Raw genomic sequence first — 115,343 nt, 5'->3', positions numbered from 1 at the left:
CGGGGGCTCAGCCGCGCCAAGGCGCGGCCACAGACATCCGTCACCGCGCGTTCCCTCCTCCGCGGCGTCGGGGCGGGAATCGGAGCGGAACAAGCCCCGCGGCCCTGGCATGGACGCCCGGCCCGGGCCGGGCGACGGTGTCCTTCTTATCCTGGCCGGCTTCGCCGGCGGTTTGCCGTTCTTCTCGGCCTCGATCCTAGCCACGCCTTGCCCGCCGGCGTCAACGGCGCCGCACTGCGAAGACCGGTCCGTCGCCATTGACGCCGGCGGGCAAGGCGGGCGTGGCCCGGGTCCGCCGAAGAACGGCAAAAACAAAATCACGGGACTGAAAGGACCATTTGACATGACCGCCACCATCACCAACATCGACCTACACGGCCTCTGGAAGACCCTGAGGGGCAACCCCGATATGGACGGACTGCTTCGCTTCGCGCCACTCATCGAGCACGACCTGCACGTGCGCGACGCCGTGGTCCTCGCCGCGATCGACCCACGGGTTGACGAGGATGATTTCCTCGCCCTCGCGCGCAGGCCCGGGCTCGCCTCCACCCGTCGGCGCATGAACGAACGCCTCGAGGGACTGTTCGACGACCCCGGCTCGATGGACCAAACGTCCGTGCGGAACATGGCCATGCTGTTCCAGCGGGTGGGGGGAGCGGACACGCCTGTGCCAGGCGCACGCCGTCGCCGCGTACCTCGCCTGGAGCGCGGACGACCTGTGCCTCGCCGCCGACTGCGCCTCCCGGGCGCTGGGGATCGACGAGTCCTGCACGCTCGCCGCGATCGTGGCCGCGGCCATCCTCCATGGGGTGCGATGGCAGCCGCGTGATTAAGCGCGATTCCATTACGGACGTTGCGTCGACACGCCGGTCGCATCGTCTTAGGGGGCATCTTGTCGTGGTTCGGCAAGCGTTTTGCCGCGGCCGATTGCCTGGTATTGGTATGCCTGAACCACCCCTGAAGGGTGATTGCAGGGGTTTTCGAGGGGGACTAGCGTTTAGATTCGTGTAGGCACCCGTCCGGGCGCGTATGGAGAGACCGGTCCCAAGGGAAGTGCGTGCGGACCGGAGAAAGAGTGCGTGGATATGCAAAAACAACAGACCCCCCCCCCTATGTGCTAGGGGAGTAGGGAAAAGGATCGCGGCGTTCATCGCGGGCGCGGCGATGCTGCTGACCGGTGGCGTGCTCACGTCCACCGCCAATGCGGCGGAGACGTCCGTGGACGACCTCGCCGCCTCGGAACCGAAGGATTGCTCGTACGCGGAGGCCGGGAGCAAAGGCGAGTACGCGAACACCATCTGCTGGCTGGACATGAGCAAGGTCGTCAGCGAAAGCGGGGAAGATAACCTCTGGGATAGCAATGGCGGCAGCAATCCATATGATGATAAAGACGCCAACAAGGCCATGGACGGCGTGAACCCCAATGACGAGTTCTCGTTCGACCTTGGCAGCGGGTATAAGCTGAACTTCCACCTGAACGTACAAGGCGCGAAGGTGATCGCGTCGACGTTCCCGACGTACAGTGCCTCCTACCTGGGCAACAGCGCATACACGGGCGTCAAGGGTCATCCGGCCCTGTACAAGGCGCGCCGCACCTCCACCTGGCACAGCAACACTCAACTAGATTCCACCATCACTTTGCATGGCTTCACGCTGACGAAGGACGACTCCAGCGTCGAGGCGGGGTATTCCGTGGTGATCGCAGACGCTGAAAGCACCGATGTCAACACATCCAAAGCAAGAGAGACTTTGACGTGGACCTCCAGCACGGGGAAGCCGTTGAGGCTCATCTCGGACTTGGGCAACTCGTGCAGCGCGCGGGAACCGGGCAAGAACGCGACGACGTATACATGCGAGCCAAATAACGCCGACGACAAGACGGGCACCCCCATCCTTGCCGTCGACAACCCCGACACCATGACGGTCAAGTGGAGCACCACCGGTCTGCAGGGCGTGGCCCTGGGCGTGATGATGTCCGGCGTGCAGGCCACCAGCACATTCAAAGCTGTTGATGGCGGTAGCCGCTATCGCGCGGGGAAGGAAGACAAGTTCGCCACCTCGGTGAAGCTCGCCGATGACAGCGAGACCAGGGTGACGGACGACGCTGGCAACCTCGCTGACGGCACCATGACGAAAGAAGCTACGGTCGACACCAATGACGTGGCCACGACATCCTGGAGACTGCTGAACTCCTACGGTGACCCGCAACCGTACGTGCTTGCCGATACGCCCGTCGGGGACACGGATCGCAGTATGTATGTCACCACCGTGGAATGCACGAATGGCGTCGAGAATTGCGATGGCAAGGTCGTCTATCAGGACGCCGAGGGCGAACCGGTCACTAATCGGAATGATGCGACTCAGGCCGTGGTGACCCCGGGCGTGGGCGACGACATCCACGTGACGTGGACGCACACCCCGATCGTCGCCACCTTGAACGGTTCGAAGACCGTCACCGGCGCGCCGGTGGACGACGATACCATCCGTCGGTTCTCTTTCACCGCGGAATGCACCAGTGGACAAGACGGAAAGCTGTATGGCGCGACTGGCGAGAACCTGACGGACAATTCCGCCGCTGTGAACGTCTCCGTGACTGGCAACGATACGAAGACGTTCAGGTTCCCGTCCGCTGGTGAGTTCGCCCTGCAGAAAGGCAAGACCTACACCTTCGAAATCAGCGAAGACGAAGGTGAGCTCGATGGCGTCGCCTATGACCAATCAACGTACATGGCCACTATAACGGTGAACGAGGATGGCACTCTCCGGACGACGTACACCAAGCAGTCCCAGGACGAGGCCACGGCCGAGAACGCCAACGACCCGGTTGCCGCGTTCACGAACACGGTGAAGACCGGGGCGACGGTGAAGGTGCAGGCCAAGAAGACCGTGACCGGCCGCAACTCCAACCAGGACTTCACCTTCCGCCTCACCCCGACGGAAAGCGCCAAGAATTCGGTCGAACCAAGCGGTGAGCTGTCCGCCACGGTCTTCGGCAAGAACGGTCAGATCGCAGAGGATGGCACCTCCAATCCTGTGTTCTTCACCGGAACAGGCGAAGACGGCCAGCCGACTGATGTGCTGACCTTCACCGAGGAAGGCACGTACACGTTCAACGTGTCCGAGAATCAGGTGAACACGGGCTGGACGGCCGCTGAGACGAACCCAGGGCAAGTCACGTTCGATGTGGAGAAAAACGAGAAGGATAACAAGCTCCATGTGTATGTGACCAGTGCCGACGGCAAAAAGGTTGAGTACAGCGCGGACAAGCCCCTCACGCTGAATTTCACGAACACCTATGACGCCACCACGACGACCAGCTTCTCCGTGAAGAAGACCGTCGACGGCAATGATCCCGCCAACGGTCAGAAGTTCGACTTCACCCTCGAGGGAGAGAAGGAAGACACCCCGATGCCTGGCGAGGGCGGAACCGCGACCAGCACTGACGGCGCCCAGATTGGCACCTTCGGCAAGATCACGTACCATCTGAAGGACGCGGGCAAGACCTACACGTATGTCATTTCCGAGAAGGATCCGGGTGAGAAGTGGATCAAGGCCGGAGACGTCACAGTCACCGTCGAAGTCGGCGAGGACAACGGCGACGGCACTCTGGACACGCCTGTGGTGACATATTCGAGCCACACCCAGGACGGTGATGCGGCCCTGTTCAACAACACGGAGAAGCAGGAGGTCGCTTCGGGTTCCTTCAACGTGCGCAAGGTCGTGGCCGGCGATGCCGCGAACCAGGCGCCCGAGGAAGGCTATCAGGTCCAGTGGCAGTGCGTGGACTCCATGGCAGGGAATTGCAAGGAAGGTAGCCGTAAGCTAGATCTCGTCAAGAACGGTGATCCCGCCCAGTCCAATACTCAGTTGCCTGCCGGCACCTGGGTGGAGATTTCCGAGGTCAACAAGCCCGAGGCTCCTGCTGGCACGGAATGGGGTAGCGTTTCCTATGCCCTTCTCGATGAGAATGGCAGGAAGACTCCTCTCGGGGAAGGCGACAAGTTCCAGATCGTGGCTGGGAAGAACATCCAGGTCGTGGTGACGAACACGCTCAAGATCGCGGGTGGACAGACCGGCTCGTTCCGTGTGACCAAGCAACTCGAAGGCCCCGAGGACGCCGTGGCGAAGCTGGAGGGCACCAAGTTCTCCATCATTTACTCCTACAAGCTGGGCGATACGGATATGTCTGGCAAGCTGGACCTGCAGACCGGGAAGGCCGGCGAGCCCGCCGCGGACAACGGGAATGTCCTGCAACTGCCCGCGGGCACCGAGGTGACGTTCGACGAGCAGTTGAGCGTCGCGGCCCCGGAGGGCACCGAGTGGGAGCCGGTGCGGTACTCGCCTGACAAGACCATCACCATCAAGGCGAACGAAGTGATCGACGTGACGGTGACGAACACGCTCAAGATCGCGGACGAGCCGACCGGCACGTTCTCTATCCAGAAGCAGTTCTCCGCTGATCCGGAGCTGTTGACGGACGCGGTGAAGAATGGTGAGTACACGGTCAAGTACTCGTACATGGACGGTGAGCACGGCCAGCGGTACAAGGAGATCACGTTCGATGCCGACAATACTCCGGAACTCAGCGAGCAGCTGCCCGCCGGCACGGTGGTCACGTTCGAGGAGGAGACGTCCCGTCCCGACGCGCCGGAAGGCACGCATTGGGGCGAACCCCAGTTCTCTCCGAAGACCGTGACGATCCAAGCCGGGAAGAACCGGAACATCATCGTGACCAACCCGTTGGCCAAGGACTGGATTCCGACGCCCGACCCGGGCACGAAGACCTTCAACTGGGATCCCGGCAGGAAATACCTCTCGGGCCGCGCCCTGAACGAGGGCGAGTTCCGGTTTGAGCTGTGGAAGGCCGACGAGAACGGCAACCCGGTCGGAACCGAGCCATACAGGACCGCGACCAACACGGTCGACGCCACCAACCCGCATTACGGCGACTTCGCGTTCACCGACCTCATGCAAAACGTGGACGTGCCCGTCACGTATGTGCTCAAGGAAACCCAAGGCGACCTCGCGGGAGTCACGTATGACCCGCGCACCTACGTGGTCACGCTCACCATCGGCAAGGACAGCAACATGGTGACGGCGAGCTTCTCGCCCAACCTGTATCCCGACAACGTGGTGTTCCAGAACCATTACACCCCCGAGCCCGAGAAGCCGGACACTCCGGATCCCGACGTCCCTGACCCGGACGAGCCCGACACTCCGGATACTCCCGATACTCCGGATGAGCCCGATACCCCGGATACCCCGGACCAGCCGGACACTCCGGATCAGCCCAGCAAGCCGGACAACAACGGCGGCAACAACGCCAATCAGCCTCAGCCGTCCCACCCGACGCTGAGCCAGACCGGCGTGGCGATCGCGTCCGTCGCGGGCGTGCTTGTGCTGCTCGCTGCGGCTGGCATCGCGCTGGCCATCGGCCGGCGTAAGGCGCGCCGCTAAACAGAGCGAGGCTATGAGAGTCGGCCCCGAGGAACCATTCCCCGGGGCCGACTCTCCCGTATCCGAACCAGTTCCGCAGCCGTATCCGTAACCGTTCCACTTTCTTCTTCACCAAGGACCCGTCATGAACCGTAGCCGTTCTTTCAGCCGCGTGGAGATCCGTTATCTCCGCTCCCTGCCTGCCGTGGCGAGCGTCACCTCCACGCGTATCACCTATTCCGACGCTTTTCGCGCCTCCGCGACCGCGCGGTATCTCGCGGGCGAAAGCCCGGTCAAGATCTTCCGTGAGGCTGGCCTCGATCCGCAGCTCATCGGATACAAGCGCATCGAACGGGCCTTCGCCAGATGGAAGACCCAAAGCCAGCCGACGCCCAAGGGCCGGGAAGGCGCATTCGACTTCCGCCGACCCGTCGCCCCTCCTGTCTGCCAACCCGACGAGGATGACAGTGATGACCTGAGGGACCGGCTCATCGCCGAACAGGCGTTGCGCATCGCCTGGCTTCAGGAACGGGTGGAGGAACTGGAACAGAAGCTGGAGGTCGGGCAGACGCTGCCGCAGGCATGAGCGGTGGCGTCCTCGGCAAGGGACATGCCATCACCCATAAAAACGGAGACCATGTTCTGACACGTCGATGGGTTCATCGTGGGTTTCTGAATGGCAGGACCCCGGTTCTCCTTGTATGGAGGGCCGGGGTCTTGTGCGTGTGGAGTGGTCTACCGGCGTTTCACGGGGTCGTAGGTCCTGATGAGAACGCGGGTTCGGTAGGCGATGGCGGGGCCGGGTTCGTAGGGGGCGCGCCAGGTGTCGCATTCGCCGTCGGCGAGGATGGCGGCCATGCGCACGGCGGCGTTGTGGAGCCGGTAGTCGTGGATGTCGGTGCAGACCCTGGAGCGCCATGTCCTTGCGTGCCACGTGGGACGCTCGCTTTTGCCGTCGGTTCGGAGGCTGTTCCTGTCGAGTTGGCGCATGCCGCCGATGATCTGGTTGTAGGAGTCCTGGTCCGGGAAAAGCACGAGGACGATGGCGTCGCAGGTGAAGTCCGGGACGTCGTCCTCGCGCAAGAGGACGGGATGCCGTTGCAGTTCACTGGTCTGGTGGATGAAGGTGCGGGCGTGGGCGCGCGTGTCGTCGTACAGGCGCTCGGCCAATTCGACGGCCTCCGGGGGAATCGGGGAGCGGCCGTTCTCCCAGGCGCTCACCTTCCCGCGGCTCACGTGCAGGCGGGATGCGAAGTCGTCGGCGCTCATGCCGCTGGTCTCGCGCAGGAACCTGAGCCGTTCGGGGGTGCATTCGGTGAGTCGTTCGACCGTGCGCATCGCCTTGCGTTCCACGGGCATGGCCTTGAGCGCGGCGGCGAGCTCGTGCGAGTGCAGTCGGCGAAGGTCCCCGAGCTCGCGCTTCAGTTCGGGCAGGGGCCGGAACTGCATGAGGTGCAGGCGCAGCTTGCGCAGGCTGGTGGCGATGTCGTTTTCGTTCCTGTGGTTTCCGTCCATGTCAATCTCCTTTTTATCTGGAGCGGATGCGTTGCGGCATGATGCTATGCGGCCACGCGGCGTCGCGTGCGCATGGATCGTGTCGCGTGTTGGTGGGAGCTTGTGTGCGCATAGGGGGTGTCGATGGGACGTCCGTCCCGTCGTTGGTTCCAATGGAAAGGAGGTTCCGATGCGTCGTATTCCGGTGGATGCGGCTGCGTTGGGCGACATCCGTTTCGTGCAGGCCGAGGCGAGGAAGGACCGGGAGGGCAATCCGGTGCTCCGCGACGGCGTGCAGGTGCAGCGGGTGAGTCTGCTGGTCAGGCCCAAGGATGAGAGGCCGGAGGTGCTTGACGTGGACGTGGTGCGCGCCGACCCGGTGCACATGATGGAGAACGTGCGTGTGCGCTTGGGCGACCTGACGTGCACGCCGTGGACGGTCGAGGGGCGGTCGGGCATGACGTTCCGCGCCGCGTCGATCGACCCGCTCGGCGGGGACAACAAGTAGGCGGGACCACGGAGGAGGGGCGCGTCCCGATGCGGGCTGGCGCCCCTTTCTCGTCGGTCTTCGGATGGATATGGAGGCGATGAATCGTGTTTGGATTGACCGTGGGCCAGACTGTGGTGTTGGCGTGCGTGCTGGCGGTCGTGCTGGCCGTTGCGTTGACGGCGTGGCGTGCGTGGTGGGAGACGATGGAGAACCATAATACTGTCTGCGCGATCCTGGGGATCACGGACGAGTCCTGTCGTCGGGAGACGAGGGTGGGGTACGGGCGGTTCGGCCTGCCGTTCACGATGGGCCGGCCGAAGAGGATCCGGATCGTGGCGCCGGACAAGGCGATCCCGGGCATCAGGAGCATGAGACAGGCCGCGGACGCGGGCATACAGATTGCGTCGAGCCTGGGCATGCGCGAGAGCGTGGCCGACACCCGGCTGCGCGCGCATACGTGGGAGCTGACATGAGCCTTTGGCCGTTGCCATGGCGAAGAACCCGCCCCGGCGAGGAGAAACGCGGATTGCTGTGGTTCCGCGACGCCTTGTCGGGGCGGGTCCTGTCGTTTTCCGTGGGCCAACACGTGTTCGTGGCTGGCCAGACCGGATCCGGCAAATCATGGTTGCTGGACGCGCTGATCTCGCATCTCGTGTACGGGCCCGTGGCCGACGGACTGGCGTCGGTGCGCGGGGTCGACCTCAAAGACGGGGTCCAGTTCGAGCGATGGCGCGGCCGCATGGAGAGCTTGGCCACGAGCCTGGAGGAGACGGTCGCCCTGTTGGAGGAGGTGGACGGGGAACGGGAACGGCGCAACCTATGGCTGCGCGCGAAGGGATTGGAAAAGGTCGCCGAGGGCATGGGCCTGCCGTTCGTGTTCGTGTTCGTCGACGAGGCCGCCGAACTGTCGGGCGGAATCGGCAAGGAGGAACGCCAGCTGCAGGAACGGGCCATGCGCCTGCTGAGCCGGCTATTGCGACTAGGCCGCAGTGCGGGCGTCACCGTCGTGGCCGCGACCCAGGACCCCCGGAAGGACGCATTCCCCCTGCGCGACATGTTCCCCAACCGGATCGGCCTGTCTCTGGCCGACAGTAGCGAGTCGGTCATGCTCATGGGCGAGGACGCGGTCGAGGCCGGATGTGCGCCCCACGCGATTCCACTGTCCCGGCCCGGTACGGGCTACTGGTACGACCGCGAGCACCGGCAGGCGGTGCGTTTCCGCGTCGACGCATGACACCAAGCCTCGGGCTATATATATGGTGCGCGCATAGCGGCCTTTCATGGACCGGACCGAACAGGACGCGCTCAGGGCATGGCGCGAAGAACAGTACTCGCGCCGCCGCCGCTCTCAGGCATGGCTCATCGACCGGACCATGCGCGGGCACGGGGGAGCGACAGTCGGCGGGTTCGCGAGACCGCCTAGACCAGCCAGATGCGGGTGGCCCCTGGGTGTGACCGGCATCCGTCTCAACGGGGACAAGGCGTATGTGTCGGGCCTAGAGCATTGCGCCAGCCCGTGGTGCTGCCCAGTGTGCACGCCCATCATCCGCGCCCGTCGTGCCCGGGACCTGCACGCCACCATCCAATATTGGATCGGGGTGCCTGGCCGTTCGCTCGCGTTCGTGACCCTGACTGTTCCCCACGGGGCGCGCGACATGCTGGCGGACATGATCACCCTGGTCGGGCCCGCGTGGAGCAGGCTCGCGGGAAGCCAGCAATGGAGGGACCTGCGCGGGAAGGCGGGGATCCGCCACTACGTGCGCTGCATGGAGACCACCTGGAGCCTCAGACACGGATGGCACGCGCACCTGCACGTCCTGCTCTACCTCGACCGGCCCCACGATCCCAAGCGACTCCAACGGAGCCTGCTCGACCTATGGGCGCGGAATGTGCTGGCCCTGGCCCCGGAGCGCCGTCCGCCATCGAAACGGCACGGCGTGCTCGTCGAGACCACCGGGGACGCGCGGGAGGCCGACGGACTGGCCGATTACCTGGCCAAAAGCCCGGACCGACGTGACCTGGCCAGCGAGATGACGCGCGCCGACCGCAAGCACGGACGTGGGGACAGCCTCGCCCCGTTCCAGCTCCTCGACCGACCCGTCATCGACTCATTGGGCAAGCCACGCGTGCAAAGGCTTTGGCTCGAATACGTGGACGCCACATGGCGACGCCGCACCATCACCTGGAGCCGCCGCCTCCGCGCCGACACCGGCCTGAACGACGTCGAGCAGACCGACCGGCAGATCATCGACCAGACCATCCACGGCACCGAGGCCATCGCCCTGACCCACCACGAATGCAAAACCCTCATGGCCAACCCCAACATCCTCAGTCACGTCCTGCAGAAAACCGAAACTGGAGAAATACCACTTGCACTCGACTTGATCGATGCTGTGCTCGACGACGAGACCAAGCGATGAGCATTCCGACGCGATACTGATCTAGCCTTATGCGCGGCTGCCTGCGTGCGCGGCCCTGAAATCGGGCACAAATCGGGCACATCGCCGCACAACTCACCGCATTCCAACGTGTCCCAGCGTGTACAACGAAAGGTCTATAATCGTTGAAAACAAGCCAAAAACAGGAGCAACGCATGTCAACGCAAAACAGCGTGACATGTGCCCGATATGACAGAAGGTCGAGGGTTCGAATCCCTTCGAGCCCACGAGAACGGTTGGAATTCCAAGGATTTCCGCCGTGTTCGTTCTTGACGTCGCTGTCATCGGGCACAAATCGGGCACATCACTACGAGCAGTCACGCGGTATTGGCGTGCTCATCGACCCACTGTCGCACGTCCTCGGGCCTACGCGTGAGCCAGGGGTATCGGACGCGATCGAAGTCTCGGATAAGACGATCCGCCGGGATGTCCTCTGCCGTTCCCGGCACAGGGGCCTTCCGTCAAAGCGCCGCCAGCGTCAGGTTATGGGGGAAAGCCCTGATAAACCCCTGAAAACCGCGGGGAAAAGCGGAATGCGGGTTCATAATGAAAGTATGAGGCTGACACGGAGCGCAAACGCGATGAAGCGGGCGCCAAGACGGGCGATGATGACGCCGCTCGCCGCGGTGCTGGCCATCGTATGCGTGGTGTTCGCGGTGGCGATGCCCGCGCAGCGCAGCTCCCCGTCCCTCGCCGTTCCGGTGACGATCGCGCACCGTGGCGATGGCTCAGCTCCCGAGAATTCCGTGCGTGCCATCGAACAGGCTGGTCTGCGTGGCGCCGACTATGCCGAGATCGATGTGCGTCTGACCCGCGACGGCGTGCCTGTCGTCTTCCATGACCGGCGCACCGGGCGCCTCGCCGCCGACGGGCGAGACCGGCTGGTTTCGGCGACGAATCATCGCGCCCTGTCCCGCATGCGCATGTCCGCCGACGGCCGCGGCTATCACGTGCCGACGCTGGCGCAGGCCATCGCTGCCGCGAGCCGTGTGCCGGGCGGGAAATTCGGTCTGCTGCTTGATCTCAAAACCGACAACCGCCATGCCCCGCGTGTGGCGCGAACCGTCGTCCGCGAGATCGACCGGGCGGGCTTCGCCGGACGGACCATGCTGATGTCATCGAACCAGCATGCGCTGGATATGGTGCGTCATCTGCGCCCCGACTGGACCGTCGGATGGTTCTGCCGTGACCTGCCGACAGCCGCGCAGGGCATCGCCGCGTCCGTGGATTTCATCGTGGTGCGTCAGCGCTGGATCGTCCGCCCGCTGACCGCCGAGGCACATCGTCACGGCGTCGCCGTGTTCGCTGGCGCGATCCGCGAGCCCGACGAACAGCGACGCTGTCTGCGCCTGGGCGTCGACGGTGTGATGGGCGGCGATGCGCAGGCGATGCGCCGGGTGACGGACGAATACCAAAACGCATCCGGCGCGCGTGCGTAGGTCGCGTTGCACCATGCTGGCGCCTCCATGCCGGAGAGGCATCGCGACGGCATGCCGCATGCGGCTTTCTCTGATACCGGAACACGCGCATCCCGGCCGGATGCGCTGAGGTAATCTGCCCGAGGCGGCCGCGGTCGGCGGCGCACGGAGGCGGATATGACACTGGAAACCGAACGCGCGGCGGATACTGCTGATACGGCGACCCCTGCGGCAAGCCCCATTGCGAACTCCGCGGTGTCCGGGCAGCGGCCCGTGGGCGCGGGCGCGGCCTCTGGCAACGGGCACGACCATCTCGAGCGCAAGATGGAATCGCGGCATCTGACGATGATCTCCCTCGGCGGCGTCATCGGCACCGGACTGTTCCTGAGCTCGGGCCAGACCATCCACCAAGCCGGTCCGCTCGGCGCGATCCTCGCCTACGCCATCGGCTCGCTGCTCGTCTACTTCGTCATGCTCTCGCTCGGCGAACTCTCCGTCGCGATGCCATATGCCGGCAGCTTCCACCTCTATGCCAAGCGTTTCATCGGCCCCGGCACGGCTTTCACCATCGCGATCCTCTACTGGCTCAACTGGGCCGTCGCGCTCGCCTCCGAATTCACGGCGGCCGGGCTGCTCATGCAGCGATGGTTCCCCGGCTCGCCCACCTGGGCGTGGTCGGCGGCCTTCATCGCCGTCGTCTTCGTGCTCAACATCCTGTCCGTGCGGCTCTACGGCGAGGCGGAGTTCTGGTTCGCCTCGATCAAGGTCTTCGCCATCGTCGCGTTCATCGTCGTCGGCCTGCTTGCGATGTTCGGCGCGATCCCGATCGCCGGGCGCACCACGCCGCCGATGTTCGGCAATCTTGTCGCGGGCGGCGGCTTTCCCAACGGCGCGCTGCCGGTGTTCTCGACCCTGCTGACCGTCGTGTTCGCCTTCTCCGGCACCGAGGTCGTGGGCGTCGCTGCCGGCGAGACCCGCGATCCAAGCCGTGCGATCCCCAAGGCCGTGCACACCACCGTGCTGCGGCTCGCGATTTTCTTCATCGGCTCCATCGCGGTGATGGCGGCGCTGATTCCCTGGCATCAGGCGGGCGTCGACACCAGCCCCTTCGTGTTGGTCTTCCAGAGCATCGGACTGCCTTTCGCCGCCGACATCATGAACTTCGTGGTGTTGACGGCCGTGCTGTCCGCCGCGAACTCGGGGCTCTACGTCTGCTCGCGCATGGTGTGGTCGCTGGCCCGCGAGCGGATGATTCCGCACGCGCTCGCCCGCACGAATTTCCATGGCGTGCCCGGCTATGCGGTGCTGTTCTCCATGGCAGGCAGCCTGCTGGCGCTGCTGTCGTCGGTCGTCGCCGCCTCGACGGTCTACCTGGCGCTGGTCGCCGTCTCCGGCCTGGCGACGTTGGTCGTGTGGATGTCGGTGTCCGTGTGCCATATCCGCTTCCGCAGGCAGTGGGTGCGTTCTGGCCGCTCCGCTTCGGAGCTCGGCTACCGGGCGCCCGGATATCCCTTCGTGCCATGGGCGGCGCTGGTCATGTGCGTCGGTGCGCTGGTGCTCGTCGCCATCGACCCGTCGCAGCGTTCGACGCTGGTCTATATGGTGCCGTTCGTCGCGCTGTGCTACGTGGTGTATCACATCGTGGCGGCGGTGCGGCGTCGGCGCGGGGAGGAAACGGCCGCCGGCGCCGCTGATGCCGCCGAGGCGGACGGTCGGTAGGTATAGTGGTCCGTGGAAGCGGCCGTCGCCGCGATACCGATGAAAGGATTCCTATGAACGACAAGCTGGAAGAAGTCGCTACCTCCTATGCCCCGACCGCGCTGGGCGCCTATAGCCAGGCCGTGAAGGCCAACGGCTTCGTGTTCGTCTCCGGCCAGCTGGGCATCGACCCGGCCACCGGCGAGCTTGCGGGCGAGACCGCGGGCGAGCAGGCCGCGCAGGCTCTGAAGAACATCAAGAACATCCTCGACGCCGCGGGCTCCGGCATCGAGAACGTCGTGCGCGCCACGATCTACATGAAGAACGTCGAGGACTTCAAGGAGATCGACGCCAAGTACGCCGAGGTCTTCATCGGCTCGATCAAGCCGGCCCGTTGCGCCTTCGGCGGCAACGACATCCCCAAGGGCGCGCTCGTCGAGATCGACGCCATCGCCGTCTGCTGAGCGGTCTGCCCGTTTCCGCCGATACGGTTTTCCGCACACCAACGAAGCCCATGCGGAAAACCGTACTCGAAGGATATGCTTCAAATACGTTTTTCCGCAGAGTAATGGTGTTCGTGCGGAAAACCGTATCGGAAGAACCATCTATATGTACGGTTTTCCGCAAGGGGCCGTTGGCCTGCGGAAAATCGTACGTATAGCGGAAGGGAATTATGTGCGCGGCCACCGGCTATCGAGGGTCGGCACCCCGGCATCCATCAGTTTGCGGATGAGCGGATTGACTTGCGTGACCTCTTGGTAATCAAAGCGGATGATCGTCGTGGCTCCTGCGCGGCGGAGGCCCTCCTCGCGCTCGCGTTCGTCATGGACGGTGCGACGGACGGAACGCCCGCCGGTCATGCTGGGGTCCGCATATTTGGCCATGCCGTCGTATTCGGCGACGATGACGCGTCCGTCATGCAGCCGCCATACGAAATCCGCGCGGTATCGGTTGCGCGGATTCGCCGGATCGGCCACCTCCACTTGTAATTCCGGCGTCGCAAAACTGTTGTCGATGATGATGCCCCGCGCCAGTGATTCGCCGCCATTCTCGCTGCGGCCGTCGGCATGGTGGAGCAGTCGCAGCACCGGGCCGCAATCGACCGGCATGCCATCGCAGATTTCCAACACATCGTTGTGCGTGACCTTTCCTTGGCGTAATGCCGAATCAAACATGGCCAATGCGGTGGCGAATGGATATTTAAGTCCGCAATCGACCAGCGTGCGTGCCACCGGAGTGACGCTGAGGCCGCCGATGCACTCGCGATCCACGCGCGGCATGTGGATGCGATCGAGCGGCTGACGTGTGCGATCCTTTGCGGAGCCGGTGACTGCGATGGCGATGCGCCCGTTGTGCAGCGACCAGGTGTGTTCCAGTCCGTGGGCCGTTGCGGCGATCAGTCCGGCGAACACCCATATGCGGTGTTTTCGGTTCAGCGCCTGGGCGACGTGCAGCGAACGCTCCGGGAGACTCAACGCGGACCAATACGCGGACCGCGCGTAGATATTGCGGTAGGGATTCACCAATTCGCCGGCGTGCGCGCGTCGAAGCAGCGCGCGGCGCATGGGATCATCCTCGCCGAACGCACATCGATGCTCGCGTTCGGCGGTGTTCAGCAGCTGTTCCACGTGACTGTTGGCTCTCATGGAGCCGACCGTAGCGCGTTCCGGCAAATCGCAGGTGGGAATTAGGGCATTGTGGTCGGAGGCTTGCCCCTCGGCGTGTCGCGTCCATACGGGATTGGTCTTGGATTGGCTTGGCCTTTGCGGATACGGTTCTCCGCACGCCGACAGAGGGTATGCGGAAAACCGTCTCGGAAGGGTGCGATTCAGATACGGTTTTCCGCACGGCAACGGTGGCTATGCGGAAAACCGTATCCGAAGGAGTTGCTATATATACGGTTTTCCGCACGGGTTTCGTCGATGTGCGGGAAACCGTATTTGGGGCGCGGCTCGGAATGGAGCCACGGTGGGGCAGGGGCACCCGCAATGGAACTGGGCGGAGCCGGATCGGCCGGATCAACCGAACACGCGGGCGAGCCAGCGGCTCAGCAGGTCGGGCCAGATCTGCACGCACTCCTCGGGCGGCACGTCGTCGACCGCGGTCTCCTCGGTGCCCAGGCTCAGCCCGTGCGGTCCGGAGGGGAAGAGGTGCGCTTCGATCGGCACACCGGCGCGGCGTGCGGCGGCGATCAGCGCCAGCGTGTTCTCGACCGGCACAAGCTGGTCGGTGACCGTGTGCCACACGAAGATCGGCGGCATGTCGGCGGTGACGTGCCGTTCCAGGGACACGGCCTCGAGCATCGCCGCATCGTTGCGCCGCTCGCCCAGCAGTGCGTCGAAGCTGCCGCGGTGCGCGTATTCGCCCGAGGAAATGACCGGATAGGACAGAATCAGCGCGTTCGGACGGATATCGGCGGCCTCGAATCCGTGTTCGCGCGGCAGGACGCCGTTCCACTGGGTGGCCAGGTGGGTGGCGAGATGCCCGCCCGCGGAGAAGCCCATGACGGCGATGCGCTCCGGGTCGACTCCCAATTCGTCGGCGTGCGCGCGGATGAGGCGCATCGCCTCCGCGGCCTCGACCAGCGCCACGGGATAGCGCGAGGGCGCGCAGGAGTAGCGCAGCACGAAGGCGTGGTATCCCATGGCGAGCACCTTGAGCGCGATCGGCTCGGCCTCGCGGTCCGAGGTCATCTCGTATCCGCCGCCGGGCAGGATGAGCACCGCCGGCCGGGCGGGGGCTGGTTCCCGCCATGAGGGCCGGTCGATGACATATCCGGTGAGCTCGGCCTCGGTGCCGTCGATGCCTGCGATGGTGCGGATGGGGATGTGCATGGGTGCCTTTCGTCATTGAATGAGTTGCGTGTCTCCGTGATACGTGCCGCCGTGGACGTGCTGTCCGATGCGGGGCCGCGGCACGGTCATGAAGTCGCTTTCGGCCGGGCGTTGCATGCGCGCCCTGCATGGAGTGGCGTGCCTCGCGTCCTGGCGCATCGCATGATTTCGCCGGTTGGCATGCTGTGTGCGGCACTCCTTGGATTTCGATGACGTTCGGTATGTGTGAGGGCTCACATGCCATATCGCGACACGCCGGCCCGTGCCATCCTGTTAGGGTTCACAGTCCAGCAAAATCAGCATTCCCGTCATTGCAGTGCAGTAAGCGCTTGCGTAATGCAACATAAGCGCTTACTATTACGGGTGTGCAGTGATGCACAATGCAGTATCCCCTACAAGGAGGCAGAGGAGAATGAACAAACAATATGTGCGCAAGGGCTTGGCTCTGACCGCCGGCGTCGCGATGGTGGCCGGTCTGGCCGCCTGCGGCGGCGAGAGCAAGACCACCAGCGAACCCGAAAAGAAGGTCGACTGCTCCGCCTATGAGGTCTACGGAGACCTGAGCGGCAAGACCATCACCACCTACACCCCGTGGATCGATCAGGAAGGCGACGCCACCGTCCAGGCCTTCAGCGAGTTCGAGCAGTGCACCGGCGCCACCGTCGAGCACGAGGGCTCCCGCGATATGATCAACCAGCTGCCCGTGCGCGTCAAGGCCGGCTCGGCCCCCGACCTCGCGATGGTCGCCCAGCCCGGCTGGATCTCGACGATGGTCGACACCGGCAAGGCCGTGCAGCCCTCCGCCGAGGCCGAGGCCAATGTCGACAAGTATTTCTCCGAGGACTGGAAGAACTATGCCTCCGTCGACGGCGAACTGTGGGCCGTGCCGATGGACGCCGCGGCCAAGTCCTTCATCTGGTATTCCCCGAAGGCCTTCGAGGAGAACGGCTACGAAGTCCCGAAGACCTGGGATGAGATGATGGACCTCACCGAGAAGATCGCCAAGGACAACGCGGGCACGGATGTCAGGCCGTGGACCGTGGGCGTCGAGGACGGCGGCGGCACCGGCTGGCCGGCCACCGACTGGCTCGAGGACGCCGTGCTGCGCTTCGCCGGCGGCGACGTCTACGACAAGTGGATCAGCCACGAGATCCCGTTCAATGATCCGGCCATCCTCGATGCCTTCGAGAAGATCGGCGAGATCCTCAAGAACAACGACTATGTCAACGGCGGCTACGGCGACTTCCAGTCCATCGCCACGACCGCCTGGCCCGACGCCGGCATGTCGATCGTCGAGGGCACCGGCTTCATGATGCGCATGGCCGCCTTCTACCAGTCCAACTACACCGCGATCGATGACTCGATCGAGCTGTCCGAAACCGGCGACGCCTGGCTCTTCCAGATGCCCGGCAAGACCGAGGACGAGAAGGCCATGACCGGCGGCGGCGACTTCGCGATCGCCTTCTCCGATCGCCCCGAGGTGCTCGCCTTCCAGGCGTGGCTGGCCTCCCCGGAGTACGCCAACGCCCGCGCCGCGGCCCTGCCCGGATGGATCACCGCGAACAACGGTCTGGACGAGTCCCTGCTCAAGGCCGTCGACAAGGTCGCCTACGAGGCGCTGGTCGATCCGAACACGACCTTCCGCTTCGACGCCTCCGACGCGATGCCCGCCGAGATCGGCGCCACCACCTTCGCCAAGCAGATGACCGAGTACTTCGCCCAGGACAAGTCCGAGAAGGAAGTCCTCGACGCCATCGAGGAAGCCTGGGCCAAGATCTGACCTTGAGGGCATGAGGTGACGCAGGGCTGACCGTCGGCCGGCCCCGCCCGTCCCTCCGATCCAAGCCACGGCGCCATCGCAACCGATGGGCTCATAAGTGCGCCAAGACCACTTCGATGAGCTTGGCGCACTTTTTCATACCCTTTTTCCATCGCAATACACCGCAAGGAGGCGGTCATATGGATTTCCTATTGCATCCTGAGACCACCGGCGACAAACTGTTGGCCATGGTGGCGGCCATCCTGCTGTTCGTCGCGGTAGTCGCAATCATCCTCTTCATCACCAACCTTCCCAAGCGCATGCCCTCGTGGGGCGTCGCGATCATGTTCCTTGCCCCGGCGGTGCTGCTGATGGGCTTCGGACTGGTCTACCCCGCCATCGTCACGATCAAGGACTCCTTCTTCGGGCGCACCGGTTCCGAACCCGTCGGCTTCGCCAACTACGTGACGATCTTCTCCGACCCGCAGTTCCTGCGCGTGCTGCTCAACACCGTGCTGTGGACCGTGCTCGTGCCCGTGTGCGCCACCGTCATCGGCATGGTCTACGCGGTGCTCGTGGACCGCACCCGCTTCGAGAAATTCGCCAAGGCGCTCGTCTTCCTGCCGATGGCGATCTCCATGGTCGGCGCCTCGATCATCTGGAAGTTCGTCTACGACCAGCGCGTCGGCCTGCTCTCCGCCCTCTACGAAGGCGTCGCCAAGCTCTTCGGCCAGGACGTCACCGCCCCGCAGTGGCTGCTCAACTCTCCCGGCAACACCTTCCTGCTCATCTTCGTGATGATCTGGGTGCAGGCCGGCTACTGCATGACCGTGCTTTCGGCGGCCATCAAGGCCATTCCGGACGATGTGATCGAGGCGGCGCGCATCGACGGCGTCAACGCGCGGCAGATGTTCTTCCACGTCACGATCCCGATGATCCGGCCCACCATCGTCGTGGTGCTGACCACCGTGGCCATGGGCGGCCTCAAGGCCTTCGACATCGTGCGCACGATGACCGCCGGCAACTACAACACCTCCGTGATCGCGAACGAGTTCTACACCCAGTCGTTCAACAACCAGAACCAGGGCCTCGGCGCCGCGCTCGCCGTGCTCATGTTCGTGATCATCATCCCCGTGATCGTGTTCAACATCGTTCAGATGAGAAAGTCGCAGGACGTGAGATGAGCAAGGAAAAGACCAGGAAACTCACGCGGCAGGAAAAGGCCCTGATCCGCACCAAGAACAAGATCTCCTCCCCGATCGCCTCGGCGATCTCCATCGTCATCGCGGTGGTGTGGACCGTGCCGACCATCGGCCTGCTGGTCACCAGCTTCCGCGACAACCGCCGCGCGCTGTCGAAGACCGGCTGGTGGGAGTCCTTCCTGCCGGCCAACTGGGGCGACTTCGGCATCGGCAACTACGAATCCGTGCTCACCGGCGGCTATAACCTCAGCGCCTACTTCGTCAACTCCTTCGTCATCACAATCCCCGGCGTGCTCATCCCGATCACGCTGGCGCTGCTGGCGGCCTACGCCTTCGCCTGGTGCGATTTCAAAGGCAAGAACATCCTGTTCGTGTTCATCTTCGCGCTGCAGGTCGTGCCGATCCAGGTGACGATGGTGCCGCTGCTGAGCCAATACGTCAACTGGGGCCTCAACAACACCTTCTGGGTGCTGTGGCTGTCCCACACGATGTTCGGCCTGCCGCTGGCCATCTTCCTGCTGCACAACTTCATGGTCGAGATCCCGCGCGAGCTGGTCGAGGCCGCCCGCGTCGACGGCGCCGGCCATGTGCAGGTCTTCCTCAAGGTGATCCTGCCGCTGATGACCCCGGCCATCGCCTCCTTCGGCATCTTCCAGTTCCTGTGGGTGTGGAACGACCTTCTGGTGGCGCTCGGCTTCGCCGGCAACACCCCGGCCACCGCCCCGCTGACCTCGCGCCTGTCCGATATGGTCGGCTCCCGCGGCTCGGCGTGGTATCTGCTGGCCCCCGGCGCGTTCATCGCGATGCTGGTGCCCGTGGCGGTGTTCGTGTTCCTGCAGCGCTACTTCGTGCGCGGCATGCTCGCCGGCGCCGTGAAGGGATGATCCGATGATCGACAACCGATTCAAGGCGGTGCTCTTCGATCTGGACGGCGTGCTCACGCCCACCCTGATCCTGCACAAGGCCGCCTGGAAGCAGCTTTTCGACGAGGCGCTGCCCGCCGATGTGGCGCCATACACCGAGCGGGACTACCTGACCTATGTGGATGGCAAGCCGCGCTATGACGGAGTGGCGGCGCTGCTGGAAAGCCGCGGCATCGAACTGCCGTGGGGAGACCGCGAGGACGGGCCGGACGAGCAGACCGTGTGCGGCCTCGGCAACCGCAAGAACCTCGAGTTCGAGCGGCTGCTCGCCGAGCAGGGCATCGAGCCCTACGCCGACGCCGTCGACGTGGTCCGCCACCTGCGGGCGGCGGATATCGCCACGGCCGTGGTCTCGAGCTCCCGCAATGCCCGCGAGGTGCTTGAGGTCGCCGGCATCATCCAATACTTCGACACCATCGTCGACGGCAATGTGCGCGCCGAACAGGGACTCAAGGGCAAGCCCGCCCCTGACACCTATGCCTATGGCGCGCAATTGCTCGGCGTGCCGGTCGAGCAGGCCGTGGTCGTCGAGGACGCGCTCTCCGGCGTCGCGGCCGGACATGCCGGTGGCTTCGGACTGGTCGTCGGCGTCGACCGGGGCGTCGGCCGTCAGGCGCTGCTGGACAATGGCGCGGATGTCGTCGTCGACGAACTCGTCGAGCTCGTCGGCGGCGGGTCCTCCGACGACTGCCGCAAGGCCGGGGCCGGCGTCGGTTCCCAGGGCTTCGCCGATCCGCTCGAACCGGAGCGGTATCCGATCGACCCCTGGACGCTGACCGAGGTCGGCGCGCCCACCGCCACCTCCGGCACGCTGTTCTCCGTGGCCAACGGCAATGTGGGGCTGCGCGGCGAGGCCGGAGTCGAACGCAACTTCGGCAATGGCACCGTGCTCGGCGGCTTCCACGAGACCTTCCATATCAAGCACGCCGAGCTCGCCTATGGCTTCGCCAGGATCGGCCAGGTCATCCAGGAGGTGCCCGACGCCACCGATTTCCATATCACGGTTGACGGCGTGGCCCTTGGGGAGCCCGAGGAGGAATCTCAGTCGTTGGACATGCGCGCCGGCACGGCCAGCGTGCGCCAGGTGCGGCGCGACGGCAACGGCCGCCTGGTCGAGGTGACCGTCACCCGCATGGCCGCGTTGTTCCGCCCCGACCTTGTGCTGTCCTCGCTGACCGTCCGCCCGCTTGAGCTTGGCGGCGAGGGCGCGGCCGAGATCGTGGTGTCGGCGCCGCTCAACGACCATGCGCGCGCCATCGTCGATTCCGACGATCCACGCAAGGCCAACACCGCGGTGGGCGGCGGCCTCGAGGAGGTCGCGCTTGGCGAGACCGCCGGTGCCGAGGGGCGTGAGGTCCGCGCCTGGCGTTGCGTCAATTCGCGCCTGGCCATGGCCCTTGGCGTCGCCCAGTTGGTCGACGGAGCCGAGGCGACGGGCTCGCAATGGTCCGCCCGCGTCGGGGCCGATGGCGCGATGTGCGTCGAACGTATCGTGTCCTATCAGACCTATCCGATCGATCCCAAGGGCGTGAACGACGGGCTGGTCGTCAACGGCGAGCAGGACCCGGCGCCGCTGGCCGAACGTTGCGCGTCCGGATTGGCCGAGGCGCTGGCCGAGGGGCCGGAGGCGTTGCGCCGGGCGCAGCGCGCATGGCTCGATGACTACTGGCATCGCAGCGATATCGAGGTGTCGGCCGAGTCCGGCGCCGGCGATGGCGTTGCCAGCGGCGCGGTCGACGGCGCCCGCATCCAGCAGACGATCCACTGGGAGCTGTTCCAGCTGGCGCAGGCCACCGCGCAGACCCGCAACGGCGTGCCCGCCAAGGGACTGAGCGGCTCGGGATATTCCGGACACTACTTCTGGGACACCGAGGCCTTCGTCGTGCCGTTCCTGACCTACACCGAGCCCGACAAGGCCCGGCTGGCGCTCGGATACCGTCACCGGATGCTCGAAGCGGCGCGCAAGCGTGCATGCGCGATGAACCTCGCCGGCGTGCTCTATCCGTGGCGCACGATCAACGGCGAGGAAGCGGGAGCGTATTTCCCCGCCGGCAGCGCGCAATACCACATCGACGCGGACGTGGCCTATGCCACGGCGCAATACGCCTCGGTTTCCGGCGACCTCGACTTCCTCGCCGCGCAGGGCGTCGATATCCTCGTCGAAACGGCGCGCATGTGGGCCGACCTCGGCTATCACGGCGCCGACGGCGCGTTCCATATCGACGATGTGACCGGACCGGATGAATACACCGCCATCGTGGACGACAATATGTACACGAACGTCATGGCGGCCTTCAACCTCGAATCGGCGGTGACGGCGCTGCGCACGCTCGACGAGCGCGACCCCGAGGCCGCGCAGGCCGCGCGCGCACGGCTCAACGTGCGCCCCGGCGAGGAGGAGGCGTGGGCGGCCGCGGCGGCGGCGATGTGCATCCCCTTCGACGAGGGACGCGGCATCCACAAGCAGGACGCCCGGTTCCTCGAGAAGGAGGTCTGGGACTTCGAGCACGACACGGCGCGCCCGCTGCTGCTGCACTACCATCCGCTCAACATCTACCGCAAGCAGGTGCTGAAGCAGACGGATGTGGTGCTGGCGCTCTACACGCGCAGCGAACTGTTCGACGCGGCGGTGAAGAAGGCCGATTTCGACTATTACGATCCGCTGACCACCGGCGACTCCACGCTGTCGGCGGCCTCGCAGTCGATTCTCGCCGCCGAAGTCGGATATGCGGACAAGGCGATGGATTACTTCCTGCAATCGCTGTTCACCGACATCGCCGACCTGCACCACAACACCTCCGACGGCGTGCATCTGGCGTCGGCCGGCGGCGTGTGGATGACGCTGGTGGCCGGCTTCGGCGGCCTGCGCGACTCCGGTCACGCGCCGTCGCTCTCCCCGCGTCTTCCCGATGGGTGGAAGTCGATGAGCTTCCATCTGACCGTGGGCGGCAGCCTGCTCAAGGTGATCGTCGACCACACCGGCGTGGACGTGCGCCGCATCGAAGGCGGGCCGGTGTCGCTGATCGTCGAGGGCGAGACGGTCACGGTGTGAACCGTGCCGTGCCAATGCCAGGTCCCGTCGGCAGCCTCCGCCGGCGGGACCTTCCCATGCGCGGGAATATCGGGGGACAATTCGGGGCGGCGCAAAGCACGCCCCGGAATGCGGTCGCGCGCAGGTCGGACCGCCGGCTGGGTCCATTCAGGCTCGCGGCTGGGTCGACTCTCGGTCGATGAGACGGGTGGCGAAAACCGTGTTCTCGGGTTGCGTGTGCCCTTCGAGCGCGTCCAGCAGCATCTGCGCGGCGCGCGCTCCCTGTTCGTGCACAGGCTGGGCCACCGTGGACAGCCCGAGGGTCTCGGACAACGTGTGCCCGTCGATGCCGATGACCGACACATCGCGGCCGACCTCGAGACCCATCTCCCGCACCGCGCGCATCGCGCCGAAGGCCATTTCGTCGGAGGCGACGAAGACGCCGGTCATATCCGGTCGGCGAGTCATCAGCCGCAGCATCGCCTGATATCCGCCCTCGGCCGTCATCATGGTCACCTGTTCGTCCAGGTCGTCCGAATGCGGCAGACCCGCGGTCAGCAGCGCGTTGGTCCAGCCGTTGCGCCGCCGCTGGGTCGGCTTGTTCGCGTTCTTGCCGGGCATGTCGTCGACGCTGGAGATGTGGCCGATCACCGTGTGCCCCAGCTCGATGAGGTGCGCGCAGGCCTTCTCCGCCGCCTCTTCGTCGTCGATGCCCACATAGGGGAAGCCCGGCTGCATCGTCGAGAGAAACACGGCCGGCATATCCAGGGACCGCAGCTGCTCGCTTTCCTCGAGGTTGAGATAGATCGAGGCGGCGATCACCGCATCGACGCGACCGCGCAACACATTGATATCGATGGGTGCTCGCGGGCCCTTGAAATCGGGCAGCGAATAGACCAGCACGTCGAAGTCGTTGTCGCGCAGCGTCGACTCGGCGCCTTCGAGGGCCGTGGAGAAGAACCAGCGCGAGATATCGGGCATGATCATCGCGATCGTACCGGTGTGCCCGGAGGCCAGCGTCGAGGCGCTGTGGGAGGGGATATAACCCAACCGGTCGGCGATGTCGATGATATGGCGGCGCGTTTTCTCGCCCACGCCCGGCTTGCCGCGCAGGGCGCGCGAGACCGAAGCCGTCGACACGCCGGCGGCCTTCGCCACATCATCAATGCTTACCAACACACGATAAATTATGCCAAAAGGTCTGTTCGTTTCAAAGGAGAGGCAATATGGAAAACGCTTACGTTTCGCGGGCTCGCGGCGGTCGCATGGCGGTGTTCGGGGATTCCTACAGCGCCGGCGCCACCGATGCGCGCGGCAACTCCGACGGACCGGTTATGCCCGTGGAGAAACGATGGTGGCGCTACGTCGCCGAAGCACTGGGCCATGGGTTGGGTGACGTCGACTGCTATGCGCGCAATGGCGCGGGTTTCGGCGGCATGGAACCTGGCAACACCTTCGCGGCGCAGCTGGCGGTCGCTCCGCGCGGCGATGACGTGACGACCGTGCTGTTGGCCGGCGGTCGCAACGACGGGCATCCGGGCTGGCAGCGCGGCGATGTGCGTGCGCTGTGCGGCGCCTGGCTCGACGAAGCGGCCGCGAAGTTCCCGGCCGCGCGGATCATCGTCATCCCGTTCCTCTGGGACTGCGGTTTGTGGCGGATGAACGCCGATCATTGCCGCAACCGCCGCGCCATGCTCGACGCATTGGCCTCCTGGGCGCATCCCGAACGTTTGATTGTGGTGCCGGGGGCTTGGCAGTGGTTGTGGGGTGTGCGCGAGGCCTACGGCTGCTACCTGCATCCCAATGAGCTCGGGCATCGGCTGCTGGGCGCGCATGCGGTTTCCGCGCTGCGCGGCGGCGGCATCGAGTCCGACCGAGCATGGCGTGTGCCGGTGGATGAACCGTGGGGCTGCGGCGAAAGCGTGTTCCGTTTTTCCGGCGGCTGCGCGGCGTGGGAGCTCGATGTGGCGTTGCGCGGCGAGACGGCGCTCTCCAGCGGGGCCACGCTGGGTTGCCCGGTCGCGGCGCCCGATTGGATGGACCTGCCCGAGGCATGGGGCGAGGTGCTGGCGATCGGCTCGGACGGGGGAGTGCTGCCCGTGGTCGGTCTGGTTGGCGTCGTGGCCGCGCAGGCCGACGCCACCGGCGATCCGGACGCCAATCCACGCAAAACCGCCGGCGGTCTGCGCGTGGTCAACCGCGGCGTCGGCGAGCTGCATCTGCCGGCCGGCGCGCGGCTGCGCATGCGCACGACTCCGATCCCGTTGATGGGTTGATGGCGTTGCGAGCCCGGTACGTTTCTGAGCAGCCCAACGAGGGGTGTGCGCAGAAACGTACGCTTAGCGGTTGCAGGAGTACGATTCTGCGCAGCCGGTTCATGGGACTGCTCATATTCGTACGCCTGGAAGTCGTCAGCGTACGTTTGTGGGCAGGGTGTTCGTTAGGATGCGCAAAAACGTACTCAGGGAGCGGGGCGGGGCACTGTCCCGGAGCTGCGAGGTTAGAGTAACCGGTATGAGGATGTGGGTGACGAGGGCGCGCGACGACGACTCGGGGCTGGAACTGGCGCTGAGCGAGGTGCCGGTGGGTGGAGCGAGGTCGCTGTTTGGGGTGCCGGCCATCACCGTGCGCGACGAGGCACGATACCAGACCATCGACGGCTTTGGAGCGTCGATCACGCAGGCCACCGCATATCTATGGAGCCAGCATCTGACCGAAAACCGCCGCGCCGCGCTGCTCACGGACCTCTTTGACCCAGCGAATGGCATCGGGCTGACGCTGCTGCGACAGCCGGTCGGCCCCAGTGACCATGTGACCCATCCGTATTCCTTCCTGAGACGGCTGCCGGACCCGCGCCTGAAATCCCTGGACTTCTCATATGAGGAGCGCGAGATTCTGCCCATGGTGACCGCTGCGCGCGACACGGCGTTCGCCGGCGGGCGGGACCTGCGCGTCATCGCCAGCGCGTGGAGCGCGCCGTGGTGGATGAAGACGAATCTGCATACGCTCGGCGTGCGCCCCTGGCTGCGGGTGCCCGGCCACCTGCGCCGGCGTGCCTATGGACCGTATGCCGAATATCTCGCGCGCTTCGCCGAGACCTACGAGCGGCACGGTGTGCCCGTGTTCGGCATCACGCCGGTGAACGAACCGGATAACGCGCAGTCGCTGTGGCCGAGCATGGCGATGAGCCCTGCGGAACAGGCCGCGTTCATCGCGCGTTATCTGCGGCCGGCGCTGGACCGGCACGGCCTGAAGGATACGCGGATCATGTGCTGGGACCACAACTATTCGACCGGCCGGCATCCCAAGGGCGCGTTCGTGCGCGAGCTCTACGCCGACCGCGCGGCGCTCGCGGCCTGCGATGGCTCGGCGTGGCATTATTACGGCGGCTCGGCGCGCACGATGAGCGAGATCCACGAGGTTTGGCCCGACAAAGGGATATGGGTGACCGAGGCGTCAGGCGGCGACTGGGGCCCGCGCAACTGGCGCGGCGCGCTGATGGGCATGGCGCGGCGCACGATCGCGATGCTGAACAACTGGGCGCAGGCCGTGCTCTACTGGAACGTCGCGCTCGACACCGAGGGCGGGCCGGACCATTATTACCTGAAGAACCAGCGGCGGCATTCGCAGAACCGTGGGCTCGTCACCGTTGACCGCGGCACGCGCAACTATATAACGAACGCCGATTATTACGCCATCGGCCATGTGTCGCGTTTCGTGCCGCCGGGTTCGGTGCGCGTTGGACTCGACCTGCCCCGGCTCAACGGGCTTCATGCGGTTGCCTTCGTTAGACCAGACGGCCGCCAAGTGCTTGTCGCGCTCAACGAGCAGCCGGTCGCACGCCGTTTCGCGCTCGCGGGGCATCTCGTCGAGTTGCCGGCAAGCTCCCTATCTACGTTGGTGTGGTGAGGGAGAAACGTCGAACTGACCGACGCGTTGCGCCTACTGCCAATATCCACCATGACAGTATTCTTGGAAGAATGAGTCCAGAAGCGTTGAGTGAACTGATTTCCCGTATTGCACATGAGTTGGTCGCCGCCGGCAAAGCCGGCGATTTGACCGACGATCTGATTCCGCCGGTCGAGAAGCTGGCCGTGATGCGCCCGAAGGATCGCGCGCACGGCGACTGGGCGTCCAATATCGCCATGCAGCTGGCCAAGAAGGCCGGCATGAAGCCGCGCGATCTGGCCGAGCTGTTCGCCGCCGACCTCGCCGCCGATTCGGGCATCAGCACCGTCGAGGTGGCCGGCCCCGGCTTCATCAATATCACGCTTGATTCCGCCTCCGCCGCGGCCATCGTCGACACGGTGCTCGAACAGGGCGCCTCCTTCGGACGCAACGACCACCTGGGCGGCGAAACCCTCAACCTCGAGTTCGTCTCCGCCAATCCGACCGGTCCGATCCATATCGGCGGCACGCGTTGGGCGGCCGTCGGCGATTCGATGGCGCGCGTGCTTGAGGCCAACGGCGCCAAGGTCGTGCGCGAATACTATTTCAACGACCACGGCGAGCAGATCAACCGCTTCGCCAAGTCGCTGGTCGCCGCGTGGGCCGCTGCCAACGACCTCGGCGATGCCGGATACAACACCATCACCCCCGGCGACGGATACAAGGGCGCGTATATCAATGAGATCGCCGCGCGGGTCGAGGCCGAGGCGAAGGCCGACGGCGTGGATTTGAAGGCCCTGGCGCACGAGGACGGCGGCCTGGACGACGAGGGCCTGCCGAAGGGCGAGAACGACACCGAGCTGCGCGAGGAGTTCCGCAAGCGCGCCGTGCCGATGATGTTCGACGAGATCCAGGCCTCGATGAAGGGCTTCCGCGTCCATTTCGACGTGTGGTTCCATGAGAACAGCCTGTATGAGGACGGCAAGGTGGCCCGCGCCATCGAGGAGCTGCGCTCGCGCGGCGATATCTTCGAGAAGGACGGCGCCACGTGGTTCCGTTCCACCGAGCACGGCGATGACAAGGACCGCGTCATCATCAAGTCGAACGGCGAATACGCCTACTTCGCCGCCGACATCGCCTACTACTGGGACAAGCGCCATCGCGCCGAGAACCCGGCCGACGTGGCGATCTACATGCTCGGTGCCGACCACCACGGCTATATCGGCCGCATGATGGCCATGTGCGCGGCCTTCGGCGACAAGCCGGGCGAGAACATGCAGATCCTCATCGGCCAGCTCGTCAACGTGATGAAGGACGGCAAGGCCGTGCGCATGTCGAAGCGCGCCGGCAACGTCGTCACCATCGACGATCTGGTCGAGGCGACCAGCGTGGACGCCGCCCGCTATTCGCTGGCCCGCACCGACTACAACTCGCCGGTCGACATCGACCTGAACCTGCTGGCCTCGCACACCAACGAGAATCCGGTGTATTACGTGCAGTACGCCCACGCGCGCTCCTGCGCGGTGGACCGCAACGCGGCCGCTGCCTCGATCGAGGCCTCCGCCGCCGATCTGAAGTTGCTCGACACCGAGGCCGATGGCGAGGTGCTCGCCGCGCTCGCCCAGTGGCCCGCCGTGCTGCGCGAGGCTGGCGACAAGCGTGCCCCGCACCGCGTCGCGCATTATCTCGAGGATCTGGCCGCCGCCTATCACAAGTGGTACAACGTCGAGCGCGTCGTGCCGATGGCGCTGACCGAGCCCGAGGCCCGTGGCGAGGAGGAGGCCGTCAAGGCCCTCGAAATCGCCAAGAACCCGGAGCCGGCCCGTGCCGCCGCGCGTCTGAAGCTCAACGACGCCGTGCGCGTGGTCATCGCCGCCGGGCTCGACCTGCTCGGCGTCGCCGCTCCTGAGAAGATGTGAGCCGGGCCATGGGTATCTCCAAGATCTGGCCCGCGGCGACCGACATCGACGCCGATGGCGCGCTGACGTTCCACGGGCGCACGGCCGCCTCGCTGCTCGACGAGTTCGGCTCGCCGCTCTATCTGATCGACACCGACGAGGTCGTTGCCCGCGCCCGGTATTTCGTCAAGTCCGCGGCCGATGCCTTCGCCAACTCCACCACGCATGTGAGCTTCGCCGGCAAGGCCTTCCTGTCTAAGGAAATCGTGCGACTGGTCACCGAGGCCGGCATGTTCGTCGACACCTGCACGATGGGCGAGATGCGCATCGCGCTGGCCGCCGGCGCCCCCGGCCGTCGCCTCGTGCTGCACGGCAACAACAAATCCGATGCGGAACTCGAGCTGGCCATCGAACAGGGCTTCGCCAAGATCGTCGTCGACTCGCCCGATGAGCCGGAACGCATCGCCGCGATCGCGCGCCGCCTCGGCAAGCGTGCCCGCGTCATGCTGCGCGTCACCTCCGGCATCCACGCCGGCGGACACGAATACATCTCCACCGCTCACGAGGACCAAAAGTTCGGCGTGCCCCTGCTGCCGGCCGGCGCCGACGCGGCGGTGCTGGGTGTGCTCGATAATCTGGGCGATGTGACGCCCGCGGCCGCCAACGCGCGCCTCAAGGAAGGCGACGGCACACGCGAGCTGAAATACGACGTCAAATATCCGTATGACCTCGCCGCGGCCGACGTGCCGGAATCCGACCGCGCCCTCGCCGCCGCGATGGAAACCGTGGCCGACGGCCCCGCGCTCGCCGTGCTCAAGGACATCCTCGCCCAGTCCGATGCGCTCGAACTGGTCGGCATCCACTCGCATATCGGCTCGAATATCCACGATGCCGATGCCTTCATCCAGGCCGCCAAGCGCATGATGCTGCTGCGCAAGACGCTCTATGCCACCGACGCCTACACCGTGCCCGAGGTCGATCTCGGAGGCGGATATTCGGTCGCCTACACCGACGGCGAGGACTCGATGGACGTGGCCGCCGAACTGCGGCGCCTGGCCGACGCGGTGGGCACGACCAACCGCGCGCTCGGCATGCCCGCGCCCGCCATCAGCTTCGAACCCGGCCGCTTCATCGTCGCGCCCGCCGGCGTGACCCTCTACAGGGTCGGCACCGTCAAGCCCGTGCATTTGGCCGACGCGAAGGACGCCGCCGGCAATCCGATCACGGAACGTGTCTACGTTTCCGTGGACGGCGGTATGTCCGACAACATCCGCCCCGCGCTCTACGGCGCCGACTACACCGCCCGCCTGGCCAACCGCGCGGGTTCGGAAGAAACCATGTTCGCGCGCGTCGTCGGCATGCACTGCGAATCCGGCGACATCATCGTGCACGAGGTCCGGCTGCCCGCCGACACGCGGCGCGGCGATATCCTCGCGGTGCCGGTCACCGGTGCCTATGGGCGCACGATGGCCAGCAATTACAATCAGGCGCTTATCCCCGCCGTCGTCGCGGTGAGCGAGGCCGGCGCGCACGTCATGCTGCGCAGCCAGACCATCGACGACCTGCTGTCGCTCGACGTGAGCGAGTGAGCTAGTCCCGGATGGACGCTGGACCTGGCCCTCGGGGCACGGACGCTCCGGAGGCCAAGTCAGCTTAAGCCCGTAGAATGATGGGGAAATCGTCTTCGGAAGGATCCCCAATGGCAGCACAGAACACCGCCCCCATCCGCGTCGGCCTGCTTGGCGCCGGCACCGTCGGCTCGCAGACCGCGCGTCTGATCGTCGAACAGAAGGACGAGCTCGCCGCGCGCGTCGGCCGTCCGATCGAACTGGTCGGCGTCGCCTGCCTCGATCCGGACGAAGTGAATGTGCCGTGGATCGACAAATCCCTGCTCACCACAGACACCATGCATGTGGCGACCAACGCCGACATCGTCATCGAGCTGATCGGCGGCACCACCGTCGCGCGCACCTTCGTGATGGCCGCCATCGAATCCGGCGCCTCCGTGGTGACCGCGAACAAAGCGCTGCTGGCCAAGTACGGCCCCGAGATCTACGCGGCGGCCGAAGCCAAGGGCGTCGACATCTACTTCGAGGCGTCCGTGGGCGGCGCGATTCCGTTCCTGCGCCCGCTGCGCGAATCGCTCGTCGGCGACAAGGTGACCTCGATGCTCGGCATCGTCAACGGCACCACGAACTACATCCTCGACGAGATGACCGTCAAGGGCCTCGACTTCGACGATGTGCTCAAGGACGCGCAGGCCAAGGGATACGCCGAGGCCGACCCGACCGGCGATATCGAGGGGCATGACGCCGCGAACAAGGCCGCCATCATGGCGACGCTTGGCTTCCATACGCCCGTCTCCATCGACGATGTGACCGTCGAGGGCATCACCAAGATCACCGCCGACGACATCGCCGCCGCCACCGCCGAGCGCAAGGTCATCAAGCTGCTGGCTGTGGTCGAGAACGGCGAGTCCGGTGTCTCCGCGCGCGTCTATCCGGCGCTGATCGACGAGTCCCACCCGCTGGCCGCCGTGCATGGCTCCTTCAACGCGGTGTTCGTCAAGGCCGAGGCCGCGGACGATCTCATGTTCTATGGCCGTGGCGCGGGCGGCGCGCCCACCGCCTCCGCCGTCGTCGGCGATGTGGTGACCGTGGCGCGTCATATCGCCGCCGGCACCACCGGGCCGTCCATTCCGCTGTATAAGCAGCTGCCGATTGCGCCGATCAACGCGTCGAAGGCCGCCTTCGCCGTGCGTTTCCTCATCCACGACAAGCCGGGCGTGCTCGCCGCGATCGCGCAGTGCTTCGCCGACCATGGCGTGTCGATCAACGGCGTGAACCAGGACCTGAAGCCCACGATGACCGACCCCGGCTACGACGGCGAGATCCAGCAGCTGCGTCTGGTGACGCATCTGACCGACGAAGTGACGCTGCGCGACACCGTCGCCGACGTGTGCAAGCTCGACTTCGTGTCCGGCGAGCCGTCGATTCTGCGCGTGCTGGAGTAGTGCCCACGATTCTGTTGGCGGTTTCGGGCTTCTGTTGGTGGTTGCCTGCGGAACTGGCGTTGTGAATTGGCGGAATTCCGCCATTGTTTTGACGATGCTTTGAACGTGACCGCCAACAGAAGCCCGAAACGACCAACAGAATGAGTTGGAGCGACGTTGACTGGAGGAAAACGATGAATCCTGTGACCAATCGTGTTGTCGTGCGGGTGCCGGCGACCTCGGCGAACCTTGGCTCCGGCTTCGACACCGTGGGTCTGGCTCTCGACTACCATGACGAGCTCGTGTTCACGCTGTCGGAGGACTCGACGGACACGGCCGCGCATGTCATCATCCACGGCGAGGGCGAGGACACGCTGCCGCGCGACGAAACGCATCTGGTGGTCTCGACCTTCCGCCGTGCCTGCGCCACCTTCGGTTTGGGGCGGCTTGGGTTCACGCTCGAGGCGACGAACAACATCCCGCAGGCGCGCGGCATGGGGTCGTCGGCCGAGGCCATCGTCGCCGGCATCGCGGCGGCCGCGGCCTTCGCGCAGAACGGGGAGCTCAATCGCCCGGCCATCTTCGATTTGGCCGCGCATATCGAGGGACATCCCGACAATGTGGCGCCGGCTGTGTTCGGCGGGCTCACGGTTTCCTGGGACTTCGAAACCGCCGAGGGCGTTGGCTCGGTCGCCATTCCCGGCGGCGAGCCGTTGCATGGCGGTTTCCACACCGTCAACTATCCGGTTGATCCGGCCATCACGGCGGCCGTGTTCGTGCCGGATTACGAGCTGTCCACCGAGAAGGCGCGTCGTGCGTTGCCCGAGCAGGTGCCGTATCGCGACGCCGTGCACAATGTGTCGCGCGTGGGGCTGCTGCCGGCCGCGATGAATCCGGGTGTGCTCGCGCAGGCCGCGGCGCAGGGTGCGCGAGCGGAGGGCACTGGCACTGAAGCGCAGGCTGGGGCCGGGGCTTCAGCGCAGACCTTGGCACAGGCTGTCGGCGAAGCCAACACGCTGCTGTTCTCCGCCACCCAGGATCGGTTGCACCAGTCCTATCGTGCGCCGCTGATGCAGCCCTCGGCCGACCTGATCGAATTGTTCCGTTCGCGCGGTTTCGCGGCCGCCGTCTCTGGTGCCGGCCCGTGCGTGCTGGTGCTGCATTACGGCGATGCGCGCGAAGTCATCGACGATGTGGCCGCCGAGGCGCTGGCCTCCGGCCATTGGCGGGTGCTGCACCTGCCAATCAACGCCACCGGCGTCGAGGTGACGCGCGACTGACGAGGTTGCGGCCGCATCGGTCCCAGCTGTCCGATGTGGGTGCGGTACAGTGGCGGTATGACGATTCCGCTGATTCTGGCCTCGAAATCCAAGCCGCGCCGTGATGTGCTCTATTCCGCCGGCGTGTGCCCGACCATCCGCGTCTCGCATGTCGATGAGCCGGCGGCCTTGGAACGCGCCGCCGTCGAGCAGGGCATCGCCGTCACGGATCTCACCATCGAACAGCGTGTGACGATTCTCGCCTCGGCCAAGGCCGAGGCCGTGCATCAGGCCTATCGCAATGTGGCCACCACCGCTGCAGCGGCGCGTGGGGAACGCGTCACTGGCTATCCGCTGCGGGCTGCGCAGGGTGAAACGAATTCGTCCGAGGCAGGGGAAGCCGGCAGCGGCGTGGGATTGACGGATGCCGTCAGCGGGCGACTGATTGACCAGCATTTCGACGGCGGTCAGGCTGCTGCTGCGGATGCCGCCGGTGAACGGACCGCTGCGGGTGCTGATGCGTCCACCTCGGGTCCGGAAAGCCTCGACTATTCACGTGCCTCCATCGCCACCACGCGTGACTTCTCCGGCGTGAGTTTCCCGATCGTGAGCGAACCCATAGCCGACGCGGCGTCGGGCGGCGAAGCCGGTCTGACCCGTGCCGCGGTCGGTCCGCTGATTCTCGGCTGCGATTCGATGTTTTTGCTTGACGGCGAATGTTATGGCAAGCCGCATAGCGTCGAGGTGGCCCGCGAACGCCTGCGCCGTATGCGTGGGACGGCCGGCGAGTTGTGGACCGGCCACTGCCTGATTGACTTTGCCAGCGGGCGCGTGGCCCGGGGCGCCAGCCGCGCCATCGTGCGTTTCTCCGATTATTCCGACGACGACATCGAGCGCTATATCGCCACGGGCGAGCCGCTTGAGGTCGCCGGCTCGTTCACGCTTGAGGGCTTTGGCGGCGCATTCATCGATGGAATCGAAGGTGATCCGCATGGCGTCATCGGTTTGAGTCTGCCGCTGGCTCGCCGTCTCGCCGGGGAGCTTGGCATCAAATGGACCGATCTGTGGAAAGTGGGGCGCGGCGTGCCCGAGTCGGAGTCCAAGGCCTCCGGTGTGCTGCATGCCGGCGTCGAACCGCCGGCCGAGAATGTCCATCAGCCCGGCGACGGGTGGATCGACTGCGCCTGCGGGCGCAAGCACTGGGGCATCAACGGCGCTTCGGGCATCCTGCTGGCCCGCCGCGACGCGACAAGCGGTGAGGTGACGCATGTGGTGATGCAGCATCGGGCCGCATGGAGCGCCGAAGGCGGCACATGGGGCATCCCCGGCGGTGCCACCGCTGATGGCGAGTCCCCGATAGAGGGTGCGTTGCGCGAATCCTATGAGGAGGCCAACATCACTCCCGAGGACATCGAAGTCGTGGGCTCCTACCGGGAGGACCACGGACCGTGGTCCTATACCACGGTATTCGCCTTCGAAAAGCCCGGTCATGCGGTCGAACCGCGCGCGAACGACGACGAAAGCATGGAAATCGAATGGGTGCCGATCGACGAGGTGCCCAACCGTCGTCTGCTCACAGCCATGCGCACCGACTGGCCGAATTTCGCCGCCCGTCTGCGCGGTCTGGCCGCCGCCGAACGCGGTCGGTGACCGGTAACGTCACGAACCTGCGAACGACACGCGGGATTTCGCGGTTTCGTGACGTTTTGGGTTACTTAGCGTCACGTTTCTGCGAACGAAACGCACGGCTTCGAAGTGTCGTGACGTTTGGGTCTGTTCAGTGGCACGTTGTTGCGAACAACACGCAGACCGTCTCAGTGTCGTGACGCTGAGACGTTGCAAGCGGCACAAAGTTCGGAATAACATGCCGTTCTTCCGGGAATTGTGCCGCTGAGGTGATGTGAGCGGCACTTTTCTCAGAACAACACGCCATACTTCCGAATATTGTTCCACTGAGATGATGTGAGCGGCACGTTTTTCGGAACAACACGCAGGTCTTCTGAGTTTTGTGCCACTGAGGCAGCGTGAGTGGCACGTTTTTCAGAACAGCTTGCTCTTCTTCTGAAGATTGTGCCGCTGAAACGGTGTGGGTGGCGCGTTGTCTCCTTTCCTCTAGATATTGCGCCGATGGCTGAGGGGGATGAGGCATTGACGGTTCATCCCAAGGGATGATGCGAGCCCAGATATCGTCCTGCTGCCCGATATCATGCGCGGTCGCGCGGCCATAGCTTGGGAATATGAACGAAACAGCATATCCCACGGCCGCGCGGAACGGCCAGCCGTATCAGACCGTCCAATCGCAGCCCAGCTGGGTTGGGAGGCCGCAATCCGCCGAAAACGGGACGGCCATGCCCGTGGCGCCGGCGCATGCAACAACGAAGACCGGGGCCACGGCGGCACAGGCAGCGCAGACGGGACCTGCCATCTTCGCAGCACATGCAATACAGTCCGCCCCCGCCATCCTCGTGGCGCAGGACCTCGTGATGGACTACTCCGCCGACCTCGCCCGCGCACAACGTGGCCATGCTCCCGCGGGCACGATGTCCGCGGCGATGCATCCGCTGGCCCTCGACCATGTGAGCCTTCAACTGCACGAAGGCGAATCCGTCGCCGTCATGGGGCCGTCGGGTTCCGGCAAATCGACGCTGTTGCACGCGCTCGCCGGCATCATCACCCCGACCAGCGGCACCGTGAGCTATCGGGGCGTCAGCCTTGGAGCGTTGCCCGACGAGGATCGCACCAAACTGCGCCGCTCCGCCTTTGGATTCGTCTTTCAATCTGGGCAGCTGTTGCCGGAACTGCCCGCCATCGAGAACATCGCGCTGCCGATGATGCTCGACGGCGTGGGGTATCGGCAGGCCATTGACACGGCCATGCTGTGGCTCGAGCGCCTGGGGCTCAGGGCTTTGGCCGCGCAGCGCCCCGGCGAGATGAGCGGTGGCCAGATGCAGCGCATCGCCATCGCCCGCGCGCTGGCCGTCAAACCCGCCGTCGTCTTCGCCGACGAGCCCACTGGCGCGCTCGATCAAGCCACTGGACGCGAGGTGATGTCGATTCTTATGCAAGCCGCGCGCGACAACGGCTCGGCCGTGGTGGTGGTCACCCACGACGCGAATGTGGCGGCCTTCTGCTCGCGGACCGTCACCATGCGCGACGGCATGTTGCTGACCGCGTCGCAGGGGCAGCGGTCTTCACGGACAACGGCGGTTCCACCAGTGCAAACGATCCAGAATACGACGGAGGTTTTGCAAGGTCGGCAGATCCCACAGGCCGCGGCTGTTCTGTCGAATCGGCCGGCTCCGCAAATGCAGACGGTTCATCCGCCTCAGCCGATCACCAACCCGGCCGACAACTCCAACGACTTCACCGCGCACCCGGCCGACCCTGGCCGCGGTTGGATCGGAGGGGAGCGCTGATATGAACGCCATCCAGCTGTGGAAACTCTTCCATCGCCCGGGAGCGCGGGGTTCCTCCGGGCGCATCTCGGCGCTTGCCGTCATCGCCTTCACCGCCGCCACCGCGATATTCCTCACGGTGCTCGGCGGCGTCCACGGCTTTCTGACGCGCGCCTCCGCCGACGGCACGCTGCACTGCCTGATGAACCAAGCCGCCTGCGCGCCCGGTGCGCAGGAACGTTGGGCGCATCGCATCGTCAATCCCGACGACATCGCCTACTACGCCAGCAATTATGTGGTGCTTGCGATCTTCGCCTGCATCCTGCTGGTCGTGCCCTTCGTATCGTTGGCCGGTTCCGCGGCCCGGCTCGCCGCATCCCGGCGCGACCAGCGGCTCGCCGCGCTCCGTTTGGCCGGGGCGACGCAGGGGCAGGTCATGGCGTTGGCCGCGCTCGACGCGACCGGTCAGGCGCTGCTCGGCGCGCTGTTCGGCATCAGCGTCTATGCCGCGGGCATGCCGCTGATTATGCTGCTCAGCTTCCAAGGCACGCATTTCACGCTCGCCGAACTCTGGGTGGGGCCGTTGGCGTTGCTGGTCACCGTGCTTGGCGTGACGCTGCTGGCGCTGGTGTCCTCGCTGCTCACGCTGCGTCGCGTCGCCATCACGCCGCTGGGTGTCACGGCCCGTCACTCCCAGCCGCTGCCGGCGAAGTGGCGCGCGGTTGTGTTCGTGGCGGTGTTCGTCGTGGCCTTGGCGGCGTTGGGCAATATGCAACTGTTCAGCGGACTTGGCACGGTGGCGGTGTATGCGATTTCCTTCGGCTTCATCGCGCTGCCGTTCGCATTGGTCAACCTCATCGGCTCGTGGCTGGTGGCCGCCCGGGTGCGTGCCAAGGCGCGTCACCCCAAGGATGCCGCGACGATGATCGCCGTGCGCCGCATCCTCGACAATCCCAAGCGGGCGTGGCGCAATGTCTCCGGCATCGCCTTGGCCGTGTTCATCGCCGGATTGACCTCGATCGCCAGCTTCTTCAGCGAGGCGGGCGGAAGCGCCGCCGATTCCGCGGCCACGATCTTTTTCCGCGATATCGGCACCGGCGGCCTGTTGACGCTGGTGTTCGCCGCGGTGCTTGCCGCCGTCAGCTCGGGTGTGATGCAGGCGGGGTCGGTCTATGACCAGGCCAACGAATACCGCATGCTGGTGCTGGAGGGCACCGATGCGCGCACGCTGAACCGGGCGCGTTTCATCGAGGTGCTGCTGCCGCTGAAAACCGTGGTGGTTGTGGGCGCGGCGTGTTCCTTCGCGCTGATGATGCCGATGTTCGCGCAGGCCATGACCTCGCCGGGCACGCTGCTGAGCTTCGCCGGCGGCATCGCGCTCTGCTTCGCGCTCGTCTCGTTCGGAGCGCTCGCCTCGAACCGTGTGGCAGCCAGGCTGAACCTCGCCGACTACCGCGCCGACGACTGAGGCGTCTGATGGGCCGTCGGTCGGATCGCCAGACGGCCCGCTGAACGATCCGACCAGCGGGCGGACGGTCGGAGAGGTGACCGGTCGGCCAGAGGATCGTAGGTTGGCCGTCGGGCGGATGGACGGCCGACGGCCCGACGGCCAACTAGGCGGCGGCCCGCGTTCTCGGCGGCGCCGTGCTGCCGCGCACCTCGAGGTGGGTGAGCATGTCGATGCGCGTCAGCGTCTTCCTGCCGTTGATGAGCTCGACCAACGTTTCCGCGCCGAGCTTGGCCATGTCCTGGATGGCGTGGTGCACGGTGGTCAGTTGCGGATCGAGGAACTGGACATAGGGCAGGTCGTCGAAGCCGACGATCGAGACGTCCCGGGGGATGGCGAGCCCCGCCTCGCGCGCGGCCTGGTAGAGTCCCGCCGCCTGCATGTCGCTGGAGGCGAACACGGCGGTCGGCGGGTCGTCCATGGCGAACAGCCGTTGGCCGCATGCGTATCCGTCCTCGTAGTAATAGACGCTGCCGGTCACCAGATCGGGGTCGATCGGGATGCCCGCCTCCTCCATCATGGAGCGGAAGCCGTTAAACCGCGCGCGGCAGGTGTGCCATTCCTCCGGCCCCTGCAGGAACGCGATGCGGCGGTGCCCGAGCTCCACCAGATGCCGGGTCGCGTCGTTGGCGCCCTGGTAGTCGGATGAGCCGATCATCGACACATCGGGGGGCACCACGCCGGTGGGGTCCATGAGCACGACCTCGATGCCCGCTTTGCGCAGGCGCGCGATCCCCGCGGGCGGGATGTTCGTCAGGCAGATCATGGCGCCGGACGCACCGTGGCGCACCGCGTCGTCGATCCAGGGATCGAAGCTCCATTCCACGGGCGGGCATGCGGTGACGGCCGGGGTGAAGCCACTGCCTTCCAGTCCGGCGAGGGTGCCGGCGAGCACCTCGTCGGCCCAGGCGGTGTGCGGGTGCGAGATGAGCAATTCGACGATGCCTGTCCGGCGCGCGCTGGGCGCGATGGGGGAGACGTAGTTGTGCTGTTTGATCACTTCCAGGATGCGGCTGCGTGTGCTGTCGGACACGCCCTGCCGCCCGTTGATGACCTTGGACACAGTCGGGGCGGACACGTCGGCGAGTCGCGCGATGTCGGCGAGGGTTATTTTCTGGGTGTTGCGCTGGTCTGTGCTCACGGTTGTTCTCATGCTGTCGGATATCTGAAAGCAGTATATCCCGGGACCCTGCAATCGGCATATTGGAACGAAATATTTCTTTAGAAAAGTTTGCATATAAATAAAAATAATGTATTCTGTTTCTTGTCGACAATATCGATTGATGGTTGCCGATATAACGTAGAAGTTATGGACAACGAGGTAGAGATGACATCGAAATGCATATTTGACAAGGATTTCACGGTTGGCCCGATTGACGCCAACGTATGGAGCTCCTTCACCGAGCATCTGGGCCGTTCCATTTATGAAGGCATATATGATCCCGGCAAGCCGTTCTCGGATGCGAAAGGTTTCCGAAAGGATGTGAAAGAGGTCGTCAAGGGCCTCAACCTCGGCGTCGTGCGCTACCCGGGCGGCAATTTCGTCTCGAACTACAACTGGAAGGACGGCATCGGCCCGAAGGACCAGCGGCCCAAGACCATGGAATTCGCCTGGTCGAGCATCGAGACGAACCAGTTCGGCATCGATGACTTCTGCCAGTGGTGCGAGGAGGTCGGCGTCGAGCCGATGATCGCCGTCAACCTGGGCACCGGCTCCATCCGTTCGGCGGCCGAGCTCGTCGAATACTGCAACCATCCAGGCGGCACCTACTGGAGCGACCTGCGCGCCAAGAACGGCCATCCCGAGCCCTACGGCGTCAAGTACTGGTGCCTCGGCAACGAGATGGAGGGCACGTGGCAGGCGGGCCATCTGTCGGCCGAGGACTATGCCAAGAAGGCGCGCGAGGCCGCCAAGATGATGAAGTGGGTGGACCGCGACATCAAACTCGTCGTGTGCGGCACCAGCTATCAGATGCTGCCCGAATACCTCGAATGGGACTCGCTGGTCTTGAAGGAGCTGTATCGCTACGTCGACTACGTCTCCACGCACTATTACACGATGCAGGGCCAGATGAGCGACGTGGACTTCCTCGCCTCGTGGAAGGAGCTGGACGAGCACATCAACAACACGCGCCACGCCATCGAGCTCAACCGCGACAAGAAGCGCGGCCATGAGGACGACCGCGACATCAGGATCTGCCTCGACGAATGGAATGTGTGGAACTTCCAGGACATCAAGATGGACTCGATGGAGGACCTCAACGGCAAGGACACCTTCGAGCTGACCAGCGCCGGCAAGTGGGAGGAGCACCCGCCCATCCTCCAGGAGAAGTATTCGCTGATCGACGCGCTGACGGTCGGCGGCCTGGGCATCTCCATCCTCAACAACGTCGACATCGTGTCCATCGCATGCCTGGCGCAGCTCATCAACGTGATCGCGCCGATCACCACGAACGAAGACGGACAGCTGCTCAAGCAGACCATCTTCTATCCCTTCGCGGATCTGACCCGCTACGGGCGCGGCGTCGTGCTCAGGGGCATCGGCTCCGGAGCCACGCACGCCAGCCGCGTCGGCGAGGTGCCGGATGTGGTCTCCGCCGCCGTGCTCGACGAGGCCGCCGGCGAGCTGCGCGTGTTCGCGCTGAACAGCGACCTCGAGGCGCCGGCCGGTTTCACGCCCGAGTTCCGCGGCTTCGCCGCCCAGCCGAAGCTGGTGCGCCACAGCGTGCTCACCGGCGACGACTTCAAGCGCCGCAACACCTTCGAGGATCCCGAGGCCGTCGTGCCTGCCGAGCTGCCGGCCGTCGCGGGAGCCGATGGTGCGGTGGAGCTGCCCGCCGCCTCGTGGAACGTGCTGGTCTACGCCCTGTGACGCAGCCGAATGGCTGTCCTGGCCCGGTTCGATGTCCCTCCTCCATGCGAGGCGGGGCGGCGAACCGGGCCCTCCCATATCCGGCGTGTGCGCGTGTTGACGTTGCCATTGGCGGTCTCCATATGGCGGCCGTATGTCGGTCGTGTGTTCGTATTTGTCGCCGCCATGTATACACTTGTTTCTCTGTTAGCGCTAACAACGCTGACAATTAGAGAGGAAAGCCAAGCATAGGTCACTTTCCGCGCCTCATTTTCGTGGTTTTGGGATTGGGGTGGGGCAAGTGTGGGGACTGTGCTGGCAATCCACGGTTCGCATGAACCGTACACCCCACCATATGGAGAGAATTCATGAGTAGCGCAATCAGCAGCTTCAAAGAGAAGCTCGGGCTGAAGGACTATGTCGCCTATGGTTTCGGCGATATGGCGATCAACTTCACCTTCGGCTCGCTGGGCATGTTCGTCGTGTACTTCTACACGGATGTCGTCGGCATCAGCGCCGCCGTCATCGGCACGATCATGCTGGTGTCCCGTTCCTTCGACGGCATCATCGATGTGTGCGTCGGAACCCTGGTCGACAAGACCCACTCCCGCTGGGGCAAGGCCCGTCCGTGGCTGCTGTTCGGCGCCATCCCGTTCGGCGCGCTGACCGTGTTGCTGTTCGCGGTGCCCCACAACGCCTCCGACACCGCCAAGATCATCTACATCTTCCTGTCGTACAACATCCTGATGGTCGCCTTCTCCTCCATGGCCATCCCCTACGGCACGTTGAATTCGCTGGTCACCCAGGACCAGGAGCAGCGCGAGAAGCTCAACATCTCCCGTATGTTCCTCGCCCAGTGCGGCATCCTGATCATCACCAACGCCACCATGCCGCTGGTCAACGCCTTCGGCGGCGGCCAGATGGGCTGGGTGCTCGGCTACACCGTGCTGTCCGTCGTGGCCTGCATCCTGTTCTGGATCGTGTTCGGCACCCAGCGCGAGCGCGTCAACATCGCCAAGGGCACCAAGAACAAGAGCCGCTATCCCTTCAAGGTCGAGGTCAAGGCCTGGCTCAAGAACAAGTACTGGTTCATGGCCTTCGGCTTCCTGGCGTTCTTCCATGTCGCCTACTCGCTGACCCAGGGCTCGCTGGTCTACTACGCCAAGTACTACCTGCATGACGAAGGCGCCGTCGGCGTGCTGACGCTGGCCTACCTGCTGCCGGCCATGGTCGGTCTGCTGGCCTGCACCAAGCTGTTCCCGAAGTTCGGCAAGACCAAGGTCGTCATCGTCTGCCTGGTCATCACCATCGTGGCCTACCTGCTGCCGCTGATCAACAAGAGCAGCTATGAGTTCATCATGTTCACCCAGGTCATGAAGGGCATCGGCTACGGCCCGATCCTGGGCTCCATCTGGGCCTTCTTCCCCGACACCATCGAATATGGCTACTGGAAGACCAAGATCCGCGTGGAGGGCCTGCTGTACTCCGGCGGTTCGCTGGGCCAGAAGATCGGCCTGGGCATCGGCACCGCCATGGTCGGCTGGGTGCTCGGCTTCGGCGGATACGACGGCGAGAAGGACGTGCAGAGCGCCCGCGCCATGGCCGCCATCGACCAGATCTACGTGTGGCTGCCGATTATCTTCTTCGCGGTGTGCATCGTGCTCATGGCCATGTATCGCATCGACAAGATCTTCCCGCGCGTGATGGTCGATCTGGCCAAGTGGCGTGACGAGGGCGCGCCGGCCCCCGATCCCGAGTTCCAGCGTCTGCTGGATGAGGCCGACGCCAAGGCCGTTGCGGCCAAGGAAGCGGCCGCAAGCGCCAAGTGACCTTAGGTCGCTGAGCGATTCCAGCCCGGTGAGGTGACGCCTGAGGGCGTTGCCTCACCGGGTTTTGTTTTTCGCCCCTCAGCCCAGCAGCACGGCCACCAGCGCGATGAAGATGGGGCTGGTCATCGTCGACAGCAGGATGCCGTCGCGCGCGAACTGCAGGCCGACGTTGTATCGGGCGGCGTAGTTGTAGACGTTCTGGCCGGTGGGCAGCGCGGCGAGCACGACGCAGGCGTAGAGCTCGGGGCCGCGGAAGCCCATCGCGAAGTAGGCGAGGAGGAAAGCGATCGCCGGCATCACGATGTTCTTCAGCACTGCAACCGTGAAGATGGCAGGCCGGTCGCCCTTCTTCTGCAACGGCTTGGAGCCGTGCAGCGACATGCCGAAGGCCATGAGGATCATCGGCACGGCCGAGTCGCCGATCATGTCGATCGGGTCGAAGATGAACTGCGGAATCGGATAGCTGCCGCTCACGCCGGCGATGGCCGACACCGCGATGCCGAGCAGCGAGCCGATGAGCAGCGGTTGGTGCAGCGGCTGCTTGAGGATCTCGCGCGCCGACACCTTGCCCTTGGTCGTCACATCGAGCACGGTCAGTCCGATCGGCGTGAACAGCGCCTGCTGCATGACCAGGATCGGCGCCACCAGCGCCGGGTCGCCGAGGATGTAGGTGGCGATCGGCAGGCCGATGTTATTCGAGTTGAGATACAGCGAGTTGAGAGCGCCGATCGTCGCATCGGCGGCCTTCAGATGGAAGAAGGCGCGGTTCAGCGCCAGGAACACGAGCCCGACCAGCACGGCCGACAGGAACGCGACGATGATCGAGGGATGGAAGATGTCGAAGATCGGCTCCTTCGACAGGATCGCGAACATCAGGCAGGGGCTTGACACGAAGAACGAGAACCGGTTGAGCACCATCTGCGCGGTCGGCCCGCCGATCCGCATGCGCGCGGCGACGTATCCGACGAAGATGACGATGCCGATGACACAGAATCCCTGCAAAGCGCTCAACAAACCCATGGCCCCAGTCTGTCATAGTCGTGGGGTGCGAGGGCGGGCGTCTCACGTTGTGGCGGTCACAAAACCGGGGATAGGACCTCGTTTCGTGGGTTTTCCGGGGCTATCTGCCGAGTTGTGACCGCCGACCGCGCGGTAGGATGAACGCCATGACCTTTGATATCACCGGCTTGGACCGTTCCGCCGCCCTTTCCGCCCTTTTGACGCAGATCATGGAGGTGCGCTCCGTGTCCGACGAGGAGGGCGCGCTCGCCGATATGACCGAGGCGTTCCTTCGCACGCTGCCGCATCTGACGGTGCGCCGCCACGGCGACACCATCGTCGCCTCGACCTCGCTGGGGCGCGAGCATCGCGTGATTCTGTGCGGGCATCTCGACACGGTGCCGATTATCGACAATTTCCCGCCGGCTTGGTTCGAGCCCGGCGACCCGCGCATCCGCCCGGAGATCGCCGCCGCGCATCCCGGCGAGCGCGTGATGTGGGGGCGCGGAGCCACCGATATGAAGGGCTCCGACGCGGTGATGCTCTATCTTGCCGCCACGCTGACCGAGCCGCGCCACGACCTGACCTTCGTGTTCTACGACCACGAGGAGGTCGTCGCCGAGAAGAACGGCTTGAGGAAGGTCGTCGAGGCGCATCCCGACTGGATCGCCGGCGATTTCGCGATTATCGGCGAGCCGACGAATTGCGGCATCGAGGGCGGATGCAACGGCACGATGCGCTTCGATGTGATTACGCACGGGGTCGCCGCGCATTCGGCGCGCGCCTGGATGGGCGAGAACGCGATCCACAAGGCGGCGGAGGTGTTGCGGCGGCTGGCCGACTATGAGCCGCGCGATGTCGAGGTGGACGGGCTGGTCTACCGCGAGGGCGTCAACGCCACGCTGATCTCCGGCGGCAAGGGCACGAATGTCATCCCCGACGAGTGCCGCATCCACGTCAACTACCGTTTCGCGCCCGACAAGACGCTGCCCGAGGCGAAGGCGCTGATGATGGGCGCGGACGCCGGCGCCGAGATGGGCAATGGCGAGCATGTCGCGACCGGCGGCATGTTCGAGGGCTTCGGCATCGAGATGAAGGACGAGTCGCCGTCCGCGCGGCCGGGCATGGACTCGCCGCTGGCCCAGTCGCTGGCGTCGCTGGTGCGCGAGCGCACGGGGCGCGAGCCGCTGGCCAAGCTGGGCTGGACGGATGTGGCGCGGTTCGCGCTGCTGGGGATTCCGGCCGTCAATCTCGGCGCCGGCGACCCACTGCTGGCCCACAAGCAGGACGAGCAGCTGCCCGAGTCCGATCTGACGCTGATGGACGGCATCCTGCGCGACTGGCTGGGCTAGCCCACGGTTCGGCCGGCCGTCTGCCGGTCGGCCGGATACGGTTTTCCGCACCCTCACGAAGGCCGTGCGGAAAACCGTATCGGAACGGTCCGCTATCCGTACGATTTTCCGCAAGGGGTTCGTTTGCGTGCGGAAAACCGTACGGGGAATGTCGGCGCGGGCACGGGGATACACAGGGATATGGGGGCCGTTGGTTGGCCGGGATGCCGACTTTTGGTGGCGGATGCGTCGTTTTGTGAAAAATGTGGCATACTGAGGGATGGTGGTTCTGCATGGCCACCGCGAGACGTACAAGGCGTCGATCCCCTCGTGGCCCGCAATGATGGCGCGAGCGCCGGTGTCCGCCAAGTGCGTAGAGAGACTTTTTGACAGTTGCCTCCTCGGGCGCGATTGAAGCGCGGCCACGGTGAGAGCGTGGCGTGACAGCCGTGCGAGGCCAGGACGGCGATGCGATGCAGCGTGTCGCAAGGAGCATCGTGCCCACTAAGAAAAGCGATGGCGTCGTCGCATCCGACGAAGCCATGAATGCAGCCACACCTAACGACGAACAGACGGTCGAAGCGGCCGCCGCGGCGGCTTCCGAGCCGCCCGCGCCCCCGACCCATGCCCGCCGCGCCACCCGCAGGACGAAGACCGCTGACCAGGATGACCAGGCGTCGTCCAGCGGCAAGGAGTCGAACGAGGCCGGCAAATCCGAGGAGGAAACCAAGCCGACGCGCCGTGCCTCCTCCGGAACGCGCAGAACCACGAAGAGCGAGGCCGCGGTCGCCGACGAATCGTCCGAGGCCGCCGCGCAAGCGGTCGATTCGGATGCGCCCGCAGCCGAGGAACAGCCCGCCCCGCGCCGCCGCCGCGGCGGCCGCCGCGTGGTGCGTGGCGCCGGCGCCGCTGGTGCCTCCCTCGAGCTCAAGGTGGAGGAGACCCCCAGTGCCCGCCGTCGCAAGACCGCGGCCGAACCCGTTGAGACTCCCGAAGACGCGGATGGCAATCCGCAGGCCGCGGACAACGAGGACGAGCAGCCCAAGGTCGCGACGCGCACGCGCCGCCGCTCGGCCCGTTCCACCGCCGAGACCTCCGACCGGCCGCGCCGTGGATACGACGACCGCGAAATCGACGATCGCCGCCGCCGTTACGATGACGAGGCCGACGACTATGACCGCCGCCCGCGCCGTTCGCATCGTGACGATGATTGGGATGACGAGGAGCCGCGTGGTTCCCGTTCGCGCCGTGACGACCGCGATGGCCGCGACGACCGTGACGATCTGGATGGGCGTTCCCCCCGCCGTCGCCTGCGCCGCAATGACGACGAGGCGCGTCGTGACGAGCGTGCCTTCGAGGCCCTTGACTCGCTGTTCAGCGACCATGACGACGAGGACGACCGCATCGACGCCCGCGGTTCGCGTCCCATGGCCTCGCTGCTGTTCCAGGAGCCTGTGCTGCCCGCCTCGCGCCGCCGTGACGACATGGAGTCGGACGAGGGCGATGATTACGACGACTGGGCCAAGGAATCCCGTTCCTCGCGCGGCTCCCGTTCGCGCAGAGGGCCTGCCCGCGACGAGCGTGATGATCGCGATGGGCGCAACGATGGCGGGAGCCGCCGTTCCAACCGTTCGCGCGACGACCAGGATGATCATGACGGGCGTCCCTCCCGCCAACGCGCGGAACGCGAGGACGGCCAGGAGACACATGACGAGGCCGAGGAGTCCTCGCGTCGCGGCCGCAGCCGCAGGCTCAACGCGCAGGAACGCCGCGCCGCGGCGGAGGTCGAGCAGATCGAGGAGGACCTCGAGCTCGACGACATCGCCTATGCGCCGATCACCGAGGCCGACCTTGACGATGAATCCGACGCTCCCACGCGTTCGCGCCGTCGGCGCCGCCGCTCCGGATCCGCCCAGCAGCAGTCCGGCCAGGAGCAACAGGATCAGCCGGACCATCAGGAGGCCGACGACAACGGCCGCGGGCATGGCGGGTCCGAGGAGGAGCAGTCCGTCACCCGTCGGCGCCGTCGTCGTCGTTCGGGCAGGGGCGAGCAGGACGAGGATCAGATCGTCGCCCGCCGCTCCCGCAAGCAGCAATACATCGACGAGATCACCGACATCGAGGGCTCGACCCGTCTTGAGGCCAAGCGCCAGCGCCGCCGCGACAACCGTCGCGAACGCAGCCGCGTCAGCCAGCTCATGGAGCAGGATTTCCTCGCGCGCCGCGAGAACGTCGAGCGGCTGATGGTGGTGCGTGAGAAGGAGCACCACACCCAGATCTCCGTGATCGAGGACAATGTGCTCGTCGAGCACTATGTCTCCGACATCCAGGAGGTCGCCACCGTCGGCAACATCTATCTCGGACGTGTGCAGAACGTGCTGCCGAGCATGGAGGCCGCCTTCGTCGACATCGGCCAGTCCCGCAACGGCGTGCTCTACGCCGGCGAGGTCAACTGGGACGCCGCCCGCCTCGAAGGCCAGCCGCGCCGCATCGAACTCGCGTTCAAGTCCGGAGATCCGGTGCTGGTGCAGGTCACCAAGGACCCGATCGGACACAAGGGCGCCCGCCTGACCAGCCAGGTCACGCTGGCCGGCCGCTTCCTGGTGCTCGTGCCCTCCGGCGGCATGACCGGCGTGAGCCGCAAGCTCTCCGAGCGCGAACGCAGCAGGCTCAAGTCCATCGTCTCCAAGATCGCCCCGAAGGATATGGGCGTCATCATCCGCACCGCGGCCGAGGGCGCCTCCGAGGAGGCCATCACCAAGGACCTCGAGAACCTGGTGCGCCAGTGGGAGCGCATCACCGCGAAGCGCGACGAGTTCCTGCATGGCCGCCGCCCCAAGCTGCTGCAGGGCGAGCCGGATGTGGCGATCCGCGTCGTGCGCGACATCTTCAACGACGACTTCTCCAAGCTCATCGTCGAAGGGGGCAAGGTCTACGACCGCATCGAGGAATACCTCGACACGATGGCCCCCGACCTGAAGGAGAAGCTCGAGCGGTGGGATCCCGCCGAGCACGAGGGCAAGGACGTGTTCGACAAGTGGCAGATCGACTCCCAGCTGCGCAAGGGCATGGAGCGCCAGGTCTACCTGCCCTCCGGCGGTTCGATCGTCATCGACCGCACCGAGGCCATGACCACCATCGACGTGAACACCGGCCGCTTCATCGGCAAGGGCAAGTCGTTGGAGGAGACGGTCACCCGCTGCAACCTCGAGGCCAGCGAGGAGATCGCCCGCCAGCTGCGTCTGCGCGACATCGGCGGCATGGTGATGATCGACTACGTGGACATGGTCATGCCCGCCAACCGCGATCTGGTGCTGCGCCGCCTCGTCGAATGCCTGGCGCGCGACCGCACCAAGCATCAGGTGGCAGAGGTCACCTCGCTCGGTCTGGTGCAGATGACGCGCAAGCGCATCGGCCAGGGCCTGGTCGAGGCGTTCTCGGAGGAATGCCCGACCTGCAAGGGCCGCGGCTTCATCCTCCACGACGAGCCCACGGTCTCCGCGGCCTACGACGACCCCTATGCCTTGAAGGGCGGCGATCCGTTCATCAAGACGAACAAGCACGGCCAGGGCACGCAGGTGTCGGCGCCGCAGGGCTCCAGCCCGGACGTCAAGGCCAAGCTCGCGGCGATCGCCGCGGCCGCGGTGGCCGCGAACAACGCCGAGAACGAGGGCAAGGAATGAGCCCGGCGGGGCATGCGGCGAAGCCTCTCCGCGTGTCCCGCTTGACAGACATGGACGAAAACTTTGCGATAGTCCATGTCGCGGTATACACTAGACAGCTGGTGTCTGACCACGGGCTCGGTGCGTCAGGCAGTAAGCTTTCCAGATAATAAAGGAATGGTTATGTACGCGATTGTGAAGGCCGGTGGCCATCAGGAAAAGGTCGAGGTCGGCGACGTCATCCTCGTCAACCGTCTTGACGTGAAGAAGGGCGATACCGTGGAGTTCCCGGTCGCGCTCGTGGTCGATGGCGCGAAGGTCACCCTGGGCGCCGCCGATCTGGCCAAGCTCTCGGTGAAGGCCGAGGTTGTTGACGACGAGGCCAAGGGCCCGAAGATCAACATCCAGAAGTTCAAGAACAAGACCGGCGTCGCCCGTCGCAAGGGCCATCGCCAGAAGCTGACCGCCGTCAAGATCACGGCGATCGCCTGAGACCCGAAAGGAACAGACATGGCACATAAGAAGGGCGCTTCCAGCTCGCGCAACGGTCGCGATTCAAAGCCTCAGTACCTCGGTGTGAAGAAGTTCGGTGGCGAGGCCGTCGTCGCCGGCAACATCATCGTCCGCCAGCGTGGCACCAACTTCCACCCGGGCCAGAACGTCGGCATGGGCAAGGACCACACCCTGTTCGCGCTGTCCGACGGCTCCGTGAAGTTCGGCGTGCGCCGCGACCGCAAGGTCGTCGACGTCATCGCCGCCTGAGCCTGACTCAAACGATTGACCGCACCCCACGGGGTGCGGTTTTTTGTTATTGCCGAGGCGATCCTGAGAAAAGATGGCTGCCGGCCCAAGAATTGTGTACTTGGCCCAAGAATTGTGCATCGGTTCCCGGCAATGCTCCGTGCGAACGCTGGGATTTCGGTTGTCGCGCAGTCATAGGGGTGCACAATTCATGGGCCGGATACACAATTCTTTGCCTGACCCAAGGCATGGCACGGACGGGGTGGGCGCTAAGCTGGGCGATATGAGTGATTTCGTGGACCGCGTGACCGTGCATGTCAAGGGTGGGGACGGAGGCAATGGCTCCGCCGGCATACGGCGTGAGAAATACAAGCCGCTGGCCGGCCCCAACGGCGGCAACGGCGGAGACGGCGGCTCCGTCATATTCGTGGCCGACCGCAACGCCACCAGCCTGCTGGACTATCGATTCATGCCGCATCGCGTCGCCGGCGACGGTTCGATGGGACTGGGGGACAACAAGGACGGCACCAAGGGCAAGGACCTGATCCTGCCCGTGCCGTGCGGCACCGTCGTCTTCAGCGCGAAGGGCGCGGCGGGCGAGTCCAAGCGCCCCGGCATCGAGCTGGCCGACCTGCGGCACGAGGGCGATCGATTCGTCGCGGCCGCCGGCGGCATGGGAGGGCTCGGCAACATCGCGCTGGCCAACAAGACGCGGCGCGCCCCGGGCTTCGCCCTGCTTGGCGAGCTTGGCGAGGAACGCGATGTCGTGCTCGAATTGAAGTCCATCGCCGACGTGGCGCTGGTCGGCTTCCCGTCGGCCGGCAAGTCGAGCCTCATCGCCGCGATGAGCGCCGCCAAGCCGAAGATCGCCGACTACCCCTTCACCACGCTGGTGCCGAACCTCGGCGTCGTCGTCGCCGGAGACCGTCGATACACCATCGCCGACGTGCCGGGCCTGATTCCGGGCGCCTCCCAGGGCAAAGGCCTGGGACTTGAGTTCCTGCGCCATATCGAACGCACCGAGATCATCGCCCATGTCATCGATTGCGCCACGCTCGAGCCCGACCGCGACCCCGTCTCCGATTATCACGCGCTGGAGAACGAGCTCGCCGAATACGCCGGCTCGCTCGAGCTGCCGCTGGGCGCGATTCCGATTCCGGAACGTCCGCGCATCGTGATCCTCAACAAGGCCGACGTGCCCGAGGCCAAGGAGCTCGCCGAATTCGTGCGGCCTGAGTTCGAGGCGATGGGCATGCGCGTGTTCATCGTGTCCACGGCCTCGCACGAGGGCCTGAAGGAACTCAACTTCGCGCTGGCCGAGATGGTGGCCCGGATGCGCGAGGAGGTCGCGCGCCGCGAGGCCGAGGAGGAAGAGGCCCGCGTCGTCATCAAGCCGCTCGGACGGGAGGCCGGCGGGCGCCGGCGTCGTTCGGGCGACGAGGGCGGCACCGGCGTCGACTTCGAGATCGAGCGCGAGGAGGATGCCGACGGCTCCTTCTGGTTCACCGTCACCGGCCGCAAGCCGGAGCGCTGGGTGCAGCAGACGAATTTCGACAACGACGAGGCCGTGGGCTATCTCGCCGACCGACTTGCCAAGCTGGGCGTCGAGGACGCCCTGCGGCACAAGGGCGCCCGCGCGGGCGACGAGGTGCGCATCGGCCGGGGCGTCAGGGCCGTGTCCTTCGACTGGGATCCGACGATCGCGGCGGGCGCCGAGATGCTCGACGGCACGCAGCTGGGCGCGCGTGGCAAGGACCTGCGCCTCGAGGAGGACGAGGGACGCACGCGCCGGCGCACCAACGCCGAGCGCCGCCGCGAATACCACGCGATGATGGACGCGAAGGCCGCGGTGCGCGAGGCCATGCGGGCGGAGCGCGAGGCCGGCCACTGGGCGGATCCGTCCATCGACGACGACCGCCACGACGAGACATCGCTGTTCGGCCGGGGCGAGTGACCATGTCCACACCAAGCCAGGCTGAGATTCGCCGGCGCATCGCCAGCGCGCGCACCATCGTCGTCAAGGTCGGTTCGAGTTCGCTGACGCAGGAGGGAGGCCGGCTCGACCCCGGGCGATTGCATGCATTGGTCGCGGCGTTGGCTTCCGTGCATCTGATGGACGCGCGCGTGGTGCTGGTCTCCTCCGGCGCCATCGCGGCCGGCTTCGGGCCGCTTGGTTTTGACGCGCGTCCGACCGATGTCGCCACCCAGCAGGCCGCGGCGGCCGTCGGTCAGGGCTTGCTCATGGCGCAATACGAGGCCGCCTTCGGGCGGTACGGCGTGCGCGTCGGGCAGATCCTCATCACCGCGCAGGACACCGTCCGCGCCACGCAATACCGCAACGTGCAGCGCACGCTGAACCGATTGCTTGATCTGGGCGTCATCCCAATCGTCAACGAGAACGATTCGCTGGCCTCCAACGAGATTCGTTTCGGCGACAACGACCGGCTTTCCGCCCTCGTCGCCAATCTGGTGCGCGCCGACGCGCTGGTGTTGCTGACCGACGTGGACGCGCTCTACACGGCCCCGCCCGCGCAGCCCGGCTCGCAGCGCATCGGCTACGTGCCGGATGTCGTGGACGCGCTCGGCGAGATCGAGGTCGGCGGCACCGGCTCCAAGGTCGGCACCGGCGGCATGGTCACCAAACTCGAGGCGGCGCGTGTGGCGGCCGTCTCCGGCATTCCCTCGGTGCTCACTTCGGCGGTGAACGCGGGGCCGGCTATGATGGGCGACCCGGTGGGCACGGTCTTTGCCCCCATCAAGCATCGCGGTTCCTCGCGCCGCCTGTGGATTGGTTTCGCCGCGAATCCGCGCGGCTCGATCGTCGTGGATTCCGGCGCGGCCTCGGCTGTTCGCGGAGGCCGCGCCTCGCTGCTGGCCGCCGGCGCGCTCGAGGTGCGCGGCGAGTTCTCGGCCGGCGACCCGGTGTGGATCGACGACGAGTCCGGAGCGCATCTGGCGCGTGGACTCGCAGGCTTCGACTCCGAGGAGATCCCGCAGATGCTGGGCCGCACCAGCGCCCAGCTCAAGCGCTTCCTCGGTCCCGAATACGCGCATCCCATCGTCCACCGCGACGATCTCGTGCTCGTCTGAACGCACGCGCGTTGCGTCGATTGCACGGCGACACGAGCTCACCGCATAAGCGAATAAGCAAAGACCGCCCTCGGCAGGGAACCGGCGTCTCGCCGTTTGCCCCTGCCAAGGGCGGTCTTTTGCATGATATGAGTTGCGGGCGGATCTCAGTCCTCGAGTCCCTTGCCGCGCTCGGAAAGCGAAACGATCCAGCTGAGCGCCGCGCCGACGAGCACGAACACGCCGAGGGCCACCAGACCGCCTTCTCCGGTGTCGGCGGTGTGGAACAGGGCGTCGAACCACACGCGGATATTCGGCGCGAAGAAGCCGCCGAAACCGCCGAGCATGGTCACGATGCCGATGCCGCCGGCCAACGCCGCGCCGGTGAGCAGCTCGGTGGGCATGCGCCAGAAGATCGGCTGGCTGGCGATGACGCCGGTGGCCGCGAAGCACAGGCAGATGATGGCGATGAGCGGCGAGGCGAACGCGGAGATGATGATCGAGGCGCCGGTGATGAGCAGGATGACGGTGACGAAGACATGATGGTGGCCGACGCGGGCGCTCCACTTGGGCAGCAGCCACGTGCCGATGAGCGCGAAGACCCATGGAATCGTGGAGATCAGCGAGACCTTGAGGCCGACCTTCTCGCCGACAAGGCTGGAAACCTGCGTGGGCAGGAAGAAGGTGATGCCGTAGACGCCCACCTGGATGAGGAAATACACAATCGACAGCACCCACACGCGCCAGGATCCGAACGCGCCCTTGACGCTGGACTGGGTGGCGGCGGAGGCGCGGCGTTCCTCGTCCTCGATGGCGTCGGCGAGCAGCGCGCCTTCCTTGGGCGTCAGGAAACGGGCCGTGCGGGGCGTGTCGTCAAGATAGAACCAAGCCGCGATGCCGACGACCGCGGCGGCGATGCCTTCGAGGAAGAACATCCAGAACCAGCCGGGCAGTCCCATGATGCCGTGCATCTGCAGCAGCAGGCCGGAGATGGGCGAGCCGATGACCATGGCGATCGGGGCGCCCATGTAGAACAGGCCGCGGATCTCATCCTGCTGCTTCTTCGGGAAGAAAATCGTGGTCAGGTAGATGGCGCCGGGGAAGAAGCCGGCCTCGGCGATGCCGAGCAGCACGCGCACGATCAGGAACTGGGATTCGTTGCGGGTGAAGGCCATGGCCGCGCCCACGATGCCCCAGGCGATGGCGAGAAGCGTCAGCCATTTGCGTGCGCCGACCTTGCGCATGGCGAGATTGCAGGGCGTGCCGAGGAAGGAATAGATCACGAAGAACAGGCCCGAGCCCAATGCGTATCCCTGGGCGGTCAGCCCGGTGTCGGCCATATAGGACTGCTGCGCGTAGCTGATGTTGGTGCGGTCGAAGAAGGCGAGCACATACATCAGCATCAGGAACGGCACAAGCCGCGCGCTGGTCTTGGCGATGATGCGGGATAGGTCGTGGGAGCCGCTTGCGGCGTCCGATGTGCGCGGACTGGTTGCGGTGGGGGATTGCTGTGCCATAAGGAACCTCGTTGTCGCTCAGGGATAACCTCATTGGGCGGTGGCGTCCGCGCCGTCATTGCACGCGGGGCGTTGCCGTCCTGCGGTTTAGATTAGGGACGCGTGGGGTGGGTCCCAATATGTGGGATTGGGGTGGGATGTTTTGGGATGGCCGCGGAAGCGAGGGCGGGCGCTGCCGTGCGTGTACGCGCCGTCCCAAATTCGTTGCGGGTCGTCCCTGTATGTGGGACGGTGGGATCGGCTCCCATAGAGTGGGACATGTCACCACACGGCGCATCCGCACGGAACGATCCACGCGGGTGACCGGCCGAATCTCAATGAGGAGGAAGTGCACGATGCCATTGCCATCGACGAAACTGCCCATCATCACGCATATCCGCGCGTATTCCATGGGAGGCGCGGCCGCCAAGGTCCACGGACAGGGCGGCGGCGACTATCACGACCAGGGTTCCGGACACTGGATCGACGACCATATCTGCACCCCGATGTCGAAGTACGCGGAATACGAACAGTCCCGCCAGTCCTTCGGCATCAATGTGCTCGGCACGCTGGTCGTCGAGGTCGAGGCCTCCGACGGCACCACCGGCTTCGCGATCTCGACCGCCGGCAACCCCGGCTGTTTCATCGTCGAGCATCATCTGAGCCGCTTCGTGGAGGGCAAGCGCGTCGACCAGATCAAGCTCATCCACGACCAGATGATCAACTCCACGCTGTATTACTCCGGTGGCGGCGGCGTGGTCATCAACACGATTTCGGCCGTGGACCTGGCGCTGTGGGATCTCTACGGCAAGGTCATCGGCCTGCCGGTCTACAAGATCCTCGGCGGCGCGGTGCGCGACGAGATCCACTTCTATGCCACCGGCGCCCGTCCCGATCTGGCGCAGAAGATGGGCTTCATCGGCGGCAAGATGCCGACCCACTGGGGCCCGGCGGCCGGCGACCAGGGCATCGCCAAGGACATCGCGATGCTCGCCGACATGCGCGAGAAGGTCGGCGACGACTTCTGGCTGATGTTCGACTGCTGGATGAGCCAGGACGTCAACTACGCCACCAAGCTGGCGCACGCGGCCGCGCCCTACCACCTCAAGTGGATCGAGGAATGCTTCCCTCCGAACCAGATCGAGTCCTACCGCCAGCTCAAGAAGGTCATGCCGGCTGGCATGCTGATGACCACCGGCGAACACACCGGCACCTTGGAGGGCTTCAAGGAGCTGTCCGACGCGGGCGTCGACATCCTGCAGCCCGATGTCGGCTGGTGCGGCGGCGTCACCTCCCTGTGCGAGATCGCGGCCATCGCCAAGTCGCGCGGCCAGCTCGTGGTGCCTCACGGCTCGTCGGTCTACTCGCACCACGCGGTCATCACCTTCACGAACACGCCGTTCAGCGAGTTCCTGATGACCGCGCCCAAGGCGGACCATCTGCGCCCGCAGTTCGACCCGATCCTCGTGGGCGAGCCCGTGCCCGAAGGCGGCATCATCACCGCCGAACAGCTCGACAAGCCCGGCTTCGGCGTGGAACTCAACCGCGACTGCCCGCTCGAGCGCCCGTTCGAGCACTGACGGAAAGCCTCACCATGACTGCACTTCCGCATAACGCATTCAAGGCCGCCCTTGCCTCCGGCACGCCGCAGTATGGTCTGTGGATGGCCTCGGCCTCGCCGACCATCACGGAGATCGCGGCCGATTCCGGCTACGACTGGCTGCTGCTGGACGGCGAGCACGGTCCCTACGACCTCAACACCACGCTCGACTGCCTGCGCGCCACGCATGGCTATCCGACCACGCCCATCGTGCGCCCGCATTCGGCGGATCCCGTGGCCATCAAGCAGGTGCTTGACCTCGGCGCGCAGACGCTGCTCATCCCCATGGTGAACACCGCCGAGGAAGCGCGGCTGATGGTCAAGGCCGTCGAATACGCGCCCCAGGGCATCCGCGGCGTCGGCTCGCCGATCGCCCGTTCCGGGCGCTGGGGGCGGATCCCGAACTACATGCGCGACGCACGCGGCGAGATTTGCCTGCTGGTGCAGGTCGAAAGCCAGGAGGCGCTGGACAACATCGAGGATATCGCGGCAGTCGAGGGCATCGATGGCATCTTCATCGGGCCCGCCGATCTGTCCGCCTCGCTCGGCCACCCCGATGACGCCGCGGCGATCATGGACGAGATCCACCACGCCTTCGACGTCATCAAGGCGCATGGCAAGGCCATCGGTTCGCTGGCCTTCGACGCGCCCACGGCCAAGCGCTTCGTCGAATGGGGCGCCACCTTCGTCGCGGTCGCGGGGGACACCGACCTCCTCGTGCACGCGATGGACCGGGATCTCGCGCAATACCGTTAGATTCGGATCGGCACTCACGTCCGCCGGCATCCGGGAGTTCCCGGGCGTCGGCGGACGTACCATATGCATTGATATCCACGGAAAGGACCTCGTGATGGCATACGCATCCGACAGCCCCGCTCCAGCGGGAACCGGCACGCTGATCCACGGCATCGAGGTCATCCGCGCCGTCGCCGGTGGAGCCACGGCGCTGAAATCCGTCGTCGAGGCCACCGGGCTGAGCCGTTCCACCGCGCACCGATTGGTGCAGGCGCTGCGCATCGAACGCTTCCTGCGCGAGGACCCGGATGGCAAGCTGCGCCTGGGGCCGGCTCTGATCGAGCTTGGCTTCCGCGCGCTTGACAGCGTCTCCCTGCAAACCGTGGCGCATCCGGTGCTGGAGAGCCTCGCCCGGCAGGTCAAGGACACTGTGCATCTGGCGGTGGAGGAGGCCGGCGAAACGCTGTATCTCGACAAGATCCATGGCGGGCGCACGATCGAGATCCATTCGTGGATCGGCTGCCGCATGCCCCTGACCTACACGGGCCTGGGCAAGGCGCTGCTGCTCGATTCGCCCACGCGCTGGACCTCGCAATATGTGCAGGACCGCAATCTTACGAACCGCGATCCGCAGCACGACTATGCCGACGAAAGCGCCTTCCACGCCGCGATGGAGAAATTCGCGCGGCAGGGCTTCGCCTACGACCTTGAGGAGAACGAACCGGGCATCCGGTGCGTGGCCGCGCCCGTGCATGATGGCCGCGGCAAGATCGTCGCCGCGATATCCGTCTCCGGCGCGAACCAGTTCATGCCTCCCAAGCGCATGCGCGCGCTCGGTCCGGTGCTATTGGACGCTGCCAAGCGCATCGGCGCGGAGCTCGGATACCAGACCGAGGCCAACGAGCGCGCGGATTGATGATGAGGGGTTGCGGACGTCACGCGAACCCCTAAGCCGAATATCGGTCGCAGAACCATGAACTTCGCGTCGTCGTCCTATGTCCCTCACTGAATGGCCGCTATGAAGGTCTCCAAAGTCCCGTTTCCCTGGATGCGCACACGCGGCAGCGCCGTGGGGTCGGCGCCGACCTTCGCCCAGCCGTATCGCGTGGTGAAGGCGCACAGCACCCCCGCCTCGCGCACTGCCTCCTGCGCCTCGGGCGTCGTGTCGCCGAAGGGATAGGCGAAGGCCTCGCCCGCCCCGGTCAAGGCCTGCGAAGCCTTGAGATCCTCGACGATCTGCGCGCGGCTCATCGCGCTGATGCGCCCGCCGTGCCCGATCGTGCCGCCCGCCCGGTGCATGTCATGCGAATGCGATTGGTATTCGAGATACGGCGTCGCCATCTCGCGCATCCGCTGCACCACCCCTGGATCGACGGTGATGTCGAAGGACGTGGCCGGCACCCGGTATTTCGCCAGCAGCGGTGCGCCGACTCCGAAGAACCCGCCCTCGCCATCGTCGAAGGTCAGCACCACGCTTTTGGCGGGCAGGCTGTGCGTGCCGTCGAGGAAGGCGCGCACCTCGCGCCACGAGGGGAAATAGAAGCCGTTGCCGGTCAGGTATTTCAGCTGTTCCTCGAGCGCGCTCGCCGCGATGAAATTGGAGTTGAGCTCGGCCGGCGGCGCATCGTCCGCGTAGACGTAGTGATACATAAGCACCGGTATGCCGCCGTTCTGCCGCTCCATCGACTCGACCACGCGCACGGTTCGTTCGGCGTGCGCGAGTTTGCCGGCGGCGTTCGTCACCGTGTATTGGATGCAGTAGTCGCCTGGCGTGCTCGTGTCCACTGTGCCGCTGGTCCTGATGCGCGCGGTGAGCGCGCCCTCGTCTGGGTCCATCGCATGCGCGCCCGGCTCCACGTATCGCTCGCCCTTGAGCACGATGGTGACGGGGCTGCCGTTGACTCCGATGACGATGCGCCCGGGGTCGCCGGTCGGCGCCGCCGCGCGGTTCAGGGTTTTGCGGTATGGCCGCGTTGCCGTCGCCTTGATCGAGGCATCGGCCGCCGGGACGGGCGAAGGCAGGGCGAGTCGTGGCGCGGCGATGGCCAACGCCAGCACAAGAAACAGCGCCATGGCCGCGGCTGCCAATGCGACGAACCGTGTGCGGGCGGCCGCGACGGCACGGGCGGACGAGCGGCTGATATGCAGGCCGGTGCGTGCGGTCGCCGGTCGGCGCTGACCTGAGCGAATGGACGCCATGCGGTGCGCGCCCGGTGCCACGGGAGAGCCGTCGCTCGTGAGCGGAGCTGTGAAGGCGTCGGCATCGAGGCGGGGCATGTCGCCGTCATTGGGATCGCCGGTGGCGCCGGGGATGTTCGCGGCGCTGACGCTGCCGCCACTGGCGCCGTCGCTGACGCGGCGCGTATGCCGGCCGTGCGCCGCGTGGGAGTGAACCGGGCCGCTGGCGCGGTCCTCGTCTCGATTCGCGTCAGAAATTCCCGCCATATGTCCCCTCTTCCGTCCCTCCCATTCCACCATCGGGCCAGCGTGCGCGCAAGTCGTCCGACATATGCGCGCGCCCCTGCGCGTTTTCGTGCGGAAGGTCTAGCATGGATGCCATGACTATGGCGCAATGGCAGACCCTTTCCGACCGTATCGACCGCGTGGCCCCAAGCGCCACCCTCGCCGTGGATTCCAAGGCGAAAGCGATGAAGGCGTCGGGCATCGACGTCATCGCCTATGGCGCCGGCGAACCGAATTTCCCGACGCCCGCCGCCGTGGTCGCCGCCGCCGCCGAGGCGTGCCGCGACCCGCGCAACTACAAATACACCCCGACCCCCGGCCTGCCCGAGCTGCGCCGGGCCATCGCCGACAAAACGCTGCGCGACTCCGGATACGAGGTCGCCCCGGAACAGGTCGTCGTGACCAACGGCGGCAAGCAGGCCGTCTACGAAACCTTCCAGATCCTGCTCAACGACGGCGATGAGGTCATCATCCCCGCGCCGTATTGGACCAGCTATCCCGAGGCCGTCAAGCTGGCCGGCGGCGTGCCCGTCGAGGTGTTCGCCGGTGCCGAGCGCGGCTTCGAGCCCGATGTCGAGGCGATCAAGGCCGCGGCCACCGGGCGCACCAAGGCGATCATCGTCAACTCGCCGAACAACCCGACCGGCGCCGTGTGGAGCCCCGAAACCGTGCGCGCGATCGGCGAATGGGCCGTCGCGAACCATATCTGGATCATCTCCGACGAAATCTACGAACACCTCAACTATGACGACGCGAAGACGACCTTCATCGGCGCGGCCGTGCCGGAATGCCGCGACCAGCTCATCGTGCTCAACGGCGTGGCCAAGACCTACGCGATGCCCGGCTGGCGCGTCGGTTGGCTGATCGCGCCGCTGCCGGTGGCCAAGGCCGCCTCGAAGCTGCAGGGGCATATGAGCTCGAATGTGGCGAATGTCTCGCAGCGCGCGGCGCTCGCCGCCGTGGCAGGGCCGCTCGACGAGGTGCATCATATGCGCGAGGCCTTCGACGCGCGCCGCCGCGCCATCGTCGCCGCGCTCAACGATATCGAGGGCGTGCATTGCCCGACGCCGACCGGCGCGTTCTATGCCTTCGCCGACGTGCGCGAGCTGCTCGACCGCCCGCTCGGCCCGGAGCATGTGACGTGCGCGACCTCCTCCGAGCTCGCCGCCGCGATGCTCGACCAGGCGCATGTCGCCGCCGTGCCCGGCGAGGCCTTCGGCGCGCCCGGATACCTCCGCTTCTCCTACGCGCTGGACGACGAATCCCTGGCCGAAGGCATGCGCCGCATGAAAACCTGGGTCGAGGCATAACCTCTCCCAACCCTCCCCATATCCTCATCCCCTTCCCCCAAACCCCACCTCCCCACGGTGCGGCAAACTCCACGGTGCGGTAAACCCCACCGTGCGGTAAACCATAAAACGGCGGAATATGGCCGAAATGACGTTTACCGCATGGTGGGGTTTACCGCACCGTGGAGAAAACGGCACCGTGGAGTGGCGCGGGGCGCGACACGGCGGCGACGGGGATGGTTCGCGACACCGGCGACACTCGGGTTGTCGAAATCGACATATGCTGCTAAGGTATCGGCTTGGCGGTTTTGCCCGATGCGAACGCATAGGTTCACCGGTGCGGGTAGCATGGGCAGAGTTCCCCTAGGGAAGTGGCGCAATTGGTAGCGCAACGGTCTCCAAAACCGTAGGTTGTGGGTTCGAGTCCCGCCTTCCCTGCCAAGTGATGTAACCCAAGCGAAGGATGGATATGGCGAAGGCAAGCAAGAGCGAAAAAGCGGTCAAGCCCAATGTCTTCATGCGTATCGGTCTGTTCATCAAGCAGATTATCGACGAACTTCGCAAGGTCGTGACTCCCACCGCGAAAGAGCTGTTCTTCTGGTCGCTCGCCGTGTTCATTTTCGTGCTGCTGCTGATGGCGCTGGTCACCGGCATGGACTTCGGCCTGGGCAAGGCCACGCTGTGGGTGTTCGGCTGATCGTTCTTCCCGGTATGACTGCCTAACCCGAAGGTGAATGTGCATGAGTGATGAAGTGAATCTCGAAGGTCTGGACGCGTTGCCCGACCTGCCCGAAGAGGCGGGTGTCGAGGCGGCCGCTGAGCCGGAGATCAATCTTGAGGCCGCCGCGCCGGTTGAGGCCGATGCGAATGAGGATGCGGCCGTTGCGTTCGAGGCTCTTGGCGAGACTGAGTCGGCGGATGATGCCGCCGCTGCGGTGAACGATGCCGATGTGGCCGTGGCGCTGGGCGATGAGCCCACCGACGGCGAGGCTGGCGAGACCAAGGCGACCGCCGAGGCCGAGGCTTCCGATGCCGGTCAGCAGGCCGTCGACGAATTCTCCAAGTCGCTGCGCACGCTCGAAGGCAAATGGTATGTGCTCCATACCTATTCCGGTTATGAGAAGCGCGTGAAGACCAACGTCGAATCCCGTATCGCCAGCTTCGGCCTCGAGGACAAGATCTTCCAGATCGAGGTCCCGATGGAAGAGGTCGAGAAGCACACCGACAAGGGTAAGAAGGTCATCACCCGCGTGCGCATTCCCGGATATGTGCTCATCCGCATGTGGCCGGACGAGGACGCGCGCCGCATCGTGCGCGAGACCGAGGGCGTCACCGGCTTCGTGGGCCCGACCAAGGAGCCCGCGCCGCTGAGCCGCAAGGAAGTCGTCGCCATGATGGCGCCGATGATCGCCTCCGAGGCGCTGAAGCAGGCCGGTGACAAGCCCGCCGCCGCCAAGAAGCGCACCATCGAGGTGTCCTATGCCGTGGGCGATCAGGTCACCGTTACCGACGGTCCCTTCGCCACGATGGCCGCCGTCGTCTCCGACGTCGAGCCGACCACGCAGAAGCTCACCGTGCTTGTGTCCATCTTCGGCCGCGACACGCCCGTCGAGCTTGGCTTCGACCAGGTCGAGAAGCTCGGCTGATATCGCTGCTTATCCGAAAGCCCCGCCGCCGTGCGGGGCTTTTCGCTATTTCGGGACGGGCCGGAGGTCGGCGGGACTTTGGGCGGTCGGATGACCGGGCGTTATTTGCGCTCCGCTTGGTGGCATGCGGGTATCGCTGACGGATGGCCTGGCGTTACCTCCGTTCCTGTTGGTGGCGCGCAGGTAACGCTGGGAGGGGTTAGCGTTACCCGCGCTCCTGTTAGCGGCATATAGGTAACGCTGAGAGCCTCGTAGCGTTACCTACCTTCCACTTATTGGAGCGGGAGGTACGCTGAGACTTCTCTCCGCGTTACCTCTGCGCCACTTGGCGGCATGTGGGTAACGCCGGGACGGTTCGGCATGGCCCGTGCCCCGCCTAGGAGTCCCGGAGCGCCGCTGATTTTGGCTGGTGTGATGCCGCCGGTTATATTGCCCCGCTGTTGCCCCGACGATGGTCACGAGGTTGCCGCCTGTCCGGAGAACCATAGGCCCAAGTCTTTGCTTACCAAATGCGGTCCGACACGCGCTGTGTCCGAGACATCCCATTGATCTGGGAACGCGGTATGCGCAGGCGCCGCCGCGGCCATTTGCCGCCGCAAGTTGGCCGCATCCTCTCGCCGTTGACCGGACGCTTTTCCTTCCTCGGCGGAGGAAGGAAAAGCATGTCCGCGAGGGACTGCATAATGGAAAAGTTGTGGCTGGAGGGCTGGCGTGAGCCGTGCCCGCTGGCACAGCGCAGCAATATAGGTTGCGGGAGGAGTTCGCGATCCGTCGAACGGAACGTGGGCGCCGGCACCACCGCTTCATAGAAAGAAGAACCATATATGGCTCCCAAGAAGAAAGTCTCCGCGCTGATCAAGCTGCAGATTCAGGCTGGCAAGGCCAATCCGGCCCCGCCGCTGGGTCCTGCCCTGGGTTCGCACGGCGTGAACATCATGGACTTCTGCAAGGCGTACAACGACGCCACGAAGGACAAGATGGGTCAGGTCATCCCGGTTGAGATCACCGTCTACGAAGACCGTTCCTTCACCTTCATCCTCAAGACCCCGCCGGCCGCGGCTCTGCTGCTCAAGGCCGCCGGCATCGAGAAGGGCACCGAGAACCCGCTGACCCACAAGGTCGGCTCCGTCACCAAGGCTCAGGTCAAGGAGATCGCCGAGATCAAGATGGCCGATCTGTCCGCCCGTGACATCGAAGCCGGCATGAAGATCATCGAGGGCACCGCCCGTTCCATGGGCATCACGGTCACCGACTGAGCAAGGGAAGGAATACGACAATGGTTAAGCGTTCCAAGAAGTACCGCGAAGCTGCCGAGCGCATCGATCGCAACAACCTCTACACCGCCAACGAGGCCATCGCCCTGCTCAAGAGCATGCCGGCCTACAACTTCGACCAGACCGTCGAAGCGGTGTTCCGTCTGAACGTCGATCCGCGCAAGGCCGACCAGCTTGTGCGCGGCACCGTCAACCTGCCCCACGGCACCGGCAAGACCGCCAAGGTGCTCGTGTTCGCCCGTGGCCCGAAGGCCACCGAGGCGACCGAGGCCGGCGCCGACATCGTCGGCGATGACGAGCTCATCGCGAAGGTCGCCGATGGCTTCCTCGACTTCGACGCCGTCGTGGCCACCCCGGACATGATGGGCAAGGTCGGCCGCCTCGGCCGCGTGCTCGGCCCCCGTGGCCTCATGCCGAACCCGAAGACCGGCACCGTGACCATGGACGTCACCAAGGCCGTCGCCGACATCAAGGGCGGCAAGATCGAGTTCCGCGTCGACAAGAACGGCAACCTGAGCTTCCTCATCGGCAAGATGAGCTTCGACGAGCAGGCTCTGGACGAGAACTTCAAGGCCGTGGCCGATGAGGTCAAGCGCCTGAAGCCCTCCACCGTGAAGGGCCGCTACATCACCAAGGCGACGATCACCTCCACGATGAACCCGGGCGTGCCGGTCGATCCGGCGATCTACGCCTGAGTTATAGCGCGAAATACAGCGTTGGGGAGCGGCGTGAGTTTGCGTCGCTCCTCTGCATATACGAGGACCTCAGTGCCCATGCGGCGCCGGGGTCCTCGTCGTATCTGAGCAGGCTTTTGGCTATGCGGCCGCATGATCGTGTATGCGGCCGGAGATTCGGATGCGTCGGTCGAAAGCCCGCTGGGCTTTCTTTTTCCGGCTATGCGGCCGCATGATCGTGTATGCGGCCGAGCGCTATCGCAGTGGTCAGGACGTAGGCCTCGCGGGGGTCGGTGGCGTCCCAGCCGGTTGATTCGGCGGCGCGCTTGAGACGATATCGCACGGTGTTCGGATGGACGTTGAGCTCCTTGGCCGTGGCCTCGAGCGAATTGCCGGAATCCAGGAAGGCGGCGACCGTGGCCATCGTCGGGTCGTCGGGCCCCGCGGCCGCAAGGCTGGCATACACCACGTCGACGAGTTCGCGGCGGGCCGCCTCGTCTCCCAGCAGCGCCCGCTCCGGCAGCACGTCGTCGGCCCGCATCGGGCGGGGGAGGCGCGTGCCGGTCATGGCGGGGGCGGCCGCCAGCGAATAGAGCACCGCGCGCACCGTCTCGGCCGCGCCGACGACGCCATGGCGCGTCGGGCCCAGGCACAGCGGCCGTGCATCGTCGAATGCGGAGGACATGGCCGTGCAGGTCACCTCCGGGGTGGCCGCGCCCTGGCGGCGCACCAAGGCGACCAGATGCCCGTTCCTGGTGCCGGCGATCACCTGTCCGCCGCCCAGATCACGCACGCATGAATGCGTCAGGGAGATGGCCGTGCGCACCTGCGCGTCCGCCGCGTCGCGCCGGCCCCCGGCCGCGCCCCGCGTCGTGTCCCGCGTCGTGCCGCCCACGGCGAAGCAATCGAAGTCATCGCCCCAGCCGTCCACGGCCATCAGCGATGCCACGCGCCCGTCGTCGATGCCCGAGGCCAGGCATTCGAAGATCACGGCCTCGAGCTGCGTGTCGGCGTCAAGCATCCCCAGGAAATCGGGGGCGGTGGAATCGGTCATGGCTCTAGTCTAACCGTCGCGTCATTCGCCGCGGAAACCCCGTCCACCACCTCCACGGCGGCGGGCGCATCGGCCGCCGCCCGCGCGGCCCGCGATTCGCGCCAGAATTGCAGGCACAGGAAACCGAAGACGAAGGCCACGGGCAGCATATGCCGTTCGAAGTTGTTCGCCGGCGCCGTGATCATCACCCCCATCAGCAGCAGCAACGGGATATGCCAGGCCAATGCCCTCCAGCGGCGCAGCACCACTTCGGCCGCGCCGACCAGCAGCGTGAGGATGACGTAGAAGTTGCCATGCGTCGGCCAGCCGAGCACCGGCGCCGCGCTCCACGAATCAGCGAAGGTGGCGACGCTCGCGCGCCAGTCATGGTTGACGTAGCGGATCCACGTCGAGTTCTTCTGCACATAGTCGCTGTCGATGTAATAGGACATCGGCACGTACGGCAGGTCGGCGATGTCGAAGTATCCATAGGATTTCGCCAGCAGCGCGTCGAGCGCCACGATCGGCGAGGCCTTGACGATCTCAAGCCACGCCTCGTTGAACCGTTCCATATCCTCCGGCGTCACGGTGCGCCAGCGATAGGAGACCTTCTTCGACTGGATGCCCGAGGACTTCACCGGATCGGCGTCTTGGCTCGAATAGGCGTCGGCCATCTGGTCGAGGTTGAACACCGGCGCGAGCTTGTCCTTCGCGGACTGCGGAATCGCCTCCGGGTCGCGCTGGGCGACTCGCGCGATCATCTGCAACTGCACGCCGCGGCTTTCGATCGGGTCGCCGCCGATGATCGCGCCGGACTGGATGGCCAGCGCGGTGCCGCCGTGCACGAGGATGACCGGCAGCAGCAGCGCCGTCACATAGACTGCCCAGCGCCGACGGTCCGCGAGGATGCCGAGGACGATCTGCAATGCGACGATGTACCAGGCGTATTTCGCCGAGACCAGCATCACGATGGTCGACAGCGCGAAGGCGAGCACGGTGCGTCGCGGCAGACGCGGGGCGTCGACGCTCCGCTTGCCCGCCGCGCGGCGCGTGAGATGGAGCTCATACCAGATGCCGAACCACCAGGTGAAGGCGAAGGCGAAGAGCGGGGATTTGGTTATCGATATCGTCGAGAACACCGCGAGGGGGCATATGAGGAAGAACAGGATGATCGCGACGCGGGCGAAGCCTCCCGCAGGGGTTGTGCCGGCGGTGGCGAGGCGGTCCTGCATGCCCGTCCGCGATGAGTCCGATGAGTCCGCCGGAACCATGATCGGGCGCAGATTCAGGAAGCGGTTCGCGGTGGCGGCGACGCAGAAGACGGCGAACAGGAACTGCGTGGCGGCCAGCGCGACGATGCCCCAATCGTTCGAGCCGGTCAGATAGCGCGAGACGGCGGCGGCGGCGCCGTAAATCAGCGTGAGGACGATATTGTGCTGGTCGGTCAGATAGGTCGGATCGTCCGGCCACATGTAATGCGCGGTCGGGTAGATGTCCATCGGCACGAAGGAGAAGAAGCCGATATAAGGCTGCTTCAGGCCCGTCCATTGGTTCCAGGCCCAGCTGAACTCGCGGATCTGCGAGCGGATGTCGGCGCCGAAGGCGGCCAGCAGCGTCGTCGGCGCCCACAGCCAGCCGAGGAACAGGATCAGCGCGATCTTCCACCAGCGGTCGGTGCCTCGCACGATGCCGCGGCCGAGCAACGCAAGGAAACGGCGCACCGCCATGCCGGGGCGGGAGAGCGCCCAGCTCGCGGACCACATGCGCAGACCGGGCGGCACGATGCGGCGCGGTTCGCGCTCATATCCCTCGCCCTGGTGGCGGGCGCGGTGCCAGCCGAGCACTGGCACGCCGTTGGCCCAGCGCACCAGTGCGAGGACGATGCCGAGGTAGATGAGGAAGGACAGTAGGAAATACGCCGCGTTGACCGGGCCGAAGTCGGCGATCGAGGAATCGGCCCAATACAACGGGCCGACGGCCGTGCACAGCGCTAGCCATAGACAGGCGAGCGTCGCCAGAGCCCAGCGCGCCGCCCGCGCGGCCGCCGCCAGATGCGGATGCGCGGATGGCGCGCGGGCGGTCAGGTCGTGGTTCGTGGCGGCGTTCATCCCAGCCATTTTACTCACCGCCGTTCACCGGAGCCGGGCGCTTCGGCGCATGAAGCCGGAGTCGGGAAACCCGCGCGACGGGCCTCGTCGATATGCGGATCAGCGCAGGCGAGCCAGGCCGGAGGCGACGAGCGCCGCGACGGCGGCCTTGACGATGTCACCGAGGATGAAGGCGCCGGAGGCCGCGGCCACGGTGAGGAACGGCGCATGGAAGAGCACGGACTGGACGAAGAAGCCGGTCGCGTAGACGACGGCCACGCCGCCGATGAGCGCGGCAAAACCATATCGCGCGATGTTCGGTGTGCGCCCGCGCAGCAGCGCGATGAGGGCCACGCCCGGCAGGAAACCAAGCAGGAAGCCGGCGTCGGGGCCGACCAACGCCAGCGTGGACATGCCGCCGGCAAACACCGGCAGGCCGGCCGCTCCGGCGGCCAGATAGGCGGCCACGGAGGCGGCGGCCTGACGCCACGGGAGCATGAGGCCGGCCATCATCACGACGAAGGTCTGCAGGGTGATCGGAGTGGGCGAGCCCGGCACCGGAATCGCCCCGGCCGCGGCGGCGGCCCACATCAGCACGGCGAAAAGCGCCGGTTTCCAGCTTGCGGCGGCGATGCGGCGCGGCAGCGAGACGGCTTGGGCGTGCACGGCTGTGGATGCGATGGTCTGCATGATGACTGATCCCCCTCATGTAAGCGACTGGTGCGCCCGAGGCGCATATCCCTTTGGTTCCGCAAGGATAGGCGCGCGAAGCTACGGCGGCGTTTGTGGAACCTCACAAAAGATTCACGGCGGTTTTGTAGACGTTTGCGTTGAGCCCGCCGATGAACGGGAGAAGACTATTGACATCATGGGGCATATTGTCAAGAAACTTCTGATTGCCAACCGAGGCGAGATCGCCCTGCGCGTGGTGCGCACCGCGCGCGAGATGGGCATCGCCACCGTGGCCGTCTACGCCGAGCAGGACCGCGACTCGCAATACGTCGACATGGCCGACGAGTCCTATCTGCTGCCGGGCGACACCTACAAGGACACCTACCTCAACGAGGACCTGCTGATCGACATCCTGCACCGTTCGGGCGCCGACGCCGTGCATCCGGGATACGGCTTCCTCTCCGAGGTCGCCGAATTTGCCTCCAAGGTGATCGCCGCCGGCGCCATCTGGGTCGGTCCGAATCCGAAGGCCCTGGTCGATCTGGGCGACAAGATCACCGCCCGTCGCGTGGCCAAGGGCGCGGGCGTGCCGCCGGTGCCGGGTATCTCCGACCCCGTTTCCGACATGCGCGTGCTCCTCGATTTCGCGCATACGCATGGCTATCCGCTGATGCTCAAGCGCACCGACGGAGGCGGCGGCCACGGCATCACCGTCGTGCACGACGACGACGAGCTGCGTGGCTTCTATCTCAACCACGATTCGCTGCAGGGCGGCGACCTCAAGGAATACTTCGTCGAGAAATTCATCGACAAGGCCCGCCACGTCGAGACCCAGTCCGGCCGCGACAGCCATGGCAACTTCACCGTCTACTCCACGCGCGACTGCACCGTGCAGCGGCGCAACCAGAAGCTCGTCGAGGAGGCCCCCGCGCCCTTCCTGCCCAAGGACGTCGAGCTGCAGCTCGAGGGCTACTCCCGCAACCTCTTCGAAGCCGTCGACTACGTGGGCCTGGGCACCTGCGAGTTCATGGTCACGCCGAACAACAAGGTCTACTTCCTTGAGGTCAACCCCCGCCTGCAGGTCGAGCACACCGTCTCCGAGGAGGTCTCGGGCCTCGACCTCGTGCGCGAGCAGCTGACCATCGCTGACGGCGGCACGCTCACCAAGGCCCCCGCGCCGCGTGGCCACGCCTTCGAACTCAGGATCACCTGCGAGGATCCGGCCACGAACCTGACCCCGAGCTCCGGCACGCTCACCCGCGTCGACTGGCCCTCCGGCCCCGGCATCCGCATCGATTCCGGCATCGAGACCGGCGACACGGTGTCGCCGAAATTCGATTCGATGATGGGCAAGCTCGTCGTCTCCGCCCAAAGCCGCGAAGCCGCCGTGGCCCGCGTACGCCGTGCTCTGGGCGAGCTGCATATCGAAGGCGTGCCGACCCCGGCCAGTCTGTTCGAGCGCATCTTCAACGACGATGAATTCACCGCCGAACACGAGCACAGCTTCGACGTGAGCACCAAGTGGCTCGAACGCAAATATCTGAACCGCAAGCCCGGTTCCGCCGCCTCCGGCCAGCCCGCCTCGCTGAGCGCCGCCGGTGCGGACGAATCCGGCAAGCCGACGCCCACCGAGACCTTCGTCATCGAAGTGGACGACCGCCGCGTCAAGCTCACCGTGCCGCTCGATATCGTCGAGAACATCACCGGCTCGGCCCGCGCCCGCGGCGCCAAGCGCCCCACCCAGCCGCTGCGCGGCCAGGGGCTGCATAACATCGGCGCCAAGAAGCAGGCGCCGGCGGACAAGCCCGGCGTGATCTCCTCGCCGATGCAGGCCGTGGTCACCCGCATCAACGTCGCCGAGGGACAGGAGGTCGCCAAGGGCGATCTGCTCGTCGTGCTCGAGTCGATGAAGATGGAGAACTACGTCTACGCGCCCACCGCCGGCACCGTCACCAAGGTGCTCGTCGGCCCGGCCGATGGCGTCGAGGCCGGCGAGACGCTGGTCACGATGGAGGTCAAGGGCGCGGACGCGAAGCCCGCCCATACCGATGCCGGGAAGGAGGCCTGAGATGACCGATATTATCGAATCCCCGGCCGTCGTCGCGGCCATGGAACACATGGGGGCGCCCGAAGCCGGCACCCAAGGCTCGCAGCCTTTGCGCGCCGGGGTCGTCAAGGCCGCGGAGCTCGCCCGCGACGCCGAGGAGCATGCCGTCTCCCGCCAGCATGCCAAGGGCAAGAAAACGGCGCGCGAACGCCTGGACCTGCTGCTGGACACCGGCAGTTTCGTGGAGATCGGGCGCTTCCGCGGCGGCGACATCAACGGCGGCAAGGCCGGTTCGGCCGTCATCACCGGCTTCGGCGAGGTCTATGGCCGCCGCGTAGCCGTCTATGCGCAGGATTTCTCCGTCAAGGGCGGCACCCTGGGTCGCGAGGAAGGCGAGAAGATCTGCCATCTGATGGACAGGGCCCTCGACCTGAAGATCCCGATCGTCGCGCTCATCGATTCCGGCGGCGCGCGCATCCAGGAGGGCGTCGCCGCGCTGACGCAATACGGCCGCATCTTCCGCAAGACCTGCGAGGCCTCCGGCTATGTGCCGCAGCTTAGCCTGATCCTCGGCCCCTGCGCGGGCGGCGCGGTCTATTGCCCGGCTCTGACGGATCTCATCATCATGACGCGCGAGAACTCCAATATGTTCGTCACCGGCCCGGATGTGGTCAAGGCCGCCACCGGCGAGACGATCAGCATGGAGGATCTGGGCGGCGGCACCGTGCACAACACCGTCTCCGGCGTGGCGCATTACCTCGGCGAGGACGAGGCCGACGCCATCGACTACGCGCGCACCGTGCTCGCCTATCTGCCGTCGAACGCCGAGACGCAGCCGCCGGCCTTCGCCTATGCCGCCACGCGCGCCGACCGCGACACCGCCAAGCGTCTCGCCGGCATCGTGCCCGACAACGACCGCCAGCCCTACGACGTGCTCGAGGTCATCCGCTGCATCCTCGACTACGGCGAGTTCGTGCAGGTGCAGGAGCTTTTCGCCGGTTCGGCCGTCGTAGGCTTCGGCTGCGTCGAGGGGCACCCGGTCGGTGTCGTCGCCAACCAGCCCGCCGTCTCGGCCGGCATCCTCGACGTCGACGCCTCCGAGAAGGTCGCGCGCTTCGTGCGCCTGTGCGACGCCTTCAACCTGCCCGTCATCACGCTGGTGGACACCCCCGGATACAAGCCGGGCGCCGACCAGGAGCACGCCGGCATCATCCGCCGCGGCGCCAAGGTGATCTACGCCTACGCGAACGCGCAGGTGCCGCTGGTCACCGTCGTGCTGCGGAAGGCCTTCGGCGGCGCGTATATCGTGATGGGCTCGAAGGCCATCGGCGCCGATATGAACTTCGCGTGGCCCTCCTCCCAGATCGCCGTGCTCGGCGCGACCGGAGCCGTCAACATCATCCACCGCAAGGATCTGCAGAAGGCGAAGGAAGCCGGCCGCGACGTGGACGAGCTGCGTGCGCGGCTCGCCGACGAATACGAGCGGACCACCGTCAACGCGAACCTGTCGCTGGAAACCGGCCAGATCGACGCGATGATCGACCCCGAGCAGACGCGCGAGGCCATCGCCGAATCCCTGCGGATGCTCGCCGGCAAACGCCGCGTCAAGCGCACCGCCAAGCACCACGGTAATCAACCGCTATAACACATCTCTTCATAACCGAACCCACCCACCCCAACCAAAGGAATACGAATGAGCAACCCCAGCTTCTTCCTCAACCGCCTGAGCAGCGAGCCGCATGCGCTCGCCTTCGCCGGCCAATCCACTCCGTGGCCGGTCGCGCTCGCCGACCTGACCGGCGACCCGGCGCTTGAGCAGGCGTTGCACGATCACGACGACGCCGCGCGTCGCCTTCTCACCCCGGTCAACGCCGATCTGCTGGCCACCACCGGCCGCCCGGTCGATCTGTTCGGCTTCACGCCGAACCCGGCCCGCCTCGGCGCCGCGGCCGACGCCACTGCCAGCGTGGAAGGCATCGCCCTCGCGCAGCTCGGCGCGCTGATTGACCTCGAGGGACTGGGATATGACGTCGCCAAGGCCAAGCCCGTCGCTGTGCTCGGCCATTCGCAGGGCGTGCTCGCCGTGCATATGGTGCGCGCGATCGAAGAGGCCGGCTCCATCGCCGCCGCCGCGCCGCAGATCGACGAAATCCTGGCCATCGCCGCCCTGATCGGCGCCGCCGGCACCCGCCGCGCCCGCGAACTGGCGCTCAACCCGCTGCATGGCGAGGCCACCCCGATGCTGTCCGTGCGCGGCGCCACCCGCGCGCAGGTCGAGGCGTTGGCCGCCCGCGTGAACAATCCGCGCGGCCCCATCGCCATCGCCGTGACCAATTCCGCGAACCACCATGTGCTCTCCGGCTTCCCGGACGATCTGGCGGCCTTCGGCGTCGAGGCCGAGAAGGAGCACAAGAAGCAGGCCAAGCTGCGCGAGGACAAGGTGCGCGGCGGTGCGGTGTTCGCCCCCGTGCTCGAATACCTCGATGTGACCCTGCCCTTCCACTCCCCGCTGATGGCCGAGGCCGTCGATCAGGCCGTCGCCTGGGCCAAGGCTTGCGGCTTTGACGAGAGCCGCGCGCAGTCGCTGGCCGCCGAGGTGCTGCTCAACCATGTCGACTGGGCCGCCCGCGTGCGCGACATGATGGGCGCCGTCGATCCCTCCAAGCTGTGGATCGTGGACATGGGTCCGGGCAACACGCTCGGCAAGCTCATCGGCAACCTGGTGCAGGGCACCGGCGTGGGCGTGGTGGAGGCCTCCACCGTGGCCGAGCGCGGCGCGCTGTCCACTCTGGACGCCGACGCCGAGGCGCCCGCGCGCACCCAGAACTGGAAGGCCTTCGCCCCGCGCGTCGTCAAGACCCCGGCCGGCGAGCGTCTGATCACCAAGTTCTCCTCCCTGACCGGCAAGCCGCCGGTGCTGCTGCCCGGCATGACCCCCACCACCGTCGATCCCGAGATCGTCGCCGCGGCCGCGAACGCCGGCTACTGGGCCGAGCTCGCCGGCGGCGGCCAGGTCACCGCCGAGGTCTTCGACCGCCACGTCGCCAAGCTCGAGGAGCTGCTCGAAGAGGGCCGCACCGTCGAGTTCAACGCGATGTTCATGGACCGCTATCTGTGGAACCTGCAGTTCGGCACCTCCCGCATCGTGCCCAAGAAGCGCCAGTCCGGCGCGCCGATCGACGGCGTCGTCGTCTCCGCCGGCATCCCGGAGACCGACGAGGCCGTGGAGCTCATCAAGTCGCTGCAGGCCGACGGCCTGCCCTATGTGAGCTTCAAGCCCGGCACCGTCGACCAGATCCGCCAGGTCGTGCGCATCGCCAAGGCCGTCGCCCCGACGACGATCCTCGTGCAGGTCGAGGGCGGTTCCGCCGGCGGCCACCACTCCTGGGAGTCGCTGGACGACTTGCTCATCAACACCTACGCCGAGGTGCGCGCCTGCGACAACCTCGTGCTTGTCGCCGGCGGCGGCATCGGCACGCCCGAGCGCGCGGCCGACTATCTCTCCGGCCAGTGGGCCCGCGTCTACGACCTGCCCGACATGCCGGTGGACGGCGTGCTCGTCGGCACCGCCGTGATGACCGCCAAGGAGGCGCACACCAGCCCCGAGGTCAAGCAGCTGCTGGTCAAGACGCCCGGCATCACCGACAACACGCCCGATCAGGATATCTTCGCACCGGCCGGTGAGCGTTGGGTGCCCTCCGGCAAGTCCGTGGGCGGCGTCGCCTCCGGCCTGTCCCATCTGCACGCCGACATCTACGAGGTCGAGAACTCCTCCGCCGAATGCGGCCGTCTGCTCGTGCGCGTGATGAAGCACCCCGAGGAGCTGGAGACCCGTCGCGACGAGATCATCGCCGCTCTTGACAAAACCGCCAAGCCGTATTTCGGCGACCTCGCCGAGATGACTTACATCGAGTGGGCTCAGCGCTTCGCCGAGCTCGCCTTCCCGTGGGTCGACGAGACCTACGCCGATCGCTTCCTGCACCTGCTGCAGCGCATCGAGGCCCGCGTGCGCGACCAGGAGTCCGGCGAGTTCGAATCCCTGTTCGCCGGTCGCGCCGATGTCGAGGCCGATCCGAAGGCCGCGATCGAGCGTCTTGCAGAGGCCTATCCGGCCGCCGCCGAGCTCAAGGTCATCCCGGCCGACGTGGCCTGGTTCCCGGTGCTGGTGCGCGAATATCCCAAGCCCATGCCCTTCGTGCCGCAAATCGACAACGACCTGCTGCGTTGGTGGGGCCAGGACCAGCTGTGGCAGTCCGAGGACCCGCGCTATTCCGCCGATTCCGTGCGCGTGATCCCCGGCCCGATCTCCGTGGCCGGCATCACCACCGTCGACGAGCCCGTCGCCGATATCCTCGGGCGCTTCGTGGATGCCTCCATCGAACGCGCGAAGTCGCTGTCCGACGGCGAGGAAGGCGAGGCCTTCGCCGCGCTGTCCGACGCGAAGTCCGCCGAGGAATTCATCCGCCGCTCCCCGAATATCTCCTGGGTCGGCCATGTCACCGACAACCCGGCCTACGGCACCGAGGTGGGGGACCGGCATTACGAGATCCGCGCCGTGGACGCCGCCGCGGGCGAATATGACCTCGATATCCATCTGGACACCTATTGGGACAACGATCCCGACGGCGGCGTTTCCAAGCACGCCGTGCGCGACATCGTGATCCCGCTCACCGTGCCGGCCGACGCCGATGGTGCGATGCCGATCGTCAACCGCGACCGTCTGGTGCCGAATGTCTACGCCATGCTCGCCGCGACCGCCGGCATCGGCAACACCGCGATCACCGGCGACGTGCTTGACGCGATGCCGTCCGTCACCGGCGGTGTGGCCGATGCCGAGCACAAGTATGTGGGTGGCGAGACCGATGCGGAGACGCCGTTCGGCACCGCGACTGCGCATTACACTCTTTCCGCCAACCTCGGCTACGACCACGAGGCGGCCACCGGCGGCGCCCTGCCCGGCACGCTGCGCGCCTCCCGCATCGCCCCCGACGCGCTGGTCGGACCGGCCTGGCCGGCGATCTACGCCGCCCTCGGCTCCGTGTATGTCGATGGATATCCGGTTATCGAAGGCCTGCTCAACGCCGTCCACCTCGACCATCTGATCGAGCTCGAGGAAACCGAGGATGAGCTGCTCGCCCATGTCGGCGAGACGATCACGCTCACCAGCTGGGCCGAGGATTACTTCGAGTCCGCCTCCGGCCGCGTCGTGACCATCCATGTGAACCATACCGCCGCCGACGGCACGCTGCTGGCGCGTGAGACCGAGCGCTTCGCGATCCGCGGCCGCGTCTATTCCGACGCGCTGCCGGCCGAGGCGCCGGAGTATGGCGACTACCATGCCGACGACGAGATCGAGTCGACGCCGCGCCGTCTGCTCCGCCGCGTCAAGGTGACCGCGCCGCACGATATGACCGCCTTCGCGCGCACCTCCGGCGACTTCAACCCGATCCACACCTCGAAGCGCGGCGCCGCCATCTCCGGCCTGACCGCCCCGCTGGTGCACGGCATGTGGCTGTCCGCCACCGCCCAGCACGCGGTGCAGGCGCTCGACGAGAAGGGCGCCCACTACGAGATCGCCGGCTGGACCTACAACATGTATGGCATGGTGCAGCTCGACGACCAGGTCGAGATCTCTGTCGAGCGCGTCGGCCGCGTGCGCCACGGCGGCATGACCCTTGAGGTCACCTGCCGCATCGATGGCCAGCTCGTTTCCCGCGGCACCGCGCTGGTGCGCGCCCCCGAGGCCGCCTTCGTCTACCCGGGCCAGGGCATCCAGAAGCAGGGCATGGTGCTCGACGAGCGCGCCAAGTCCGCCGCCGCCCGCGATGTGTGGGAGCGCGCCGACAAGCTCACCCGCTCCAAGCTCGGGTTCTCGATCCTCGCCGTTGTGCGCGACAATCCGAAGGAACTCATCGCCAACGGCGTCACCTACCGCCATCCCGAGGGACTGCTCAACCTCACCCAGTTCACGCAGGTGGCCCTGGCCACCGTGGCCTTCGCCCAGACCGCGCGTCTGCGCGAGGCCGGCGCCGACATCTGGCCCGCCTACTTCGCCGGCCACTCGCTGGGCGAATACAACGCGCTGTCCGCCTTCGCCGGCGTGATCCCGCTGGAGACTGTGCTGGAGCTCGTGTTCCACCGCGGCTCGACGATGCATCACCTCATCGACCGCGATGCGCAGGGCCGCTCCAACTACCGCATGGGCGCGCTGCGTCCGAACCAGTTCGGCGTGGACGACGCGCATGTCAAGGACTACGTCGCCTCCGTCGCCAAGGCGAGCGGCGAGTTCCTGGAGATCGTGAACTACAACCTCGCCGGCCAGCAGTATGCGATCGCCGGCACCATCGCGGGCCTCAAGTATCTGCAGGCCGACGCCTCGAAGCGCGCCAAGGAGTTCGGCGGCAAGCCGCCGTTCATGCTGGTGCCCGGCATCGATGTGCCGTTCCACTCCACGCTGCTTCGCAAGGGCGTGCCGGAGTTCCGCGACAAGCTCGACGCGCTGCTGCCGGCGGAAATCGACTATCGCGGCCGTCTGTGCGGGCGCTATATCCCGAACCTGGTCGCCGCGCCGTTCGAGATGACCAAGGAATTCGCCGCCAAGATCCTCGAGGTCGTGCCCTCCGAACGCATCAAGGCCGCGCTGGACGACGACAAGGTGTGGGATTCCTACGCCGCGGACGACCAGAAGCTCGGCCGTCTGCTGCTGACGGAGCTGCTTTCTTGGCAGTTCGCCTCCCCGGTGCGTTGGATCGAGACGCAGGCGCTGCTGTTCCACTCCGCCGCGCAGGGTGGTCTCGGCGTGGAGGAATACGTCGAGGTCGGCCTCGGCAATGCCCCGACGCTTGCGAACCTCGGCGCCAAGACGCTGCGCCTGCCCGAGTTCGCCGGCGTGGACACCGTGGTGTACAACGTGGGTCGCGACGAAGGCCGCGTGTATATGACCGATTCCGATCCGGATTCGCTGGTGAAGGACGAGGAGCCGGAGGAGAGCGAGGCGCCGGCCGAGCAGGCCGCTGCGGCTGTTCCGGCCGCTGCAGCGCCCGCTCCGGTGGCCGTGCAGTCCGCTCCTGCGGCGGAGGTTGCTCCCGCCGCTCCGGTTCCCGCTGCCGGTGCCGTCTCCGGCGCCTCCGTCGCGGACATTCCGTTCAAGGCCTCCGACGCCATCGCCACGCTGCTGGCCTATTCGGCCAAGGTGCGCCCCGACCAGATCGGCGGCAACGACACCACCGACACCCTGACCAATGGCGTGTCCTCGCGCCGCAACCAGCTGCTCATGGACATCAGCTCCGAGCTGGGCGTGGCCAGCGTCGACGGCGCCGCCGAGGCGAGCATTGACGCGCTGAGCGCGCTGGTCAACAAGGTCGCCCCGAACTACAAGGCCTTCGGTCCGGTGCTCGCCGATATCGTGCGTGACCGTGTGCGCGGCATCTTCGGCGCCGCCGGCGTCAAGGTCGCCGGCATCGAGAAGCGCGTCACCGACGTGTGGCAGCTGGGCGCCGGCTGGGCCTCCAATGTGGTCGCCGCCCTTGTGCTCGAAACCCGCGACGGCGCCTCCTCGCGTGGTGGGGACCTCGCATCCCTGCCCACCGGCGCCGTGTCGAACGCCGCAGCCGCGAACGATCTGATCGATGCGGCCGTGCAGAAGGTCGCCGCGTCCCGTGGCGTCAGCGTCGCCCTGCCGAGCGCCGGTGGCGCTGCCGGCGGTGCCGTGGTCGATTCCGCCGCCCTCGATGCCTTCGCCGAGAAGGTCACCGGCTCCAACGGCGTGCTCGCTGCCACCGCCCGTTTCGTGCTCGACGAGCTTGGCGTGGCCGCTCCCGCGCCGCAGCCGGGCGAGGATGAGAACGCCGCCGTGGTCGAGGCCGTCACCGCCGAGCTCGGCTCCGATTGGCCGAAGCAGGTCGAGCCGCACTTCGACGCAAACAAGGCCATCCTCTTCGACGACCGCTGGGCCTCCGCCCGCGAGGATCTGGCGCGCGCCTTCTACGACCGCGACGCCTCCGCGCTTGAAGGCTCCTTCGCCGGACTCGGCAAGACCATCGCCGACGAGGCCAACTGGTTTGCCTCCAAGTCCTGCGACGCCGGCAAAGCGGCCTTCGAACGCGTGGCCGCCGAGGCCATGCGTCCGGCCGAGGGCGATGCCAGCCGCTTCGCGGGCGACATCGCCGTGGTCACCGGCGTGAGCCCGAACTCGATCGCCGCGCAGGTGGTCGCAGGTCTTCTGGCCGGCGGCGCCACCGTCATCGCCACCTCGCACAGCTTCAAGCCGAGCGTCAAGGCGTGGGCCAAGCAGGCCTACCGCGAGCACGCCACCGGCGACGCTAAGCTGTGGCTGGTGCCCGCCAACCTGTCGAGCTTCCGCGACGTCGACGCGCTTGTCGCGTGGATCGGCGGCGTGCAGAAGAAGACCACGGGCGCGACGACTACGATCCTCAAGCCCGCCTACGAGCCGACCCTGTTCTTCCCGTTCGCGGCCCCGCCGGTGCACGGCACCCTGGCCGATTCGGGCGAGCTGTTCGAGTCGCAGGCCCGCCTCATGCTCTGGGGCGTCGAGCGTGCGATCGCCGGCCTGTCCGCCATCGGCGCTGACACCGACGTGCAGCACAAGCTCCACGTCGTGCTGCCCGGCTCCCCGAACCGCGGCATCTTCGGCGGCGACGGCGCCTACGGCGAGGTCAAGTCCGCCTTCGACGCCATCGTCAACCGTGCCCGCGCCGAGAAGGTGTGGTCCGGCCGCGTCACCTTCGCCCACCCGAAGATCGGTTGGGTGCGCGGCACCGGCCTCATGGGCGGCAACGATCCGCTGGTCGAGGTTGTCGAGCGCCATGGCCTGAAGACCTACTCCACCGAGCAGATCGCCGCCAAGCTGCTCGACCTGTCCACCGCCGACGCGCGTGAGCAGGCCGCCGCCGCGCCGCTCGACGTGGACCTGACCGGTGGCCTCGGCAACGAACCCATCGATATCAAGGCACTTCGCGCCGAGGCTATGACCGACGCGGCGAAGGCTGCCGAAGGTGATTCCGCCGACGCATCGACCGAAGCCGAGGAAGCTCATTCCGGCGCCACACTCAAAGCTCTGCCGAGCCCGCGCGTCCGCAGGCAGCCGACCATCGACCTGGCCGATTGGCAGAACGTCACCGCCCGTCCGGAAGACGAGATCGTCATCGTCTCCGTCGGCGAGCTGGGTCCGTGGGGCTCCGGCCGCACGCGCTTCGAGGCCGAGCTGGGCATCCATTCCGACGGTTCCGTCGATCTGTCGGCCGGCGCCGTGCTCGAACTGGCGTGGAACATGGGTCTGCTCACGTGGGCCGACAGCCCCAAGCCGGGTTGGTATGACGTCGACGGCAACCTCGTGCCCGAGGAGGACATCGCCGAGCGCTACCATGACGAGGTCGTGGCCCGCTCCGGCATCCGTCCCTTCGAGGAGGGCATGGGCTCCGATTACAAGGACGGCGCCGACGAGGAGGAGGCCGAGGTCTTCCTCGACCACGACGTCACCTTCTCCGTGCCCAGCGAGGAAGTCGCCCGCGAATACGTCAAGCTCGACGAGGCGCACACCACCGTCGCCCCCGACGCGGAATCCGGCGAATGGACCGTCACCCGCCATGCGGGCGCGATGATCCGCGTGCCGCGCCGCGCCACCATGACGCGCACGGTCGGCGGCCAGTTCCCGAAGGGCTTTGATCCGGTCAAGTGGGGCATCCCGGCCTCCATGGTCGGCGATGTCGACCAGATCGCGCTGTGGAACATCGTCACCACCGTCGACGCCTACCTCTCCGCCGGCTTCACGCCGACCGAGGTGCTGCAGGCCATCCATCCGTCGATGGTGGCGAGCACGCAGGGCACCGGTTTCGGCGGCATGTCCTCGATGCGCAAGCTCTATCTCGACCGCTTCCTCAACCACGAGATCCCGACCGATATCCTGCAGGAGGCGCTGCCGAACGTCGTGGCCGCGCACGTCATGCAGTCCTATATCGGCGGCTATGGCAATATGATCCAGCCGGTCTCCGCCTGCGCCACCGCGGCGGTGTCGCTTGAGGAAGGCGTCGATAAGATCGCCCTCGGCAAGGCCGACTTCGTGGTCACCGGCGCGATCGACGACATCGGCGTCGAGTCCGTGATCGGCTTCGGCAATATGAACGCCACCGCCAACTCGGCCGAGATGTACGGCAAGGGCATCGACGCGCGCTTCTTCTCGCGCGCGAACGACCGTCGCCGTGGCGGCTTCCTGGAATCCCAGGGCGGCGGCACGATCCTCGTGACGCGCGGTGATATCGCGCTCAAGATGGGCCTGCCGGTCGCGGGTGTGGTCGGATACATCCACTCCTTCGCCGACGGCGCGCACACCTCGATCCCGGCTCCGGGCCTCGGCGCGCTGGCCGCCGGCCGCGGCGGCGCCGACTCGAAGCTCGTGAAGGATCTGGCGGCGCTTGGCGTTACCCCGGACGATATCGCCGTGGTCTCCAAGCACGACACCTCCACGAACGCGAATGACCCGAACGAGTCCGAGCTGCACAACACGCTGGCGCACGCCATCGGCCGCACCGACGGCAACCCGCTGTTCGTGATCTCGCAGAAGACCGTCACCGGTCATGCGAAGGGCGGCGCCTGCATCTTCCAGGTCAACGGCCTGACGCAGCTGTTCGGCTCCGGCGTGATCCCGGCCAACGCGGCGCTCGATTGCGTGGACCCGAAGCTCGCGAAGGACGACCACATGGTGTGGCTGCGTCGCCCGCTGCACGTGGGTGCCGTCAAGGCGGGGCTCGCGACCTCCCTCGGCTTCGGCCATGTGTCCGGCTTCGCCGCGATCGTCAGCCCCGGCGCCTTCGAGGCCGCCGTGGCCAAGACCGCCGGCGAGGATGCGCTGAACGCATGGCGTGAGCGCGCCAACGCGCGTCTCGCCGCCGGTCAGCGCCGCCTCGAGGAGGGCATGATGGGTCGCGCCGCGCTCTACGAGCCGATCGACAACCGTCGCTTCCACGAGGACTCCAAGCGCTACGACGCCCACGAGGTCGAAAAGGCCATGCTCCTCGATCCGGACGCCCGCCTCGGCGCCTCCGGTTACTTCGAGGCCTGACCTGATTCCTGAGTCCGCTGGTCCGCGTGCGCGTGGGTCAGCGGACCAGCGAAGATCCCCCCAGCCGGTGATTGCCATCTGAAGTGATTCATGTGGCGGTCACCGGCTTTCGTATTGTCAAAAACTTGAAAAAACTAGTTTCAGACACTTGAAAAAGCTAGTGTAAAGTAGTTGAAAAACCTAGTGTGAGTTTCGGAACAAGGCGGTGGACAGTTATGCAAAAACCTTATATTCCAAGGATTGTAGACGCCTCCGTCAAGGATTATCTTGCGACGTTCCCGGCGGTCTGCATCGAAGGTCCCAAGTGGTGCGGCAAAACCACCACGGCGGAGCAACATTCGACGTCGAAGTTCAGTCTTGCCGATCCAACCGGCAATTTCCGCAACCGCTCCTTGGCCCAACTTGAGCCCCTGCTTGCGCTGGAAGGGGAGGAGCCAAGGCTGATCGATGAGTGGCAAGAGGTCCCGGCCTTGTGGGATGTGGTGAGGTTCGACTGCGATCGAAATGCTTCACATGGACGCTTCTTGCTGACGGGCTCGGCCACGCCGAGGGTGTCCCAGCGTCCGATGCACAGTGGAGCCGGGCGCATCGCAAGGTTGAGTATGTCGTCCATGACGTTGTTGGAACAGAGGGTGTCGTCCGGCAAAGTTTCGCTAAGGGGACTGTTTGAGGGGGAATCGTATGCGGCGAATTCGAGTTTGAGCATCGACCGCATCGCCACGCTGATAGTCAGGGGCGGGTGGCCGGCGAATATCGAGGTCGAAGACCGTCAAGCCGAATTGACGGCCCGCAGCTATCTGGACGCGGTGGTGGAGGATGATCTGTCCGAGGTCGACGGTGTATCTCGTGATCCCGTGCGTGTTCGTCGGCTTTTGGCATCCTTGGGACGCAACGAGGCCACCTTGGCATCGAAAAACGCGTTGATGAAAGATACCGCGGAATATCTGCCCGAAGATGTCGAGGGAAAGGGCGTTAAGCGCAAAGGAGGGAGAGGGCCATCCACATTGGCTGAAACGACGTTGGATGGATATCTGGGCGCGCTGGAACGCATGCATGTGGTGGAGGATGTTCCCGCATGGCGTCCGGCATTGCGCTCTCCTGTGCGCATTCGGGCGGCGCGGAAACGTCATTTGGCCGATCCTTCGCTTGCGGCCGCAGCCATTGGGGCGAATGCGGCGACGCTGCGCACGGATCCGAAAACATTGGGATTCCTGTTTGAATCCTTGGCAACGCATGACCTATTGGTATATGCGCGGGCTATGGATGCGCAGGTGATGCACTATCGGGACAACACCGCGCTGGAAGTGGACCTGATTGTGGAAACCCGCGACGGGCGATGGGGCGCTTTCGAAGTCAAACTTGGAGCGGCGCAAATCGACGAGGGCGCCGCCAATGTGCTGCGCTTGGATCGCAAGATGACCGAGCGTGGTCAGCGGCCCGCATCCGTCAAAGCGGTCATTGTGGGAACCGGAGCGTTCGCCCATCTTCGGGATGACGGCGTTCAGGTCATTCCGCTGGATACGTTGGGCATATGACGGGTTTCTTCCATCGTTATTGCGTCCGCGCGACGGCATCGAACACCGCAGCATCGAGGAATTCCTGCTGGCATCCGATTGGTGATGTCGCCGCGGCGGTTTTCTTCGACTGAATCTTGTGACGGCGCTTGTTGACGAAGGGTAGGCTGGCGGTTATGACGGTTCTGGGCTTGGGGCACGATGTGGTCGATGTGGCGGGGTTCGCCGCGCAATTGGCCGAGCCGGGGTCTCGCATGCGCGGGTTGTTTTCGACGCGCGAGCTGCGGCAGGCCGCGGCGCGCGGTCGGGCCAAGCATGATGGCGAGGCCGTGCATCTGGCGGCGCGGTGGGCCGGCAAGGAGGCGGTGCTCAAGGCATGGGAAGAGGCGCTTGGCGATAGTCCCAGCCCTTATACGCTTGACGATTTCCCATGGTCACGAATCGAGATCCTCGACGATCGCCGGGGGCGGCCCCGCGTCGCGCTCGCCGCGGATGCGGAGCGCGTGCTGGTCGAGTCGTTGCGTTCGGATGGTGTGCGCTGGCATCTGTCGTTGTCCCACGACGGCCCGGTCGCATCTGCGATCGCCATCCTGTGCGTGCAAGGTGAATGAGGTGGATATGGATTCAGAGTCTGAACAAGCGACACGGGAAAACTGGTTGCCTCGTGCGGCCCGGGTGGCTTCGCGCGTCGTGGCGGTGGACAGCGTCGGTTCGACGAATGCGTTGGCGGACCAGCTGGTGCGTGATGGATCGTTGCGCGTCGATCCGGGGGAGACGGCCGTGGTCGCCGCGCGTCGGCAGACCGCCGGGCGCGGACGGCTCGACCATGTGTGGGCGAGCCGCGAGGGGCGGTCGTTCACGATGTCCTTCGTCGTGGCGGTGCCGCGTTCACTGGTCTTCGACGATGCCGTCAACGGATGGATCCAGATGATCGCCGGCCTTGCCGCAATCGATGCCATCGAGGGAGCGGTCCGTGCCCTCGGCATGCGCCTGCGCTCGCCGTTGCGGCTCAAATGGCCCAATGACATTTTCCTCGACGGCCGCAAGCTCGGCGGCATCCTGTGCCAGCTGTCGGCTTGGTCCGATGCCGATGGCATCGCTGGCGCTGCTGACAGTGCGCCGGGGAAGGAACCCGCAGTCCCCGTCATCATCGGCATCGGTCTCAACCTCGCCGTTCCGGCGGATGAACTGCCCACGCAAAACGCCACCTCCCTGCACCTGCATCTCGGCGGTCCCAACGCAGGCATCGCCCCATCGAATGTGCCGGACGCCGATGATTGGTCCGATGCAATCGCCGCCGGCATCGCGGCAGTACTCGCCAAGCGCCTGCAAACGTTTGCGCACGATCCTCATGCCGAGGCCGCGGCTCTGCGGAACGAAACCGAGTCCGTCTGCCTCACCCTCGGCCGCACCGCCGTCGCCCATTTCACCGACGGCACCGAGCTGACCGGCGAGGCCGTCGCGCTCAACCCCGACGCCTCCCTGACGATCCGCACCCCCGACGGCCGCGACCACCGCGTCACCACCGCCGACGTCGGCGTTCTTCCGCGGGAATAACGCGGAAATAACAGGTGCCGGGCAGACGTATATGCGTCCACCCGGCACCCTATCCGATCCACCGTGTTCGCGGGACACCGCGGAGAATCAGCTCGTCGGCTTCGTGTCTCCGTCAGACAGGTCGTAGGCGAAAGCCGTCATCAGGTCGAGCACATGCCGGCTTTCCTCGATCCACGTCTGGCCGACGGGGAAGACGTGCCCGAGCGTGCGGCCTTTGCTCGGCACGAAGTCGTGGATCTCGCAGCGCTTGCCGTTCATGCGCATGTAGGCGCCGAACAGCAGGCTTTCGAACTCCAGGAAATCGTCCGAACTGGTGGTCAGCATGACCGGGGGCAGCGCCACCCGCTCCGCCATGCCGCTGGCCGTGACCAGGTCCGCCGGCATCCGCTCGACGAAGGAGCGGAAGAAGGTGCTGCCCATCGCGTCGATATAGGGCAGGATGGACGGAGGCTCTTTCGGTGCCGTGATCGAGGAGACATCGAACAGACCGGACTGGAACACGGCACCCCTGACCGGCATCTCGGGCACATCGAGCCCAAGATGCGCGGCAAAGGAAGCGTCCGTCAGAGCCGCCGCCGCATACAGGCCGAGCGTGGCGCCGGCCGAGTCGCCGGTGATGAACACGTTCGCGGGATTGATCGGATAGTCCGCGGCATGCCGTGCGATCCAATCGATCGCGGCGAAGAGGTCGCGCAGTTCGTCCATGAAGTCGGCGGTGGGGGCGAGCCGGTATCCCAACGAGAACACCGCGAAGCCCTTCGCCGCCAGCCGCGTGCCGAAATTGCGGTTGAGGTCCTTGTAGCCGTAGACGAAGCCTCCGCCATGGATGTCGATGTAGACCGGCAGGGAGGATCCGCCCCTCAGCAGCGCGTCATGGGGCAGATAGACATCGAGGCAATGCGCCTTGCCCCGCGCGGTGTCGGCGGTGCCGTCGTCGAGATACGGCACGTCGGCGTAGACGACGACGTCCTCGGGATCGCTCCACACCTTGCAACGGTGGGAATCCACGCCCAGGCCGAAGTTCTTGCGCGTGTCCATGGCGACGCGGGCGATGTCCGCCGGCACGCCGTCGAGGTCCTCGTCGACCGGCGTCCAGGCGCGGATGCGGTCGATGTTCTCAGGAGTTGCGGCGACCATGTCACTCCGCCTTCATGTCTTCGAGCTTGACGCCGGCGGTCTCGGGCAGCGCCTTGACCACGAAGATCAGTCCGAGCAGGGCGAACACGGCGTAGATGGCATAGATGTTGCCGATGCCGACCATATCCTTGAGCGGCGGGAAGGTGTTGGACACCAGGAAGTTGCCGATCCAGTTGAAGGCCGTGGCGACGGCCACGCCGAGCGCGCGGATGTTGTTGGGGAAGATCTCGCCGATGACGACCCACATGGCGGGGCCCCAGGTCAGGCAGAAGGTCAGGTAGAAGGCATAGACGGCGGCCAGCGTGATCGGGCCCCATGCGCCGGGCAGCGAGATGCCCGCGTCGGTGACGTCGGCCTGGTAGAAGCCGACGCTGGCGATGGCCAGGAAGACGGTCATGCCGATGGAGCCCCACTTGAGCAGATTGCGGCGGCCGACCTTGTCGACGATGAACATCGAGATGACGGTGACGACCACGGCGGCGATGGTGCGGTAAACGGAGATGTTGAGCGCCGCCTGCTCGCTGAAGCCGACGGACTTCCACAGGCTGGAATCGTAGTAGAGGATGATGTTGACGCCGCACAGCTGCTGCAGGATGGCGATGCCGATGCCGAGCCAGACGACCTTCTTGAGTCCGAAGGTGTGTCCCTTGAGATCGCTCAGATGCGCCATGCGCTCGTTCTGCATGGTCTTGCGGATTTCGGCGACTTTGGCCTTCGGATCGCGCTCGCCGACCACATGTTCCAGGATTTCGGCGGCCTGCTCGTCCTTGCCTTTCATCACCAGGAAGCGGGGGGATTCGGGAAGCCTGAACGAGACGATGAGCATGATGACGGCGGGAACCGCCATGGCCATCAGCATCCAGCGCCACGTGCTCATGCCGAACCAGAACGGATTGTCCGCGCTACCGGACGTTCCGGCGAACACGGCGTTGACGATCACCGAGGCGAGGATGCCGAGGGCGATGGCAAGCTGCTGGAAGCTGCCGAGGAAACCGCGCATCTGGGCGGGGGCGATTTCGGCGATATAGGCAGGTCCGATCACCGAGGCAAGGCCCACGCCGACGCCTCCGAGGAAGCGGAAGAGAATGAAGACCGCGATGCCGGGGGCGAAGGCGGAGAAGACGGAGCTGATGATGAAGAGCATGGCGGCCACGATGATGGTGGGCACGCGGCCGAGTCGGTCGGCGATCTGGCTGGTGAACCAGGCGCCGATCACGCATCCGAGCAGGGCGCAGGAGACGGAGAAGCCGCTCATGCCGCTGCTCAGGCCGAAGCCGGAGGTGGTGCCTGCGATGGCGTCTACGGCGCCGTTGATCACGGAGGTGTCATATCCGAACAGGAATCCGCCCACCGCGGCGCACAGGCAGACGATGATGATTCGCCGCTTGACCGCGGGGTCCAGTTTTTCCTCGCTTTGCGGGGATGCAGTTTGTTGCGACATTGCTTTTCCTTTCTCTGTACGACAACGTCGTCACTTATCCAAGCTAGGTTGCGTTGGTCGCGTCATGGCGCACTTTTGTGACATCCTTTTGGCTGTTTTGTGACCAGATGACGCCTTCGCGTCATATTGCCTAGGGAGGAGTATGCGCTTGCGGCATCATGGAGTCATTCGGCCGTAGTCGCCGGATTCGACTCGAAGCGGAGGCGGAGTGAGGGAAGAGTTCCATGTGCCGTACAACCCTGTCGTGGATAGGGATTACAGCGAACAATGTGTGTTCTCGTCGCGCTATGTGGCGAGGGTGCTGGTTCATCACGAGCCGGAGGTCGTCCCTCTGCACTGGCATGCCGGGCTCGAGGCAAATTACGTGGTGGAAGGCACGGGAACCGTGACGCTGGGCTCGCGCGTGGAACGACTACATCCGGGCAAACTATGCATCATCAGCCCTTACGAGCTGCATAGCTTCGTGACTGAGCGACATGAGGGTCGTGCTCCGTTGATTCTGTCCATGAGCTTCGATGAGAACCGTCTGCAGCAGGTGTATGAGTTTGCCGACCGTCTCATGCTCAGTCCCGAGGCGCCCGGGGCGACGGACGAGGACCGCCGACGTATGGTGGACCTATGCCGGATGTTGCTTGAGGCTACAGAGGAAATTGGTGCGGAGACGAGTCTGCGTATCAACTCGCTGTTGTATGAGGTGGCGTATCTGGCATATCGCCGCTTTGTTGTCGGTCCACGTAAAAGCTTGGTCACGCGAACTGGTCGGAACATGACGCAGGCCATGTTCGGATATATCGAGGAGCATCATACGCAGGCCATAGGTGTGCAGGATGTGGCCGACCACTTTGGATATAGTCGGGAATACTTCAGCCGAATCTTCAAAACGAATGCCGGCGTGGGGTTCAAAGAATACCTTACGGGACTTCGTCTTGAGGATGCCTATTGCCGCATCATGTTTCAGGATTACTCGAGTCTGTCTGAGATTGCGCGTGACTCGGGATTTCCTAGTGCGCGTAGTCTGGTCGTGGCGTTCGAGCGGCGATATGGCGAACATCCCAAGGAATACCGGCGCTCTCATCCCGTCGTGAATGCCGGCATGGACACGAGCCTTTAGATGACTGACATCCGTGTGCAACCAGTGGTAAAGGGCATGTGTATAATGGCACACGTCGCTCCGGAAGGTGCGGCAACGCGGATGTAGCTCAATGGTAGAGCCTCAGTCTTCCAAACTGATTACGCGGGTTCGATTCCCGTCATCCGCTCCATGTCAAGGACCGTCGGATTGCCGGCGGTCCTTTTTTCTTCCCCGCGTTCTCAGGGACGCGGGGTATCGTATGGGGCGTGATGACGAACGCACCCACTGACCGCAACGCAGCCGGCGCTGCTTCCGGCGTCGCCTCCGACAATCCGGTCTCCAAGCATCCCGAGGCCTCGATACCGGAGACCGAGCTGTCGTTGGCGGACATCGAGCGCGGCAAATCGCGCCCGATGCAGTGGATCGTCTATGCGCTCGCCGTGCTCGCCGCCATCATCGTGCCGTATTGGGCCGGGCGCGTGCTCGCAGTGCGTGACACCGCGCGCCTCGTCGCCACGCTCGATCTGTTCACCCCGCAAGGCATGGCCTTCGTGTCCTGGACCGTCACTCTGCTGGCGCTCGCCACGCTCGGCCTGGCCATCGTCGACTCGCGACGCTGGCTGTGGCGCATCCTCTTCGTCGTGGGCTTCGCGGCCGAGCAGCTCATCGCCGGGCTGAGCCTGCTCAAGATCAACTTCTGGTATTCCACCTACGTCGTCTACGGGGACTCCGCGGCGGTCGCCAACGCGGCCAACCTCGGCATCATCGCCGCCGGATTCGGCGTGGCCGTGTTCGCGGTCGTGTGGGTGGGCCTGCTGGTCATCGTCAAAAAGGACTCGCCGCTCAACGTGCTCACCCGCAGCTGGGCGTCGTTCATCCTGTTCTTCCTCATCGAATTGGTGGCGCTGCTCGTCGTCATGTTCGGCGGTTTGCTGACGACGGTGTGAGGCCGCCCGCCGTCTTCCGCCACCCCGCGCCGACGTCCGCACCGCTCCCTATACTCTCCCTTTGGCGTAATTTCGCCCGCGGATCGAGAGAGCTCCTGACACCATGCCCGGAGCACCGCGCAACGACCATAAGGAGGATGCCGTGGCACTGACGGCTGACGAAAAGAAGCAGATCATCGACGCGTACGCGACGCACGAAGGCGACACGGGTTCCCCGGAGGTCCAGGTGGCGCTGCTGTCCAAGCGCATCTCCGATCTGACCGAGCACCTCAAGATGCACAAGCATGATCATCACTCCCGCCGTGGCATGCAGATGATGATCGGTGATCGTCGCAGCCTTCTGGATTACCTCAAGAAGACCGACATCAACCGCTACCGTGCGCTGATCGAGAAGCTGGGCCTGCGCCGCTAGTTATTCTTCAGCCCGAGCACCGTCAAGGCGCTCGGGCCTTTTTCATAGCACGCAATCCGAATGACGGCAGGAAGATGGGCCTCAAGTGGCGCGCCGGGAAGGCGGCCCGGGAGGAACGACCGGGGAACGGTCGGGGCCCGACGGAAGGTTTGACACGAGGAACGGCCAAGGGGCCGGAAGCGATATGAAGCAGCCCGCTGAAGAGGGCATGTGAAGTTCAGTAGGAAATATTAAGAACCCAATAAGGAGGAACCCATGGAGGGTCCCGAGATCAAGGCCGTTGAGGCCGTTATCGACAATGGGTCGTTCGGCAAGCGCACGCTGCGCTTCGAGACCGGACGGCTCGCACAGCAGGCCGACGGCGCCGTCGCCGCCTACCTGGACGACGATTCGATGGTGCTAAGCACCACGACCGCCGGAAGCAGCCCGAAGGAGAACTACGACTTCTTCCCGCTGACCGTCGACGTCGAGGAGAAGATGTATGCCGCCGGCAAGATCCCCGGCTCCTTCTTCCGCCGCGAGGGCCGCCCGTCCTCCGAGGCCATCCTCGCCTGCCGTATCATCGACCGCCCGCTGCGCCCGCTGTTCCCGCACACGCTGCGCAACGAGGTGCAGGTCGTCGAGACCATCCTCGCGGTCAACCCCGAGGACGCCTATGACGTGATCGCCCTGAACGCCGCCTCCGCCTCCACGCTGATCTCCGGCCTGCCCTTCGGCGGCCCGGTCTCCGGCGTGCGTCTGGCGCTGATCGACGGCCAGTGGGTCGCCTTCCCGCGCTGGAGCGAGCGTGAGCGCGCCGTCTTCGAGATCGTGGTCGCCGGCCGCGTCATCGAGAACGGTGACGTCGCCATCGCCATGATCGAGGCCGGCGCCGGCAAGAACGCCTGGACCCTCATCTACGACGAGGGTCAGATCAAGCCGGACGAGGAGGTCGTGGCCGGTGGCCTCGAAGCCGCCAAGCCGTTCATCAAGGTCATCTGCGAGGCCCAGGAGGAGCTCAAGAAGCTCGCCGCCAAGGAGACCAAGGAATTCCAGCTCTTCCCGGAATACACCGACGAGCTCTACGCCCGCATCGATGAGATCGCCCACAAGGACCTCGACGAGGCCCTGACCATCGCGGAGAAGCTGCCCCGCCAGGAGCGCATCCACGAGATCAAGGAAGCCGTGCGCGAGACGATCGCGAACGAGTTCGAGGACATGGATGACGCCGAGAAGGAGAAGGAACTCGGCAACGCCTTTAAGGAGCTGCAGCGCCAGATCGTGCGTCGCCGCATCCTCACCGAGGATTACCGCATCGATGGCCGCGGCCTGCGCGACATCCGCACCCTGTCGGCCGAGGTCGACATCGTGCCGCGCGTGCACGGCTCCGCCCTGTTCCAGCGCGGCGAGACCCAGATCCTGGGCGTCTCCACGCTGAACATGCTCAAGATGGAGCAGCAGATTGACGCGCTGTCCGGCCCGCAGTCCAAGCGCTATATGCACAACTATGAGATGCCGCCGTATTCGACCGGCGAAACCGGCCGCGTCGGCTCCCCGAAGCGCCGCGAGATCGGCCACGGCGCCCTCGCCGAGAAGGCCATCGTCCCGGTGCTGCCGAGCCGCGAGGAGTTCCCCTACGCGATCCGTCAGGTCTCTGAGGCCATCGGTTCCAACGGCTCCACCTCCATGGGCTCCGTGTGCGCCTCCACCCTGTCGCTGCTGGCCGCCGGCGTGCCGCTGAAGGCTCCGGTCGCGGGCATCGCCATGGGCCTGGTCTCCGGTGATGTGGACGGCGAGCATATCTACAAGACGCTCACCGACATTCTGGGCGCCGAGGATGCCTTCGGCGACATGGACTTCAAGGTGGCCGGCACCTCCGAGTTCATCACCGCCCTGCAGCTCGACACCAAGCTCGACGGCATCCCCGCCGACATCCTGGCCGCCGCCCTGCAGCAGGCCAAGGAGGCCCGCACCACGATCCTCGAGGTCATCAACGAGTGCATCGACGGCCCGGCTGAGATGAGCGAGTTCGCTCCGCGCATCATCACCACCAGCGTTCCGGTCGACAAGATCGGCGAGGTCATCGGCCCCAAGGGCAAGATGATCAACCAGATCCAGGAGGACACCGGTGCCGAGATCGCGATCGAGGACGACGGCACTGTCTATATCTCCTCCGAGGGCGGCGAGGCCGCCGAGAAGGCCAAGGAGATCATCGACCAGATCGCCAACCCGCATGTGCCCGAGGCCGGCGAGACCTACAACGGCAAGGTCGTCAAGACCACGTCGTTCGGTGCCTTCGTGAACCTCACCCCCGGCACCGACGGCCTGCTGCACATCTCGCAGATCCGCAACCTCGCCAACGGCGAGCGCATCGACGCCGTCGAGGACGTGCTCAAGGAAGGCGACACCGTCGAGGTGATCGTGCAGGGCGTCGACGACCGTGGCAAGATCTCGCTGGCCATCCCCGGCTTCGAGGATCAGGAGGCCGGCCGTGGCGGCGAGCGTGGTGGCCGTGGTGGCCGCGACGACCGCCGTGGCGGACGTGACCGCCGTCCGAGCCGTGACGATCGCGAGGATCGCCGCGACCGCCGTGACGACCGCGACTATGATGATCGTCCGCGCCGTTCGCGCCGTGACGACCACGACGACGATTTCGAATACGATGATCGTCCGCGTCGTTCCCGTCGTTCGGAGCGCGACTATGGCGACCATGACGACCGCGATTATGATGATCGTCCGCGTCGTTCGCGCCGCGATGACCGCGACCGCGACTATGACGATCGCGATGATCGTCCGCGCCGTCGTTCCTCGCGCGACGATGACCGCCGTTCCGGCCGCGGCCGTGGTTCCGACCGCAACCCGCGCTACGCCACCGACGACAACTACGACGACTACCGCGCCGACCGTGAAGAGCGCTCCGAGCGCCCGCGCCGCCGCGTCCGTCGCGACTTTGATCCGTTCGAAGACTGATCCGTTCGAAGACTGATGTCTTCTCACGGATAAATCACTAAGGTCCGCCCTGGCAAATCGCCGGTGGCGGGCCTTAGTCGTATGCGGCTGTGAGCTCGTGAGAATGCTACAACTCGAACCGCGGGTCCATGCCGCCTTCAAGCACGAGCGTTCCATCGGCCAGTCCCCTGCGAAGCCATTCTTTGACACTCTGCGGAACCGGCTTGTTCTCAGGCCAGTTGCGGGGAACGACGGTGGCGGGTCCCCGCAACGATTCTCGGAATCCGTTCTCGGCCATGTCCTGTTCGATGGCATCGTAATCAACCTGCAGGGGCTTGTTATGACAAGCGCACTGGCATTCCATGTCGTCTCCTTCGTTCGATTGGTCCATGCTTTGTCTGGTTGTGAATCGATTATTGCTCGGCCATGTCCTCGGAAGCTCCCAGTTCCCTGAGGAATGGTTTCGTTGCGGGCATGGCGTGAAATATCACACGCAGAGGCTCCCCTTGGGCGATGCCGCATTGGCTTGCATCCTGTGCCGTCATCTCCAATAGTATGCCCTCGTTGTCATAGCCGATTGCGATGAATTGCCGAGGTTCGGTATCCGGCCTCGCTCCCTGCCAGAACGATGCCTGCCATGCCTCCACCACTCGTTCAGGGCGCACATGCCGTGCTCGTCCGATGATAAGACGCCGATGCAAGGCGAAGTGTCTGTTGATAATGATTTCCGTCATATTCATGTCCTTCCCGTTGGATGCGGCGCATCGGTGCGTCGTGTGCAACAGACTAGGCCGGGACAGGGGAGGAAACCAGCGCGGTCGGCCATTGTGGTCGGAGGCCGTTTGCCCAAGGCGAACAGAGAGAAGGACGGAAATACGACGGACCCCGGTCCGGATTGGGATCCGGAACCGGGGTCATCGATCCGGCGACGTGCGCTGCGCATCGTGCCGTGCGGCCGTCATTTGGATGAACCGCCCTTGTCGGTGCGGTAGAAGCCGTGGCCCTTGAACTCGATCGGCACGGCGGAATAGACCTTGCGCACCTGCTCCTCGTGGCATTCGGGGCAGACGGTGATCGGATCGTCCTCGAAGGACTGCTGTTCGGTGAAGTCGTATCCGCAGCTCTTGCAACGGTAATGATAGGTAGGCACTGTTCCTCCGTGGGATTTCAAACGATTGCAACCAAGCACATTCTAACGTTCGCGCCGACAGTGCTTCCGTTCCAGCCGCACAAGGCCGCTCGGGGTGAGGGCGGCGTCCACAGGCAGGTCGTGTGGCGCGCGGGGCAGCGGTCCGTCAACCACTTCCCATGGCCAGCACACGGCCACGATGCGCGCTTCGGCCTTGGCGTGGGGCAGTGCGCGGTCATACCAGCCGCCGCCCCGCCCGAGGCGGGTGCCGTCACGCGAGACCAGCAATGCCGGCACGATGATGAGGTCCGCCGCGGCGAGGGCGTCCAGTCCCAGCGTGGGAGTGTTAGGTTCCTGTGGCCTGATATGACGGCATCGCGGCGTTGTGCCGGCAGGGGTTGATGGGCTTGCTGAGGATGCCTCGCCGGCCTGGACCGCATCGACCGGAATCGACGTGCCAGCCGGGGTCGCTGGGTTGTCGTCCGGCGCCACATTCCGCAACTCATCCAAGTCGCTCAGCTCACTCCATCCGATATCGAGCCCCGCTCCCAGTCTCGGCACGAGCACACGGCATCCCTCGTCGAGCAACATACGCAGCATCGGCCTTGTCTCGACCTCGGTGCCCATCGACACATATGCCGCGACGGTCGGGCGTCCATCGCCGGGTTCTGCATCGGAGGCGGAACGGACGAGCAATGCGCGTCCGTTCCTGGCCAGCGCCTCTCCGGTGCGAAGGCGCTGCCTGGGCCGAACCTGTTTGCGGCGTGCCAGCGCCATGTGCCGAAGCCACGCTTTGCCAAGCCTCTCCGTCGCGCCGGGAATATCCGCCTCCCTCGCCTTGATTGCGTCCATAGGCCCCGTTGTACCATGCCCGGGCCGCGTGCATCCGGATGCTTTCCGCGCGGTCGCTTGTCCCCCAGCGTGGCACAATGGAGGGCTGTGTCCGTCTTCCAAAGCCTGCGCGACGCATTGCGTCCCGCCGATTCCCGCGCCATCCGCATGCCCGGGGCGCTGCGCTCGCCCTCGTCCGCGACGCCGGTGCTGCTGCGGCCGCTGACCATCGATGACGCCGACGAATGGAACGACCTGCGCTGGGACAACGACGACTGGCTCAGGCCTTGGGAATCCGGCGATCCGACCCACGGGCCGCTGCTGACCTTCAACGCGTGGCTGCAGCGGCAGCGGCGCAGCCAGGCCGAGGGCACCGGAGCGTTGTTCGTCATCGAGCATCAGTCGCGCATCGTCGGCCAGGTGTCCCTCGGCGCCATTGATTACGGTTCGATGCGCACCGGCGTCGTCGGATACTGGGTCGACCACGCCCATGCCGGCCGCGGCTTCGCGCCGATGGCCGTGGCGTTGCTCGCGGACTGGGCCTTCGCCGATCCGACCGGGCCGAATCTGCATCGCCTTGAGATCGCGCTGCTTCCTGACAACGAGCGTTCGCGCCGCGTCGCCGAGAAGGTCGGCGCGCACCACGAGGGCCTGCGGCCGCGATATATGTATGTCAACGGACAGTGGCGCGACCACGACACCTACTGTCTGCTCGCGGAGGATATCGGCGAGGGCTTCGCCGCACGCCTCGCGCGGGGCCGCTGACCGTCCGCCGTCCCGCGGCGTCGCAGCGTGCTAAGCCACTTCGACACGCCCGGAGACAATTGCGGCGAACATTCGCAAAGTCTCCTATTCTTGACTCTATGGGTTACGAGTCGCTGAGCACAATCATCGTGCTGGTGATCGTAGCCATCATCTTGATCGCATGGCTGCCCAGACGGACGGTCAACAGCATGAAGCGGGTTGTGGAGCACCGCGAGGACAAGTACTCCGCGTCGTTGCATCTGGTCGATGCCGACAGCGGCACGCGGTTCTCCGATGGCCACTCCACGCTGACGAAAGGGGCAATTATGCAGCCACAGGCCGCGCAAGGCGCCATCGACCGGGGACATATCGCCCGAGTGCGCGAGCTGCGTCATGCCGCCGTCCGCCGTCGTCAGATCATCGCCGCGTCGCTGCTCGCGCTGACGGTCGTCGTGCTGGCTCTGTCCTTCCCATTGCATTTCAGCCCGCTGTTCGCACTGCTGCCGGCTGTTCTGCTGGGAGTGGTCCTTGCGCTGGGAGTCAATGCCGCGAAGCAGGCGCGCGCCTGGGAACACAAGGTCGCGCTCGCCGAACGCCGCGAACGCAAGGCTGCCCGCCGGGCCGTCGCCGAATGCGCCGTCGCTCCCGCAGAGCATGCCGCCGACGATGCCGAGACCGATGTCATGGAGCAGCGCGAGATCCGCCGTGTTCTGCGCCGTGCCGAACAGGACAAGGCCGAGGCGCTTGCCCGCCGTGGAGAGCAGGGCCAGGCCATCGATACCTCCGCCGCCAGTGTCTCCGAGTCGAACCAGGGCGTCGTCGATGGCGCGTCGTCCTCTTCCGATTCCGTTGATTCCGTCGCTGCCGCGCAGGCCCAGCCGCATGACGCGACCGCTGAACTCTCCGAAATCCATCCGGTCCATGCGCTGGATGCCTTCGAGATGGCCGCCTCCCAGGACCTCATCTCCTTCTCGTTGGGCGCGCCGCGCTTCGGCTCCGAGATTCCGACCGCCGAACCCGAGAGCCTGGAGATCAAGTCGGCGAGGCAGGTCTCCAAGGCCGTGCCCGTCGACGATGAGCAGGCCGCCAAACTGGCGGATGAGGCCGCGAAGGCCATGGCCGAGGATGCTGAGGACGTCGAGACCGCCGAGCCCGTCGATGCTGCGTCTCACCCGGTTGATCTGCACATGCCCCATGCGGCCACCGCTCCCGTCGATGTCTTCGTCGACACCGCCGCCTTCCATCTGATCGAGACCGCCGCCGAGGTCGATGCGCCGGTGGCAACCTCGGATTCCTTGGGCGCGGGGCTCGAGGCCATCATGGCCCGTCGCTCCGCGGTCGTCGCCGCTGCCGAAGGCTGAGCCCGCGCGCCGCATCGTGCCGGTTCCGGCGGCCGTTTCTCTCACAGCATTAGCACTCGAGTTGGCAGAGTGCTAACAATCGCGCTAGGATAGGTCGCAGTGCAAGGACGGGCCAAGCAGATCGTCAGCCTCTTGTCTCCATCCTGGCGCGGAAACTATCGAATCGACTAGATACGAGGTGACCCACAGTGGCTATCAAGCTCACACCGCTGGAAGACAAGATCATCGTCAAGCAGGCCGAGGCCGAGACCCAGACCGCTTCCGGTCTGTTCATTCCGGACAACGCCAAGGAAAAGCCCCAGCAGGGCGAGGTTCTGGCCGTCGGCCCGGGCCGTCGCGACGACAAGGGCGAGCGCATCCCGATGGACGTCAAGGTCGGTGACAAGGTGCTCTACTCCAAGTACGGCGGCACCGAGGTGCACTACGAGGGCGAGGACTACCTGATCGTCGGCGCCCGCGACGTGCTCGCCATCCTTGGCTGAACCTGTTTTTAGGTATTAGCGTCACGAACCCCGGTCCCATGCGGCCGGGGTTCTCGCGTTAGGAAGCTCCACCAGTCCGCCGAGCGTCGGGCGTCGGGCATCCATGCGCCGCGCGCATCGCGCCTGCGCGCCCCGTGCATAACCGGTGACCGGCCATGGCATTGCACAGGCCTGAACGCGGTCATATCATGGTGCCATGGCAGACGCTTCCCGGATACTCCACGACCTGTCCGACGCGCTCGATGATGTTCTGTCCTGTTCGCGCGAGGTCATTGACCTGGCCATCCAGTCCTTCGCGGCCGGCGGCCATCTGCTACTCGAAGACGTGCCCGGCGTTGGCAAGACCACGCTGGCCCGCGCCCTGTCCCTTGCCATCGGCGGCGAGGCGCGCCGCGTGCAGTTCACCCCCGATATGCTTCCCGGCGATCTGACCGGCGTGGGCATCTACGACCGCTCCACCGGTCGCTTCGATTTCCATCCCGGCCCGCTGTTCGCCAATATCGTCATCGCCGACGAGGTGAACCGAGCCAATCCCAAGACGCAGTCCGCGATGCTTGAGGCGATGGGGGAGGGCAGCGTCAGCGTCGATGGCGTCACGCATGCGCTGCCCGACCCGTTCTTCGTGGTCGCCACGCAGAACCCGATCGAATTGGAGGGCACCTACCCGTTGCCCGAGGCGCAGCTCGACCGTTTCATGGTGTGCGCGAGTTTCGGCTATCCCTCCGCCGCCGCTGAATCCGCGATGCTGATGGGAGCGTCCGGGCGCGATCCGTTGGCCGGATTGGCGCCGGTATGCGATTTGGACGAGGCACGCGCAGTGCGGGAAACGGCCGCGCAGGTCTCGCTGTCGCAGCCGGTGGCCGACTATATCGTCGCATTGGTGTCGTCCACGCGTTCCGCCGCGGGCATCCGATACGGCGCCTCGCCCCGCGCCAGTCTGCATCTGGCGGCCATGTCGCGAGCCCGCGCGCTGATGGACGGACGCGATTTCGTGCTGCCGGATGATGTGCGCGCCCTTGCCGCGCCGGTGCTCGCCCACCGCTTGGTGCTCGAGGACGCTGGATATGGCGTTTCCTCCTCCGCCCGCGCCCACGAACGCATCGAGGAGCTCGCCGCCACGATTCCCGCGCCCCGGGCCGGTCGGTGATCCGAGTGCGCTCCCGCCCCCGTTCGCGCCGCGACCGCTTCCGGCGGCATGGGCTGATACGCCCCACGCTTCCGGCCGGGGCACTGGTCGTCGTCGGGGGAGCGCTGGGATATTTGGGGCTCTTGCTCGATGACCGGGCTCTGATGGCCGCCGTGACGATGCTCGCGGTGCTGCTGATTGTCGATTTGGTTTTCGCGCTCACTCAACGTTTCGTGCCTGCGATCCGCGGCGCGAATGGTTCGTCTATCGCGCGCTGGTTCGCTCCGCGGGCGCCGGAGACGACGCCGCAATGGGAGCAGGTGGATGAGGAAGGGCGGCCCGTCGCGCGGGGCGCGGGGCCAACCCCGGAGCGACGGGGCGTCTATTGGCATATCAGCGTGGTGGTGCGATGGCGCACGCCCTTCCGCCTATTCGCCGTGCGCTGGGTGCGGGCGGCGGATGGCGAAACCGTGCGTCTGCCCGAGCCGCCGGATATGCGCGCATCCCACGGACCGGCGCCGGACCGGCGCATGGCCGGCCAATCGCATTCCGACAACGCCGGCGGCGTGCGCGACTATGCTCCCGGGGACCCGCCGCGGCTGATCGCCTGGCGGCATTCCGCGCGCCTCGGCGAACTCATGACCCGCGAAACCGATCGCGACACGCGCCCGGCCACGCTGCTGGTCGTCGACCGCGCCGCAGCCGGCGGCGATCCCGATCGCCTGGATGCGCTGATCGCCGCGGGCATGCCGTATCTGATTGCCGCTCCCGATGCCGCGTCGGGACGCTTTGCCGTCATCGACGGCCGTGGAGTGCGCGAAGGTTTGCCCGCCGTTCGACGATATATGGCTGCCCTCCAACCGGTCGACGGCGCTGGCCATGATTCGGTGCGCGGCAATGGCCGTGGCGCGGGGCGTGCCATGGACGGCGGTGTGGGCGGTGCCGGTACGACTGGTGTTGAGACTGGTGACGGCAACGATACCGGGCTCGTCATCGACGAGGCGGTTCGGTATGCCGCCCGCGCCCACGGGCCGCTGCGTCTGGTGCTGCTCGGTGACCCTCATGGTGGACTGGCTGCTGCCCTCGCCCATACTCCGCTTGCCGACCGTCTGACCGTCGTCGAAGCCGTGACGCCGTGGCCAGCGACAGTCACGCCCGCAGACGCAAAGACTACGAAGACGGAGCTGAGGGAGCGGCGGCTCGAGGCTGTCGCCGGGGCGGACCGGCAACGGATCAAGCCGCCATTGTGTCCGGAGGGAACTGTCATCCTGGCGCGTGCGCTTTCCGCCGCGGCCCTGCTGACCTTCTTCGGTGTGGCCCTGACGGCCTTGGCCGGATTGGTCGCCCCGGACGGCTGGTGGCTCTGGTGGTTCGGATCGTTGCTTGCGCTCGCCGCCATTGCCGCGCATATCCCCTCGCGCGCCATCCGGTGGCGCATCCTGCGGCCGCTCTGTTTTGCCGTTGCCGCGCTCGCCGGTGCACTGATACTGGTCATCCTGCGCGTCCACGACATCACCGGCCTGTGGCTGACCGATATGTCCGATATGGCGGATGCGGATCGCCTCGATGCGAGGGGCCTCGCTGGCTTCGTCTCCCTGGATATCGATGCCAACACCGAAGCCATTCGCGTATGCCTTGCCTCGGCCGGCACCGGCACAGGGCCCGCCGCGTGCTCCGACGACGCGTGGGGGCTGCTGTCCAACGTGATCGCGCGCGGTTTCGACGCGCTGAATCTGCAATTGCCGCCGCTGAAAGTGGATGCCACCGCCGACTGCTTTCTCATCCTCGCACTGACGTTGGCCGCCATTGTCATCCGGTTCCTGCTGATATGCCGCCGCGCCGCCGTGCCCATGCTCGCGCTGCTGCCGGTTGCCGCGCTCGCCGCCGACTATGCCTTCGTCGGGCACACGGCCCCATGGTGGGCCTTGGCCGCGCTCGCATGCGCGTTCCCGATATCCCTGTGGTCCGCCGCGTCCGACCGGGGGCCAGCCTCCCCGTCCCTCGGCTCACCTGTCGCGCTGCTCGCCTCTGTGCTCGCCGCGGCCCTCACCCTTGCGCTCACTCCATCCGCTCTCGCCCTCGCGTATCGGGTCCCGCTCTCCTTCGGAGAAGGCGGCGGACTGCTGTCCACGAATACCGTCAATCCGATGATCGACCTGAAGCGTAGCCTCGACACTGGCTCGTCATCGACCGTGCTGACCTATGCCGCCGACCGTCGCGTCTATCTGCGCATGTCCACGCTCGACGACTTCGACGGCGAAACCTGGAACTTCGACCCCACGCTCGCGCGCGACGGCGGCTTCTATGGCTCCGGCATCCAGCTCGGCCGCAATGCCGAGGACGAGCCGACCCAACGTCAGCGCATATCCTCCAATCCCTACGCCGCCTATGCCTATGCCGAGCGCATGGAACGCTATGGCAGCGGCGACGCATGGTATGCCGGGCTGCCGTCAGTGAGCGACGGACTCGAAGCCTTCAGCATTCAGACGGACTTCGAAATCGCCACCCTGCGCTCCCGTTTTCTGCCGGTTCCCGGCGAAGGCGCCTATGTCGAAGGCGTTGGCGACGGCTGGCTGAGCTATGGCGACGGCAGCGTCTACAACCGCACCCACGGCACCTCCGCCAACATGGGATACACGGCCTATGCCACATATCTCGACCCGATATCCTCCGACGCCGGTTTCGATCAGATCGACCAAATCGTGGACGCCGGCAAGGAACTGCTTGACAAGAGGAGCCACGCCCCGTGGCCGGATGCCAGTGAAGCCGAGCGGTCCGCCGCGCGCCGGACCTTCGCGGCTGACGCGACCAACGCCGACGCCGGGGCGCGCCTGACCGATGGCATGCTGCTGGTGCCGGTCGAATTCGAGTCCGGGGGCGAGATCAGCTTCGCGGGGCAGGGCATCGGGCGGATGCGGGTGACCGGTTCCTTCACCTCCTCGGACGGAACTGCCATCCCGGCCGGCTACTTCGAATTCGACGATGGTTTCGCGGAAACGCTGCTGCTTGGAGAGAAGGAGCCCTATGCCGCCGCCTTCGGCATTCCCAGCGTCGGTGGCCCCGGAAGCGACGGCAGCAGCGCAGCGATGCTGGCCTTCGCCGTCTATGACGATCCGATATGGGTCGAACTTAATGCTGAGGATGCCGGTGGCCAAGCCGGCGCCGGTTTCGCGGGCACCTTGGTGCGTCACTTGAGCGATACGCTTGGCGGCGATGGCACATGGGTCGGATACATGGCCGATTCCGGCGATTCCGGTCGTTCCGGTATCTCCACCGTGGATGTCGACCGCATCCGAGCCGCGGTCGAGCGCGCCGACGAATCCGCTCGGCGATACCGCTCCCTGCCTAAGGAACTGCCCGCCAATGTGCGCGCCGTCATCGACCAGGCCAAGTCCGCCGGCATCTCTGCTGAAGGCAACGGCCACGACCAGCAGGTGGCCGCGATGCGTTGGCTCGTCGACTATTTCACCGATCCCGCCAACCATTTCACCTACTCGCTCGACGCGCCCGACGGGGACGGCCGGGACAATCTCGCCGTCCTCGACGACTTCCTCGACCCCGAGCGCGGGCATGCCGGCTATTGCGCGCATTACGCCAGCGCCCTGGCGGTGCTCGGCCGCGCGCTCGGCGTGCCGACGCGACTGGTGCTCGGATACAACAAAGGCACCGCGCCGGCCGACTCCTCCGGGCGATACGAGGTCGCCGCCCGCCAGCTGCACTCCTGGGTCGAGGCCTATATCGACGGCGTCGGCTGGATGCCCTTCGATGTCACGCCGGCAAGCGTCGACAACGGCTCCGCCACCGCCACCGAAACCAATGGGGACGCGGATGATGACGATTCGCCGATCGTCAATGGAGATGCCTCGGACGCTGAGAAGGAAGACGTTGGTCGAATCGAGGACGATACGGCGGATACGACGGACGATGATGCCGAGGACGAGACTGTGGAGCGCGCCGATGCCGCGAAGGGGAAGGGCGCCGCGGATACGGGTGCGTCCGCATCCGTGCGGTTGGTTTGGATGTGGGGTGCGCTAATCGGCGTTGCGCTGCTGTTGGCTGTACTGGCGCTGGTGCCGATGCTGCGTCGCCGGCTGCGCCGTCGGGCACGCCTCGCCGTCATCCAGCGGGCCATTGCCGAGCCTGATGATGCTGCGCTTGCCGACCGTGCATGGCTGGCCGCGTGGGCCGAGATTCAAGATGAGGCATTTCGGAGCGGATTGATATGGCCCCGTCGTCGCTCCGGCGCTGACTCCGGTCGTGATTCTGGCGCCGGTTCTGGCTCCGGTGGTCAGCGTGGTTGGTGCGGCTGGCGGTTGCGCCGGAAGCTGACGTGGCCGAGCACCGCCACTGACCTCGATATCGCCGAACTCATCGCCGGGCGGCTCGAAACCAACGCGCCGCTCGACGCGGCCCGCGTACGCGCCATCGCCCGCCATGCCGCGCGTGCCGCGTTCCGGCCATTGCACTGTTCGGAGGACAAGCCGGGACTAGGATAAGAGCATGACTTTCAAACATCGCGCCATCATCGACACTCTCCCCAGCTATAAGCAGGGCAAGCCCGCCCCCAAGGTCGAGGGACACCGCTCCTTCAAGATCTCCAGCAACGAGAACGCCTACGATCCGCTGCCCAGCGTCGTCGACGCCATCGAGAACGCTTCCCTCGGCCATCTCAACCGCTACCCCGATATGCGCGGATGGGCCGTCGTCGAACGCCTCGCCGAAAAGCTCGACGTCAAGCCGGAGAACATCGTGCTCGGCTGCGGCTCCACCGAGGTCATCACCCAGCTGGTGAGCCTGGTGGCGGGTCCCGGCGACGAAGTCGTCTATCCGTGGCGTTCCTTCGAGGCATATCCGATCATCGTCGCCGGTGCCGGCGCCACCAGCGTGCAGGTGCCCAACCTGCCCGACGGTTCGCATGACATCGACGGGATGATCGCCGCGATCAACGAGCGCACGCGCCTGATCATCGTCAACAATCCGAACAACCCCACCGCGACCTCGGTGTCGGACGCCGACGCGCGCCGTCTGATGGAGGCCGTGCCCTCCGATGTGCTCGTGCTCTTCGACGAGGCCTACATCCAGTTCAACACCGACGCGGACACCAGTGTCGCGATGGACCTGTTCCGCGAATATCCGAACATCGTTGTGGCCCACACCTTCTCCAAAGCCTACGGTCTGGCCGGACTGCGCATTGGATACGCGGTCGCGCCAGCCGATGTGATCGACGGCATGCGCAAGGTGGCCCTGCCCTTCGGCGTCACCGATGTCGCGCAGACCGCCGCCCTTGCCTCGCTCGATGCCTACGACGAGCTTGAGGAGCGCGTCAAGGCGATTATCGCGGAGCGTGCGCGCGTCGTCGCCGCGCTGCGCGGGCAGGGCTGGGAGTTCCCGGAGCCCTATGCGAACTTCTTCTGGCTGCCGCTTGGCGAGCGCACCGAGCAGGCCGCCGCCGAGTTCCTGGCCGACGGCCTGTCCACGCGCGTCTTCGACGGCGAGGGCATCCGCATCTCCATCGGCGAAGTCGAGGCGAACGACCAGGTCATCGCCACCTGCGCGCGCTTGAAGGCGATGGGTTTCTGACCCGCCTCGCGTCGCGCGGCGATTGTGATTCCGGAGGAATCACGGCAGCGCGACACGCCGCCTTGCAAACGTCGCGTGGAAGTGGCATTATAGCCAAGTTGCCGGTTGAGGCCTAGGCCTCGAAAGCAGCGGCGGATTTCCCAAGCGGTCAAAGGGACCTGACTGTAAATCAGGCGCTTCGTGCTTCAGTGGTTCGAATCCACTATCCGCCACGCCCCGATAGCTCAGTGGTAGAGCACTTCCTTGGTAAGGAAGAGGTCGTGAGTCCAATTCTCACTCGGGGCTCTCTGGCGGGGTAGCTCAGCTGGCTAGAGCGTACGACTCATAATCGTAAGGTCAAGAGTTCGAGCCTCTTCCTCGCTACAAATCGCGCCCGCCGACCGGCGGGCGCAACTAGACCTAGACCACAGAGGTGAATGAACATGGCTAAGAGCGCCGACATCCGTCCGGGCATCACGCTGGCCTGCACCGAGTGCAAGGAGCGTAACTACATCACGACGAAGAACCGTCGCAACACGCCCGACCGCCTCGAGCTCAAGAAGTTCTGCGCTCGTTGCGGCAAGCAGACCGTGCATCGTGAGACCCGCTGAGCCTCGACATATGCTTTACAACCCGGCCCTCAAGGCCGGGTTTTTGTTTTGTGAACTGGACGGAGGGAACTTGGACCTTAGCGGGCATGCCACGCCACGCCCACTGCCCGAAAGCCGTCAACAGCGGCAGTTCCTCGTCTATCGGTGCAGCTCCCTCGAGAAGCATTCCGGGTTAAGTAAAGAATTGTGTACTTAGCCCGAGAATTGTGTACCCAGGTCACTGCGCAACCACCGAAATCCCCATGTTAGCGTGGGACACTACCGGCAACCGGTACACAATTCAGGGACTAAGTACACAATTCTTGTGCTCAACCCCTGGAACAGTCGACAGGTTCCGCGCCAGCGTCGATTGGCGGTCCGTCGGTCCCGACGGAAGGCGATTGCGGCCACGGTCGCGCTACCATGGGGTCTCATGACTTCCTTCGCAGACATCACCACCATCCAGGTCGGCGGCGAGATCGCCCGTTTCGTGGAGCCCGACTCCCGCGTCGGCATCATCGAGGCCGTTGAAGACGCCGACGCCAAGGGCCTGCCGTTGTGCGTGATCGGCGGCGGATCCAATATGCTCGTGTCCGACGTGCCCTTCGAAGGCGTCGTCGTGCGTGACGCGCGCCGTGCGATCACCGTGCCCGATGAGGCCGCTCCGGTCGAGGGCGGTGACACCACCGTCCACGTCAATGCCGAAGCCGGTGTGAACTGGGATGATTTCGTCGCCTTCACCGTGTCAATCGGATTGGAAGGCGTCGAGGGTCTGTCCGGCATCCCCGGCACCGTGGGCGCATCCGTGGTCCAGAACATCGGCGCCTACGGGCAGGAGGTCGCCACCTCGGTCGAATCGGTTGAGGTGTGGGACCGCCTTGAGAAGACCACACGCGAGCTCGCGCCCGCCGATCTTAACTTCGGATATCGCACCTCCGCCCTGAAATCCAGCATGTATGCCGCGCCGGCCGCGGGGGAGCGCAATCCATTCTTTCCGACGCCGCGATATGTGGTGCTGTCGGTCACCTTCGCGCTGAAGCATTCGGCGACCGGCACCGTGAACTTCGGGCAGCTCGCCAAGGCGCTCGGCGTCGAGGTCGGCGACCGCATGGAGACGAGTGCGATCCGCGAGGCCGTGCTCAAGGTGCGTGCTTCGAAGGGCATGCTGGAGGATCCGATGCGATATGCGGACGCTGCCATGGATGGCACGAAGCGTGCGGAGAACATCATGGCGGATTTGGAACGATTCGAGAAGGCGGCCGGTTCCGACCTGGCCCCGGACATGAACGCGGTCCGCGCCAATCGCCACTCCTGCGGCAGCTTCTTCACCAACCCGATCCTGACGCCTGAGCAGGCCGCCACGCTGCCGGAGGATGCGCCGCGATTCGACGCGACGCTGCCCGACGGCACGCCAGGCATCAAAACCTCCGCCGCCTGGCTGATCGACCACGCCGGTTTCCACAAGAGTTTCCGCGTCAGCCCTGATAGTCCCGCCGGTCTGTCCGATCTGCACACCCTCGCCCTGACCAACCGCGGTGGCGCGGCCGCTGCCGATGTCGTCGAGCTGGCCCGCGCGATACAGTCGGGCGTCCGCGATGCCTTCGGCGTGAGCCTCGTTCCCGAGCCAGTGGTCATTGGGCTTGACCTCTAGGTTCCATCCAGTCGACAAGCGAGCTGCCATCGTTTCGGCGTTTTCCGCATGATTCCAACAAGCGGGCCGAAATGGTGGCAGCTCGCTTGTACAGTGGAGAATGACGAGAACGGAGAACCGCGAAGGGGCTGAAGTCCATGCATATATTCCGCACCAAAACCGTCGAGCAGACGCTGGCCGAAACCGGCGAGCAGGGGCGCACGCTCAAACGTAACCTGACGTGGTGGGACCTCGCCATCATGGGCGTGGCCGTCGCCGTCGGCGCGGGCATCTTCTCCGTCGGCGCGCAGGCCGCCGCCTTCCACGCGGGGCCCGCCGTCATCCTGAGCTTCGTCATCGCCGGCGTCGTCTGCGGCGCGGCCGTCATGTGCTACGCGGAATTCGCGTCGATGATTCCGGTCGCCGGCTCCGCATACACCTTCACCTACATGACCGTCGGCGAAATCGTCGCGTGGATCATCGGCTGGGATCTGATCCTCGAGATGCTGATGGCCGGTTCCGTCATCTCGAAATACTGGGGCGTCTATCTCAACGAATTCTTCGGATTGATGGGATGGCGGATCGGCACCGTGGTGAATATCGGCGGATTCTCCATCGACATTGCCCCGATCATCATCGTCGCCTTCTTCACGACGCTGCTGGTCTTCGGCACCAAGCTTGGCGCGCGCGTCGACGGCGCGATGACCGTGCTCAAGATCGCCATCGTCTTCTTCGTCGTCATTGTCGGATTCTTCTACGTGAACGCCGCCAATTACACGCCGTTCATCCCGCCGGCCGAGCCCGCGCGCGCCACCGGCGACGAGGCGACGATGCTGCAGCCGCTGTGGCAGTTCGTCACCGGCATGGAGCCGAGCACCTACGGCATCCCCGGCATCCTTTCGGGCGCGGCGCTCGTGTTCTTCGCCTTCCTCGGCTTCGATGTCGTGGCCACGACCTCCGAGGAGGCCAAGGATCCCCGGCGCAGCGTGCCGCTGGGCATCGGCGTGGGCATCGCGCTGATCATCGTCATGTACACGTTGGTCGCCGTCGTCACCACCGGCACGGTCTCCTACCGCGATCTGGCGCAGGTCGACAGCCCGTCGTTGGCCACCGCCTTCGAGATGGTCGGTGCGACATGGGCCGCGAAGATCATCAGCTTTGGCATCGTGCTGGGCCTGGCCACCGTCATCATGGTGCTGCTGCTGGGCCTGACGCGCGTGGTGTTCGCGATGATCCGCGACGGACTGCTGCCGCGCGGCCTGTCGCGCACCGGCCGCCATGGCACGCCGGTGCGTCTGCAGATCGCCGCGGGCGTGGTCGTGGCCGTCGTCGCCGCATTCTTCCCGATCGACGTGCTGTCCGACATGGTGAACATCGGCACGCTGTCGGCCTTCACACTGGTGGCGATTTCGGTGCCGATCATGCGCCGCAAGCGCCCGGATCTGCCGCGTTCGTTCAAGCTGCCGGGCAATCCCTGGCTGCCGATCCTCATCGCCGCGGCGAATCTGTGGCTGATGGTCAACCTCAGCGTGCTGACTTGGGTGCGTTTCGTCGTGTGGCTGGCCGTCGGTTTCACGATTTACTTCGGCTATGGCTACCGGCATGCGCTGCTGGGGCATGTCGGGGCGGACGGATTGCTGCCGCACGACTGAGGGTCTCGCCGATGAGCGAGCTGCCATCCCTTGCGTGACAATGGCGGTTTCCAACGACTCTGCCCGCCCGGTGGCAGCTCTCTTATCGCTGGCGGGGGAGTGTCCGGAGTAGGCTTGGCGACAGTCGTATTTCAACGTCGCTGAAGCGGGAGGTCATCATGCCATACGTCGTCGCCCAACCTTGCGTGGACGTCAAGGACAAGGCCTGCGTCGACGAGTGCCCGGTCGATTGCATCTACGAGGGTTCTCGTTCGCTCTACATCAACCCGAACGAGTGCGTCGACTGCGGCGCCTGCGAGCCGGTGTGTCCGACCGAGGCGATCTTCTACGAGGACGATCTGCCCGAGGAGTGGGCGTGGTACAAGGACGCCGCCGTGAACTTCTTCGCCGAGGTCGGCGATCTGGGCGGTGCCTCGGCCAACGGCCCGATCGGCAAGGATCCCGAGCAGGTCGCCGCGCTGCCGCCGCAGAACGCCTGATATTTCGTTGTGATATTTTGCGCCCTTCCCACGCGTGACTTGCGTTGGGGAGGGCGTTTGAGTCCGGAGGGGTATTGTGGGTTTCCATTCCTATGAAACGCCGTATGACTGGTCGCGTATCGCGGGATACAAGAAGACGGCCGCAGCCGCGCCCGGCGGCATGGTCGATCTGTCCGTCGGCTCGCCCGTCGACCCGGTGCCGGCCTGCGTGCGCGTCGCGCTCGCCGAGGCTGCCGACGCGCCGAATGCGCATGGATATCCGGCCACGGCCGGCACTCCGGACCTGCGTGCCGCCATCGCCGAGTGGTTCCGCGCGCGCCGCGGCGTGGATCTTGCGGCCATCGGCGCGGATCTTGTGCCCACCGTGGGTTCCAAGGAGGGCGTGGCGCTGATGGCCTCGCTGCTGCACTTGGGACCGGGCGATGTGGTCGTGCAGCCGCGCGTGAGCTACCCGACTTATGAGATCGGCACGCAGCTGGCCGGTGCCACGGTGCTCAAGGTCGACGACGTGACCGATGTGGATTCGTGGGTCGGCGTGCCGGGTGTGAAGGCCGTGTGGGTCAACTCGCCGTGCAACCCGACCGGGCAGGTGCTGGATGCGGATGCCTTGGCGCGCGTTGTCGCGGCGGCGCGTGGAATCGGCGCCACCGTGCTCTCCGACGAGTGCTATGCGCTGATGACGTATGCGGCTGATTCTGCCGAGCCCGCTCCCGCCGCTCCCTGCGCGTTGGACGCGGAGGTGTGCGCCGGTTCCGCCGACGGCGTGCTGGCGCTGTATTCGCTGAGCAAGCAGTCGAATCTGGCCGGATACCGCACCGCCTTCGTCGCGGGTGACCGTGCGCTGATCGCCGAGATGACCGAGTATCGCAAACAAATCGGCCAGATCATCCCCGGGCCGGTGCAGGCGGCGATGGCCGTCGCCCTGCGCGACGAGGAATCGGTGCGTGAGCAATGGGCGCGATATCACGCGCGTCTGGTCACGCTCGTCGACGCGCTGCGTGCATACGGCTACGACGCGACCATGCCCGACGGCGCGCTCTATGTGTGGGTTCCGGCGCGTTCCGGCGATTGCTGGATCGATATGGAGGCACTTGCCAGCATCGGCATCATCCCCAGCCCCGGCGAGTTCTACGGTGCGCCGGGATATCTGCGCTTCTCCGCCACCGCCACCGACGAGGCCATCGCCTCCGCCGCCGAGCGGCTGCGCGCGGCCTAGGGGCTATCGGTCGCGGACCCAGTTTCCGGTCGGTTGCGTTGCCTACGTGCCATGAACCGGAGTGTGGGTAACTCTAAGGCGTATTTCAGCATTACCTGGATGCCGCCGAGTGGCGCATAAGGAACGCTACGATTCGTCAGTGTTACCTGGGTGCCACTGAGTGGAGTGTAGGCAACTCGGGAGTGTATCTCAGCGTTACTTAGATGCCACTGCGTGGAGCGTGGATAACGCTGCGACCCACTAGTGTTACTTGGATGCCGCTGAATGGAATGCAAGTAACGCCAGGATGTATCTCAGCGTTGTTCGGATGCCACTGCGTGGAGCGTGGGTAACGCTACGATCCGTCAGCGTTACCTGGATGCCGCTGAATGGAGTACGAGGAACGCTAGGAACCAATTAAGCGTTACCCGCGTGCCACTGGGTGGCGGCTAGGTAACGCCTGTGCGCGAACAGCACGGCTCAGGCAAGGCTCCATGTGAAGCGTACCGAGGACGGTAACGCCTATGTGCGGGATGGCGCCTATGCCCCGAGATTCGCCGCGCCTTTGCCGAAGCGCTGACGCACTGCGTCCAGCGCGGCCTCCGCGTCGCGCAGCTTCGCGGACTTCGCCCCGCCTGGCCCCGAGTCGCCTTCCTCGAGCACATCCTCAAGCGTGGCCTGCACGGCGGTGGTCGCCGTCTCGCCCAGTCCGCTTGCACTCATACCGGCCAACCGCACCAACTTCGGCAGCGGCATCGTATCCGGCGCATCCTGCGGCATATCGAGCATCATCCGCAGCAGCCGCGCGCACTGCGGGTAGAGCGCGCTCGCCGCATCCACCGGCTTGTCAAGCGTATGGGCGCGCGTGCGATAGCTGAGGTCGGCGAAACGCAGCTTGATCGTCACCGTGCGTGCCATCAGCCCACGCCGGCGCAAGCTCGTCGCCACCTCGTCGCAGGCGCGGCGCAGCAGACGCAGCACCACGCGCATATCGGTGGTGTCGGTGTCCAGGGTGCGCTCCGAACCGATGGATTTCTCCGGCGTGTATGGCGTCACCACGCGTTCGTCCATGCCATGAGAGGCCAGCCACAGACCATGCGCCACGGTTTTGGAGCCGGTGGCGCTTGCCAACGTCGTCTCGTCGGTCGCGGCCAAGTCGGCCACGGACTCGATGCCCCATGTCTTGAGGCGTTGCTCCAGCGCCGGGCCGATGCCGGGAATGCCGCGCAGGGGCATCATCTGCACGAATTCGGCCGAGCGGGCGGCGGGAATCAGCAGCATGCCGTTCGGTTTGGCGTTATTCGACGCCATCTTGGCGACGAGCTTGTTCGCCGCCACGCCCACCGAACAGGTCACATGGAAGCGTCGCGCGACCTGCTCGCGGATCCATGCGCCGATGGCGGTGGGCGATTTCCAGCGCAGCAGAGCGCCAGAGACATCCAGATAGGCCTCGTCCACCGACACCTGCTCGACCTCCGGCGTCACCGCGTGGAATATCTCGGTCATGATCGCGCGCGACACCGCGCGGTAATGGGCCATGTCGACCGGCAGGAACACGGCCGAGGGGCACAGCTGGCGGGCGCGTGCGGTCGGCATCGCCGAATTGATGCCATATCGGCGCGCCTCGTAGCTCGCCGCCGACACAACGGATCGCGGGCCCGTGCCGATGACCACAGGCAGGCCTTTGAGTTCCGGATGGCGGGCCACTTCCAGCGAGGCATAGAAGGCATCCATATCGATATGCAGCACCGTGCAGCCGGTTTCGTCATGTCCCCAATCGCGTTTGGCGGCCTCGATCCTCGGCGCAGTGCTCATATCCCCATCCTATCCCCGTTCCGCCGGGCGGAGGGTGCGGGGGACTGGGGCCGGGGGTGTTCTCGCTATGTTTGACTGTGTGGGGTCGCTCTCGTTGGGGTGATTGGGCAAGATATGCAGGCTGGGTTGGCTGACTCAGCTCGCCCGGTATGTTTTTGCTCAGTTGGTTCGGATGGGGCCGACTGGGCGGGATATGCCGATTGCGCTGATGCGCTGGCTGCCCCGGTTATACCGACTGGGCCGGATGGGATGGCTGAGGTGATTCGTCGAACTGGCGGGAGATCGGAGTCATCAGCACAGTGAGCGTAGCCAGCGCGCCCGCCGAGGCAAGCAGCACCGCGGCAACGGGGAATCGGTCGTAGGCCCAGCCATACACCAGCTGTCCCAACGGCTGCGCGCACATGCACAGCGCCGAGCACATCGCCATCACTTTGCCGGTCATCGACTCCGGCGTGCTTATCTGAATCGCCGGAATGGCGATGAGATTCGTGAAACTTGCCGCCACCATCGTGCCGCAGGTGAAGGCGACCAGCACCACGAGTTTCGTCCACGCGCCCACCGGCAGCAGGAACACCACGCCCTGCGGCAGCACGGTGAGAGCGACCGCGGCCAATGCCGGCGGCAGGCGACGCATGGTCAGTCGCTCCGCGCATATGCCGGCCAACATCGCGCCCGTCACCCCGGCCACGCCGACCAATCCGTCGGCCACACCATATACCGTCGCATCGAAGCCCAGCGCCGTGCGGATCGTATAGGGAAAACCCACGCCGGAGAACCCAATCGTGACGAAGTTCAGCGCCGCGGCGAACAGCAGCAGTTTGAGCACATGCGGGCGGTCGTGCGTCAGGAACCGCACCCCGGCCTTGAGATCGGCGAGCGGTGAGGGGAGCGCGCCATCGTCGCCCATCTCGACGGCGCGGTCCGGCGCGCCGAGCCGGATGAGGCTTTCCAGCGTGGCGGCCAGCGCGAAGCTCGCGATGGTGATCGCCATCATGAGACGGATGCCGAAGGCCACATAGAGCACCCCGCCGAGGAAGCTCGGCAGTAGCGTGCCGAGTTGCTGGGTCTGGTTGACCACGGCCATCGCCCGGCGCATCGCATCTGGCCCGTGCGCTCGGAACATCTGCGGCAGCGCGGCCTGCACCGTGGGCGTCTCGAAGGCGCCGAGCACCGCGAGTCCCACCTGCATCGCGCCGATGGCCACGATATTGAAGCCGATGCCGGCGAACGTGAGCGCGCAGACCAGCACCAGCACGCCCGAGGCTGCGTCGAGCGCAACCATGATCGTGCGGCGATTCATCCGATCGGCGAGCACGCCGCCGAACGGACTCAGCAGAATCGTCGGCACAATCGACACGGCGAGGATCGAGGCGAACATCGTGGCCGAGCCGGTTTCGTCCAACACCCGCATCGCCATCGCAAATCGCAGCATCATATTGCCGAACAGCGAGATGCCTTGCCCTGCGATCAGCAGAACAAAGTCCCGCGAGCGTAGCGGGGAGCGGGGCTTCTCGACGTCGGCTGCGGGTGCGTCGTGTGGCTGGCGGTTCATCTCATATTCCTTTCGTGAAGTGCGGTCGTATCTATTAATACCGACCGACGGTATGTAAATAAGTGTTGGGAAAAGGGCTTGCGGTGGTGGTTGGTATGTATGTCGGAGAGGGACGGATGTTAGTGGATGGGGTTGTCTGGTGCTGGAGACGGTGTGACTGGCCTGACGGTATCCGTGCTGTGCAGACCGGCGTCCGATGCCAATCCTGGCTTCGGTCTCAGTGGGCAATGTCGTCTGGCCTTTCACTCCTTCCGTTCGCTGCCGAGGAAGGTCATGCTCTCGACGGTCAGCTCGATAAGCGCCTCGTCGAACAGCGGCACGCCGATGGCGTCGAGCATGGTGGACAGGCAGCGCACCCGGCGCATCATATCGCGCTTGGTGGCTGGCTCGGCGGAAAATGCGGAGGGCATCCAGTAGTTCGGCAACAGCGCGAGCAACTGGGCCGCCTCACGCGGATACTCGGTGGGGATGGAACCGTCTTCGATGCCTTCCTCAAACAGCGGCAGCCACAGGCGGGGCAGCTCCTGCGACCAGAAGCGCATATTCGCGGCAAAGGTGGCCGGGTCGTCAAGCATCGGCATCGAGGAGCGGGTGATCTGCAGATGCGTGACGTCGCTCATCGAGTGCCGCAGGATCTCGCGGAGCTTGTCCAAGGCGTTGAGGTCGTCGCGCGCCATGATTTCGCTGTTGGCGCTCATCTGCTCATTGCTGTCGCGCTCGCCCAGCGCCTCGAGAATCGCCTCCTTGGAGGCGAAGTGGTGATATATCGCGCCTTTGGAGAGGTCGCCGAGCCTATCGACGATGTTCTGGATGGACGTGTGCTCATATCCCTGCTCGGCGAACAGTTCCTGCGCCGCGTCGAGGATACGTGCCCGCGTCACCTCGGGATGTGCGTTCCGCGCCATATCCGTCTCCTTCCGATGAATATCGTGCTCCCCATTATACATACCGTCGGTCGGTATCATTCATTCCGCGCGTTCATATGTCCGTGCCCATACGCCCATGTCTATGCGTTGTATCGACTTTCGCGTACGAAAATGCGCAGTCAGACGGAGCCTGTGCGCGTAAACGTACGCTGCCGAATCCCATCCGTACGAAAATAAGCAGGCTGACGAGGCCGCTGCGCAGAAACGTACACTGAGGTGAGCCAGGAGTACGAAAATGCGCAGGGCAATGGAGCCGCTGCGCATAAACGTACGCTAAGACGGGCTGGGAGTACGAAAATGAGCAGTCCGGCGAGGTCATGCGCACAGAACCGCATGCTGGCCAACCCCTTGTGTACGAAAATACGCGCGCCGACGAAGGGTATGCGGAAAACCGTACATCTACGGCGGCTTAGATTACGGTTTTCCGCATGACCACCGTCGGCGTGCGTAGAAACGTATTCCTACAGCCTGCTTAATGTACGGTTTTTCGCATGACCGCCGTTCGTGTGCGGAAAACCGTATTTCTACGACCTGCTTAACGTACGGTTTTCCGCACGGGCTCCGTCGGACTGCGGAAAAACCGGTACGTCAGGTCCCTGCGAATAAGGGGCGCGAGGAAGGGATGCCGGATGGTGACTATGACTGGGCGAAGGCCTCGCGAATATGGGAACGGGTGATGGGCGCGCTGGGGATCGGCGCGGCATTCGTAAAAGCCCTGCGGAACATGTGAGCCGGGAGGATTGTTGCCTGATGACGGCCTGCGGTGAAACCAAACCCCCGCGAATCCGGAGCGGACAAGACGTCGCCGATCGGCGCGTGGTGAGGCCAAACCCGTGCGAATATGGGCGCAGACCTGTACGGCCCGCCAAACACCGACGACGACATGCCAAACCCGCACGAATATGGGCATGGAAGGCCCGGCAAATCGGCGGTGCCCTCCGCGTGCGTCGCTAGAATGGGGAAGCATGGCATCGAAAGGAAAACCCTCGCCTCGCACGGCCGTCAAGCCGCTGAGCGACGCGCAGGTCGCGCGGTTGGCGAAACGCCACCGGCTCGTGGACCCGACCAAGTATTACCCCACCGGCCCCAGGACCCCCAATGACGCGGAGATCCGGGCGCAGAACCCCAAGGCCACCGAACGGCTGCTGGCCGGGGTGTCCATGGTGCTCGGCAACCGTTCCAAGGTGAAGGCCTGGGGCTTGGAGCATGTGCCCGAGACCGGCCCGTTCATCACTGCCGCCACGCATGTGACGATGTATGACGTGTTCGTGCCGATGATGAGCCTGTTCCATATGGGCCGTCGCCCGCGATACATGGCCAAGGCCGAGATGGCGAAATGGCCGTTGATCGGCAAATGGTTCCAGCTCGTCGGCATGCAGCCGGTGCCGCGCCGCTCAGGCCAGGCGAAGGCCATCGAGGAGACCTCGGTGAACATCCTGACCTCCGGCCGCCCGTTGACGCTGTGGCCCGAGGGCACGGTGACGCGCGATCCGCAGAAATGGGTGATGAGCATCAAGGAGGGCGTGGGATACATCGCGCTCGAAGCCTCGCGTCGCCTTGGACATCAGGTGCCGCTGTATTGTGCGGTGACGTGGGGCGCAGGGTCGATCAACCAGTGGTGGCCTTGGCCTCGCAAGAATGTGGTGATGGGATACGACGCCCGCCTCGACTACGCCGACCTGCTGGCCGACGCCGACACATGGGGCGACGAGCCGCCGGCCGACAAGGTCGCCGAGCTGACGGACCGCGTGTTCCGCCGCATGAACGCGGTGATGGAGGAGATCCGCGGCGAGGCATTCCCCGCCGGCGGATATTGGGACTATCGCACGATGTCGCGTGTGGCGCTCGTCGGCGGCATCCACGATGCTGACCGTTACATCGTCGAGTCGTGATGGTCACGCTATGACCCGCGGTGCGACAAAGCATACGCAGTGCGACGAAATATGCGCAGTGTGACAAAGTGCGCGTGGTGCGACATTGCAGAACGTTGGAATACCGGCATTGTTGCACTGCGTCATGTAGCACTGCGCACAAGTTGTCGCACTGCGCATGGTTCGAGAGCTGAGATAGTTGGATATGTCCCTGGACTGACACGGTGATGGGCGGCCGAGGGCGGTAATGTAGGGAGTTGTGAATATGAGCAAAGTAACGGTATTGGGAGCCGGAGCCTGGGGTACCGCCTTCGGCCAGGTGCTGGCCGACGCGGGCAACGAGGTGACGATGTGGGCCATCGAGCCCGAGATCGTCGAGGGCATCCGCGACCGGCATGTCAACGAGGTGCGTCTGCCGTCGGTCGAACGGCTGCCCGACAACATGACCGCCACCGGCGACCGCGCCGAGGCCGTCAAGGACGCCGAGATCATCGTCGTCGCCATCGCCGCGCAGTTCGCCCGCGTGGCGCTTGAGGAGTTCAAGGACCTCATTCCCGAGAACGCCGTGATCGTGAGCCTGATGAAGGGCATCGAACGCGGCACTGGCAAGCGCATGGACGAGGTCGTCAAAGAGGCGCTCGGCCTGCCCGACGGCCGCTTCGCCGCGCTTTCCGGCCCGAACCTCTCCAAGGAGGTCGCCGCCCGCAACCCCGCCGGCGCCGTCATCGCCTCCTGCAATCCCTACGTGGCGCTGCGTGTGGCCCGCGCCTGCCAGACCAAGTATTTCAAGCCCTTCACCTCCGAGGACGTGATCGGCGTGGAGATGTGCGGCTCGATGAAGAACGTCGTCGCGCTCGCCGTCGGCATGTCGCGCGGCGCCGGCTACGGCGAGAACACCGCCGCGATGATCGAGACGCGTGGCCTCGCGGAGCTCAAGAAGCTTGGCATCGCGGCCGGCGCGAAGGCCGAGACCTTCGGCGGCCTGGCCGGTTTCGGCGACCTCGTGGCCACCTGCGGTTCGCCTCTGAGCCGCAACTACACCTTCGGCTTCAACCTCGGCAAGGGCATGAGCGTCGAGGAGGCGACCGCCGTGAGCAACGGAGTGGCCGAGGGCGTGCCCACCGCCACCGCCGTGCTGGCCCTCGCCAAGGAGCTC

The 115,343-nt window shown here is 65.6% G+C and carries 81 protein-coding genes, 5 tRNA genes and 1 pseudogene (1 of these 87 only partly in view); 67 read left to right on the top strand and 20 right to left on the bottom strand.

From position 1 onward, the window contains the following. Positions 1 to 343 precede the first annotated feature (343 nt). The 3 genes from AC1AUD_RS08175 to AC1AUD_RS08165 all read left to right on the top strand — a co-directional run bounded on the left by AC1AUD_RS08175 (position 344) and on the right by AC1AUD_RS08165 (position 6,022). Entirely contained in the window at positions 344 to 829 is a 486-nt protein-coding gene (locus AC1AUD_RS08175) for a hypothetical protein (RefSeq protein ID WP_476573837.1), read from the top strand. Positions 830 to 1,164: 335 nt separating this feature from the next. Next, the gene (locus tag AC1AUD_RS08170) at positions 1,165 to 5,457 is read left to right on the top strand and encodes a Spy0128 family protein (protein WP_476573835.1); all 4,293 of its coding nucleotides are present in this window, start codon (positions 1,165 to 1,167) and stop codon (positions 5,455 to 5,457) included. Positions 5,458 to 5,581: 124 nt separating this feature from the next. Then, positions 5,582 to 6,022 carry a transposase gene (locus AC1AUD_RS08165; RefSeq protein ID WP_476573833.1) on the top strand — a complete coding sequence of 147 codons (441 nt, stop codon included), beginning with the start codon at positions 5,582 to 5,584 and terminating at the stop codon, positions 6,020 to 6,022. Between the two features lie 149 nt (positions 6,023 to 6,171). On the opposite strand, the gene AC1AUD_RS08160 is transcribed toward AC1AUD_RS08165, so the two are convergent. After that, complete coding sequence (locus AC1AUD_RS08160; RefSeq protein ID WP_476573831.1) at positions 6,172 to 6,951, bottom strand: helix-turn-helix domain-containing protein; 780 nt, start codon at positions 6,949 to 6,951, stop codon at positions 6,172 to 6,174. A 169-nt stretch (positions 6,952 to 7,120) separates the two neighbouring features. Between AC1AUD_RS08160 and AC1AUD_RS08155 the strand changes: the two genes are divergently transcribed. The 7 genes from AC1AUD_RS08155 to AC1AUD_RS08125 all read left to right on the top strand — a co-directional run bounded on the left by AC1AUD_RS08155 (position 7,121) and on the right by AC1AUD_RS08125 (position 13,438). Further along, positions 7,121 to 7,438 carry a hypothetical protein gene (locus AC1AUD_RS08155; RefSeq protein ID WP_476573829.1) on the top strand — a complete coding sequence of 106 codons (318 nt, stop codon included), beginning with the start codon at positions 7,121 to 7,123 and terminating at the stop codon, positions 7,436 to 7,438. An 86-nt stretch (positions 7,439 to 7,524) separates the two neighbouring features. Then, complete coding sequence (locus AC1AUD_RS08150) at positions 7,525 to 7,893, top strand: hypothetical protein (protein WP_476573827.1); 369 nt, start codon at positions 7,525 to 7,527, stop codon at positions 7,891 to 7,893. Then, the gene (locus tag AC1AUD_RS08145) at positions 7,890 to 8,654 is read left to right on the top strand and encodes an FtsK/SpoIIIE domain-containing protein (RefSeq protein WP_476573825.1); all 765 of its coding nucleotides are present in this window, start codon (positions 7,890 to 7,892) and stop codon (positions 8,652 to 8,654) included. The genes AC1AUD_RS08150 and AC1AUD_RS08145 overlap by 4 nt, the downstream gene beginning before the upstream one ends. Before the next feature lie 46 nt (positions 8,655 to 8,700). Further along, a complete protein-coding gene (locus AC1AUD_RS08140; RefSeq protein ID WP_476573823.1) occupies positions 8,701 to 9,840 on the top strand; it encodes a protein rep in 1,140 nt (379 codons plus the stop codon). A 572-nt stretch (positions 9,841 to 10,412) separates the two neighbouring features. After that, positions 10,413 to 11,297, top strand: a complete 885-nt coding sequence (locus AC1AUD_RS08135) for a glycerophosphodiester phosphodiesterase (RefSeq protein WP_476573821.1) — start codon at positions 10,413 to 10,415, stop codon at positions 11,295 to 11,297. 303 nt (positions 11,298 to 11,600) lie between these two features. Further along, a complete protein-coding gene (locus AC1AUD_RS08130; RefSeq protein WP_476573884.1) occupies positions 11,601 to 12,995 on the top strand; it encodes an amino acid permease in 1,395 nt (464 codons plus the stop codon). Between the two features lie 53 nt (positions 12,996 to 13,048). Beyond that, the gene (locus AC1AUD_RS08125; protein WP_476573819.1) at positions 13,049 to 13,438 is read left to right on the top strand and encodes a Rid family detoxifying hydrolase; all 390 of its coding nucleotides are present in this window, start codon (positions 13,049 to 13,051) and stop codon (positions 13,436 to 13,438) included. 207 nt (positions 13,439 to 13,645) lie between these two features. Here AC1AUD_RS08125 and AC1AUD_RS08120 read toward each other — a convergent pair whose 3' ends face one another. After that, positions 13,646 to 14,620 (bottom strand): hypothetical protein, encoded by a 975-nt coding sequence (locus tag AC1AUD_RS08120; RefSeq protein WP_476573817.1) that lies wholly within the window; start codon positions 14,618 to 14,620, stop codon positions 13,646 to 13,648. Positions 14,621 to 14,992: 372 nt separating this feature from the next. After that, positions 14,993 to 15,808, bottom strand: coding sequence for an alpha/beta hydrolase (locus tag AC1AUD_RS08115; RefSeq protein ID WP_476573815.1), 816 nt, complete (start codon positions 15,806 to 15,808; stop codon positions 14,993 to 14,995). 412 nt (positions 15,809 to 16,220) lie between these two features. Between AC1AUD_RS08115 and AC1AUD_RS08110 the strand changes: the two genes are divergently transcribed. The 4 genes from AC1AUD_RS08110 (at position 16,221) to AC1AUD_RS08095 (ending at position 22,744) form a co-directional block, all read left to right on the top strand. Further along, complete coding sequence (locus AC1AUD_RS08110) at positions 16,221 to 17,588, top strand: ABC transporter substrate-binding protein (RefSeq protein ID WP_476573813.1); 1,368 nt, start codon at positions 16,221 to 16,223, stop codon at positions 17,586 to 17,588. A 179-nt stretch (positions 17,589 to 17,767) separates the two neighbouring features. Continuing rightward, a complete protein-coding gene (locus AC1AUD_RS08105) occupies positions 17,768 to 18,751 on the top strand; it encodes a carbohydrate ABC transporter permease (protein WP_476573811.1) in 984 nt (327 codons plus the stop codon). Next, positions 18,748 to 19,653 (top strand): carbohydrate ABC transporter permease, encoded by a 906-nt coding sequence (locus tag AC1AUD_RS08100; protein WP_476573809.1) that lies wholly within the window; start codon positions 18,748 to 18,750, stop codon positions 19,651 to 19,653. The genes AC1AUD_RS08105 and AC1AUD_RS08100 overlap by 4 nt, the downstream gene beginning before the upstream one ends. Positions 19,654 to 19,657: 4 nt before the next feature. Continuing rightward, on the top strand, positions 19,658 to 22,744 hold the full coding sequence (locus tag AC1AUD_RS08095) for an HAD-IA family hydrolase (RefSeq protein WP_476573808.1): 3,087 nt from the start codon (positions 19,658 to 19,660) through the stop codon (positions 22,742 to 22,744). Between the two features lie 147 nt (positions 22,745 to 22,891). On the opposite strand, the gene AC1AUD_RS08090 is transcribed toward AC1AUD_RS08095, so the two are convergent. Continuing rightward, positions 22,892 to 23,902 (bottom strand): LacI family DNA-binding transcriptional regulator, encoded by a 1,011-nt coding sequence (locus AC1AUD_RS08090; protein ID WP_476573807.1) that lies wholly within the window; start codon positions 23,900 to 23,902, stop codon positions 22,892 to 22,894. A gap of 47 nt (positions 23,903 to 23,949) precedes the next feature. Here AC1AUD_RS08090 and AC1AUD_RS08085 point away from each other — a divergent pair, with 47 nt between their 5' ends. The 9 genes and pseudogenes from AC1AUD_RS08085 to AC1AUD_RS08045 all read left to right on the top strand — a co-directional run bounded on the left by AC1AUD_RS08085 (position 23,950) and on the right by AC1AUD_RS08045 (position 37,623). Beyond that, positions 23,950 to 24,999 (top strand): SGNH/GDSL hydrolase family protein, encoded by a 1,050-nt coding sequence (locus AC1AUD_RS08085; protein WP_476573806.1) that lies wholly within the window; start codon positions 23,950 to 23,952, stop codon positions 24,997 to 24,999. Between the two features lie 238 nt (positions 25,000 to 25,237). After that, entirely contained in the window at positions 25,238 to 26,632 is a 1,395-nt protein-coding gene (locus AC1AUD_RS08080; RefSeq protein ID WP_476573805.1) for a glycoside hydrolase family 30 protein, read from the top strand. 71 nt (positions 26,633 to 26,703) lie between these two features. Continuing rightward, positions 26,704 to 28,530, top strand: coding sequence for an arginine--tRNA ligase (gene argS, locus AC1AUD_RS08075; protein ID WP_476573804.1), 1,827 nt, complete (start codon positions 26,704 to 26,706; stop codon positions 28,528 to 28,530). Positions 28,531 to 28,538: 8 nt separating this feature from the next. After that, complete coding sequence (locus tag AC1AUD_RS08070) at positions 28,539 to 30,098, top strand: diaminopimelate decarboxylase family protein (protein ID WP_476573802.1); 1,560 nt, start codon at positions 28,539 to 28,541, stop codon at positions 30,096 to 30,098. A 110-nt stretch (positions 30,099 to 30,208) separates the two neighbouring features. Beyond that, on the top strand, positions 30,209 to 31,522 hold the full coding sequence (locus AC1AUD_RS08065; protein WP_476573800.1) for a homoserine dehydrogenase: 1,314 nt from the start codon (positions 30,209 to 30,211) through the stop codon (positions 31,520 to 31,522). A gap of 173 nt (positions 31,523 to 31,695) precedes the next feature. Continuing rightward, entirely contained in the window at positions 31,696 to 32,781 is a 1,086-nt protein-coding gene (locus AC1AUD_RS08060; protein WP_476573798.1) for a homoserine kinase, read from the top strand. Positions 32,782 to 32,838: 57 nt separating this feature from the next. Continuing rightward, positions 32,839 to 34,410: a Maf family protein gene (locus AC1AUD_RS08055; protein WP_476573796.1), complete on the top strand. Its 1,572-nt coding sequence runs from the start codon at positions 32,839 to 32,841 to the stop codon at positions 34,408 to 34,410. Between the two features lie 809 nt (positions 34,411 to 35,219). Then, a pseudogene (locus AC1AUD_RS08050) lies at positions 35,220 to 35,924 on the top strand (ABC transporter ATP-binding protein); the annotation flags it as partial. 253 nt (positions 35,925 to 36,177) lie between these two features. Beyond that, complete coding sequence (locus AC1AUD_RS08045) at positions 36,178 to 37,623, top strand: FtsX-like permease family protein (RefSeq protein WP_476573794.1); 1,446 nt, start codon at positions 36,178 to 36,180, stop codon at positions 37,621 to 37,623. Between the two features lie 145 nt (positions 37,624 to 37,768). On the opposite strand, the gene AC1AUD_RS08040 is transcribed toward AC1AUD_RS08045, so the two are convergent. Beyond that, entirely contained in the window at positions 37,769 to 38,803 is a 1,035-nt protein-coding gene (locus tag AC1AUD_RS08040) for a LacI family DNA-binding transcriptional regulator (RefSeq protein WP_476573792.1), read from the bottom strand. 342 nt (positions 38,804 to 39,145) lie between these two features. Between AC1AUD_RS08040 and AC1AUD_RS08035 the strand changes: the two genes are divergently transcribed. After that, positions 39,146 to 40,534, top strand: a complete 1,389-nt coding sequence (locus tag AC1AUD_RS08035; protein WP_476573790.1) for an alpha-N-arabinofuranosidase — start codon at positions 39,146 to 39,148, stop codon at positions 40,532 to 40,534. 347 nt (positions 40,535 to 40,881) lie between these two features. Continuing rightward, on the top strand, positions 40,882 to 42,342 hold the full coding sequence (locus AC1AUD_RS08030) for an MFS transporter (RefSeq protein WP_476573788.1): 1,461 nt from the start codon (positions 40,882 to 40,884) through the stop codon (positions 42,340 to 42,342). A 78-nt stretch (positions 42,343 to 42,420) separates the two neighbouring features. On the opposite strand, the gene AC1AUD_RS08025 is transcribed toward AC1AUD_RS08030, so the two are convergent. Then, the gene (locus AC1AUD_RS08025) at positions 42,421 to 43,362 is read right to left on the bottom strand and encodes an AEC family transporter (RefSeq protein ID WP_476573786.1); all 942 of its coding nucleotides are present in this window, start codon (positions 43,360 to 43,362) and stop codon (positions 42,421 to 42,423) included. A gap of 146 nt (positions 43,363 to 43,508) precedes the next feature. Between AC1AUD_RS08025 and dapE the strand changes: the two genes are divergently transcribed. The 6 genes from dapE (at position 43,509) to proB (ending at position 52,165) form a co-directional block, all read left to right on the top strand. After that, positions 43,509 to 44,693 (top strand): succinyl-diaminopimelate desuccinylase, encoded by a 1,185-nt coding sequence (gene dapE, locus AC1AUD_RS08020; protein ID WP_476573784.1) that lies wholly within the window; start codon positions 43,509 to 43,511, stop codon positions 44,691 to 44,693. A 476-nt stretch (positions 44,694 to 45,169) separates the two neighbouring features. Further along, complete coding sequence (locus tag AC1AUD_RS08015) at positions 45,170 to 48,355, top strand: Rne/Rng family ribonuclease (RefSeq protein WP_476573782.1); 3,186 nt, start codon at positions 45,170 to 45,172, stop codon at positions 48,353 to 48,355. 162 nt (positions 48,356 to 48,517) lie between these two features. Further along, complete coding sequence (gene rplU, locus AC1AUD_RS08010) at positions 48,518 to 48,826, top strand: 50S ribosomal protein L21 (protein ID WP_476573780.1); 309 nt, start codon at positions 48,518 to 48,520, stop codon at positions 48,824 to 48,826. 18 nt (positions 48,827 to 48,844) lie between these two features. Beyond that, positions 48,845 to 49,096, top strand: a complete 252-nt coding sequence (rpmA, locus tag AC1AUD_RS08005; protein WP_476573778.1) for a 50S ribosomal protein L27 — start codon at positions 48,845 to 48,847, stop codon at positions 49,094 to 49,096. A 262-nt stretch (positions 49,097 to 49,358) separates the two neighbouring features. After that, positions 49,359 to 51,029, top strand: coding sequence for a GTPase ObgE (gene obgE, locus AC1AUD_RS08000; protein ID WP_476573776.1), 1,671 nt, complete (start codon positions 49,359 to 49,361; stop codon positions 51,027 to 51,029). A 2-nt stretch (positions 51,030 to 51,031) separates the two neighbouring features. Further along, a complete protein-coding gene (proB, locus tag AC1AUD_RS07995; RefSeq protein ID WP_476573774.1) occupies positions 51,032 to 52,165 on the top strand; it encodes a glutamate 5-kinase in 1,134 nt (377 codons plus the stop codon). A gap of 146 nt (positions 52,166 to 52,311) precedes the next feature. Here proB and AC1AUD_RS07990 read toward each other — a convergent pair whose 3' ends face one another. After that, entirely contained in the window at positions 52,312 to 53,661 is a 1,350-nt protein-coding gene (locus AC1AUD_RS07990) for an MFS transporter (RefSeq protein WP_476573772.1), read from the bottom strand. Between the two features lie 335 nt (positions 53,662 to 53,996). On the opposite strand from AC1AUD_RS07990, the gene rhmD reads away from it, so the two are divergent. From rhmD to AC1AUD_RS07975, 3 genes are all read left to right on the top strand, one after another. Continuing rightward, complete coding sequence (gene rhmD, locus AC1AUD_RS07985) at positions 53,997 to 55,220, top strand: L-rhamnonate dehydratase (protein ID WP_476573770.1); 1,224 nt, start codon at positions 53,997 to 53,999, stop codon at positions 55,218 to 55,220. A gap of 14 nt (positions 55,221 to 55,234) precedes the next feature. Continuing rightward, on the top strand, positions 55,235 to 55,996 hold the full coding sequence (locus AC1AUD_RS07980) for an HpcH/HpaI aldolase family protein (protein ID WP_476573768.1): 762 nt from the start codon (positions 55,235 to 55,237) through the stop codon (positions 55,994 to 55,996). A 94-nt stretch (positions 55,997 to 56,090) separates the two neighbouring features. Further along, positions 56,091 to 56,891, top strand: coding sequence for an IclR family transcriptional regulator (locus tag AC1AUD_RS07975; protein ID WP_476573766.1), 801 nt, complete (start codon positions 56,091 to 56,093; stop codon positions 56,889 to 56,891). 86 nt (positions 56,892 to 56,977) lie between these two features. Here the strand turns inward: AC1AUD_RS07975 and AC1AUD_RS07970 are convergent, their stop codons facing one another. Further along, positions 56,978 to 58,420, bottom strand: a complete 1,443-nt coding sequence (locus AC1AUD_RS07970; RefSeq protein WP_476573764.1) for a polysaccharide deacetylase family protein — start codon at positions 58,418 to 58,420, stop codon at positions 56,978 to 56,980. 119 nt (positions 58,421 to 58,539) lie between these two features. Here AC1AUD_RS07970 and AC1AUD_RS07965 point away from each other — a divergent pair, with 119 nt between their 5' ends. The 6 genes from AC1AUD_RS07965 to rplA all read left to right on the top strand — a co-directional run bounded on the left by AC1AUD_RS07965 (position 58,540) and on the right by rplA (position 63,342). After that, a complete protein-coding gene (locus AC1AUD_RS07965; RefSeq protein WP_476573882.1) occupies positions 58,540 to 59,748 on the top strand; it encodes a pyridoxal phosphate-dependent aminotransferase in 1,209 nt (402 codons plus the stop codon). Between the two features lie 344 nt (positions 59,749 to 60,092). Then, a tRNA-Trp gene (locus tag AC1AUD_RS07960) sits at positions 60,093 to 60,168 on the top strand. A 28-nt stretch (positions 60,169 to 60,196) separates the two neighbouring features. Next, a complete protein-coding gene (gene secE / locus AC1AUD_RS07955; RefSeq protein WP_476573762.1) occupies positions 60,197 to 60,424 on the top strand; it encodes a preprotein translocase subunit SecE in 228 nt (75 codons plus the stop codon). A gap of 43 nt (positions 60,425 to 60,467) precedes the next feature. After that, on the top strand, positions 60,468 to 61,373 hold the full coding sequence (gene nusG, locus AC1AUD_RS07950; RefSeq protein ID WP_476573760.1) for a transcription termination/antitermination protein NusG: 906 nt from the start codon (positions 60,468 to 60,470) through the stop codon (positions 61,371 to 61,373). A gap of 824 nt (positions 61,374 to 62,197) precedes the next feature. Next, positions 62,198 to 62,629, top strand: a complete 432-nt coding sequence (gene rplK, locus AC1AUD_RS07945) for a 50S ribosomal protein L11 (protein WP_476573758.1) — start codon at positions 62,198 to 62,200, stop codon at positions 62,627 to 62,629. A gap of 20 nt (positions 62,630 to 62,649) precedes the next feature. Further along, positions 62,650 to 63,342: a 50S ribosomal protein L1 gene (gene rplA, locus AC1AUD_RS07940; RefSeq protein ID WP_476573756.1), complete on the top strand. Its 693-nt coding sequence runs from the start codon at positions 62,650 to 62,652 to the stop codon at positions 63,340 to 63,342. 199 nt (positions 63,343 to 63,541) lie between these two features. Here the strand turns inward: rplA and AC1AUD_RS07935 are convergent, their stop codons facing one another. From AC1AUD_RS07935 to AC1AUD_RS07925, 3 genes are all read right to left on the bottom strand, one after another. Next, complete coding sequence (locus AC1AUD_RS07935) at positions 63,542 to 64,375, bottom strand: PucR family transcriptional regulator (protein ID WP_476573754.1); 834 nt, start codon at positions 64,373 to 64,375, stop codon at positions 63,542 to 63,544. Further along, complete coding sequence (locus tag AC1AUD_RS07930; RefSeq protein WP_476573752.1) at positions 64,372 to 66,462, bottom strand: DUF6020 family protein; 2,091 nt, start codon at positions 66,460 to 66,462, stop codon at positions 64,372 to 64,374. The genes AC1AUD_RS07935 and AC1AUD_RS07930 overlap by 4 nt, the downstream gene beginning before the upstream one ends. A gap of 99 nt (positions 66,463 to 66,561) precedes the next feature. After that, positions 66,562 to 67,131, bottom strand: a complete 570-nt coding sequence (locus AC1AUD_RS07925) for a biotin transporter BioY (protein WP_476573750.1) — start codon at positions 67,129 to 67,131, stop codon at positions 66,562 to 66,564. 178 nt (positions 67,132 to 67,309) lie between these two features. On the opposite strand from AC1AUD_RS07925, the gene AC1AUD_RS07920 reads away from it, so the two are divergent. From AC1AUD_RS07920 to AC1AUD_RS07895, 6 genes are all read left to right on the top strand, one after another. Continuing rightward, a complete protein-coding gene (locus AC1AUD_RS07920) occupies positions 67,310 to 69,181 on the top strand; it encodes an acetyl/propionyl/methylcrotonyl-CoA carboxylase subunit alpha (protein WP_476573748.1) in 1,872 nt (623 codons plus the stop codon). A gap of 1 nt (position 69,182) precedes the next feature. Then, positions 69,183 to 70,805, top strand: a complete 1,623-nt coding sequence (locus AC1AUD_RS07915; protein WP_476573746.1) for an acyl-CoA carboxylase subunit beta — start codon at positions 69,183 to 69,185, stop codon at positions 70,803 to 70,805. 48 nt (positions 70,806 to 70,853) lie between these two features. Beyond that, positions 70,854 to 80,237, top strand: a complete 9,384-nt coding sequence (locus AC1AUD_RS07910; protein ID WP_476573744.1) for a fatty acid synthase subunit beta domain-containing protein — start codon at positions 70,854 to 70,856, stop codon at positions 80,235 to 80,237. Between the two features lie 215 nt (positions 80,238 to 80,452). Next, entirely contained in the window at positions 80,453 to 81,772 is a 1,320-nt protein-coding gene (locus AC1AUD_RS07905; RefSeq protein ID WP_476573742.1) for an ATP-binding protein, read from the top strand. A 155-nt stretch (positions 81,773 to 81,927) separates the two neighbouring features. Further along, positions 81,928 to 82,362, top strand: coding sequence for a holo-ACP synthase (locus AC1AUD_RS07900; protein ID WP_476573740.1), 435 nt, complete (start codon positions 81,928 to 81,930; stop codon positions 82,360 to 82,362). Between the two features lie 7 nt (positions 82,363 to 82,369). Next, positions 82,370 to 83,308 carry a biotin--[acetyl-CoA-carboxylase] ligase gene (locus AC1AUD_RS07895; protein ID WP_476573739.1) on the top strand — a complete coding sequence of 313 codons (939 nt, stop codon included), beginning with the start codon at positions 82,370 to 82,372 and terminating at the stop codon, positions 83,306 to 83,308. Positions 83,309 to 83,395: 87 nt separating this feature from the next. Here AC1AUD_RS07895 and AC1AUD_RS07890 read toward each other — a convergent pair whose 3' ends face one another. Both AC1AUD_RS07890 and AC1AUD_RS07885 read right to left on the bottom strand, forming a co-directional pair. Next, positions 83,396 to 84,445: an alpha/beta hydrolase gene (locus AC1AUD_RS07890; RefSeq protein WP_476573737.1), complete on the bottom strand. Its 1,050-nt coding sequence runs from the start codon at positions 84,443 to 84,445 to the stop codon at positions 83,396 to 83,398. A 1-nt stretch (position 84,446) separates the two neighbouring features. Next, positions 84,447 to 85,886: a sugar porter family MFS transporter gene (locus tag AC1AUD_RS07885; RefSeq protein WP_476573735.1), complete on the bottom strand. Its 1,440-nt coding sequence runs from the start codon at positions 85,884 to 85,886 to the stop codon at positions 84,447 to 84,449. A gap of 208 nt (positions 85,887 to 86,094) precedes the next feature. Between AC1AUD_RS07885 and AC1AUD_RS07880 the strand changes: the two genes are divergently transcribed. From AC1AUD_RS07880 to AC1AUD_RS07860, 5 genes are all read left to right on the top strand, one after another. Next, complete coding sequence (locus tag AC1AUD_RS07880) at positions 86,095 to 86,997, top strand: AraC family transcriptional regulator (RefSeq protein WP_476573733.1); 903 nt, start codon at positions 86,095 to 86,097, stop codon at positions 86,995 to 86,997. Positions 86,998 to 87,074: 77 nt separating this feature from the next. Continuing rightward, positions 87,075 to 87,148: transfer RNA gene (locus AC1AUD_RS07875), tRNA-Gly, on the top strand. 79 nt (positions 87,149 to 87,227) lie between these two features. Beyond that, positions 87,228 to 87,905 carry a hypothetical protein gene (locus AC1AUD_RS07870; protein WP_476573881.1) on the top strand — a complete coding sequence of 226 codons (678 nt, stop codon included), beginning with the start codon at positions 87,228 to 87,230 and terminating at the stop codon, positions 87,903 to 87,905. A gap of 142 nt (positions 87,906 to 88,047) precedes the next feature. After that, the gene (gene rpsO / locus AC1AUD_RS07865; protein WP_476573731.1) at positions 88,048 to 88,317 is read left to right on the top strand and encodes a 30S ribosomal protein S15; all 270 of its coding nucleotides are present in this window, start codon (positions 88,048 to 88,050) and stop codon (positions 88,315 to 88,317) included. A 255-nt stretch (positions 88,318 to 88,572) separates the two neighbouring features. Continuing rightward, the gene (locus AC1AUD_RS07860; RefSeq protein WP_476573729.1) at positions 88,573 to 91,266 is read left to right on the top strand and encodes a polyribonucleotide nucleotidyltransferase; all 2,694 of its coding nucleotides are present in this window, start codon (positions 88,573 to 88,575) and stop codon (positions 91,264 to 91,266) included. A 106-nt stretch (positions 91,267 to 91,372) separates the two neighbouring features. Here the strand turns inward: AC1AUD_RS07860 and AC1AUD_RS07855 are convergent, their stop codons facing one another. The 4 genes from AC1AUD_RS07855 to AC1AUD_RS07840 all read right to left on the bottom strand — a co-directional run bounded on the left by AC1AUD_RS07855 (position 91,373) and on the right by AC1AUD_RS07840 (position 93,226). Then, entirely contained in the window at positions 91,373 to 91,636 is a 264-nt protein-coding gene (locus AC1AUD_RS07855) for a hypothetical protein (protein ID WP_476573727.1), read from the bottom strand. Between the two features lie 22 nt (positions 91,637 to 91,658). Beyond that, entirely contained in the window at positions 91,659 to 91,979 is a 321-nt protein-coding gene (locus AC1AUD_RS07850; RefSeq protein ID WP_476573725.1) for a hypothetical protein, read from the bottom strand. Between the two features lie 224 nt (positions 91,980 to 92,203). Then, positions 92,204 to 92,395, bottom strand: coding sequence for an FmdB family zinc ribbon protein (locus tag AC1AUD_RS07845; protein WP_476573723.1), 192 nt, complete (start codon positions 92,393 to 92,395; stop codon positions 92,204 to 92,206). A 42-nt stretch (positions 92,396 to 92,437) separates the two neighbouring features. Continuing rightward, positions 92,438 to 93,226 (bottom strand): 5-formyltetrahydrofolate cyclo-ligase, encoded by a 789-nt coding sequence (locus AC1AUD_RS07840; protein ID WP_476573720.1) that lies wholly within the window; start codon positions 93,224 to 93,226, stop codon positions 92,438 to 92,440. 147 nt (positions 93,227 to 93,373) lie between these two features. Between AC1AUD_RS07840 and AC1AUD_RS07835 the strand changes: the two genes are divergently transcribed. From AC1AUD_RS07835 to dapC, 14 genes are all read left to right on the top strand, one after another. Then, a complete protein-coding gene (locus AC1AUD_RS07835; protein WP_476573880.1) occupies positions 93,374 to 93,970 on the top strand; it encodes a GNAT family N-acetyltransferase in 597 nt (198 codons plus the stop codon). Between the two features lie 98 nt (positions 93,971 to 94,068). Further along, positions 94,069 to 95,310 (top strand): magnesium transporter, encoded by a 1,242-nt coding sequence (locus tag AC1AUD_RS07830; protein WP_476573718.1) that lies wholly within the window; start codon positions 94,069 to 94,071, stop codon positions 95,308 to 95,310. A 188-nt stretch (positions 95,311 to 95,498) separates the two neighbouring features. Further along, positions 95,499 to 95,792 carry a co-chaperone GroES gene (gene groES / locus AC1AUD_RS07825; protein WP_476573715.1) on the top strand — a complete coding sequence of 98 codons (294 nt, stop codon included), beginning with the start codon at positions 95,499 to 95,501 and terminating at the stop codon, positions 95,790 to 95,792. 196 nt (positions 95,793 to 95,988) lie between these two features. Continuing rightward, the gene (locus AC1AUD_RS07820) at positions 95,989 to 96,939 is read left to right on the top strand and encodes an AAA family ATPase (RefSeq protein WP_476573713.1); all 951 of its coding nucleotides are present in this window, start codon (positions 95,989 to 95,991) and stop codon (positions 96,937 to 96,939) included. A 143-nt stretch (positions 96,940 to 97,082) separates the two neighbouring features. Continuing rightward, complete coding sequence (locus AC1AUD_RS07815) at positions 97,083 to 101,414, top strand: transglutaminaseTgpA domain-containing protein (RefSeq protein WP_476573711.1); 4,332 nt, start codon at positions 97,083 to 97,085, stop codon at positions 101,412 to 101,414. 4 nt (positions 101,415 to 101,418) lie between these two features. Then, positions 101,419 to 102,498 (top strand): histidinol-phosphate transaminase, encoded by a 1,080-nt coding sequence (locus AC1AUD_RS07810; RefSeq protein ID WP_476573709.1) that lies wholly within the window; start codon positions 101,419 to 101,421, stop codon positions 102,496 to 102,498. A gap of 130 nt (positions 102,499 to 102,628) precedes the next feature. After that, positions 102,629 to 102,710 (top strand) — tRNA-Tyr (locus AC1AUD_RS07805). A gap of 1 nt (position 102,711) precedes the next feature. After that, positions 102,712 to 102,783 (top strand) — tRNA-Thr (locus tag AC1AUD_RS07800). Positions 102,784 to 102,787: 4 nt separating this feature from the next. Further along, positions 102,788 to 102,861, top strand: a tRNA-Met gene (locus AC1AUD_RS07795). Between the two features lie 59 nt (positions 102,862 to 102,920). Further along, on the top strand, positions 102,921 to 103,088 hold the full coding sequence (gene rpmG, locus AC1AUD_RS07790; protein WP_033508889.1) for a 50S ribosomal protein L33: 168 nt from the start codon (positions 102,921 to 102,923) through the stop codon (positions 103,086 to 103,088). A gap of 412 nt (positions 103,089 to 103,500) precedes the next feature. After that, positions 103,501 to 104,718 (top strand): UDP-N-acetylmuramate dehydrogenase, encoded by a 1,218-nt coding sequence (locus AC1AUD_RS07785; RefSeq protein WP_476573706.1) that lies wholly within the window; start codon positions 103,501 to 103,503, stop codon positions 104,716 to 104,718. A gap of 137 nt (positions 104,719 to 104,855) precedes the next feature. Then, the gene (locus AC1AUD_RS07780) at positions 104,856 to 106,349 is read left to right on the top strand and encodes an amino acid permease (protein ID WP_476573704.1); all 1,494 of its coding nucleotides are present in this window, start codon (positions 104,856 to 104,858) and stop codon (positions 106,347 to 106,349) included. A 158-nt stretch (positions 106,350 to 106,507) separates the two neighbouring features. Beyond that, positions 106,508 to 106,828, top strand: coding sequence for a ferredoxin (fdxA, locus tag AC1AUD_RS07775; RefSeq protein WP_476573702.1), 321 nt, complete (start codon positions 106,508 to 106,510; stop codon positions 106,826 to 106,828). Positions 106,829 to 106,904: 76 nt separating this feature from the next. Beyond that, on the top strand, positions 106,905 to 108,044 hold the full coding sequence (gene dapC, locus AC1AUD_RS07770) for a succinyldiaminopimelate transaminase (RefSeq protein ID WP_476573700.1): 1,140 nt from the start codon (positions 106,905 to 106,907) through the stop codon (positions 108,042 to 108,044). Between the two features lie 519 nt (positions 108,045 to 108,563). Here dapC and dinB read toward each other — a convergent pair. The 3 genes from dinB to AC1AUD_RS07755 form a co-directional block, all read right to left on the bottom strand. Next, positions 108,564 to 109,838, bottom strand: a complete 1,275-nt coding sequence (gene dinB / locus AC1AUD_RS07765) for a DNA polymerase IV (RefSeq protein WP_476573698.1) — start codon at positions 109,836 to 109,838, stop codon at positions 108,564 to 108,566. Between the two features lie 226 nt (positions 109,839 to 110,064). Further along, a complete protein-coding gene (locus tag AC1AUD_RS07760; protein WP_476573696.1) occupies positions 110,065 to 111,390 on the bottom strand; it encodes an MFS transporter in 1,326 nt (441 codons plus the stop codon). 242 nt (positions 111,391 to 111,632) lie between these two features. Further along, on the bottom strand, positions 111,633 to 112,295 hold the full coding sequence (locus AC1AUD_RS07755; protein ID WP_476573694.1) for a TetR/AcrR family transcriptional regulator: 663 nt from the start codon (positions 112,293 to 112,295) through the stop codon (positions 111,633 to 111,635). A 986-nt stretch (positions 112,296 to 113,281) separates the two neighbouring features. Between AC1AUD_RS07755 and AC1AUD_RS07750 the strand changes: the two genes are divergently transcribed. Together AC1AUD_RS07750 and AC1AUD_RS07745 are read left to right on the top strand one after the other, a co-directional pair. Beyond that, a complete protein-coding gene (locus AC1AUD_RS07750; RefSeq protein ID WP_476573692.1) occupies positions 113,282 to 114,208 on the top strand; it encodes a lysophospholipid acyltransferase family protein in 927 nt (308 codons plus the stop codon). Positions 114,209 to 114,452: 244 nt separating this feature from the next. Continuing rightward, a protein-coding gene (locus AC1AUD_RS07745; RefSeq protein WP_476573690.1) for an NAD(P)H-dependent glycerol-3-phosphate dehydrogenase crosses the window boundary here: on the top strand, positions 114,453 to 115,343 show its 5' portion. The gene runs 108 nt beyond the window's last position; 891 of the gene's 999 nt are visible here — the first part of the coding sequence; its start codon is at positions 114,453 to 114,455; the stop codon falls past the right edge of the window.

Source organism: Bifidobacterium sp. LH_730, assembly GCF_056355835.1.
The sequence above is the reverse complement of the archived record's forward strand: the minus strand, read 5'-3'. Positions and strand labels throughout refer to the sequence as shown.

Bases quoted from the DNA above. Each gene is read 5' to 3' on its own strand.
- AC1AUD_RS08175 (WP_476573837.1), top strand. From the start codon at position 344: ATGACCGCCACCATCACCAACATCGACCTACACGGCCTCTGGAAGACC.
- AC1AUD_RS08170 (WP_476573835.1), top strand. From the start codon at position 1,165: ATGCTGCTGACCGGTGGCGTGCTCACGTCCACCGCCAATGCGGCGGAG.
- AC1AUD_RS08165 (WP_476573833.1), top strand. From the start codon at position 5,582: ATGAACCGTAGCCGTTCTTTCAGCCGCGTGGAGATCCGTTATCTCCGC.
- AC1AUD_RS08160 (WP_476573831.1), bottom strand. From the start codon at position 6,951: ATGGACGGAAACCACAGGAACGAAAACGACATCGCCACCAGCCTGCGC.
- AC1AUD_RS08155 (WP_476573829.1), top strand. From the start codon at position 7,121: ATGCGTCGTATTCCGGTGGATGCGGCTGCGTTGGGCGACATCCGTTTC.
- AC1AUD_RS08145 (WP_476573825.1), top strand. From the start codon at position 7,890: ATGAGCCTTTGGCCGTTGCCATGGCGAAGAACCCGCCCCGGCGAGGAG.
- AC1AUD_RS08140 (WP_476573823.1), top strand. From the start codon at position 8,701: ATGGACCGGACCGAACAGGACGCGCTCAGGGCATGGCGCGAAGAACAG.
- AC1AUD_RS08135 (WP_476573821.1), top strand. From the start codon at position 10,413: ATGAGGCTGACACGGAGCGCAAACGCGATGAAGCGGGCGCCAAGACGG.
- AC1AUD_RS08130 (WP_476573884.1), top strand. From the start codon at position 11,601: ATGGAATCGCGGCATCTGACGATGATCTCCCTCGGCGGCGTCATCGGC.
- AC1AUD_RS08125 (WP_476573819.1), top strand. From the start codon at position 13,049: ATGAACGACAAGCTGGAAGAAGTCGCTACCTCCTATGCCCCGACCGCG.
- AC1AUD_RS08120 (WP_476573817.1), bottom strand. From the start codon at position 14,620: ATGAGAGCCAACAGTCACGTGGAACAGCTGCTGAACACCGCCGAACGC.
- AC1AUD_RS08115 (WP_476573815.1), bottom strand. From the start codon at position 15,808: ATGCACATCCCCATCCGCACCATCGCAGGCATCGACGGCACCGAGGCC.
- AC1AUD_RS08110 (WP_476573813.1), top strand. From the start codon at position 16,221: ATGAACAAACAATATGTGCGCAAGGGCTTGGCTCTGACCGCCGGCGTC.
- AC1AUD_RS08105 (WP_476573811.1), top strand. From the start codon at position 17,768: ATGGATTTCCTATTGCATCCTGAGACCACCGGCGACAAACTGTTGGCC.
- AC1AUD_RS08100 (WP_476573809.1), top strand. From the start codon at position 18,748: ATGAGCAAGGAAAAGACCAGGAAACTCACGCGGCAGGAAAAGGCCCTG.
- AC1AUD_RS08095 (WP_476573808.1), top strand. From the start codon at position 19,658: ATGATCGACAACCGATTCAAGGCGGTGCTCTTCGATCTGGACGGCGTG.
- AC1AUD_RS08085 (WP_476573806.1), top strand. From the start codon at position 23,950: ATGGAAAACGCTTACGTTTCGCGGGCTCGCGGCGGTCGCATGGCGGTG.
- AC1AUD_RS08080 (WP_476573805.1), top strand. From the start codon at position 25,238: ATGAGGATGTGGGTGACGAGGGCGCGCGACGACGACTCGGGGCTGGAA.
- argS (WP_476573804.1), top strand. From the start codon at position 26,704: ATGAGTCCAGAAGCGTTGAGTGAACTGATTTCCCGTATTGCACATGAG.
- AC1AUD_RS08070 (WP_476573802.1), top strand. From the start codon at position 28,539: ATGGGTATCTCCAAGATCTGGCCCGCGGCGACCGACATCGACGCCGAT.
- AC1AUD_RS08065 (WP_476573800.1), top strand. From the start codon at position 30,209: ATGGCAGCACAGAACACCGCCCCCATCCGCGTCGGCCTGCTTGGCGCC.
- AC1AUD_RS08060 (WP_476573798.1), top strand. From the start codon at position 31,696: ATGAATCCTGTGACCAATCGTGTTGTCGTGCGGGTGCCGGCGACCTCG.
- AC1AUD_RS08055 (WP_476573796.1), top strand. From the start codon at position 32,839: ATGACGATTCCGCTGATTCTGGCCTCGAAATCCAAGCCGCGCCGTGAT.
- AC1AUD_RS08045 (WP_476573794.1), top strand. From the start codon at position 36,178: ATGAACGCCATCCAGCTGTGGAAACTCTTCCATCGCCCGGGAGCGCGG.
- AC1AUD_RS08030 (WP_476573788.1), top strand. From the start codon at position 40,882: ATGAGTAGCGCAATCAGCAGCTTCAAAGAGAAGCTCGGGCTGAAGGAC.
- AC1AUD_RS08025 (WP_476573786.1), bottom strand. From the start codon at position 43,362: ATGGGTTTGTTGAGCGCTTTGCAGGGATTCTGTGTCATCGGCATCGTC.
- dapE (WP_476573784.1), top strand. From the start codon at position 43,509: ATGACCTTTGATATCACCGGCTTGGACCGTTCCGCCGCCCTTTCCGCC.
- rplU (WP_476573780.1), top strand. From the start codon at position 48,518: ATGTACGCGATTGTGAAGGCCGGTGGCCATCAGGAAAAGGTCGAGGTC.
- rpmA (WP_476573778.1), top strand. From the start codon at position 48,845: ATGGCACATAAGAAGGGCGCTTCCAGCTCGCGCAACGGTCGCGATTCA.
- obgE (WP_476573776.1), top strand. From the start codon at position 49,359: ATGAGTGATTTCGTGGACCGCGTGACCGTGCATGTCAAGGGTGGGGAC.
- proB (WP_476573774.1), top strand. From the start codon at position 51,032: ATGTCCACACCAAGCCAGGCTGAGATTCGCCGGCGCATCGCCAGCGCG.
- AC1AUD_RS07990 (WP_476573772.1), bottom strand. From the start codon at position 53,661: ATGGCACAGCAATCCCCCACCGCAACCAGTCCGCGCACATCGGACGCC.
- rhmD (WP_476573770.1), top strand. From the start codon at position 53,997: ATGCCATTGCCATCGACGAAACTGCCCATCATCACGCATATCCGCGCG.
- AC1AUD_RS07980 (WP_476573768.1), top strand. From the start codon at position 55,235: ATGACTGCACTTCCGCATAACGCATTCAAGGCCGCCCTTGCCTCCGGC.
- AC1AUD_RS07975 (WP_476573766.1), top strand. From the start codon at position 56,091: ATGGCATACGCATCCGACAGCCCCGCTCCAGCGGGAACCGGCACGCTG.
- AC1AUD_RS07970 (WP_476573764.1), bottom strand. From the start codon at position 58,420: ATGGCGGGAATTTCTGACGCGAATCGAGACGAGGACCGCGCCAGCGGC.
- AC1AUD_RS07965 (WP_476573882.1), top strand. From the start codon at position 58,540: ATGGCGCAATGGCAGACCCTTTCCGACCGTATCGACCGCGTGGCCCCA.
- secE (WP_476573762.1), top strand. From the start codon at position 60,197: ATGGCGAAGGCAAGCAAGAGCGAAAAAGCGGTCAAGCCCAATGTCTTC.
- nusG (WP_476573760.1), top strand. From the start codon at position 60,468: ATGAGTGATGAAGTGAATCTCGAAGGTCTGGACGCGTTGCCCGACCTG.
- rplK (WP_476573758.1), top strand. From the start codon at position 62,198: ATGGCTCCCAAGAAGAAAGTCTCCGCGCTGATCAAGCTGCAGATTCAG.
- rplA (WP_476573756.1), top strand. From the start codon at position 62,650: ATGGTTAAGCGTTCCAAGAAGTACCGCGAAGCTGCCGAGCGCATCGAT.
- AC1AUD_RS07935 (WP_476573754.1), bottom strand. From the start codon at position 64,375: ATGACCGATTCCACCGCCCCCGATTTCCTGGGGATGCTTGACGCCGAC.
- AC1AUD_RS07930 (WP_476573752.1), bottom strand. From the start codon at position 66,462: ATGAACGCCGCCACGAACCACGACCTGACCGCCCGCGCGCCATCCGCG.
- AC1AUD_RS07925 (WP_476573750.1), bottom strand. From the start codon at position 67,131: ATGCAGACCATCGCATCCACAGCCGTGCACGCCCAAGCCGTCTCGCTG.
- AC1AUD_RS07920 (WP_476573748.1), top strand. From the start codon at position 67,310: ATGGGGCATATTGTCAAGAAACTTCTGATTGCCAACCGAGGCGAGATC.
- AC1AUD_RS07915 (WP_476573746.1), top strand. From the start codon at position 69,183: ATGACCGATATTATCGAATCCCCGGCCGTCGTCGCGGCCATGGAACAC.
- AC1AUD_RS07910 (WP_476573744.1), top strand. From the start codon at position 70,854: ATGAGCAACCCCAGCTTCTTCCTCAACCGCCTGAGCAGCGAGCCGCAT.
- AC1AUD_RS07905 (WP_476573742.1), top strand. From the start codon at position 80,453: ATGCAAAAACCTTATATTCCAAGGATTGTAGACGCCTCCGTCAAGGAT.
- AC1AUD_RS07900 (WP_476573740.1), top strand. From the start codon at position 81,928: ATGACGGTTCTGGGCTTGGGGCACGATGTGGTCGATGTGGCGGGGTTC.
- AC1AUD_RS07895 (WP_476573739.1), top strand. From the start codon at position 82,370: ATGGATTCAGAGTCTGAACAAGCGACACGGGAAAACTGGTTGCCTCGT.
- AC1AUD_RS07890 (WP_476573737.1), bottom strand. From the start codon at position 84,445: ATGGTCGCCGCAACTCCTGAGAACATCGACCGCATCCGCGCCTGGACG.
- AC1AUD_RS07885 (WP_476573735.1), bottom strand. From the start codon at position 85,886: ATGTCGCAACAAACTGCATCCCCGCAAAGCGAGGAAAAACTGGACCCC.
- AC1AUD_RS07870 (WP_476573881.1), top strand. From the start codon at position 87,228: ATGACGAACGCACCCACTGACCGCAACGCAGCCGGCGCTGCTTCCGGC.
- AC1AUD_RS07860 (WP_476573729.1), top strand. From the start codon at position 88,573: ATGGAGGGTCCCGAGATCAAGGCCGTTGAGGCCGTTATCGACAATGGG.
- AC1AUD_RS07855 (WP_476573727.1), bottom strand. From the start codon at position 91,636: ATGGACCAATCGAACGAAGGAGACGACATGGAATGCCAGTGCGCTTGT.
- AC1AUD_RS07850 (WP_476573725.1), bottom strand. From the start codon at position 91,979: ATGACGGAAATCATTATCAACAGACACTTCGCCTTGCATCGGCGTCTT.
- AC1AUD_RS07840 (WP_476573720.1), bottom strand. From the start codon at position 93,226: ATGGACGCAATCAAGGCGAGGGAGGCGGATATTCCCGGCGCGACGGAG.
- AC1AUD_RS07835 (WP_476573880.1), top strand. From the start codon at position 93,374: ATGCCCGGGGCGCTGCGCTCGCCCTCGTCCGCGACGCCGGTGCTGCTG.
- AC1AUD_RS07830 (WP_476573718.1), top strand. From the start codon at position 94,069: ATGGGTTACGAGTCGCTGAGCACAATCATCGTGCTGGTGATCGTAGCC.
- AC1AUD_RS07820 (WP_476573713.1), top strand. From the start codon at position 95,989: ATGGCAGACGCTTCCCGGATACTCCACGACCTGTCCGACGCGCTCGAT.
- AC1AUD_RS07815 (WP_476573711.1), top strand. From the start codon at position 97,083: ATGGCCGCCGTGACGATGCTCGCGGTGCTGCTGATTGTCGATTTGGTT.
- AC1AUD_RS07810 (WP_476573709.1), top strand. From the start codon at position 101,419: ATGACTTTCAAACATCGCGCCATCATCGACACTCTCCCCAGCTATAAG.
- rpmG (WP_033508889.1), top strand. From the start codon at position 102,921: ATGGCTAAGAGCGCCGACATCCGTCCGGGCATCACGCTGGCCTGCACC.
- AC1AUD_RS07785 (WP_476573706.1), top strand. From the start codon at position 103,501: ATGACTTCCTTCGCAGACATCACCACCATCCAGGTCGGCGGCGAGATC.
- AC1AUD_RS07780 (WP_476573704.1), top strand. From the start codon at position 104,856: ATGCATATATTCCGCACCAAAACCGTCGAGCAGACGCTGGCCGAAACC.
- fdxA (WP_476573702.1), top strand. From the start codon at position 106,508: ATGCCATACGTCGTCGCCCAACCTTGCGTGGACGTCAAGGACAAGGCC.
- dinB (WP_476573698.1), bottom strand. From the start codon at position 109,838: ATGAGCACTGCGCCGAGGATCGAGGCCGCCAAACGCGATTGGGGACAT.
- AC1AUD_RS07760 (WP_476573696.1), bottom strand. From the start codon at position 111,390: ATGAACCGCCAGCCACACGACGCACCCGCAGCCGACGTCGAGAAGCCC.
- AC1AUD_RS07755 (WP_476573694.1), bottom strand. From the start codon at position 112,295: ATGGCGCGGAACGCACATCCCGAGGTGACGCGGGCACGTATCCTCGAC.
- AC1AUD_RS07750 (WP_476573692.1), top strand. From the start codon at position 113,282: ATGGCATCGAAAGGAAAACCCTCGCCTCGCACGGCCGTCAAGCCGCTG.